100 protein-coding genes and 6 tRNA genes (1 of these 106 running past the window's edge) are annotated in these 101916 nt (G+C 32.3%); 28 read left to right on the forward strand and 78 right to left on the reverse strand.

All coding sequences use genetic code 11. From position 1 onward, the window contains the following. From ACJTHF_RS09195 to ACJTHF_RS09235, 9 genes are all read right to left on the reverse strand, one after another. Nucleotides 1-1012 carry the 5' portion of a DUF6583 family protein gene (locus tag ACJTHF_RS09195; protein ID WP_119469798.1) on the reverse strand. Its footprint begins 488 nt before the window's first position, so only the first 1012 of its 1500 coding nucleotides appear in the window; the start codon lies at nucleotides 1010-1012; its stop codon lies off the left edge, out of view. A 77-nt stretch (nucleotides 1013-1089) separates the two neighbouring features. Next, nucleotides 1090-1698, reverse strand: coding sequence for a C39 family peptidase (locus ACJTHF_RS09200; protein WP_048541160.1), 609 nt, complete (start codon nucleotides 1696-1698; stop codon nucleotides 1090-1092). Between the two features lie 150 nt (nucleotides 1699-1848). Continuing rightward, the gene (locus ACJTHF_RS09205) at nucleotides 1849-2205 is read right to left on the reverse strand and encodes a transcriptional regulator, SarA/Rot family (RefSeq protein WP_048541161.1); all 357 of its coding nucleotides are present in this window, start codon (nucleotides 2203-2205) and stop codon (nucleotides 1849-1851) included. 418 nt (nucleotides 2206-2623) lie between these two features. Continuing rightward, complete coding sequence (locus ACJTHF_RS09210) at nucleotides 2624-2977, reverse strand: DoxX family protein (protein ID WP_025906850.1); 354 nt, start codon at nucleotides 2975-2977, stop codon at nucleotides 2624-2626. Beyond that, on the reverse strand, nucleotides 2977-4029 hold the full coding sequence (locus ACJTHF_RS09215; protein ID WP_058591186.1) for an LLM class flavin-dependent oxidoreductase: 1053 nt from the start codon (nucleotides 4027-4029) through the stop codon (nucleotides 2977-2979). Before ACJTHF_RS09215 ends, ACJTHF_RS09210 begins: the two co-directional genes overlap by 1 nt. Before the next feature lie 128 nt (nucleotides 4030-4157). Next, complete coding sequence (locus tag ACJTHF_RS09220; RefSeq protein ID WP_232157268.1) at nucleotides 4158-4523, reverse strand: hypothetical protein; 366 nt, start codon at nucleotides 4521-4523, stop codon at nucleotides 4158-4160. 24 nt (nucleotides 4524-4547) lie between these two features. After that, entirely contained in the window at nucleotides 4548-5096 is a 549-nt protein-coding gene (locus tag ACJTHF_RS09225; protein ID WP_058591187.1) for a hypothetical protein, read from the reverse strand. 30 nt (nucleotides 5097-5126) lie between these two features. Next, a complete protein-coding gene (locus ACJTHF_RS09230) occupies nucleotides 5127-5873 on the reverse strand; it encodes a transcriptional regulator, SarA/Rot family (RefSeq protein WP_058591188.1) in 747 nt (248 codons plus the stop codon). 19 nt (nucleotides 5874-5892) lie between these two features. Further along, nucleotides 5893-7899: a helix-turn-helix domain-containing protein gene (locus ACJTHF_RS09235; protein ID WP_058591189.1), complete on the reverse strand. Its 2007-nt coding sequence runs from the start codon at nucleotides 7897-7899 to the stop codon at nucleotides 5893-5895. A gap of 487 nt (nucleotides 7900-8386) precedes the next feature. On the opposite strand from ACJTHF_RS09235, the gene ACJTHF_RS09240 reads away from it, so the two are divergent. Next, nucleotides 8387-9166: a CHAP domain-containing protein gene (locus ACJTHF_RS09240; protein ID WP_078354964.1), complete on the forward strand. Its 780-nt coding sequence runs from the start codon at nucleotides 8387-8389 to the stop codon at nucleotides 9164-9166. 43 nt (nucleotides 9167-9209) lie between these two features. Here ACJTHF_RS09240 and nhaC read toward each other — a convergent pair whose 3' ends face one another. Next, the gene (gene nhaC / locus ACJTHF_RS09245; RefSeq protein ID WP_232157270.1) at nucleotides 9210-10610 is read right to left on the reverse strand and encodes a Na+/H+ antiporter NhaC; all 1401 of its coding nucleotides are present in this window, start codon (nucleotides 10608-10610) and stop codon (nucleotides 9210-9212) included. 380 nt (nucleotides 10611-10990) lie between these two features. Here nhaC and ACJTHF_RS09250 point away from each other — a divergent pair, with 380 nt between their 5' ends. The 3 genes from ACJTHF_RS09250 (at nucleotide 10991) to ACJTHF_RS09260 (ending at nucleotide 13618) form a co-directional block, all read left to right on the forward strand. Then, complete coding sequence (locus tag ACJTHF_RS09250; protein ID WP_048541175.1) at nucleotides 10991-11551, forward strand: CHAP domain-containing protein; 561 nt, start codon at nucleotides 10991-10993, stop codon at nucleotides 11549-11551. 144 nt (nucleotides 11552-11695) lie between these two features. Continuing rightward, nucleotides 11696-12094, forward strand: a complete 399-nt coding sequence (locus ACJTHF_RS09255; protein ID WP_058591191.1) for a DUF4870 domain-containing protein — start codon at nucleotides 11696-11698, stop codon at nucleotides 12092-12094. 231 nt (nucleotides 12095-12325) lie between these two features. Further along, nucleotides 12326-13618, forward strand: a complete 1293-nt coding sequence (locus ACJTHF_RS09260; RefSeq protein WP_049320138.1) for a cation:dicarboxylate symporter family transporter — start codon at nucleotides 12326-12328, stop codon at nucleotides 13616-13618. Between the two features lie 42 nt (nucleotides 13619-13660). Here ACJTHF_RS09260 and gmpC read toward each other — a convergent pair whose 3' ends face one another. The 3 genes from gmpC to ACJTHF_RS09275 are packed head-to-tail and all read right to left on the reverse strand — an operon-like array spanning nucleotide 13661 to nucleotide 16213. Further along, nucleotides 13661-14503, reverse strand: coding sequence for a dipeptide ABC transporter glycylmethionine-binding lipoprotein (gmpC, locus tag ACJTHF_RS09265; protein ID WP_048541178.1), 843 nt, complete (start codon nucleotides 14501-14503; stop codon nucleotides 13661-13663). 31 nt (nucleotides 14504-14534) lie between these two features. Next, entirely contained in the window at nucleotides 14535-15194 is a 660-nt protein-coding gene (locus tag ACJTHF_RS09270) for a methionine ABC transporter permease (protein ID WP_048541180.1), read from the reverse strand. Beyond that, nucleotides 15194-16213 (reverse strand): methionine ABC transporter ATP-binding protein, encoded by a 1020-nt coding sequence (locus tag ACJTHF_RS09275; RefSeq protein WP_048541182.1) that lies wholly within the window; start codon nucleotides 16211-16213, stop codon nucleotides 15194-15196. Before ACJTHF_RS09275 ends, ACJTHF_RS09270 begins: the two co-directional genes overlap by 1 nt. Nucleotides 16214-16474: 261 nt before the next feature. On the opposite strand from ACJTHF_RS09275, the gene ACJTHF_RS09280 reads away from it, so the two are divergent. Both ACJTHF_RS09280 and ACJTHF_RS09285 read left to right on the forward strand, forming a co-directional pair. Then, on the forward strand, nucleotides 16475-16786 hold the full coding sequence (locus tag ACJTHF_RS09280) for a DUF485 domain-containing protein (RefSeq protein ID WP_078354967.1): 312 nt from the start codon (nucleotides 16475-16477) through the stop codon (nucleotides 16784-16786). Then, nucleotides 16783-18330 carry a cation acetate symporter gene (locus ACJTHF_RS09285; RefSeq protein WP_048541185.1) on the forward strand — a complete coding sequence of 516 codons (1548 nt, stop codon included), beginning with the start codon at nucleotides 16783-16785 and terminating at the stop codon, nucleotides 18328-18330. Before ACJTHF_RS09280 ends, ACJTHF_RS09285 begins: the two co-directional genes overlap by 4 nt. Before the next feature lie 241 nt (nucleotides 18331-18571). Here ACJTHF_RS09285 and ACJTHF_RS09290 read toward each other — a convergent pair whose 3' ends face one another. The 4 genes from ACJTHF_RS09290 to fdhF all read right to left on the reverse strand — a co-directional run bounded on the left by ACJTHF_RS09290 (nucleotide 18572) and on the right by fdhF (nucleotide 24105). After that, nucleotides 18572-19699 carry an FAD-dependent monooxygenase gene (locus ACJTHF_RS09290; protein ID WP_058591193.1) on the reverse strand — a complete coding sequence of 376 codons (1128 nt, stop codon included), beginning with the start codon at nucleotides 19697-19699 and terminating at the stop codon, nucleotides 18572-18574. 105 nt (nucleotides 19700-19804) lie between these two features. After that, the gene (locus ACJTHF_RS09295; protein WP_106417309.1) at nucleotides 19805-20572 is read right to left on the reverse strand and encodes an N-acetylglucosaminidase; all 768 of its coding nucleotides are present in this window, start codon (nucleotides 20570-20572) and stop codon (nucleotides 19805-19807) included. A gap of 123 nt (nucleotides 20573-20695) precedes the next feature. Continuing rightward, nucleotides 20696-21166 (reverse strand): DUF1641 domain-containing protein, encoded by a 471-nt coding sequence (locus tag ACJTHF_RS09300; protein ID WP_048541188.1) that lies wholly within the window; start codon nucleotides 21164-21166, stop codon nucleotides 20696-20698. Then, nucleotides 21166-24105, reverse strand: coding sequence for a formate dehydrogenase subunit alpha (fdhF, locus tag ACJTHF_RS09305; RefSeq protein ID WP_106417310.1), 2940 nt, complete (start codon nucleotides 24103-24105; stop codon nucleotides 21166-21168). The genes ACJTHF_RS09300 and fdhF overlap by 1 nt, the downstream gene beginning before the upstream one ends. 220 nt (nucleotides 24106-24325) lie before the next feature. On the opposite strand from fdhF, the gene ACJTHF_RS09310 reads away from it, so the two are divergent. From ACJTHF_RS09310 to ACJTHF_RS09330, 5 genes are all read left to right on the forward strand, one after another. After that, nucleotides 24326-25771, forward strand: coding sequence for a carbon starvation protein A (locus ACJTHF_RS09310; RefSeq protein WP_058591196.1), 1446 nt, complete (start codon nucleotides 24326-24328; stop codon nucleotides 25769-25771). A 315-nt stretch (nucleotides 25772-26086) separates the two neighbouring features. Next, the gene (locus ACJTHF_RS09315; RefSeq protein WP_078354971.1) at nucleotides 26087-27385 is read left to right on the forward strand and encodes a D-serine ammonia-lyase; all 1299 of its coding nucleotides are present in this window, start codon (nucleotides 26087-26089) and stop codon (nucleotides 27383-27385) included. Further along, nucleotides 27382-28314, forward strand: a complete 933-nt coding sequence (locus ACJTHF_RS09320; protein WP_078354972.1) for a DMT family transporter — start codon at nucleotides 27382-27384, stop codon at nucleotides 28312-28314. The genes ACJTHF_RS09315 and ACJTHF_RS09320 overlap by 4 nt, the downstream gene beginning before the upstream one ends. Nucleotides 28315-28338: 24 nt before the next feature. Next, nucleotides 28339-28800 (forward strand): NUDIX domain-containing protein, encoded by a 462-nt coding sequence (locus ACJTHF_RS09325; RefSeq protein ID WP_048541195.1) that lies wholly within the window; start codon nucleotides 28339-28341, stop codon nucleotides 28798-28800. A gap of 325 nt (nucleotides 28801-29125) precedes the next feature. Beyond that, on the forward strand, nucleotides 29126-30598 hold the full coding sequence (locus ACJTHF_RS09330) for a catalase (protein WP_075578166.1): 1473 nt from the start codon (nucleotides 29126-29128) through the stop codon (nucleotides 30596-30598). Nucleotides 30599-30959: 361 nt separating this feature from the next. Here the strand turns inward: ACJTHF_RS09330 and ACJTHF_RS09335 are convergent, their stop codons facing one another. Continuing rightward, nucleotides 30960-32156, reverse strand: a complete 1197-nt coding sequence (locus tag ACJTHF_RS09335) for an MFS transporter (protein WP_058591200.1) — start codon at nucleotides 32154-32156, stop codon at nucleotides 30960-30962. Continuing rightward, nucleotides 32156-32587: a MarR family winged helix-turn-helix transcriptional regulator gene (locus ACJTHF_RS09340; RefSeq protein WP_106417762.1), complete on the reverse strand. Its 432-nt coding sequence runs from the start codon at nucleotides 32585-32587 to the stop codon at nucleotides 32156-32158. Before ACJTHF_RS09340 ends, ACJTHF_RS09335 begins: the two co-directional genes overlap by 1 nt. Nucleotides 32588-32751: 164 nt before the next feature. On the opposite strand from ACJTHF_RS09340, the gene ACJTHF_RS09345 reads away from it, so the two are divergent. After that, nucleotides 32752-33942 (forward strand): M20 family metallopeptidase, encoded by a 1191-nt coding sequence (locus ACJTHF_RS09345; RefSeq protein ID WP_106417763.1) that lies wholly within the window; start codon nucleotides 32752-32754, stop codon nucleotides 33940-33942. Nucleotides 33943-34059: 117 nt separating this feature from the next. Then, nucleotides 34060-35295, forward strand: a complete 1236-nt coding sequence (locus ACJTHF_RS09350; protein ID WP_078354974.1) for an ammonium transporter — start codon at nucleotides 34060-34062, stop codon at nucleotides 35293-35295. Nucleotides 35296-35390: 95 nt separating this feature from the next. On the opposite strand, the gene ACJTHF_RS09355 is transcribed toward ACJTHF_RS09350, so the two are convergent. Then, nucleotides 35391-36692 carry a Na+/H+ antiporter NhaC family protein gene (locus tag ACJTHF_RS09355; RefSeq protein ID WP_058591204.1) on the reverse strand — a complete coding sequence of 434 codons (1302 nt, stop codon included), beginning with the start codon at nucleotides 36690-36692 and terminating at the stop codon, nucleotides 35391-35393. Nucleotides 36693-36851: 159 nt separating this feature from the next. Between ACJTHF_RS09355 and ACJTHF_RS09360 the strand changes: the two genes are divergently transcribed. Next, complete coding sequence (locus tag ACJTHF_RS09360) at nucleotides 36852-37487, forward strand: hypothetical protein (RefSeq protein WP_107603167.1); 636 nt, start codon at nucleotides 36852-36854, stop codon at nucleotides 37485-37487. 55 nt (nucleotides 37488-37542) lie between these two features. Here ACJTHF_RS09360 and ACJTHF_RS09365 read toward each other — a convergent pair whose 3' ends face one another. From ACJTHF_RS09365 to ACJTHF_RS09375, 3 genes are read right to left on the reverse strand one after another with little or no spacing between them, the layout of a single operon-like run. Beyond that, nucleotides 37543-38382, reverse strand: coding sequence for a helix-turn-helix domain-containing protein (locus ACJTHF_RS09365; RefSeq protein WP_078354977.1), 840 nt, complete (start codon nucleotides 38380-38382; stop codon nucleotides 37543-37545). 22 nt (nucleotides 38383-38404) lie between these two features. After that, a complete protein-coding gene (locus tag ACJTHF_RS09370; protein WP_153653931.1) occupies nucleotides 38405-38545 on the reverse strand; it encodes a hypothetical protein in 141 nt (46 codons plus the stop codon). 52 nt (nucleotides 38546-38597) lie between these two features. Beyond that, nucleotides 38598-40145, reverse strand: a complete 1548-nt coding sequence (locus ACJTHF_RS09375) for a M4 family metallopeptidase (protein ID WP_078354978.1) — start codon at nucleotides 40143-40145, stop codon at nucleotides 38598-38600. Nucleotides 40146-40353: 208 nt separating this feature from the next. Between ACJTHF_RS09375 and iadA the strand changes: the two genes are divergently transcribed. Beyond that, on the forward strand, nucleotides 40354-41499 hold the full coding sequence (iadA, locus tag ACJTHF_RS09380) for a beta-aspartyl-peptidase (RefSeq protein WP_232157272.1): 1146 nt from the start codon (nucleotides 40354-40356) through the stop codon (nucleotides 41497-41499). A gap of 171 nt (nucleotides 41500-41670) precedes the next feature. Here the strand turns inward: iadA and ACJTHF_RS09385 are convergent, their stop codons facing one another. Next, the gene (locus ACJTHF_RS09385; RefSeq protein ID WP_058591209.1) at nucleotides 41671-42042 is read right to left on the reverse strand and encodes a winged helix-turn-helix transcriptional regulator; all 372 of its coding nucleotides are present in this window, start codon (nucleotides 42040-42042) and stop codon (nucleotides 41671-41673) included. Between the two features lie 119 nt (nucleotides 42043-42161). Between ACJTHF_RS09385 and ACJTHF_RS09390 the strand changes: the two genes are divergently transcribed. Continuing rightward, nucleotides 42162-43352 (forward strand): MFS transporter, encoded by a 1191-nt coding sequence (locus ACJTHF_RS09390; protein WP_078354980.1) that lies wholly within the window; start codon nucleotides 42162-42164, stop codon nucleotides 43350-43352. Between the two features lie 71 nt (nucleotides 43353-43423). Here the strand turns inward: ACJTHF_RS09390 and ACJTHF_RS09395 are convergent, their stop codons facing one another. Then, entirely contained in the window at nucleotides 43424-44140 is a 717-nt protein-coding gene (locus tag ACJTHF_RS09395) for a tyrosine-protein phosphatase (protein WP_078354981.1), read from the reverse strand. A 184-nt stretch (nucleotides 44141-44324) separates the two neighbouring features. Between ACJTHF_RS09395 and ACJTHF_RS09400 the strand changes: the two genes are divergently transcribed. Both ACJTHF_RS09400 and ACJTHF_RS09405 read left to right on the forward strand, forming a co-directional pair. Then, nucleotides 44325-44927: a nitroreductase family protein gene (locus ACJTHF_RS09400; protein ID WP_048541221.1), complete on the forward strand. Its 603-nt coding sequence runs from the start codon at nucleotides 44325-44327 to the stop codon at nucleotides 44925-44927. Nucleotides 44928-45011: 84 nt separating this feature from the next. Continuing rightward, nucleotides 45012-45194: a hypothetical protein gene (locus ACJTHF_RS09405; protein WP_025906889.1), complete on the forward strand. Its 183-nt coding sequence runs from the start codon at nucleotides 45012-45014 to the stop codon at nucleotides 45192-45194. A 274-nt stretch (nucleotides 45195-45468) separates the two neighbouring features. On the opposite strand, the gene ACJTHF_RS09410 is transcribed toward ACJTHF_RS09405, so the two are convergent. From ACJTHF_RS09410 to ACJTHF_RS09445, 8 genes are all read right to left on the reverse strand, one after another. After that, nucleotides 45469-46035 (reverse strand): GNAT family N-acetyltransferase, encoded by a 567-nt coding sequence (locus tag ACJTHF_RS09410; RefSeq protein WP_232157274.1) that lies wholly within the window; start codon nucleotides 46033-46035, stop codon nucleotides 45469-45471. Between the two features lie 13 nt (nucleotides 46036-46048). Beyond that, nucleotides 46049-46918, reverse strand: a complete 870-nt coding sequence (locus tag ACJTHF_RS09415; RefSeq protein ID WP_048541228.1) for an ROK family protein — start codon at nucleotides 46916-46918, stop codon at nucleotides 46049-46051. Between the two features lie 69 nt (nucleotides 46919-46987). Then, nucleotides 46988-47932, reverse strand: coding sequence for a magnesium/cobalt transporter CorA (corA, locus tag ACJTHF_RS09420; protein ID WP_048541229.1), 945 nt, complete (start codon nucleotides 47930-47932; stop codon nucleotides 46988-46990). A gap of 85 nt (nucleotides 47933-48017) precedes the next feature. After that, nucleotides 48018-48860, reverse strand: coding sequence for a formyltetrahydrofolate deformylase (gene purU / locus ACJTHF_RS09425; RefSeq protein ID WP_048541231.1), 843 nt, complete (start codon nucleotides 48858-48860; stop codon nucleotides 48018-48020). 118 nt (nucleotides 48861-48978) lie between these two features. Further along, a complete protein-coding gene (locus ACJTHF_RS09430; protein WP_048541233.1) occupies nucleotides 48979-49839 on the reverse strand; it encodes an SDR family NAD(P)-dependent oxidoreductase in 861 nt (286 codons plus the stop codon). 17 nt (nucleotides 49840-49856) lie between these two features. After that, nucleotides 49857-50174 carry a PTS lactose/cellobiose transporter subunit IIA gene (locus tag ACJTHF_RS09435; protein ID WP_058591213.1) on the reverse strand — a complete coding sequence of 106 codons (318 nt, stop codon included), beginning with the start codon at nucleotides 50172-50174 and terminating at the stop codon, nucleotides 49857-49859. A 9-nt stretch (nucleotides 50175-50183) separates the two neighbouring features. Next, entirely contained in the window at nucleotides 50184-50486 is a 303-nt protein-coding gene (locus ACJTHF_RS09440; protein WP_037589973.1) for a PTS sugar transporter subunit IIB, read from the reverse strand. Nucleotide 50487: 1 nt separating this feature from the next. Further along, a complete protein-coding gene (locus ACJTHF_RS09445; RefSeq protein ID WP_078354984.1) occupies nucleotides 50488-51585 on the reverse strand; it encodes a DUF871 domain-containing protein in 1098 nt (365 codons plus the stop codon). Between the two features lie 112 nt (nucleotides 51586-51697). On the opposite strand from ACJTHF_RS09445, the gene ACJTHF_RS09450 reads away from it, so the two are divergent. Further along, nucleotides 51698-52996, forward strand: coding sequence for a PTS sugar transporter subunit IIC (locus ACJTHF_RS09450; protein ID WP_106417435.1), 1299 nt, complete (start codon nucleotides 51698-51700; stop codon nucleotides 52994-52996). Between the two features lie 401 nt (nucleotides 52997-53397). Here ACJTHF_RS09450 and ACJTHF_RS09455 read toward each other — a convergent pair whose 3' ends face one another. Further along, nucleotides 53398-53880, reverse strand: a complete 483-nt coding sequence (locus tag ACJTHF_RS09455; protein ID WP_049319952.1) for a DUF456 domain-containing protein — start codon at nucleotides 53878-53880, stop codon at nucleotides 53398-53400. 11 nt (nucleotides 53881-53891) lie between these two features. Beyond that, the gene (locus ACJTHF_RS09460; RefSeq protein ID WP_048541241.1) at nucleotides 53892-55103 is read right to left on the reverse strand and encodes a sugar efflux transporter; all 1212 of its coding nucleotides are present in this window, start codon (nucleotides 55101-55103) and stop codon (nucleotides 53892-53894) included. A gap of 134 nt (nucleotides 55104-55237) precedes the next feature. Between ACJTHF_RS09460 and ACJTHF_RS09465 the strand changes: the two genes are divergently transcribed. Beyond that, complete coding sequence (locus tag ACJTHF_RS09465) at nucleotides 55238-55885, forward strand: MOSC domain-containing protein (RefSeq protein WP_106417434.1); 648 nt, start codon at nucleotides 55238-55240, stop codon at nucleotides 55883-55885. Between the two features lie 54 nt (nucleotides 55886-55939). Here ACJTHF_RS09465 and ACJTHF_RS09470 read toward each other — a convergent pair whose 3' ends face one another. Then, nucleotides 55940-56815 carry a LysR family transcriptional regulator gene (locus tag ACJTHF_RS09470; RefSeq protein ID WP_049319949.1) on the reverse strand — a complete coding sequence of 292 codons (876 nt, stop codon included), beginning with the start codon at nucleotides 56813-56815 and terminating at the stop codon, nucleotides 55940-55942. Nucleotides 56816-56977: 162 nt separating this feature from the next. Between ACJTHF_RS09470 and ACJTHF_RS09475 the strand changes: the two genes are divergently transcribed. Then, nucleotides 56978-57799 (forward strand): undecaprenyl-diphosphate phosphatase, encoded by an 822-nt coding sequence (locus ACJTHF_RS09475; RefSeq protein ID WP_048541246.1) that lies wholly within the window; start codon nucleotides 56978-56980, stop codon nucleotides 57797-57799. Between the two features lie 76 nt (nucleotides 57800-57875). On the opposite strand, the gene ACJTHF_RS09480 is transcribed toward ACJTHF_RS09475, so the two are convergent. The 3 genes from ACJTHF_RS09480 to ACJTHF_RS09490 form a co-directional block, all read right to left on the reverse strand. Then, nucleotides 57876-58415 carry a DUF402 domain-containing protein gene (locus ACJTHF_RS09480; protein ID WP_106417433.1) on the reverse strand — a complete coding sequence of 180 codons (540 nt, stop codon included), beginning with the start codon at nucleotides 58413-58415 and terminating at the stop codon, nucleotides 57876-57878. A 203-nt stretch (nucleotides 58416-58618) separates the two neighbouring features. Continuing rightward, on the reverse strand, nucleotides 58619-60511 hold the full coding sequence (locus ACJTHF_RS09485; protein WP_048541248.1) for a DHA2 family efflux MFS transporter permease subunit: 1893 nt from the start codon (nucleotides 60509-60511) through the stop codon (nucleotides 58619-58621). 12 nt (nucleotides 60512-60523) lie between these two features. Continuing rightward, a complete protein-coding gene (locus tag ACJTHF_RS09490; protein ID WP_025907364.1) occupies nucleotides 60524-61171 on the reverse strand; it encodes an HlyD family secretion protein in 648 nt (215 codons plus the stop codon). 209 nt (nucleotides 61172-61380) lie between these two features. Between ACJTHF_RS09490 and ACJTHF_RS09495 the strand changes: the two genes are divergently transcribed. Beyond that, a complete protein-coding gene (locus tag ACJTHF_RS09495; protein WP_048541250.1) occupies nucleotides 61381-61932 on the forward strand; it encodes a TetR/AcrR family transcriptional regulator in 552 nt (183 codons plus the stop codon). A gap of 148 nt (nucleotides 61933-62080) precedes the next feature. On the opposite strand, the gene ACJTHF_RS09500 is transcribed toward ACJTHF_RS09495, so the two are convergent. Then, nucleotides 62081-63595: a phospholipase D-like domain-containing protein gene (locus ACJTHF_RS09500; RefSeq protein ID WP_084755737.1), complete on the reverse strand. Its 1515-nt coding sequence runs from the start codon at nucleotides 63593-63595 to the stop codon at nucleotides 62081-62083. A 127-nt stretch (nucleotides 63596-63722) separates the two neighbouring features. Here ACJTHF_RS09500 and ACJTHF_RS09505 point away from each other — a divergent pair, with 127 nt between their 5' ends. Next, nucleotides 63723-64832: a 5-methyltetrahydropteroyltriglutamate--homocysteine S-methyltransferase gene (locus ACJTHF_RS09505; protein WP_078354989.1), complete on the forward strand. Its 1110-nt coding sequence runs from the start codon at nucleotides 63723-63725 to the stop codon at nucleotides 64830-64832. Between the two features lie 56 nt (nucleotides 64833-64888). Here the strand turns inward: ACJTHF_RS09505 and ACJTHF_RS09510 are convergent, their stop codons facing one another. The 3 genes from ACJTHF_RS09510 to ACJTHF_RS09520 form a co-directional block, all read right to left on the reverse strand. Further along, a complete protein-coding gene (locus tag ACJTHF_RS09510) occupies nucleotides 64889-65368 on the reverse strand; it encodes a cupin domain-containing protein (RefSeq protein ID WP_048541254.1) in 480 nt (159 codons plus the stop codon). Between the two features lie 12 nt (nucleotides 65369-65380). After that, nucleotides 65381-66094, reverse strand: a complete 714-nt coding sequence (locus ACJTHF_RS09515; RefSeq protein WP_088592190.1) for a YebC/PmpR family DNA-binding transcriptional regulator — start codon at nucleotides 66092-66094, stop codon at nucleotides 65381-65383. A 122-nt stretch (nucleotides 66095-66216) separates the two neighbouring features. Next, the gene (locus tag ACJTHF_RS09520; protein WP_106417733.1) at nucleotides 66217-66864 is read right to left on the reverse strand and encodes a Bax inhibitor-1 family protein; all 648 of its coding nucleotides are present in this window, start codon (nucleotides 66862-66864) and stop codon (nucleotides 66217-66219) included. Nucleotides 66865-67180: 316 nt separating this feature from the next. On the opposite strand from ACJTHF_RS09520, the gene ACJTHF_RS09525 reads away from it, so the two are divergent. Beyond that, a complete protein-coding gene (locus ACJTHF_RS09525; RefSeq protein ID WP_106417734.1) occupies nucleotides 67181-67993 on the forward strand; it encodes a LysM peptidoglycan-binding domain-containing protein in 813 nt (270 codons plus the stop codon). A 461-nt stretch (nucleotides 67994-68454) separates the two neighbouring features. On the opposite strand, the gene ACJTHF_RS09530 is transcribed toward ACJTHF_RS09525, so the two are convergent. The 7 genes from ACJTHF_RS09530 to ACJTHF_RS09560 form a co-directional block, all read right to left on the reverse strand. Beyond that, nucleotides 68455-69453: an inorganic phosphate transporter gene (locus ACJTHF_RS09530; protein ID WP_048541261.1), complete on the reverse strand. Its 999-nt coding sequence runs from the start codon at nucleotides 69451-69453 to the stop codon at nucleotides 68455-68457. Between the two features lie 13 nt (nucleotides 69454-69466). Beyond that, entirely contained in the window at nucleotides 69467-70084 is a 618-nt protein-coding gene (locus ACJTHF_RS09535; RefSeq protein ID WP_037590003.1) for a DUF47 domain-containing protein, read from the reverse strand. A gap of 209 nt (nucleotides 70085-70293) precedes the next feature. Then, on the reverse strand, nucleotides 70294-72228 hold the full coding sequence (locus ACJTHF_RS09540) for an FtsX-like permease family protein (RefSeq protein WP_058592374.1): 1935 nt from the start codon (nucleotides 72226-72228) through the stop codon (nucleotides 70294-70296). Beyond that, nucleotides 72218-72979, reverse strand: a complete 762-nt coding sequence (locus ACJTHF_RS09545) for an ABC transporter ATP-binding protein (protein ID WP_048541263.1) — start codon at nucleotides 72977-72979, stop codon at nucleotides 72218-72220. Before ACJTHF_RS09545 ends, ACJTHF_RS09540 begins: the two co-directional genes overlap by 11 nt. Nucleotides 72980-73028: 49 nt before the next feature. Continuing rightward, a complete protein-coding gene (locus ACJTHF_RS09550) occupies nucleotides 73029-74090 on the reverse strand; it encodes a sensor histidine kinase (protein ID WP_106417735.1) in 1062 nt (353 codons plus the stop codon). Between the two features lies 1 nt (nucleotide 74091). Beyond that, nucleotides 74092-74775 carry a response regulator transcription factor gene (locus tag ACJTHF_RS09555; protein WP_048541267.1) on the reverse strand — a complete coding sequence of 228 codons (684 nt, stop codon included), beginning with the start codon at nucleotides 74773-74775 and terminating at the stop codon, nucleotides 74092-74094. 9 nt (nucleotides 74776-74784) lie between these two features. Continuing rightward, entirely contained in the window at nucleotides 74785-75711 is a 927-nt protein-coding gene (locus ACJTHF_RS09560; RefSeq protein ID WP_058592375.1) for an NAD-dependent epimerase/dehydratase family protein, read from the reverse strand. Nucleotides 75712-75829: 118 nt separating this feature from the next. Here ACJTHF_RS09560 and ACJTHF_RS09565 point away from each other — a divergent pair, with 118 nt between their 5' ends. Next, a complete protein-coding gene (locus ACJTHF_RS09565) occupies nucleotides 75830-76333 on the forward strand; it encodes a GNAT family N-acetyltransferase (protein WP_048541269.1) in 504 nt (167 codons plus the stop codon). Between the two features lie 44 nt (nucleotides 76334-76377). On the opposite strand, the gene ACJTHF_RS09570 is transcribed toward ACJTHF_RS09565, so the two are convergent. The 5 genes from ACJTHF_RS09570 to ACJTHF_RS09590 form a co-directional block, all read right to left on the reverse strand. Continuing rightward, entirely contained in the window at nucleotides 76378-77412 is a 1035-nt protein-coding gene (locus ACJTHF_RS09570; protein WP_048541270.1) for an alpha/beta hydrolase, read from the reverse strand. A gap of 47 nt (nucleotides 77413-77459) precedes the next feature. Then, a complete protein-coding gene (locus tag ACJTHF_RS09575) occupies nucleotides 77460-78524 on the reverse strand; it encodes a hypothetical protein (protein WP_232157276.1) in 1065 nt (354 codons plus the stop codon). A gap of 114 nt (nucleotides 78525-78638) precedes the next feature. Next, nucleotides 78639-80069 carry an MDR family MFS transporter gene (locus tag ACJTHF_RS09580; RefSeq protein ID WP_058592377.1) on the reverse strand — a complete coding sequence of 477 codons (1431 nt, stop codon included), beginning with the start codon at nucleotides 80067-80069 and terminating at the stop codon, nucleotides 78639-78641. 73 nt (nucleotides 80070-80142) lie between these two features. Then, complete coding sequence (locus tag ACJTHF_RS09585; RefSeq protein ID WP_037590018.1) at nucleotides 80143-80640, reverse strand: hypothetical protein; 498 nt, start codon at nucleotides 80638-80640, stop codon at nucleotides 80143-80145. Between the two features lie 117 nt (nucleotides 80641-80757). Further along, a complete protein-coding gene (locus ACJTHF_RS09590) occupies nucleotides 80758-81072 on the reverse strand; it encodes a CHY zinc finger protein (protein WP_084755727.1) in 315 nt (104 codons plus the stop codon). A gap of 137 nt (nucleotides 81073-81209) precedes the next feature. On the opposite strand from ACJTHF_RS09590, the gene ACJTHF_RS09595 reads away from it, so the two are divergent. Together ACJTHF_RS09595 and ACJTHF_RS09600 are read left to right on the forward strand one after the other, a co-directional pair. Continuing rightward, on the forward strand, nucleotides 81210-81509 hold the full coding sequence (locus tag ACJTHF_RS09595) for an ArsR/SmtB family transcription factor (RefSeq protein ID WP_025907403.1): 300 nt from the start codon (nucleotides 81210-81212) through the stop codon (nucleotides 81507-81509). A gap of 19 nt (nucleotides 81510-81528) precedes the next feature. Then, nucleotides 81529-82473 (forward strand): cation diffusion facilitator family transporter, encoded by a 945-nt coding sequence (locus ACJTHF_RS09600; protein ID WP_058592379.1) that lies wholly within the window; start codon nucleotides 81529-81531, stop codon nucleotides 82471-82473. A gap of 409 nt (nucleotides 82474-82882) precedes the next feature. Here ACJTHF_RS09600 and ACJTHF_RS09605 read toward each other — a convergent pair whose 3' ends face one another. The 4 genes from ACJTHF_RS09605 to ACJTHF_RS09620 form a co-directional block, all read right to left on the reverse strand. Beyond that, complete coding sequence (locus ACJTHF_RS09605; RefSeq protein WP_232157278.1) at nucleotides 82883-83764, reverse strand: nuclease-related domain-containing protein; 882 nt, start codon at nucleotides 83762-83764, stop codon at nucleotides 82883-82885. Between the two features lie 92 nt (nucleotides 83765-83856). Beyond that, on the reverse strand, nucleotides 83857-84591 hold the full coding sequence (locus ACJTHF_RS09610) for a metallophosphoesterase family protein (RefSeq protein WP_106417893.1): 735 nt from the start codon (nucleotides 84589-84591) through the stop codon (nucleotides 83857-83859). A gap of 18 nt (nucleotides 84592-84609) precedes the next feature. Further along, a complete protein-coding gene (locus ACJTHF_RS09615) occupies nucleotides 84610-85257 on the reverse strand; it encodes an SDR family oxidoreductase (RefSeq protein WP_048541281.1) in 648 nt (215 codons plus the stop codon). A gap of 14 nt (nucleotides 85258-85271) precedes the next feature. After that, entirely contained in the window at nucleotides 85272-85805 is a 534-nt protein-coding gene (locus ACJTHF_RS09620; protein WP_106417892.1) for a CHAP domain-containing protein, read from the reverse strand. Nucleotides 85806-85984: 179 nt separating this feature from the next. Here ACJTHF_RS09620 and ACJTHF_RS09625 point away from each other — a divergent pair, with 179 nt between their 5' ends. Continuing rightward, nucleotides 85985-86944, forward strand: a complete 960-nt coding sequence (locus ACJTHF_RS09625; RefSeq protein WP_058592383.1) for a hypothetical protein — start codon at nucleotides 85985-85987, stop codon at nucleotides 86942-86944. Nucleotides 86945-86994: 50 nt separating this feature from the next. Here ACJTHF_RS09625 and ACJTHF_RS09630 read toward each other — a convergent pair whose 3' ends face one another. From ACJTHF_RS09630 to ACJTHF_RS09720, 19 genes are all read right to left on the reverse strand, one after another. Further along, nucleotides 86995-87651, reverse strand: coding sequence for a haloacid dehalogenase type II (locus tag ACJTHF_RS09630; protein ID WP_048541283.1), 657 nt, complete (start codon nucleotides 87649-87651; stop codon nucleotides 86995-86997). Nucleotides 87652-87794: 143 nt separating this feature from the next. Next, nucleotides 87795-88649: a Cof-type HAD-IIB family hydrolase gene (locus ACJTHF_RS09635; RefSeq protein WP_106417836.1), complete on the reverse strand. Its 855-nt coding sequence runs from the start codon at nucleotides 88647-88649 to the stop codon at nucleotides 87795-87797. Between the two features lie 76 nt (nucleotides 88650-88725). Further along, the gene (locus ACJTHF_RS09640; protein ID WP_058592386.1) at nucleotides 88726-89505 is read right to left on the reverse strand and encodes an ABC transporter ATP-binding protein; all 780 of its coding nucleotides are present in this window, start codon (nucleotides 89503-89505) and stop codon (nucleotides 88726-88728) included. Nucleotides 89506-89609: 104 nt separating this feature from the next. Next, a complete protein-coding gene (locus tag ACJTHF_RS09645; RefSeq protein ID WP_084755688.1) occupies nucleotides 89610-90395 on the reverse strand; it encodes a VOC family protein in 786 nt (261 codons plus the stop codon). 132 nt (nucleotides 90396-90527) lie between these two features. Beyond that, entirely contained in the window at nucleotides 90528-91043 is a 516-nt protein-coding gene (locus ACJTHF_RS09650; protein WP_325880367.1) for a GNAT family N-acetyltransferase, read from the reverse strand. Then, nucleotides 91000-91608: a DedA family protein gene (locus ACJTHF_RS09655; protein WP_084755686.1), complete on the reverse strand. Its 609-nt coding sequence runs from the start codon at nucleotides 91606-91608 to the stop codon at nucleotides 91000-91002. The genes ACJTHF_RS09650 and ACJTHF_RS09655 overlap by 44 nt, the downstream gene beginning before the upstream one ends. A 243-nt stretch (nucleotides 91609-91851) precedes the next feature. Next, entirely contained in the window at nucleotides 91852-94236 is a 2385-nt protein-coding gene (locus ACJTHF_RS09660) for a heavy metal translocating P-type ATPase (RefSeq protein ID WP_232157280.1), read from the reverse strand. A gap of 13 nt (nucleotides 94237-94249) precedes the next feature. Further along, nucleotides 94250-94552: a metal-sensing transcriptional repressor gene (locus tag ACJTHF_RS09665; protein ID WP_058592389.1), complete on the reverse strand. Its 303-nt coding sequence runs from the start codon at nucleotides 94550-94552 to the stop codon at nucleotides 94250-94252. Nucleotides 94553-94793: 241 nt separating this feature from the next. Next, on the reverse strand, nucleotides 94794-96596 hold the full coding sequence (gene glmS / locus ACJTHF_RS09670; protein WP_048541298.1) for a glutamine--fructose-6-phosphate transaminase (isomerizing): 1803 nt from the start codon (nucleotides 96594-96596) through the stop codon (nucleotides 94794-94796). Between the two features lie 471 nt (nucleotides 96597-97067). Beyond that, nucleotides 97068-98420, reverse strand: coding sequence for a phosphoglucosamine mutase (gene glmM, locus ACJTHF_RS09675; RefSeq protein WP_058592390.1), 1353 nt, complete (start codon nucleotides 98418-98420; stop codon nucleotides 97068-97070). Nucleotides 98421-98441: 21 nt separating this feature from the next. Next, the gene (locus ACJTHF_RS09680) at nucleotides 98442-99377 is read right to left on the reverse strand and encodes a YbbR-like domain-containing protein (RefSeq protein WP_058592391.1); all 936 of its coding nucleotides are present in this window, start codon (nucleotides 99375-99377) and stop codon (nucleotides 98442-98444) included. Beyond that, the gene (cdaA, locus tag ACJTHF_RS09685) at nucleotides 99378-100184 is read right to left on the reverse strand and encodes a diadenylate cyclase CdaA (RefSeq protein WP_232157282.1); all 807 of its coding nucleotides are present in this window, start codon (nucleotides 100182-100184) and stop codon (nucleotides 99378-99380) included. Nucleotides 100185-100326: 142 nt separating this feature from the next. Further along, complete coding sequence (gene rocF / locus ACJTHF_RS09690; RefSeq protein WP_058592392.1) at nucleotides 100327-101232, reverse strand: arginase; 906 nt, start codon at nucleotides 101230-101232, stop codon at nucleotides 100327-100329. A gap of 186 nt (nucleotides 101233-101418) precedes the next feature. Beyond that, nucleotides 101419-101491, reverse strand: a tRNA-Lys gene (locus tag ACJTHF_RS09695). 4 nt (nucleotides 101492-101495) lie between these two features. Further along, nucleotides 101496-101570: transfer RNA gene (locus tag ACJTHF_RS09700), tRNA-Gln, on the reverse strand. A 4-nt stretch (nucleotides 101571-101574) separates the two neighbouring features. After that, nucleotides 101575-101658 (reverse strand) — tRNA-Tyr (locus ACJTHF_RS09705). Nucleotides 101659-101674: 16 nt separating this feature from the next. Continuing rightward, nucleotides 101675-101750 (reverse strand) — tRNA-Val (locus ACJTHF_RS09710). Between the two features lie 8 nt (nucleotides 101751-101758). Then, nucleotides 101759-101830 (reverse strand) — tRNA-Glu (locus ACJTHF_RS09715). A gap of 1 nt (nucleotide 101831) precedes the next feature. Beyond that, nucleotides 101832-101906: transfer RNA gene (locus ACJTHF_RS09720), tRNA-Asn, on the reverse strand. Nucleotides 101907-101916: the final 10 nt, after the last annotated feature.

Below are 101916 nucleotides of genomic sequence, written 5' to 3' on the forward strand. Positions count from 1 at the left end.
CGCCATCATCAATAACATTTGTACCTTGAATTCTAACTTTTTCATTATCTTTATTTGTAATTGTTAAGTCACGTTTCAAGATTTCTTTACCATCTACATAAATGATAGATTTAACTTTAGGATAATTCTTTACATCTTCGTCTTTAGCTTTTTTCAATAAATCTTTAATTTCTTTATCGTACTCTTTTACATTACCTTGTTTTTCTACGATGTTTTTAATATCTTCATCTTTTTTAGCTTCTTCAAGAATTGCTACAACAATTTTCTTAGTATCTTTCTCACTTAAGTTCATTGTTACTTTTTTCAAATCTTTTTCATCATCAAAAATCTTAACTTTTTCTTTGTCTTTTTCAAAGTTATCGTCATCTAATTGATCAACAAACAAGTCACTATATCTTTTTGAGATTTTGTCGATTTGATCTTGAGAGATTTGAGAGCTTGATAAGATCGTATTTAAATTTAAAGAATCATTTGTGATTTCTTGTCCATCTGCTGAATCTAATGATTCACCAGAAGCTTTTTCGATTCCTTTTTTAATTTCATTATTTTTCACTTTATATATGTCTTTAAATAATGGTGTTTCTAAATATTGATTATTTTTGTCTGCGCTCCATTGGAAGTTACCAATCTTGTTATCTGCAATTGTAGGTTCAATACCTAGTTTAGAGTTTTTCGCTTTAGGATCATGCCCAACATTGAAGACAATATTCGTTGAGTCAATAACCGACTTTGGTATACCTAATTGTGAAACTAATGAATCTGATACTTCTGCTCCAAATTTCAATGAAGTTTCATAAGATTCATCTTTCATTTTATCTTGGAATTCAGTTTCATTTTCAAACCTGTCGTTAAAATATTCTTTCCAAGATTTTGCTGATTCTTGTTCACTTAATAAATATGTATTCTTTGGCGTATTAGTTAGAAAATAATATGTTGCTGCGCCACCAATTCCTACTATTGCAAGAAAGGCTACTACAATTCCTATAATTAGTAACTTTAATTTAGTAGACATTTAAACACCTCTTTTTAAAATTTATAATCATATCATAACAAATGTTACAACATTATGACATAATATTTTAAAAATATTTATATTTTTTTGTAAATACACATTTTTCCTGGCGTATTATAACTAATCTTCATTTTATTTTTTTTCATTTTGATAATTTGATATTTGGATGGCCCCAAAGCTGGGATATATACGTACCCAAATATTTGTTTCCATAAAGGATCTATATAATAATAATATTCATCATCATATCCAATTAATAAAGTTACATGGATATTTGTAACATAGGATTTACCTTTATTTCCGATTTTAAAAACTTTTCGAATCGGTTTAGACCCTAATGTTGTATGATATATTACAATTGGATGTCCTTTATCAATTATATGCTCAAGCTCTTCAAGCTCAGTACCAGTACCATCTATAATTTCAGAGTCATATCTACTTAGAAATTCCGCAAGCACATTCGGAAAAATAGTTTGGTGATGGCCAAATTTTATTAGAAAATGATTGCCTACATATCCCTTTTCCGGGTTATCTGAATGTGTTGGCCACTCTCTCATAATAGTCGTTGCATTAATATCTTTATTATAGTAATTAAGCAACATTGAACTTGCCGTACCTTCACACCCCATGACCATTGGTATAGGAAATAATTGACTTTTCGGTTTAACATTTAATATTACGCCCATAAAGGTTCTCCTTTTACAAAATCTTCTTAAATTAAAACGTTTGTTTATACTTATAATATATCATTTAACATTTAACTACATAGTATAAGAAAGCGGGACTGAAGTATCTTTTAAATAAAAAGATTTCTTAGTCCCGCTTCTCACGATTTTTTATAATATTTCAGCTTCAATTTCCATTAATAATTTTTTTATCTTTTTATGTTGGATTTTAGATACTTGAATAGCGACAGTTCTCTCATCTTGATCATTTCTTTTCTTAGAAATAAGTCCTTTTTCTTTTAAGTTTTGTACGGCTTTTGAAATATAGTACGGCTTAAATTTAGATTGTTTGATGATATCTTTAACATTGTAACAATCTTTCTCGCCTCTATATATATAAACTAAAATATATATTTCTTCGAATGAGAGTGCAAATTGACTTTTGATATTTGCGACATAATCTTTAGATTTCTTAGTTGTGACAACTAATTCAACGATGTTTCTGATTGGTACTGATACTGATTCCATTGCAAATCAACTCCTCAAAATAATCTAATAAATTGTTGAATTGGTATATTGTGCAATCTTTAGTATCTATAGCATTTTTCCTTTTCAACACAATGATTTAATAATATTTATTATTTTATAATGAGTTTTAAAAACATTCAATAAATTTTCAAATAATGACTTTTCAACATTTTTATTTTTAAGACAAACCCTTTTATATCAAGCTCTACAGCGTTCAATCCACAAAATAATAACCCGTGTATATAGTTTGTTTTTATGACATTTTAAAAGTTCATTACTTTTGAAATATAAAGAAATCCTGTCATAAATTGAATAATATATATTAATAGTGATGATAGATTTTCTTTTGTATTTTCATAATTTTGTATTATACAAAAAATCTGATACATCATAATGTACCAGATTAAAAGGTTATATATTATTTTTTCTTACCTAATGTATCAACGAAACTTAATGCAGATAAACCTAAAAGTGTTAATGCATGTTTTGCACCTTTAAAGCCATGTCCAGCTTCATAATGTTTATATGCTGCAACTGTCATAACTGACCCTACAAGTACTGAACCTAATCTTGATAAAGATTTGTTACAAGCACTTAAGAATAAAAAGATTGAACCTACTAATTCAAGCCCGCCAGCTAATTTCATAGCGTTTCTTGAAAGACCAAAACCTTCTTCGAATTGTTGAGCCATACCGTCGTCATCTTTTACTTTTGGTTGACTTGAATCAAAAATTTGTTTACCTACATATACATTTAATAAATATCTTAACATTACTTAATTTCCTCCTTATTTTTCATATATTCATCTACAATCGGTTTAACTCTTTCACCTAATAGTTGAATAGATTTTAATACTTTTTCATGTGGCATAGAACCTACTGGTAAATGTAACATAAATCGATTAACACCTAAATCTTCGTGCAGTTTAATAATTTTTGCTGCAACTGTTTTAGGGCTTCCGACAAACATTGCACCATGAACAATTTCCTGTTCAAATTTTTCCATTGAATATGGTGGCCATCCACGTTCTCGTCCTAATTGATTTATAACATATGCACTTGATGGATAATATTCTTCCATCGCTGCTTCATCAGTTTCTGCAATGTAACCCCATGAGTGTGTCGCAACAGGTAATTTAGATGTATCAAAACCATTTGATTCAGCAACAGCTTTGTACATTGCTACATTACGTTTAAAACGACTTGGCGCCCCTCCTATAATAGCATAAGTGATAGGTAATCCCAATTGTCCTGCTCTCATAGAAGATTCTGGATTTCCTCCAGTTGCTAACCAAATAGGTAATTTATCTTGAACTGCTCTTGGAAATACTTTTAAATGGTCAATTGTTGCTCTTGTTTCTCCTTGCCAAGTTACAGATTCATTTTCATTAATTTGCATTAATAAATCCAATTTTTCTTTATAAAGTAAATCGTAATCTTTTAAGTCATATCCAAAGAGTGGAAAAGACTCAATAAAAGAACCCCTACCTGCCATAATTTCTGCTCTACCATTACTAATAGCATCTAAAGTAGCAAATCTTTGATAAACCCTAACAGGATCATCAGATGATAGTACCGTTACAGCTGATGATAATCTAATATTTTTAGTTTGACTAGCCGCAGCTGATAACACTGTAACTGGATCTGATACTGCATAATCTTCTCTATGATGTTCCCCTAATCCATAAACATCTAATCCTACTTTATCAGCTAGCTTAATTTCTTCAACGATTTGATTAATTCTTTCGTGTGCGGGGAAAGGTTTATCCACACCATTAATTGGAGAGATTTCAGCAAATGAAGATAACCCTAATTCAAATTTCATGATCTCACCTCAATATAATTAATATACTAGGTATAATTATAATACTAATTTGTTATTTGTCAATGAAATTAAACAAAATAATAAATTAGCGAATAAACTTATGCATAAGTTTATTCGCTAATTTTTATTTAAACATCATTTTCTAAATTGCATATTTTTAAAATAGACTGCTTTAATGGCAATTCTTGTTCATAGATTCTTAATTGATCGATTGTTTCTGGATTTAAATAAATACACTTTCGAGGTTTTCCATTTTGAAAAGCGACAATTGCTTCTCCATCATCTGTATTTTCAAACATTCTATCAACGTCGGAAAAATATTGACTTAAAATATAAATTAATGCATCACTATATCTTTCACGGTCTTTTTTATATAATTCAACTTGATCATCTTGTATATAATACGCATCAACAATAGTCATGCCATCCATTTCAAGTTTTTCATGAGTAACATCTTGACTCAGTTGTTTTCTCTTAAAAAATTTAAACAACATAAACGATCCCCTTCATTAATCATTTTAATTAGATTTACTTCTTTGATACTCCTGATACTCAAAAAATACTTGGAATAACATAATTAACATTGCAGGATGATATTGTGAATTGACAATATCAATATCATGATTAGATGCAATTTTAAATCTTTCAGACTTAGTTTCCATGATTAAGTTATTTGTGTCATCTGTTACTTTAACAGATCTAGATATAAATCCTGATTCAAACAACAAAGTATCGTTTTTTTCACCATTAAATATTATTCTAGGTTTGAATCCAATTTTTGTTTCGAATGTGCCTATTTTAGTATCATTCTTAAATACTTCCCAAACAGTTTTAAAAGGGGTCTTTAACTTTCCTTCTATCGATCTTTCTTGTATCACTTTAAAAGAGCCACCTTCAAATTCGATCATAAAATTATGTTTCTTTCTCCCTAATAACGCGAATGTTTCTTGTCTAGTGGATGTGTAATACAAACTTAGTATAAATATAGGATTATTGTTTTCATCATAGACTTCAATTGGTTTAGTAGATGCACCAAAAAAGTTTTCTTTGAAATGATATTGTGACATATTAACCTCCCTAATAAGCTGTTATTATGACTATTCTACCATAGCTAAATTTTGTGCACCATTTTTAATGTTTTGTGCTTTTAGAACATTTTCTATCATTAATTTAATCATTTTTTCTTTGTATGGCTTAATAGAAACTAATACAATTCTTTCATCGGTATCAGCTCTATCTTTATGAAGATAGTTTAATTGCACAAGGGCTTTTATGGATTTATTGATTTTTACTAAATCCCATCCAAATTGTTGTTTAATATCTTTTAGTGTTCGACATCCATTCTGAGACATCTGTATAAATAATAAAATCATAAATTGATCGACATTTATTCTATATTGATGATGGATATTATGATGGATTTCACTAATCATACTATTAACCTCTATAGCATAATCAATACAATAATTTGAATTTACATGTGTAGATATCTCATTTAAATTACTCTTAAAGTCCAGTTCTATTTGATTAATTAGTTGAGAAATTTTCATTTTGTGACGAGTTTCTACTATTATAATGATTTTTCTCTCATCTTGTTTTAGTCGTTCTTTTTTATAATAATTTAAATCATGTAAATAGGATATGACATGTGTTAACATCGTTTGATTAATACGAAGTACTTCTTTAAAATCTAAAGCTGTAAATTTCTTTCTCTTCTGATTATCGTTAATAAATTTCAATATTTTTAAATGATAAATATTTAATGCGTAATTTTTCTTTAGTATTTTCTTCACCTGAAAATTTAAATAATTAAATTTCAATAATTCGTTCTTATGTTCAATCATAGCTCAATACCACCTTAGTTTATTTTCGTTTTATATAGATATGTTTAATGACATCCGCTGAAGAATCATAATCTATTACTAATTTTTTTGATTCTTTTTTAAAATTTATTGTATTTATATTTTTATTCGTTTCTTCATTAAACTGCTGATTAATTGCCTTATTACGCTTAATAAAAATATCGTGAATTCTAAACTCAAATTCCTCAATGTTTAAACCAGTAATATTTAGTTTTTGCTGCAGCTTATTAAACAGTTTATTGTTTGGGAAGATTAATAGCTGATATTCATTTAAATAATGCGTTATGAGGATACTGCCATTAAAAAATATGATATTTCCTCTTAATCTTTTTAAAGTTAATATTAATTCGAATAACTGATACTGACTTTCTTTATTTAACTGTAATTCTTTTATCATAAGGTGACTGCTCTGTGAAGGTATCATACTATCAATCCAAGTATCATCTATAATAATTGAAATTCTTTGCTTATATTCTAAACACCATTTAAATGTTTCAATAAGTGAATCAATTCGATTAGGGGTTGTCGGTTGATATAAGATATTTATCGAAGAATTATTCTTTAATATAGTAGTTATTTCTCTATCGGAGACTAATTCATGGTAAACTTTATAGGCAATTTGTTTATTTCCTTCCATTATATTTGTCATTCGGTTAGTTAAGTATTTATCCCGATTATTTAATATTAGTGTTACTTTTGAATCTTTTAATGTGTCTTTTATCATTTTATAGATATGATTATATTGGTAAAATGTCATATTTAAATAGAAATGAAATTGTCGCTGTCCATAGTAGTATGTACAATCGATTAGATAATTTAAAAGTTTCTTTAAGTCTTCTTCAAACGCCTCTAGATTTTTATTTCTAGACAACTTTAATTCAAATGAAATTTCAAATTGATGCTCTAAAGAAAATGAAAACATTTGATGCATTAATCTATTTTTCTCAAAATTAGCTTCATTTAAAAACTCATCAAGTAATGAATGCGAGAATAATAAACCATATTGCCCAATTTCTCTCCTCATCGTTAAAAGCTTTGATTGTTGAAAATTATTTGTTAGTGCCTCAATGTTTCTGATATATATTAATAAGTTTGATGATGGCATATTTGATGTTAGCTGTGAGTCTATATTAATATCTAAACTAATAAAATCTACAAAATTGTTTGTCAAAGCTCTAATTTCCTGAGATATCTTATTAAAATTTTCAAGAAGATTCGAGCGCTTATTATTAAATGGATAATACTGATCATTTGTGAGTTGCTTTCGATATTTCGCTGGTGTTATATGATATTTATCTCTGAAACTTGCTATAAAGTTTGATTCGTAAGTAAAACCATTATCACCTGCAATTTGCGTTATAGACTTCTTTGAATAAATCAAGTCAAATATGGCGTAGGATAAACGAATATTTTTTCTAAGTTCTCTATATTTCATATCTGTTATTTCTTCTAGATTTTCTGAAAACCATCTCACTGATAAAATACAATTCGTCGCAACTTCAGCAATATATAACTTCTCTTTATAATGTTCATACATATAATTGATTGCTTTATGTATATCATTATTTAAAAAATAATCATGATTTTCATTTACAATTCTATATAATCGCAATGTCATCATTAATTGCTTAATTACATCAAACATATTTATGTCCTTGTCTTTTTTATATTTAATATAATTGGCGAGTACCTTATTCATGTAAAATCTAATAACATTGTAATCAAGTTTATCTACATCAATATAGTACTTTTTTTCGAATTGAAAAAAATAATCAAGTTCACATCTTGATAAATATAAACTAGCTATAACTGTATCTTCATTAGAATAAATACGATATTGTTCTAAATCATTTATGATAAGAATGTCATTTGCTTGATATACTTTACGTTTACCATTGATATATATTTTACTACTTCCTTCTATTACATATAGCAGTATTAACCCCATATTAAAATCAGATTGAATATTTAATGGTTGATAAATCTTAAAATTACCATCATACAACATGTTAAACACCCCAATTCCTTATGAAACATCTTTATTTACTATTTATGATAATTATAATTCAACAAATATTACTAAAAATACTTTATTCTTGACTTTTTATTATGAAATTTTGTACTTATTTTAATCCTTCAGATGCAATATTCTTTTGTTTATTGGATATAATTTTTCATAGTATTATCCAAAGTCAATTATTTTATTATGTCTTAAATATTACAAACGTGTAACAAAGAATCGTGTACAATACCTAAAAGTACTTAAAAACGTTGGTATTACAACGTTCTTTATTAAGTGTAAAATGTTCGGAATTATTACATGAAATCTTTAGATATTTAAATTAAATTACAAAGCTTTAACATTCAACACAAACTAAACGATTTCTGATAAAGTAGATTTTGTTGATTAACAGCGAAGAAAAAACTTATTAGAAAAAAAACATAAAACATATACGAAAAATTATTTTTAAATTATCTAGGAGGATTTATTTATTATGAAGAAAATCGCAACAGCAGCAATCGCAACGGCAGGAATCGCAACATTTATGGCACATGACGCAGATGCAGCAGAAAATACACAAGGATATAATTCAAACGATCCATATTCTTATTCTTACAATTACACAATTGACCAACAAGGTAACTACCACTACACATGGGAAGGTAACTGGAATCCATCATCTCATTATGGTAACCAAGCTCAACAACAAGTAGCATCTAACACTGCTTCTTCAAATAACGAAGCAGCTTCAAATACAAATTATTCACAACCAGCATTCAATGCTGCACCAAATGGTGGTGGTTTAGGAGATTCACATAACACATCTTCAAATCAAAACAATGTTCGTGTAACAACTACACAAGCACCATCAACTAGCAACAATACAGCAACTACATCAAACTCAAGTTCAAATGTAAGCACTACAACTACATCAACTTCTCGCCCATCAACTGGTGGAGGAGCTAACTTATACACTGCTGGACAATGTACTTATTATGCATTCAGCAAACGTCCTGACTTAGGTAGCACTTGGGGAAATGCTAATAACTGGGCTAGTGCAGCAGCACAATCTGGTTACACAGTAAATAACAACCCATCTGCAGGTTCAGTATTACAAACTACAGCTGGTGGTTATGGTCACGTAGCTTACGTTGATAAAGTAAACTCTGACGGTTCTATCCAAGTTTCTGAAATGAACTACCAAGGTGTAGGTGTTGTTTCAACTCGTACTATCTCAGCTTCAGCAGCTGGTTCATACAACTACATTCACTAAGATGAATATAAAAAAAAGAGCAATCGCTATGATTGCTCTTTTTTTATGCATTTGTTTTTACTTTTTTAATACCGATACCTGTTATACCATAAAACGCTGCAAAGATTACACATAAATAACATGGAACAGCCCACCAGAAGAAATCTCCTAATGAAACATGCAATAAATCTCGATAGTATATACCTGAAGTTCCCCAAGGAATAAATGGCAACACCATTGTTCCGCAATCTTCTAGCGTTCTTGATAAGTTCACACGATCTAAATTACGCTCATTATACATTTCCATTAACAGTACACCTATCATAATAATCACGACAGATGCAACACCAGCTGCAAAAACGAGTATTAAACTTCCCACTATCGTAACTAATATCAGATGTGAATCTTTAGAAACTTTACTAGATATTGTCGTTAAAATAACTTTTAAACTGCCAGATGCTTCTACAATACCCGCAAAAGCATAACCACAAAAAATAGTTACAACAATTTCAGTCATACTCATAATGCCACCACGTTTTAACAGTTCTACCATTGAACTTGATGCATCATTTTCAGATAAGCCTGTCATATTGATGTTGAAACCTTGCATCGTTACATTAAATGCATCTACAATTTCAAATCCATTATTAAACACACCTACAAACATTGCGACTAAACTGGATAATAACATCATCGGTACAGTAGGTTTTCCTATACTAATACCTAATACGATAACAATGACTGGTATCCATACCCAAAAATTCAAATTAAAAGCCGTATCAATATTACTCAATAATTCATTTATTCTTTTGCTTTCTACATTTTTAGCATCAAATTGTAAACCTACTATAAACCATACAATGAGCCCTATAATTGATGCAGGTATTGTCGTCCACATCATATGTTGAATATGCCTAAAGATATTTACTTTCGTTACTAATGCAGCTAAATTAGTTGTATCTGAAAGTGGTGACATTTTATCTCCAAACACTCCACCAGCTATTACAACACCTGCAACCATACCTATCGGAATATTCATCTCATTAGCAATCGCCATTAAAGCTATACCGGCAGTACCTACTGATCCCCATGCAGTACCTGTTGCGACAGATGTAACGGCTGTTATGACAAATGCAGTTACTAGAAAGTATGTCGGATTAATCGTTTCTAAACCATAGTAAATTAAAGCAGGTACAGTACCTGAATACATCCACGTACCTATTAAAATACCGACTGCAAATATTATGTATATAGCTGGCATTGCAGTTGCTAGCCTCTTTGTAATGCCATCTTGCAAGTCTTCCCAAGTTAAGCCTACTCTAATGGCTATAAAGCTCGCATAAACAGCCGCAATAATTAATAATGGCTGAATTGGATAATGTAAAATCCCAAAACCAATCAATACGACTAACCCCATAAATAAAATTGTGGAAATTGCTTCAAATAAAGTTGGTAATCTCTTCATATAATGCCCCCTTCCATATACTTAGAAAAGTAATCATATTATTTTATATATGAAAAAAGTAGTCGCAAATGATTTGCTAACTACTCTTTTTCAATGATTTAATCCTTAATACATATATTACAAGCTAATGACATTAATTTTCTAAAAATTCCTCGTAAAACCTTATATTATCGGTATATTTTCTATATTACTGTTTGTCATAATTGGTCAAAAATATTACTAAAATATTGTATCTGATTATGATTAAGTAACAACTGTATGAAAACACACACAAACATAAAAACATCTGTTAAAGTATTATTTGTCGTCGGAAAACGACACAAACAAAACTAAAAATTTAAATTTAAAACATATACGAAATTTACGGAGGATTATTTATAATGAAAAAATTAACAGCATTCGCAGTATTATCTACGGGACTAGCAACAACAGTAATTGGAAATGGTGAAGCTTCAGCAGATACTTTCGATAACGCTCAAGCTCCAATTCAAAACCAAACTCAAACTCAAAACTTTAACTATACTAATAATTATAGCCAAAATTACAATACTTCAAACATGAGTCAATCATTTACTTCATCAGTTACTCAAACTGCAACTCAAACTTCAAGTTCATCAGCTAACTTATACACTGCTGGACAATGTACTTATTATGTATTTGACAAAAAGCAAGCAGATGGAGACCCAATTAGCTCAACTTGGGGAAATGCTAACCAATGGGCAGCAAATGCAGCAGCAGATGGTTACACAGTAAACAACACACCTAAAAAAGGTTCAATCTTACAATCAACAGCAGGTGCTTACGGTCACGTAGCATACGTTGAAAATGTAAACTCTGACGGTAGTGTTGAAGTTTCAGAAATGAACTACCAAGGTGAAGGTGTTGTATCAACTCGTACTATCTCAGCTTCAGAAGCTGGTACTTACAACTACATTCACTAAGATTAATATAATATATCTAAAAAGGAGACTAGGCATATCATTGTCTAGATCTCCTTTTTTATTTATAAAATAATTAATTTATATTATTGATTGGCTACAGCGATAAAAAATTGTATACTTAAATTAAGTTAGGAGGGATTATACATGAGTGAAAACGAACAAAATCCATTTCAACAAACTTCAACACATTCAACATATGAAGATGTATCACAACACATAGATACAACTGATGATGATAGATTATTTGGTATGCTTATATATTTAACAAGTTTCTTTGCTTCATTTTTTGCGCCACTTATCATTTGGTTAATTAAAAGAGAGAACTCTCCATTCGTTGATAAAATTGGTAAAGATTATTTAAATTTCTTTATTTCATATACGATTTGGGGACTTGTTGCTTCCCTATTATGTTTAATACTAGTAGGTTTTATTTTAATACCAATATTAGCTATTTTAGCTTTTGTCTTTACTGTTATTGGTGCTATCAAAGCATACAATGGAGAAACTTATTTACCACCATTATCAATCCGTATGATCAAGTAACACTTTCATTTTGCGAAAGTGTTATTTTTCTTTTTTGTGGTAAAACTGATTAAATACGAATATTTAATTTCATGATAGAATGATGTATACTCTTATAATCTTAAGAGTACCGTATTTTATGAATCCCCTTTTTAAACGTTATTTGTGCACTTCCATTTTATGGAAAGGCATAATTTTTTTTGTACTTTATTACTACAGTGCTTTAAAGGAGGAGTTTTTTTGGATCAAAAAATTAAAAAACCGAGAAGAAGATATATAAGCTTACCGACACAAATATTAATCGCTTTAGTATTAGGTGTTGTAGTAGGATACTTTTTACACGGACAAGACCATTTGATTAAATTCATTCGACCTATTGGAGATATCTTTTTAAACCTTATTAAAATGATTGTTATTCCAATTGTATTCTGTTCACTAGCATTATCAATTTCAAACGTTGGTGATATGCATACAGTTGGTAGATATGGTTGGAAAACAATTTTATACTTTGAAATCATCACTACAATTGCAATTGGATTGGGAATTATATTCGGAAACTTATTCAAACCTGGATTAGGGATTGACGCAAACAAATTACCTAAAGGTGATATTTCTAAATACGAACAAACTGCCGATGCTGCAGAAAAATCGACTTATGGTAACCATATGATAGATACAATAGTTGGCATCATACCTACAAATATATTTGAAGCTTTAACAGCTGGAGAATTACTACCTATTATATTCTTTGCAGTATTCTTCGGATTAGCAATCGCTGCAGTCGGTGAAAAAGGTCAGCCAGTTAAAGATGTATTAAGCGGAACATTAGAAGCTGTATTCTGGATGATACATAGAATATTACGATTAGCGCCTTACGGTGTATTTGCTTTTATCTGTGTAACGATTATGACATTTGGATTATCTGCTTTAATTCCATTAGTTAAGTTATTAGCAGTTGTTGTAGGTGCAATGGTATTCTTTATTATTGTTGTATTAGGGATTGTCGCAAAAATTTGTGGCATCAGCGTATTCTCTATTATTCACATATTAAAAGACGACTTATTGTTAGCATTCTCAACTTCAAGTTCAGAGACAGTACTACCATCAGTAATGGAAAAAATGGAAAAGTTCGGTGCACCAAAAGATGTTGTTTCATTTGTTGTACCAACAGGATATACATTTAACTTAGATGGTTCAGCCTTATACCAATCAATCGCAGCATTATTTGTTGCACAGATGTATGGTGTCCATTTAACACTTGTTGAACAGTTAATATTAATGTTTACATTGATGATTACATCTAAAGGTATGGCTGCTGTTCCTGGTACTTCTATAGTTGTTCTTATTACAACATTAGGATCTATGGGATTAAATCCAGAAGGACTTGCATTAATTATTGGTATAGACAGACTATTAGATATGACAAGAACATGTGTCAATGTTGTAGGTAACGCACTATCAACAGTTGTTATCTCTAAATGGGAAAACAAATATGACCATGCAAAAGGACAAGAATACTTAAAATCATTGAAAAAAGCATCATAAAAAAAGATTCGGCTAAGGGGAGCCGAATCTTTTTATTTTAGTTTATTTTAGTGAATCCACAATTTCTTTAATTTCATCTTGTTTTAAGTCTACAACAATTTCTCCGTCTTTAGTATCTTCTTTTAAAGCATCTTTAGCTTCTTCTGAATGATATAATTCTGCAATTTTCTTGAATGTTTTATTATCTTTGTCTTTCGTATTTGCTGCGATAAAGTTGATATAAGGTTTAGCTGCATTAGCATCTGGATCTTCTAAGAATATAGGGTCTTTCTTTGGATCTAATCCTGCTTTTGAAGCTACACCATTATTAATAACAGCAATATCCACTTCATCTAATGCTCTCGCTGTTTGTTGTGCATCTACTGCTTTAATGTTTAAATTCTTTTTATTTTCAACTATGTCTTTAGGTCCACCACTTAAACCGAAGTTCTTATCTAATTTAATGTAACCTGCTTTTTCTAATAATTTTAACGCTCTTGCTTGGTTTGAAACATCATTTGGAATCACGACTTTCGCACCATTTTTTAAATCTTTTACATCTTTTAATTCTTTAGAATATATACCTAACGGTGCAAACACTGTTGTTCTAATAGGTGTAATGTCTGTACCTTTATTTGCTTTCTTAAATTGATCTAAAAATGCGAAATGTTGGAAGGCATTTAAATCAATGTCTCCGTCTGATAAAGCTTTATTTGGAACATTGTAATCTGAAAACTGTTTAATTTCGACATCAATGCCATCTTTCTTAGCTAATTCTTTAACTTTATCCCATACTGCTGTGTCATTCGACGCGATACCGATTGTGACTTTTTTGTCGTCTTTCTTATCTCCACATGCTGCGAGTAATAAGACTAATGCTACTAATAATGTTAAGACTTTTTTCATTTAAACTTCTCCTTTATATTAAAATGTTTATTTAACTTCTACGTACTAATCTAGATAATACATTACCTAGAGATTGAATAACTTGTACCATAATAACAAGTATAATAACGGTAATAACGATGACGATTGTATCAAATCTTTGATAGCCGTATGCGAGTGCTAAGTCACCTATTCCGCCGCCACCAACTGCACCGGCCATTGCTGTAGCACCAATTAAACCAATAATTGAAGTTGTTAATGCTAAAATTAATGAACCTAATGCTTCCGGTAATAAGAAATATCTAATAATTTGAAATGGTGAAGCACCCATTGAATGTGCAGCTTCAATAACTCCAGAATTAACTTCTAATAATGAGTTTTCTACTAATCTTGCTATATAAGGTGCAACATAAACAGTCAGTGGTACAATTGCTGCAGATGTACCTATTGAAGTACCTACAATTAATTTAGTAAAAGGTACAATCGCAATTAATAAAATAATAAAAGGTAATGATCTGAAAATATTAATAATTGGGTTGAGTAAATAATAAATAATGACATTTTCCCATATACCATTTTTTCTAGTAATCACTAACAAAATACCTAATGGAATACCAATTAAGGCACCTAATACAAGTGATACAGTTACCATGTATAAAGTTTGATATATAGAATCTAACAATAGTGAAGAATCTAATGATGATCCGAACATTATGCACCAACCTCCTCAAATTCTATATTTAATGAATCTAAATGGGCAAAGCTTCTTCTAATTGCACTGTCGTCACCTTTCAAACGTAACGTTAAGTACCCTACAGGTGTGCCTTGAATATCTGACATTGAAGCAAACAATACATTAATTTGAACTTGATATTTTGTAATTAAGTCATTAATGATAGATTGTGTCACTTTATCTCCATCTATATATAATTTAATGTCTGTTGCTTGATGATCAGTTGGTATTAATTTTCTTAAATTAGGTGATATATCTGTTGTAATAACTGTAGATACAAAGTTCTTCGCTGTTGCTGTTTTAGGATGGCTGAAGACATCTAATACAGGTCCAATTTCGATTACTTTACCATTTTCCATCACTGCGACTTTGTTACAAATCTTCTGTATCACACTCATTTCATGTGTAATCAGTAGAATTGTGACACCAAACTCTTCATTGACACTTTTCAATAATTTCAATATAGAATCTGTCGTAGCCGGGTCAAGTGCACTTGTTGCTTCGTCACATAATAATATTTTAGGATCTGTCACGAGTGCTCTTGCAATAGCCACTCTTTGTTTTTGTCCGCCAGATAATTCATTTGGATATTGCTTCCCTTTATCCTCTAGACCAACAAACTTGAGTAGTTCATCTACTTTAGCTTTAATTTTATCTTTACTTGTACCTTGCAAAATAAGCGGCATCGCAACATTATTAAACACTGTCTTAGAATTTAATAAATTAAAATGTTGGAATATCATGCCGATATTTTTCTTAACACTTTGTAATTCTTTCTTTGAATACTGATTGATGTCATGGCCATCTACAATGACCTCTCCCGTTGTTTTTTCTTCCAATACATTAACAAGTCTTATTAACGTACTTTTTCCTGCTCCACTATATCCAATTACGCCAAAAATATCTTGTTCTTCGACTTTAAAACTGACATCATTTAAAGCTTGGATTTTAGAATTCTTTTGCTGGAAAATTTTATTTACATTTTTAAATTCAATCATCGTATTTATCCCTTCCGAATTCTTATTAATATGATAAGAATTATATGGGTGTTTCCTTTTATCGTCAATACTTATAATCAAATTTTTCTAAATATTCATTTATCTATATTGTATTTTTTCTCTTTAATGATTGATTAACATGTTCTTAATGAATTTTTATTAATGTAAGCGCTATCAATAATTTATTGACAACTTTGTGAACAACAAATAAAATGAAACTTAAGGTGTATTTTTACATCTAAAAATAAGGGGGTTATAAGTATGGCAGAGCATGATTTCAAGCGTTTAGCAGCAGATCCAAAGTTTAAAGAACTTCTGAAAAAAAGAAGTAATTTCATATTTCCTATCTCTATATTCTTTATTATTGCAACGCTCCTATTTCCAGTATTAACTGGTTATACAAACATCTTGAATAATATTGCATTTTGGAATATCTCTTGGGCATGGATTTACGCTTTATTATTATTCATTATGGTTTGGACACTTGTCACTTTGTACATGCGAAAAGCGAAGTCTTTTGATAAAGATGCTGAGGAACTATTAAAAGCATATAGAGAGGAGCAAAACTTATGAATGTCATCGTTGTCGTTATGTTTTTAGTATTTGTCGGGATCACATTGTTTATTACATATTTTGCATCTAAAAGAACGCAATCAGCAAATGACTTCTACACTGCTGGTGGTGGCTTAACAGGTTGGCAAAATGGATTGGCAATTGCAGGTGATTATTTATCTGCCGCATCATTTTTAGGTATAGCAGGTGCCATCGCATTATGGGGGTTTGATGGTTTTTTCTATAGTATCGGTTATTTAACAGCTTATCTTATTGTGTTATACATTGTAGCTGAGCCGTTAAGAAATCTTGGTAAATATACTTTAGCAGATATGATTGCAGCACGATTTGAATTGAAAAAAGTGAGAGCAATGGCTGCAGTTTCTTCTATTACAATAGTTATTTTCTATATGCTTGCACAACTCGTTGGTGCAGGTGCACTTATTCAATTACTATTTGGTATACCTTATACACTCGCTGTTATTCTAGTTGGTATTATGATGACCATTTATGTATTATTTGGTGGTATGACAGCAACAAGTTGGGTACAAATGGTTAAAGCAGTATTACTTATGATTGGCACTGTGATTATTTCATTTTTAGTGTTATTACATTTTGACTTCAACCTTTCTACGATGTTTGGTGAAATGCATAACATTAAGTCATCTGATTTCAAAGGTGAATTTATTAATCCAGGTTCACAAGGTAAACCACCGTTAGATAACATCTCATTAATTATTGCGTTATTATTTGGTACAGCTGGATTACCACACATATTGATGCGATTCTTTACAGTTAAAGATGCTCAAACGGCAAGGTCTTCTGTTATGTGGGCAACATGGATCATCGGTATCTTTTACATTTTAACGATATTCCTTGGATTTGGCGCAGCAGCATTATTAACACGTGAAGAAATTATTAGCGCCAACCCTGCTGGTAATATGGCAGCCCCATTATTAGCAGCAAAATTAGGTGGAGATTTCCTAATGTCATTTGTTTCGGCCGTTGCATTTGCTACGATATTGGCAGTAGTAGCAGGTTTAGTATTAACAGGCGCGTCTGCATTCGCACATGATATTTACGGGCAAGTCATTAAAAAAGGTAAAATAAGCGAACGTGAACAGATGAAAGCAGCAAAATTAGCTTCATTAGCAGTTTCAGTCGTATCCATTATATTAGCCTTATTTGCTCAAAATTTAAACGTAGCATTCTTAGTATCATTAGCATTTTGTGTCGCAGCAAGTGCAAATTTACCAGTCATTGTATTTACGATATTTTGGAAGAGATTTAATACACACGGTGCCATCACAGGAATAGCTGTCGGCTTAATCGTGTCACTTATACTCGTTATACTAAGTCCAAATGTCATGAATCCAGAAGGAACAGCATTTATTACAATGTCGCCAATATTCCCTTTATCAAATCCTGCAATCATATCAGTACCAGCAGGCTTTATTGGTGCATTTTTAGGAACATTCCTAGGTAAATCAGAATCACATGATAAATTCCAAGAAGTACAAGTTAAATCAGCAACAGGTATATCAACTTCAGATATTACACATTAAAAATTAGTAATGTTGGTGAAGTATTTAGGGACAGAATTCCGAGTAATGTCCCTAAGAGGCTGTTAGAGACACAATTCCGAATAATGTCCCTATTAGATGCTCCTAACTATAACTTCTTAGAATTCTGGTAATTAAACGGTTCTAACTACCATTTCTCAGAATTCTAGTAATTATCACAACCAACTAACTTATTAAATGTCAAAAACCGCTTAGACATCCGTCGTGTCTAAGCGGTTTTTACTTATTTTAATTTTGCTTTTTGTAAGAACTTCACTTTTTTACTAAGTGATTTTGAAGATTTTTGTTTGAGCATTTTATTTCTTATTTTAATTTTTAAAGTACTTGAAGATTGTGCTACTTTACCGATTTTTCTTGATTTTATGATGACTTTTTTAGTATGTTTCGTTCTTAATTTGTCATATCGTTTTAAGGCTGATTCTATATCTCGATCGTTTATTAAATTAACTAATGTTACGGCGTCTTCTATTGCTTGGCCTGCACCTTGTCCCATGTTCGGTGTTGTTGCATGTGCTGCGTCACCTAATAGAACAACTCTATTTGAAACGAATGATTTCAATGGTACGAGGTCATACATATCATGATGTAATATGCCTGTTTCTTCTTGTGCATCTAATACGGTTCTTACTTCATCTGGGAATTGATTGAAGTATGCTTGAAGATGTGGTTTCTCAAATGACTTAAATTGCAAATCATTTTCTTTAGCATTCATTGTGCAGAACCAGTATAATTCGTTGTCTTTTAAAGGAACTATGCCAAATCTTCCTTTATGTCCCCAATATTCTAATGTAACGTCTTGTTCAATATTTAACTTCTCATTTACAACGCCTCTGAAACAAGTGTATCCAGCATACTTAGGTGCTGATTTCGGAAAAAGTTGTGTTCTTACTTTTGAATGTATACCATCTGCAGCAATTACTAAATCAAATTGTTCTTCTATACCATTTGTAAAATAAAGTCGTACATCGTCAGCTGTTTGTTTAAACGTTTTAACTTCATGATTTAAATAAATATTATCTGATGGTACATGTGTTTTTAAGATTTCATGTAACACTTTTCTATGAATCGTAATATTTTTATGTTCATCTTGATCCATCATTAATGAATTTAAAAATTCATCTAAATCAGATCTAATTTCTATTTTTCTTAATGGTTGGCCTTCTTGCTCAATTGCATATGCCATTTTATATTGTTTTAATGCTTTAAGGACATTACTTCCAATGCCTAAACCGGCGCCATCTTGTTCTAAATTGCCACGTTGTTCATAAACATAAACTTCATGTCCCGTTTGACTTAGTAATCCAGCAGTCGTTAATCCACCGATGCCTGCCCCAATTACAGCAATTTTCATTTTGTTCACTACTTTCCTTGAAATAAAAATTTGATTATAAACTTTATTTTAACACGAATCCTTATATATCTTTACCCCTAGTTCATATTGAACTAGGGGTAACCTTTATTTGTAATAGTCTTTATGGACTTTTGATTTCTTCAAATTATGGTCATCATAATAATCTTCCATAATTTTACCGATACTTGTTGCCCAATTCACATCTGTTGCATATAGATGTTGTCCAGGATTATAAGGGTTCCATCTCATTTTATATAATGTGTCTTGCCCATTGTTAAGATAGTCCTTTTTAATAAATTCTGCGCCTCCATTTATAGCTTTTTCTGGAGAAGTCCAACCTTTCTTACGCGCATAACTACTACCCGTTTCTACAGCATCTTGATCAAATGCCCCAATCCCATAGAAATTATAGAATGTTTTACCGTTGGACATTTTGACACCACTTGCCAATTCAGAATTACCATTTCCAGTTTCGATAAAAGCATGACTCATCAAGTAGATGATATTGACATCATATTTTTCTTGGGCTTCTATAAAAGCTTTTTCTTTACCTTTTAATATGCCTTTATCTTTTAAAATGTCTTTAACTTGTTTTTCTGATACATCTACTTTTTTAGATATATCTATGAATTGAAAGTCTGTCTGACTTTTGTCAATATCCATAAATTTATCTATATCTTTTTTATCAGCATACACGAATTTATTGTCCTTTTGTGTAACAGCTGGTGCATCACTTTGCGTTTGAATTTCGAGCGCTTCTTCATAAGTATGTGTTTGATGATTTTTAAAAAAAGGAGACTCAAAAATAAATAATAAAACAATAAATATAATAATAATTGTGAGCCCTAAAATTAAAGAAAACCTTTCTCTCAAAAAGTTAATAATATTCACACCTTTTCTATTTGTATAAGCAATGTTACTGTTTTAACTTATCTTATATTTTCTTAAATTTCAACGAAATGTTTTCAAAAAATAAGAGTGAGACAGAAATCTGTCTCACTCGTCTCTACTCATACCTTTTAAAAAGTTCAATAATAGCGTTACACTTTGATTAATTTCTGGATCTTTAAGTGCGCCTAATAAATCTGTAACAGAAGTCTTCTTATAAGGATTAGCCCTATTCGCAACTTTCATGCCGTTATTAATCCTTCTCACGAAAGTAGATGTTTCTTCTATATCCAATTCTCCTAATAGAAATAGAACTTGTCCAAGATTTCCTAAAATACCTTCATATTGTTCTTTATTCAGTTCATTGACGATATTTTTCGTAATGATTTTACGTTGCACAATGGCTGCGTGAAATGCATCTAACGCTTCCGCTTCTTCCAGTGCATCGAGTATATCAATTCCTTTTTCAATGGCAATTTTTCGATCTGATAATCGTGATTTAATGTCATTCATATTTTCTTCAATTATATATTCTCTACTTTTATGAATTTTCTTAATCACTTTAACTCTTTCACCCATTATGCATCGCCACCTTTACTAGGGAATGTATAACTTGATTTCGCCCACTTGTCTTGTACTCTCACACTAATCTGTGGCTGTCTATTACCAAACCGCGAATTATGTTTAGGTATAGGTGATTTGCCTTTTTTAGTGATAACTTCTAACTTCGCATAATTATCTTTATATGCTGGTGTATTTGTATCTTTATCAACATCACTATCTGTTACAAAGTTAGGTGCACCTTCATTCTGATCATTTAACGGAATATAAATATTATTACCTGTTACTCTGTCTGTAACTTGCACATTCACTTCTACTGTACCTACTTTAGAAGTTACATTAACTCTCGCACCATTTTCGATACCGTGTTCTTCAGCGAGTTCTTTAGAAATTTCACAGAAGTTTCTAGGCATTTTATATTTTAAACCAGGTACTTGATAAGTCATATTACCTTCATGGAAATGTTCTAATACACGTCCATTGTTAACGTGTAATGACATTTCTTTTGTCTTTTTAGATTCGACATTAAATGACAATGGATAAAGTCTAGCTTTGCCATCAGGGAAATTAAATCTTTCTGTATATAATAATGGTGTATCTGTGCCATCATCATTCATTGGCCATTGTAGACTATCAAATCCTTCTAAACGATCATACGTAATACCTTTAACTAAAGGCATGAGTGATTGTGCTTCATACCATATTTCACTAGGATGTTGATAATCCCAATCTGCGCCTAGTGACTGAGCAATTAATTGAATGATTTCCCAGTCTGGTTTTGAATCTCCAAGCGTGTGTAATGCTTTATTTATTCTTTGAACACGTCTTTCAGTATTTGTAAATGTACCATCTTTTTCTAATGAAGGAGATGCAGGTAACACAACATCCGCAAATTCGGCTGTTTTTGATAAAAATAAATCTTGAACGACTAAGAAATCAATTTTCTCAAATGCTGATCTGACATAATTAATATTAGCATCTACAACACCTGTATCTTCACCTTTAATATAAAGTGAGTGTAATGTCCCTTCATGTATACTATCTATCATTTGATGGTTGTCCAAACCTCTTTCTGAATCGAGCGAAACTTGCCAAGCTTGTTCAAATTTATGTCTCACTTCATCATCAGACACATCTTGATATCCTGGGAATGTGTTTGGCATACTGCCCATATCACTACATCCTTGAACATTGTTGTGACCTCTTAAAGGATAAGCACCTGTGCCAGGTCTCATATAATTACCTGTTACTAACAATAAGTTAGAAATGGCTGTACTTGTATCACTACCGATACGATGTTGCGTTACACCCATAGCCCAACAAATGGATAGAGATTCAGTTTCTGCAACTTGTTTAGCAATATGTTTAAGTTCTGTTTGACTAATGCCCGTTAGACTTTCTGCATGCTCTAACGTAAACGTTTTAAGACTGTCATAATAACTATCAAAATCATTAACCCATTTATTGATAAAAGCTTTATCGTGCCAATTTTGGTCGATAATATATTTTGTTACAGCTGATAGCCAAACTAAATCTGTACCAGGATTTGGTTGATAAAATTTATCTGCACGTTCAGCCATCTCATGTTTTCTAATATCAAATACATATAATTTTTGTCCTAATAATTTATGTGCACGTTTAATTCTACTCGCTATAACAGGATGTGCTTCAGCTGTGTTTGTACCGATAGTAATGACCATTTTAGCTTTTTCTAAATCTTCAATTGAACCGGAATCACCACCGTAACCTACAGTTCTAAACAATCCTTGAGTAGCTGGTGATTGACAATATCTAGAACAATTATCGACATTATGCGTTCCGATAACTTGTCTCGCTAATTTCTGCATTAAATAAGATTCTTCATTCGTACATTTAGAAGATGAAATAAACGCTAATGCATCTTTACCATATTGATTTTTAATTTGAGAAAATCGAGTACTGATTACTCTCAAAGCTTCATCCCATTCAACTTCTTGGAAATAGCCTTCTTTTCTAACCAAAGGCTTAGTTAATCTATCTCCAGAATTCACATAATCCCAAGCAAATTTCCCTTTTACACACGTAGAAATATGATTTGCTGGAGAATCTTCATGCGGTAACACTCTTAATATTTCTCTATCTTTTGTCCAAACATCAAAAGAACAACCTACACCACAGTATGTACATACTGTCTTAGTCTTCTTAATAACATCTTCTCTCATCGCCGCTTCTGAATCAGAAATCGCAAATAGAGGTCCATACCCAGTTTCAGCTTTTTTAGTGAGTTCAATCATCGAACGTAATAAACCTGGTTCTTGATCAGTCATATAGCCTGCATTACCTAGCATGTTATTTTCCATCAAAGCATTACATGGACATACCGTTACACATTGTCCACAATTCACACAACTTGATTCATCAATCGCACGATCATTGTCCCAAATAACTCTAGGTTGTTTTCTTTCCCAATCAATCGTCAATGTTTCGTTCACTTGTACATCTTGACATACCTCTACACATCTTCCACATAAAATACATTGATCTGGATCATATCTATAAAATGCCCCAAAATCTTTTTCATAACCTTTAGATTGGAATGGATTAGATTGATGTTCCAAACCAAATTCACCCATTGTATTATGAATTTCGCAATTGCCATTATTATAATCACAAACTGTACAATATAATTCATGGTGTTCAAGCACTCTGTCCAATGCTTGTTTCTGAGCTGATTTTACAGATTCAAGTTGCGTATTCACAACCATACCATTCTCAATCATCGTACTGCACGCACGTTGAAGTTGCCCATTAACTTCAACGACACATGAGTCACACGTTTCAATCGGTCCTAAAGATTCGTTGTAGCATATAGACGGCACAAAGGATAACTTTTCAGCTTTAATAAAGTCCAATAGCCTCATGCCCTCTTCTACAAGAAAATCTTTACCATCAATTGTTATAACCTGATGTTCTTGCATATTGACTACCCCCTCTATGAAATTATGCCCAAAAAAGCCAAATATAATCATCTTTAAATGAAAAGGCTTACTTTTGATTATAATTTTGTAATTTTACAATTGCAAATAATTGTTACGTTTACTATATCGAAAAATTTTCAGAAATTTCAAAAATATCATTGATACACTGTAAAATTTTTGCTAATCTATGAATATTCTTAGTTCGAAAGAAGGTTTTACAATGGTTACATTTATTTCTAGTATTATTATTTTAATTTTGGGGTATATCTTTTACGGAAAATATGTTGAACGTGTATTCGAGATACATCCAGATAAACAAACTCCAGCGTATAGTAAACAAGATAATATGGATTTTGTACCTATGCCTGCTTGGAAAGGATGGATGATTCAACTGCTCAACATAGCTGGATTGGGTCCGATATTTGGTGCAGTAGCTGGTGCTTTATATGGACCTGTAGCATTTATCTGGATTGTTGTAGGTTGTATCGTCGCTGGAGGTGTACATGACTACTTCTCAGGCATGCTAAGTTTGAGACATGGCGGTGCACAGTTCCCTATGCTTGTACAACATTATTTAGGTAAGATTATTAGAGTGTTCACAGACGTTGTGTCTGTCGTCTTGATGGTGCTCGTTGCAGCTGCTTTTGTTGCTGGTCCAGCTCAATTATTATCAAGCAAGACACCTATTTCATTCTTCGTAGCATTAGTTATCATTTTTACATACTTTATACTAGCAGCTATTCTTCCTATCAATAAAATAATTGGACGTATTTATCCAATATTCGGTGTTATCTTAATCGTAATGGCAGTTAGTGTAGCCGTTGCTCTAATATTCAGTGGTAAACCTATTCCTGAAATTACCATTCATAATATGCATCCTAAAGAACTACCTGTTTGGCCATTACTTATGGTGACAATATCTTGTGGTGCAATTTCAGGTTTCCATTGTACGCAAAGTCCAATCATTTCACGAACAGTTAAAAATGAATCAGAAGGTAGAAAAGTCTTTTATGGTGCAATGATTTCAGAAGGTATTATTGCATTAATTTGGGCAGCAGCTGGTATGACATTCTTCGGTGGTACAGAAGGATTAGCAACAAAATTACAATCTATTGGTCCAGCTGGTGTAGTTGACCAAATCTCAATGGAACTATTAGGACCATTTGGTAGTATCCTTGCACTACTTGGTGTTATCATCCTACCTATTACAACTGGTGATACTGCACTTAGAAGTTCAAGAATGATTATAGAAGATTTCATGAGAGATAAAATAAATATTAAACCAAAAGTATTAATGATTGCAGCAAGCTTTGCTGTAGGATTACCAGCTTTCTTACTATCAACAATTGATTATTCATTCTTATGGAGATACGTTGGATTCTCTAATCAAATCGTCGCAACCGTTATGTTGTGGGTAAGTGTAAGTTACTTATTAAGATATGGCAAGAAACATTTAGTAGCCGGGATACCAGCATTATTCATGACAGCTGCAATTAGCGTGTATGTGTTATATGCACCTGAAGGATTATCATTACCATATCAAACATCTGTAATAGGCGGATCAGTGGTATTTCTAATTGTCGCTTCATTATATGTACGTGCAATTATTAAACATGCAGATCCAAGTAGAATCCCGACACCTACAAGAGATTTATATACATCATAAAAATTGAGACTTCCGATTATACGTCGGAAGTCTTTTTGTTGAGTATGTTTGGTGTGAAGTGATGATTATGGGGTTTTTAGTTACAGTTTGGTCGGGTTTTGTAATTAACAGCCCCCTTAGTTACACTTCGACCGACTTTTGTAATTAACTCACCCACTATATACATGCCGTTTTTGGAATCCCAAAACTACCAAACCTCCTATTATTGTTAAAGGATACAAATAATCATATATTTTTTATAATCACAATCTATCTATAATATTGAAACAGTTGTACTATTGTATTACATCATATTTTAAAAAGGAGAGATTATTCATGTCTATAGACATAAAATCATTAGAAGATACGTATCCTATTATTTCTAATATTAAACGTGGAGAAGAAATATTTTGGAAAAACCCTGACTATTTAGCGACTACTGACTTACCATTTTCAATGGATGATGTATTAGATGCTGAACAAAGATTGGCACGTTTTGCCCCGTATATTGAAGAAGTCTTTCCTGAAACGAAACAAAATAATGGAAAAATTGAATCTCAAATTTTTTCATTAGATCATTTCAAAAGAGCACGATTCAGCCATTTAAAGGGACATTTATTACTTAAAGGTGACCACGCTTTACCTATTTCTGGTTCTATTAAAGCACGTGGTGGCATTTATGAAGTGCTAAAGTTTGCTGAGGAAACGGCAATTAAAGAAACTAATTTTACGATTAATAGTGATTACCGCCTACTTGCTACTGAACAATATCAATCTATTTTCTCTAAATACAGAATCGCTGTTGGATCAACTGGCAATTTAGGATTAAGCATTGGTATTATGAGTGCCAAATTAGGTTTCAAAGTAACAGTTCATATGTCTCAAGATGCTAAGACATGGAAAAAAGACCTTCTCCGTTCTAAAGGAGTCGAAGTCGTAGAACATGTTCAAGATTATGGTTATGCTGTAAAAGAAGGTCGTAAAGTTGCAGCAGATGATTCATATTGCCACTTTGTTGATGATGAAGCATCTAAAGATTTATTTTTAGGATATGCAGTCAGCGCACTAAGACTTAAACATCAATTGAAAGACTTAAATATTCATGTAGATAAAGAGCATCCGTTATACGTCTATTTACCATGTGGCGTTGGTGGTGGTCCTGGTGGTGTCGCATTTGGATTAAAACTTATTTATGGTGATCATGTATATCCTATCTTTATTGAACCTTCTGAAGCACCTTGTATGACTTTAGGTATGATTACACAACTACATGATCAAATTTCCGTTCAAGATATAGGTTTATCTGGAAAAACAATTGCAGATGGTTTAGCAGTCAGTCGCCCTTCTAAATTAGTCGGAAACATAATGACTTCACTATTGTTTGGTTCATGTACTGTGAATGACCATCAACTTTATCTTTATTTAAAATCTTTAAAAGATCATGAAAATATCTTTATAGAACCTTCTGCTACTTCAGGTTTCCAAGGTTTGAAATATATTCATGATTTAAATTATGATTCTGAAAATGCCACGCACCTCGTTTGGTCAACAGGTGGTAATATGGTGCCAGAAAATGAACAAAAGATTTATTATCAAGAAGCTGTAGATATAGAAAAAAGGGGTTATGAAGATTGATTTTATTAATTATTCTAGGCATTTTAGCAGGGTTATGTGTACCATTACAAACATCTATTAATACGAAACTTGGTAGTTACACGAAATCACCCATACTCGCATCATTTTATTCATTCTTAATTGGAACCATTGTGTTAATCATTGTGAATACTATTATGAATCCACAAAAATTAACACCTTCATTTATAATGAATCAAGACTTTTCATACGTTTGGTTTACAGGTGGTCTATTAGGCGTCGTCTTTTTAACAGGTAATTTATTGTTACTTCCAAGAATTGGCGCAGCATTAACAGTCGTGATGACAGTTTCTGGTCAAATCATTATGGGACTGATCATCGACCAATTTGGATTATTTGATGCTGACATTCATACAATCAATATCGGAAGAATTTCTGGCGTAATTCTGATGTTACTGGGTATATTATTAATGAATTATAAAAAGAAATCATCACGTGTCATTACAACACAATCTAATCATACAAACTATTGGATGATACTCGGTATTATGACTGGTTGTCTTCCACCTATTCAAACAGCTATTAATAGTGCACTCAGATATGAAGTAGATTCATTTTATTTTTCTGCACTTATTTCATTTGCTGTTGGGACAATCGCTTTATTCTTTCTTTCACTTATTCTTGTTCGAAGAATTCGTTTTAGCTTCCATCAACCTGAACAAGGTACGATTAAACCGATTTACTTTATTGGTGGTGTATTAGGTGTTGTATTTGTTACGACGAACATATTACTTATGCCTGAACTCGGTGCAGCACTTACATTAATGGTCGTTATATTTGGACAAATGTTAATGGGGCTCTTAATTGATCATTTCGGTTTATTTAATACACCAAAATTTAAAATTACAACGAGACGATTAATTGGCGCAATATTAGTCTTTGTTGGCATTGTCATTCTTAAATTATTCTAATTTAACACTAAGGAGGTCGTTGTGATGGATCTTTCACTTAAATCAGGCGATGGTATGTTGAACATTAGAGTTGGCGCAATCATCAAAGATAAGCATGGTTATTGTTTCCACTATGATAAAAAACATGATTATTATGCATTAATTGGTGGGAGAGTAAAATATTTCGAAAGCTCGGACTCAGCTATTAAACGTGAAATCAAAGAAGAACTCAATATTGAATGTGATGATATTTACTTTTTAACGACTGTTCAAAACTTCTTTGAATATGAAAGTACGTCTTATCACGAAATATTATTTATTTATCATGCTACAATTAATGAATCTTTAGATGATTTAACCATTCCATTCGATCAAAAAATTAAATATGTATCATTAAAAGTCTCAGAAATTCCTGAAATCAAACTGCTACCTCAAAAAGCAAAAGAAATCATTTTGAAAAGAGTAGACGTTCAGCCACTATTTATAGACAGAGATTTACCTAATTAATATTTATTTCTATTAAGAACGCGAAAAAACGCGTTCTTTTTTTATTATTTATAGTTCTTATAATCAATTAATCTGTCCAATTCTCATTTTAAATAAAAATTATTCTATTAACAATTTGTGTACAAAACGTAAAATTTACTCAAAAAGCCCTGTTTAATGTTTAGTTTTTACACTTTTAGGTTATTATATCTAAATATATAACAAAGTAGCTCTGTAATTCTTTCTGTATTTTTTATTCTTTTACTTGTCACTTTGCTCACTTTAAATTATAATTAGTATGAAATTAGAATTATTATAATTAAGAAATCTTGAGGAGGATTATGATATGAGTAATAAATCAAAACTTACAGGACTTTTTGGTGCGCCAGTATCAGATCGTGAAAATTCATTAACTGCTGGTAAACGCGGACCACTTGCTATGCAAGATATTTATTTCTTAGAACAAATGGCACATTTCGACAGAGAAGTGATTCCAGAGCGACGTATGCACGCTAAAGGTTCTGGTGCGTTCGGTACTTTTACTGTTACACATGATATAACACAATATACAAATGCTAAAATATTCTCTGAAATTGGTAAGCAAACTGAAATGTTTGCACGTTTCTCTACAGTTGCTGGTGAACGTGGTGCTGCAGAAGCTGAACGTGACATACGTGGTTTCGCACTTAAATTCTATACTGAAGAAGGTAACTGGGACTTAGTTGGTAACAACACACCTGTATTCTTCTTCCGTGATCCTAAATTATTTGCAAGTTTAAACCATGTTGTTAAACGTGACCCTAAAACAAACATGCATAACCCACAATCAAACTGGGACTTCTGGACATTATTACCTGAAGCATTACACCAAGTTACAATTTTAATGACAGATAGAGGTATTCCAAAAGGATTCCGTAACATGCACGGTTTCGGTTCACACACTTACTCAATGTACAACGATGCAGGTGAACGTGTATGGGTTAAATTCCACTTCAGAACACAACAAGGTATCGAAAATTACACAGCAGAAGAAGCTGAACAAGTAATTGCTAAAGACCGTGAATCAAGTCAAAGAGACTTATTCAACGCTATTGAAGAAGGCAATTTCCCTAAATGGAAAATGTACATTCAAGTTATGACTGAAGAACAAGCAAGAAATCATAAAGATAACCCATTTGACTTGACTAAAGTATGGTTTAAAGACGAATATCCATTAATTCCAGTTGGTGAATTCGAATTAAATCGTAACCCAGAGAACTATTTCCAAGATGTTGAACAAGCTGCATTTGCGCCAACAAACATCATCCCTGGTATAGACTTCTCTCCAGATAAAATGTTACAAGGTCGTTTATTCTCTTACGGAGATGCGCAACGTTATCGCTTAGGTGTTAACCACTGGCAAATCCCAGTAAACTCTCCAAAAGCTGCAACAAATGTTTGCCCATTCTCAAGAGATGGACAAATGAGAATAGATGGTAACCAAGGTGGCGGAATTAACTACTATCCAAATAGTTATGAAGCGCATCAATCACAACCTGAATACAAAAAACCAAGTTTAGAACTTGAAGGTGAATTATACGAACACGACTTCCGTGAAGATGACGATAATTACTATGAACAACCAGGTAAATTATTCCGTCTCCAATCACCAGAACAACAACAACGTATTTTCCAAAATACAGCTAACGAAATGCAAGGCACTACTGACGAAGTAAAACACCGTCACATCCGTAACTGTTACAAAGCAGATCCAGACTACGGTAAAGGTGTAGCAAATGCATTAGGCATTGATATCAACTCAGTTGATTTAGAAGGATAATATATAAATAGCGTATAGGACAACGAATGTCCTATACGCTATTTTTTAAGTAGTGTCTGAGACATCTCGGTGTCTCAGACTACATTATTATGAAGTTTAGAAATTGAGTATCGCTAACTTCCTTTATTCTGAATTCTGGTAATTAGAATGCTGTAACTTCCATTATTCTGAATTCTGGTAGATAGAAACTGCTCACTTAGAGACATTTCTCGGAATTCTGTCCCTAACGACACCTCTTACGGACACTTCTCGGAATTCTGTCCCTAACGACATCTCTTACGGACATTTCTCAGAATTCTGTCCCTAACCCCCACTCTTACGGACATTTCTCGGAATTCTGTCCCTTCATATCATCAACTTATTATAATTGACTTACTTTTTTAGCTTTAATCATGTGTAAGAAATAGAATGCGACTAATCCTATTAAGGCTACGATAGACATTGCTAGATATAATCCTGAATATCCGATTGAATGTGTGAAATTACCTAGTACATATGGTCCGAATCCTAATCCGAAGTCTAAGCCTATGAAATATGTTGATGTTGCTAATCCCATTGCTTCTATTGGAGATACTTTAACGACTAATGCTTGGAATATAGATTGTAAGTTACCGAATCCTAATCCTATAAATGCACCTGCGATTAATAAGATCACACCATTACTTGCAATACTAATTAAGAATAAACCGACAATTAAACATATAAATGCTGGTATTGTAACGATATTCTCACCGCGTTGGTCCATAATTCTTCCTGTAAATGGTCTTGTAATTAAGACTGCTACTGCATAAACAACAAAGAAGAAACTTGCTGCATCTACTAAATGATTTTCTTGTGCAAAGAATTGAATAAATGACAATACTGATGAATATGCAATACTAACAATTACAACTACGATTGCAATTGGTAAGGCATGTACTGAGAAGAAATCAGTAAGTTTAAATCCTTTTTTCTCTTCTGTTTTGACACTAGCCATTACAGGTGTTTCAACTTTCATGAATAGTGACATAACAAATGCTACAACAATAAGTATCGTACAAATTGTAAATAGTCCAGACATTGGAATGTGTTGATATAGTAATAAGCCTATAAATGGTCCGATTGCTGTACCGAGTACCATACTTAAACTATACATACTGATACCTTCACTACGACGTTGTGCTGGTGTGATAAATGCTGCAATTGTTCCTGTAGCTGTACTTGCTACCCCACTTGCAATACCATTTAGAATACGTACGATTAATAACAATGCGAATGATGATGCAGTCACGAGATATAAACCATTTGTGATAACTAGTAGAATCCCACCGATGACTAACACTTTTTTACTACCTACTATATTGATATATTTACCTGTTAAAAATCTACCTACTAATGATCCAACAATAAATAATCCTGATGCTAGACCAGCCATACTGTCTGAAACTCCAAATGTTTCCTTACTATAACCACCTACTGTTACTAATAGTAAGTACATTGATAAAAATATAAAAAAGCTAATAACAAAATTAAATATAAAATCTTTTGTCCAAATCGGTTTCTTAATTTGGTCATTCATTACTCTGTTTCCTCCTCTATTAAATAACTTCTCAAATTCTCTAAAATCTCATGTGCCTTATTAAGTTCCGCTTCTTCGACACCAATTGCTTGCAGACATTTTTCTTGAAATACACCAATTCTATGATGAATTTCATCGAATTGATTTTGACCTTGCTCAGTTAAAGTAAGGAATTTTTCTCTTTTATCTTCTTTACTATTAACTGCTTGAATCAATTCCCGTTCGATCAATTTTTTTATAATTTTACGAGCTGTAGGCTTCTCAATAAAAGAACGCTTTGAAACTTGTACCAGTGTAGTTGGTTGATTAAATGCAATATCATGCAACACTTTGTACTGCGCAGCATATAAATCAAACGGTTCCAATATCTCATTAATATGATGAATATATGGTCGATACAAATTTGTATAGGAATATAAAAAGTTCTTCATTGTTTTCACCTTTTCTCATAAAAATATAGTTAGCCTTGCTAACTAATACTCAATTATTCTACGCCCATTGTCATGTTATGTCAACACCCATTTACGCTTCTAACAACAATTTTTCAAAAATTTCTATTATAATTAAATTAAACAAATATAAGGAGAAACTTGATATGTTAAATGATTTTTATGAAAAATTATCTAAGAAAGAAAATAAAATGATTGAAATCAGAAGATACTTACATGAGCATCCTGAGTTATCTTTTGAAGAAAGAGAGACAGCCCAGTATATTGCTGACTTTTATAAAGATAAAGATGTAACATTGCAAACGCATATCGGAGGAGAAGGAATTTACGGTATTAAAGTAACAATTGATTCTGGTAAACCAGGTAAGACATTAGCGTTACGCGCTGATTTCGATGCTTTACCAATAAAAGAAGATACTGGCCTACCTTTCAGTTCTAAAAATGAGGGTGTCATGCATGCATGTGGTCATGACGCGCATACTGCTTATATGATGGTCCTTGCTGAAACTTTAATTGAAGTGAAAGATCAACTTAAAGGTAAGATTGTCATCATTCACCAACCTGCTGAAGAAAAGCCACCTGGTGGCTCACAATACTTAATTAAAGATGGCATTCTTGATGGCGTTAATAATGTCATCGGCGTCCATGTCATGAGCGCACTTGAAAGTGATCACGTTTATTATAGAGAAGGCAATGTTCAATCTGGTCGAAATATATTTAAATTAAAAATCACAGGTCGTGGTGGTCATGGTTCGTCACCACATTTAACAAATGACCCAATTGTTGCAGCAAGTAGCTTTGTCATGTCTGTACAAACAATCGTTTCAAGAAGATTGAATCCATTTGATATGGGCGTTATTTCTATCGGTTCATTTGATGGTAAAGGACAGTTTAATATCATTAAAAATGAAGTCACCCTTGAAGGTGACGTTAGAGGTATGAACGAAGAAACACTACAACTCATTGAATCAGAAGTTAAACGACTTTCTAAAGGTCTAGAATCTATGTATGGTGTTCAATGTGAACTTGAATATACGAGAGATTATCCAGTTCTATATAATGATCCTGAATTAACGAAACAAGTTGCGAAAGCAATTGAAGCGGCTAATATTCCTGAAGTTAAAAGTGTTGAACGTTGCGAACCACAACCACCATCAGAAGATTTCGCTTACTATGCAAAAGAATTACCTTGTACATTCTTCTATGTAGGCGCAAGTCCAAAAGATAAAGAAACATTCCCTCATCATCATCCTAAATTTGATATTGATGAAGGTTCTCTACTTATTGCAGCTAAATCAGTAGCTGCTGTTACCTTTGATTATTTAGGTGTTCAATAATCCATTTACTTAACAGATGTTAAGTAATGTCACACCGAGTGTAAATTTACCTGACTCATATTTCTTTTTTCTTATTTTATATTTTATACTTTTAAAAAAATAAGGAGTTGAGGGAAGATGAGTCAGACAGATACACTTTTATTATTCGGATGTACGTTGTTAGTTTGGTTAATGACACCTGGATTAGCATTATTTTACGGAGGATTAGTTCAATCTAAAAATGTTTTAAATACTTCCATGCACAGTATTTCAGCAATTGTTGTTGTAACATTCACGTGGGTATTAATAGGATTTTCTATTAGTTTTGGCGGTAACAATTTATGGATAGGTGATTTCTCACATGCGTTATTAAACGGAGTTGGATTCACACCTAATGGTAATTTTAGTGAAACCATTCCATTCGCATTATTTATGCTTTTCCAATTAACATTTTGTACCATTGCCGTTTCAATTCTTACTGGTTCAGTAGCTGAAAGAATGAAATTCGGACCATTTTTAATCTTTATGAGTTTATGGGTCATTCTAGTTTATAGCCCAGTAGCACATTGGGTATGGGGTGGCGGCTGGATTCACAAACTTGGTGCAATTGATTTTGCTGGTGGTACAGTAGTCCATATTTCATCTGGTGTTTCTGGACTTGTACTTGCCCTACTACTTGGTTCTAGAAAGCCTAGCAATAAAAAACCACCACATAATTTAGTCATTACTCTAATCGGTGGTATTCTCGTATGGTTCGGTTGGTTTGGCTTTAATACAGGATCAGCACTCACTTTCGATTCAGTTGCCATGCTCGCATTTGTTAATACAATATTAGCATCATGTGCAGGTATTGCCGGTTGGTCTATCTTTGAATATATTCAAAAGAAAAAGGTCACTTTAATCGGAACTTTATCAGGAATGTTAGCAGGACTCGTAACGATTACACCAGCAGCAGGTTTTGTCGGTTACGGAAGTGCAATGATTCTAGGAATATTAGGTGGATTCGTTTGTTACTATGTTATCACGCACCTTAAAGTATTACTTAACTATGACGATGCATTAGATGCATTCGGTTTACATGGATTTGGAGGGGTCGTTGGTGCAATAGGAACAGGTTTATTCCAAAATTCTAGCGTTAACTCAACAATAGCAGACGGTGTATTCTTTGGTGGTGGCATTATGCCAGTAGTCGTACAAATCGTTGCCGTCGTCGTAACAATCGCATTTAGTGGAATTATGACTTACATCATCGCTAAAATCATCAGTATCTTTACAACATTAAGAACAGACGAAAAAGCAGAACTAGAAGGCTTAGATACCGTCTTCCATGGCGAAACCGCATATGGATACGAACTCAAACAAGAAAAAGCATAAAAATATAGCTATGAAAAAACAAGCATATCACTTAACTGAATCATTCAGTCATAACGTGATATGCTTGTTTTTGTTTATAATATTAATACTTAAGCTTATTCCGCTTCTTTCTTCTTACGTGGATAGCCTATTATAATAGACGCGATACCGCATATGCCTAATAAATATGGATAAAATGAATATGGTAATAGTGATACTGTTGATATTCCTGCGACGCTTGTTGCTGCTAATACTTGTGCGCCGTATGGGATAATTCCTTGTACTGTACTCGCAAATATATCTAATATACTTGCTGATTTTCTGCGATCAATTTGATAATCATCTGCTATTTCTTTGGCGAGTGGTCCTGCTGTAATGATTGAAATTGTGTTGTTAGCTGTTGCTAAATTCGTCACGCCTACTAAACTGGCAATACCAAATTCTGCGCCGCGTTTAGATTTTAAGCGTTTCGTTACGGTATTGAGCAACCATTTTATTCCGCCATGATATTCTATTAGACCGATCATACCACCGATTAATAATGCAATCATAGAAATATCTTGCATGCCGATAAGTCCATCTGAGATTGCTTTTAAATTTTCTCCAAGTGTAAATGAGCCCTCTAATAATCCTATTAAGCTTGCTACGATGACACCAAGCACTAATACCATCAATACGTTCATCCCACATAACGCACTAATTAATACAAATAAATATGGAATGACTTTAATGATACTATAGCCACCTTGACTGGCATCTGTCATACCTGCATCTTTTGTAACAAACCATAGAATAAGCACTGTTAAGATTGCACCAGGTAATACAATTAAGAAATTCATCTTAAATTTATCGCTCATTTTCGTTTGTTGCGTTCTAACTGCTGCGATGGTTGTATCTGAAATCATTGATAAGTTATCACCGAACATTGCACCACCTACGACAGTTGCTGTTGTTAAAGCAAGTGAGATATCTGTCGCTTCTGAGATACCTACGCCTACCGGTGCTAATGCTGCTACTGTTCCCATTGATGTACCCATAGCTACTGAAATAAATGCACCAACTATGAATAAACCTGCTAATAAAAACTGTCCGGGAATTAAAGATAATCCTAAATTAACAGTTGAACTTACAGCACCCATACTTTTAGCTGTTTGACTAAACGCACCTGCCATTAAAAAGACAAATACCATTAATAAAATGTTAGGATGAGCTGCGCCTTTTGTAAATATATCTAATTTCTTAGCTAAAGGTGTCTTTGGATACATGGCACATGCAAAGACTGCCGCAATAAGAATCGCTACATTTAAAGGTAAGTAATTAAAATCTTTCATGATTAATCCAGTACCTATAAACAGCGTTACAAATACGATTAACGGTAATAAAGCTATAAATGATCCTTTATGATTAATTTGATTCATTATTTTCTCCTCTTATATATCTTGAATACTTTAAAAGGGTACAGGACATATTGATTCTCGTCAATTATTAATTTTTAATTTTACCATTTGATGATTAATTCATCAAAATCAGGTAATATAGCTATCATAAGATTAAAGCAAATGTTAAGGGGTTCAATTATGATTATTAGTAATACAATTAATGATTTTTTTAATAACTTTCATTTAAATGAACAGTCTAGGCTTTCATATTTTACAAAGTATCGTACAGAGTTTCAACATGCAGGTTATGATGAACATGTACTATGTCAAAATATCCATCCAAAGCTTCTTAAATTAGAACAAGACCTTCCCTTAATTTTAAAAATAAACACGAAATTGGTTCATATTATCTTTGAAGTAAGGCTGAAATTTCTAAAGCAATATCAAACATATTTAAGGCCAGATATTTATTTTCTTGTTGGGACATATAAAGAAGATGCTTCAATTCAATTAGAAGGTAACGCACATTTATATTTATTTATAGAGTCTCTATGTCATAAATATGATTTATTAAACGATGTGATAGCCTACTATTTTGCGAAGTTATACATATATGAAATCATTAAAGATTACAATTCTGAAAAGATTACGACGACTATTTTGAACAATAAACATGTCATATTAGAAGAAGCGCTTATCTTACATATCTTACAGACGCTCAATTATACATATCCTTATAAAGACAGACATGACTTTAAAGCTATTCAACAATTAGCTTCTAAACTTGAATCTGAATTAACGACAGAAACCATCCTTCAAGTCATTCAAAAATAAAAAATACTTTCATATCCTATTCGTTTAGAAGAATTGGTTATGAAAGTATTTTTGTTTATAAAGTTTTCATTAAATCTCTAATTAATATTGTGATGTTATGTTTTTTAGATTGTTCACTTAAGAAAAGTGCAATGTCTAATTGTTTCTTATCTGTATCATTTAGAATGCCCATCTCTAATCGTGATTGCACAATATTATAAACTAATTCACTATATAACATATATCTATTCGATTTAATCGTAATATCTAATGCAGATTGAGCATAAGCTAAACATCTGTCATAAGCTTTTTCATTCGAGTAAATATTAGATAATGTGTATAACAATTTGATTTGATAATTATCATCTACATTATAGCGTTTAGCAATTTCTAAACCTTGTTCTAGTGATGACTTTGCTTTTTCATTTTCATTCTGTCTATAGTAGTAAATAGCGCGCGTATTACAGATAGAAACTTGTAATTTCTCATACATATTATGATCCATTAAACGATAAGCTTCTTCTATTAGTTGTAAAGATTGTTCAACATCATCATGCTTATAAAAAGTAATAATAGATCTTACCCACTTCGAAGCAGCAATTTCATCTGTTGAACTATTTGATAAATAATTGCCATCTATAATAGGTATTAGTGCATCATAATCACGATCTTCTAACAATCTTTCTATTACTTTTAACTTCTGTTCTAATTGTGTATCTAACTCATCACCAATATATAAATAGTCCATACTACAATTTAATCTTCTTGAAATGTTAAATAGTAGTTGAGATCCCGGTTGTAATTCATTCTTTTCTATTTTTGAAATTTGACTTTGAGTCGCAATACCTTGCGCTAAGTTCTGTTGAGATAGCTTTAAATCTATTCTCCTTTGTTTGACACGTTCTCCTAATTTCATATATAACGCTCCCCGTATTCAGTTATCGAATTAACATGTTTGAATAACCCACGCTATGCATATCATCTGGTATCGGTGTTGCTGTGCATATTTGTCCCGTCAAATATACACGACCTCCATTCATAAGCATTTTACGATGTATCATATGTTTCGGATTCTGCATGTTAATGTCCTCCTCTTTATTTTAAGTCTCAATGTGTGAAAATACAATTATTTTATCCAGTTACGCCTACTGAATTCCAAGCATTGACTACTTGTTGTACTTCAGTTGAGTTTGCACCATATAAATCAGATGCTGCTTGTTTTAATGCAAATTTAGCATCTAAGAATGAAGAGTTTGAACTTAAGTATTGTGTTAAAGCTCTATAATAGATGTCTTCTGATTTTTCTTTTCCAATTTTAGTAATCGTTAAATAAGCTGCTTTATTTGGTATACCACTATTAATATGAACGCCACCATAGTCACCTTGTTCAGTATTTGGCAAGTTCTGATAATTATTCATATGTGCAGGTTGATTATATTGTTCTGGATTAGAAAGACTTCTTAATCCATCACCTGGTTTACCTGGTGTGTATGCATCTTCTCCCATTAACCAGTCTTCAGGATCAACAAAATAACCAAACACATCTGACATTGATTCATTTAAAGCACCTGGTTGATTCTCATATACAAGATTTGCACTATGTTCAGTAACAGCATGTGTTAATTCATGTGCAACAACATCATCTGCAGCAGACAATGATGTAAATGTTTTGCCATCACCATCTCCATACACCATGTATTGGCCATTCCAAAAGGCATTATTATAATTTCTATCAAAATGAACAATAGAATTAATTTCAGCACCGTTTCCATCATAACTATCTCTATTGTGTGTATTTAAATAGTAGTCATAAGTTTTAGCAGCATTAAAGTGCGCATCCACACCTGCAGCTTGATTTTTACTATTAAAGTTTGTATCCGTATCTGTCATAAGTGAGAAGCTAGACGTTCCATTCTTTGCATCATAAGTATGGATTGTTCCAGAATGTGTTTCATCTTGTAAACCATAGCCATTGCTTATTTTAGTTAAATTGAGTGGCTTTTTAGTATCCCCATTAACACCTACACCACTACCAGCAATATGTTCAATTTTATTTTTCTTACTTACGACTTCACCAGTCTCAGCATCAATTTTAATTTCCCAGCGTGCTGGTTTAGGATCTAAATAAATAATTTCAACATTATAGACTAATTTTTTCTTTTCAGCATTGATCACTAATTCATCTTTATTAACGACTTTTTGTCCTTTAATATTTTTCACTTCATTTTGACTCACGCCGATACTTTCAAAAGCTTTATTAACCGCTTCATCTTTAGATAAGCTTTGTTTATTTGTATATGTAACTTTTTCTGTATTGACATCCCCATTGACGAGTTCTAATTCTTGATTATGATTGGTATGTATTTTGACTTCTTTATCTTCGACAACGTAGTTATCTACTTTAGGTTTCAAAGTATAATGCGTATATCCTAAGTTATCTTTAAATTCATTTGCTACTTCAAATTGTTTGTAACTTTTCTTTATATTTGGATTGCCTGGTAATTGACTCAAAATCTCTTGTGCTTCAGCTTTTGTGTTAATTTCTTGTTTAGGAATTGATTTTAATTCCTTTTGATCTAAAGGGCTACTTTCTTTCGCACTAGCCACATTTGATAATCCTAAAGTCAAAGCCATAACTGAAGTAAAACCTACTGATAAAATTTTTTTCGATCGATACATTTAATCCACCCCTATATATTTTTAGAATAAGTACAACTTAATTATATATAATATGAAGTATAAAGTCATTATAAAAAGTGTAATTTTATATTACGTTTATATTACATATAGAATATCGACATATATTAATTTAGTTTGCTACATTTTGATTTCACGATATACTTGCTCTAAAATATATAGATAAAGAAAGCTTTAAAGGAGGATGCTGATGTTTACAATTATTAAAAATGGTGATTTATATTCACCAAACTATATGGGTCAGCAATCGATACTTATTCAAGGGCGATCTATTATTAAAATCGGAGATATAGATATTGAATTAATAAAGCAACTGGATCCAAACTTAAAGATCATCGATGCTACAGGATATACGGTTATGCCAGGGATTATAGACCCACATATTCACTTGCTCGGAGGTGGAGGTGAAGCGAGTTATGTGACAAGAACGCCAGAAGTTCAATTAACGCATTTAATATCAAATGGTATTACAAGCGTAGTTGGATTGATCGGTACAGATGGTATTTCTCGAACGCTAACGAGTTTATATGCAAAAGCTCAAGCATTAGAAGCTGAAGGTGTCTCTACATATATGTACACAGGTAATTATCACCTACCCGTTACTACAATTACAAACTCCATCAAAGAAGATTTATTTTTAATTGATAAAGTGATTGGCACTGGCGAGATAGCTATAAATGATTTCAGATCATCAATTCCAACAACTGAAGAGCTCTCAAGAATTGTGGCGGATACAACAGTTGGCGGTATGCTAAGTGGAAAAGCTGGTGTAACACATTTTCATATAGGTACAGGTAAACATAAATTGAAACAAATTCATGACCTAATCGAGCATTATGATGTTAAACCGAACAAACTATATGTTACACATTTTGATAAAGGTATAGATTTGTTAGAAGAAGGTATTTCATTAAGTCATAAAGGTGTGTATGTTGATTTAACAGCAAGTACAAATACCCTAGAATACGTCAATTATTACCGAGCACATGGAGGCGACATTTCGAAATTAACCGTTTCTTCAGATGGACATGGTAGTTTACCTAAATTCGATGAACACAATCAACTTGTAGGTTATGATGTTGCAAAATGCAGTACGCTAACTGACCAATTATTTAATTTATTGGTACAAGACTCGAACTGGGAAGAAGTAATTGCTTTATTTACTTCAAATGTCGTAAACGTATTAACACTACATCATAAAGGTCATATCGAAGAACAATATGATGCAGATATATTAATAATTGATGTGAAAAAGAAACGAATAAAAGATGTATTTGCAAAAGGAAAACATATGCTTTCAGATTATAAAATGATTAGAAAAGGTATGTTTGAATAAGATACAAAACAAGCAGGGACAATTTTGTCCCTGCTTGTTTACACTTCTTCCAAGTTTTGTAACTATGGGCGCTCTTAGTTACACTTCCACCGACTTTTGTTACTATGGGCGCTCTTAGTTACACTTCCACCGACTTTTGTTACTAACAGCTGCCTTATTTACACTTCCTACTTAAACACCATCTATAAATTCTATGGAATCAAGCTCTATTTGCTCGCCATCTTCTTTACGCTTTTTAATATGGAATTCTCCCCATTTACATAAGTGCTCTAGTAATTCATTTAATGTACTACCATATTCTGATATCTCGTATTCAACTTTTGGTGGTACTTGTTGATATACAATTCGATTAATAATGCCATCTTTTTCTAACTCTCTTAATTGTTGCGTTAACATTTTCTGTGTAATATGCGGAATAGCTTTTTTAAGTTCAGATGTTCGCATTGTCCCATGCTTTAAATGACACAGTATAACTGGCTTCCATTTACCGCCAATGACATCTATCGTTGCTTCTACACCAATATTATATTCCGTAACTTCCATCATGATTCCTCCCTAAGGCACTTTTTAGTACCTATATGACTTTAAAGTGCGTACTTCCTATTTATCTTATTACGTTTTAAAATATCACATATCTTATAATAAAGGAAGGAATTTAAAAATTGAAAAACAAATTTTCGAATCAACTCGCACTTATATCACTTGCTATCTCAGCTTTTGCTATTGGTTCTACGGAATTTATTAGCGTTGGGTTACTCCCATTAATTAAAGACGCCTTTGATGTGACGATTCCATTAGCAGGACTTACTGTATCTTTATATGCAATTGGTGTTACAGTTGGCGCACCTATCTTAACGCCTTTAACAAACAATATGAAAAGAAAGACTGTTTTGATACTCATTATGGTTGTGTTTATTATTGCTAATGTATTTGCAGGACTTGCAACATCATTTAGTTTATTACTAGCTATGAGAGTCCTCAGTGCTTTCTCACATGGTGTATTCATGTCTATTGCAACAACTATTGCAGCTGACTTAGTCCCTGCGCATAAACGTTCAAGTGCCATCGCCATGATGTTTACTGGATTAACAGTTGCAACGATTACAGGTGTACCATTTGGAACTTGGGTCGGTCAAAACTTCGGTTACGAAATGTCATTCTATACGATTGCTTTAATAGGACTCATTAGTTTAATCGCAAATATATCATTCGTTCCAAAAAATTTAACAGAATATGAGCAAGCACCTATTATTAAACAACTTGCTGTCTTTAAGAACAAACCACTTATGTCTATTTATTTAATTACAGCGCTTGGCTACGGTGGTACATTTGTTGTTTACACATATATGACTGAAATTTTAACGAATATTTTAGGGTTTGAAACAAATAGTATTGTTATTATTTTAATATTGTATGGTGTAATGGTTGCAATTGGTAATACATTAGGTGGAAAATTAACAAACCATGCGCCAACAAAATCATTAACGATTATTTTTCTATTACAAGCATTAACGTTATTACTTGTTGGATTTACGATGCATTTTCATGTCGTTGGTCTTATCAGTATATTATTAATGGGACTATTCGCATTTATGAATGTACCCGGCTTACAACTTATTGTCGTACTTTTTGCTGAACGTAATAGTAAAGAAACTGTCAATTTCGCTTCAAGTTTAAACATATCTGCATTTAACATAGGTATTACACTTGGATCTGTTATTGGTGGATTTATATTAAATCATTTAACATTATCTAGTACACCTTATTTCGCATTCATCATGGTGCTTGTAGCAAGTATCTTAATGTTTGTCGTCAACAAGCATGAAACAACTGAACCTTTACAAACAACTTAGTAATAATAAAAAAGCGAGAAATGTATGAGATATCAACTGGTACCTCATGCTTTTCTCGCTTTTTAAATACTTCATATTTCTTCATTTTTTAATATTTTTCGGGCATTCTCTTTCAATCGTATGACAGTCTCAATACCTTTTGTACGTTCTAAAAATTCATAAGCTTCTTTAATATGAAAGTTTCTATTAGATGTATTATGAGCATCGCTTCCGACAATATGAATCGCATCTTGTTCTAATAAATAATCAGCTACTCTTTTAGCATCTTCACCATATTTATGAACTAAAGAGCCTGCTGTAACTTGACATAATGCGCTTCTATCAATTAAATCAAATAAAATTTGCGGATCATCTTGAATAGGAATGATACGTTCTGGATGAGCTAATATCGGACGGTATCCTGCATTAAATAACTTTTCAAATGTTTGTTCAGCGAATTCTGGTATCGAGAAAAATGGAAACTCAATTAACACATATCTTGAACCTTCAGTAATAGGTAACAATTCACCAGATTCTAATCCTTCAAGTTCCTCACCAAACATATGAATCTCTTGGCTAGGATAAACTTTAATATCAATATGATGATCATTTAATATAGATTGTACTTCTTCAGTTCTACTTTTAACGATATCGGCATTATTTCTAAATCGATGTTTTATATAATGAGGTGTTGCAACTATATCTGTTATACCTATTTTCTCAGCTTCTCTTGCAAGTTCTAGCATACTTTCCTCATCTAATGGACCATCGTCTAATCCATATAATAAATGATTATGAATATCTATCATGTGCACCTCTCCTTTTGTCACGTATCTATAATCATACAACTTTATTCCCTTATTACTTATATTGTAACAAATAACTGTTTGTAAGCAGTATTAAAATGACTGATTTTTGTAAATAAGCAGAAAAGTTGTTTTTAAGACTATTTTATATGAACATAAAAATATCGACATATAAGGAGTGGGGAAAATGGAATTAGCAAAAGCATTAGAAAGAAGACGCTCTGTTAAATCTTATGAGCCATACGATTTAGATAGAGAAACAATTTATAATTTATTAGATCAAGCTGCATTATCACCTTCAGCTTGGAACTTACAACAATGGAAAGTAATCGTTGTTGATACAGATGAAGCAAAAGAAAAATTATATAACGCGGCTAATAAACAAATTAAAATAAAAGAATCTAGCGCGACATTTATTATTTTAGGTGACTTAAATGCACATGAAACAATTGGTGATATCGCAGATGATTGGATAGACCATAAACATATACCAGCTGATAAGAAATCAGGATTAATACAAAGTGTCCACCAATTCTTTGAAAGTGATTCAAACAGAAGAGACGAAGCAATACGTGGTGCTTCATTATTTGCGATGAGTTTAATGTTAGTCAGTGAAGATGCTGGACTTGCAACTTGCCCAATGATAGGCTTTGACAAACAAGCAGTAATTGATGCATTTAATATTGAAGATAACTTAGTACCAGCAATGCTTATCTCAATTGGTAAAGGTGAAATGAATAATGACAGAGCTTCACGTATACCAGCATCAGCATTTGCGAAATTCGAATAACGAATGTTCTAAATTTGTAAAAAACTCACCTCAATCATGTATGAAAAAGTATTATAATAAAAATAACAAAGTGAGGTGTTTAAAATGAACAAACGTTATCAAAAAGTTCTAGTACTTTACTTAATTTCAACGTTCGTGCCATATGCATTATTCAGTAGAAAAAATGATAGCACGTTAACTAAAACTTGGTTACCAAGTTCATTAGTAGGATACGGTATCTTTGCATATGGACTCAAAGTTTTAACAAAAATGAAAAAAGCAGCTTAAACATAAGCTGCTTTCCGATTATGAGCAACCTGAACTTATGTAAGTTCAGGTTGTTTTTTGTTTGGGGTGGATGGTGGTATGAATGGTGCGAAAGCCTTGGCTTTACTTGGTACTTAAGCCATGACTTGGACAATCTCTTGGCTTTACTCGGTACTTAAGCCAAGACTTAAACGATTTCTTGGCTTTATTCGGTACTTAAGCCATGACTTACACAATCTCTTGGCTTTATTCGGTACTTAAGACAAGACTCAATTCTTTAACCTACACCACACCACTACTTCTCACGATTTACCATTTCTGCATATTCTGCATCCGTTATGGCATAAATGACATCGTCTACTATTTTTTCTTTATGAATTCTATTTTTAGGCATGACCCCTATTTTCTTCATGCCGAGTCTTTTCATCACTTCGCCTGATTTAGGATTAATTGTACTGTGCATTGCTTTTACTTGATTAAGTCCTAATGTTTCAAATGATAGTGATAGCAATGCTAATCCCGCTTCTGTCATATAGCCATTACCTGTAAATTTTAAGTTAAGGGCATAACCGAGTTCTCCGCGTTTATGTTCTTGTTCAACTCTTAAATCGATTGTACCTATTAATTTATTTTCGGATTTTAATTCAATTCCATACTTTCCTAATGGTGCGTTCATATAATATCGAGCAATCACATTTTTAGTTTCTTCTATAGATGAGTGTGTTGGAAATACATGTGTTGTATTCTCAATATCAGATGCATATTCGAATAATGACTCAATATCATTCAAATTAATAGATCTTAAAATAAGTCTTTCTGTTTCTAATATTTGATTTTCTGCTAATTCGACTAATACATTCATACTTAACACCTACTTATGATTGATATTCGTTCAAAGCCAATGCTAAACAACCGATTATACCTTGGTCATCATTTAAACTTGGTGTAACAATATATGTTTCAACTGGTGGCACTGCAATATAATTGTTATTTAATAGTTCAAATTGCTCATGCACTTTTTTTAATAAATGTGTTTGATGCATTACACCACCACCAAAAATGATTTTTTCAGGAGATAACATTAATGCCGTATTAAGTGCTGCTTGAGCAATGTAATAAGCAACGATGTCCCAATCTTTATCATTTTCATGAATTTCTTTTGCAGAAATACCTGCTCTTTTTTCGATTGCTGGTCCTGACGCTAAACCTTCTAAACAATTACCGTGATATGGACAATTACCTTCAAAGTCTTGATCATCTTTATGAATTTTAATAGACATATGTCCCATTTCAGGATGACTTAATCCTTGTACAATTTTCCCTTTAACGATTGCACCGCCGCCGATACCTGTACCTACTGTATAGTAAACCGCTGAGTCAATATTTTTAGCGATTCCTTTTTGATACTCTCCATATAAAGAGGCATTTACATCTGTCGTAAATGCTACAGGTACATCGAAATGCTCTTGAACTGCACCTATAAAATCAAAATTCTGCCACGCAATTTTTGGTGTCGAAGTGATATATCCATATGTATCAGAATCTTTATTGATATCTATCGGTCCAAATGATCCTATACCTATACTACTAATTTGATATTGTTTAAAAAATTCTATAACTTTAGGTAATGTTTCTGATGGCTCAGTTGTTGGTATAGAGATGCGTTCTATTACATTTAAATCTTCATCACCAACTGCACATACAAATTTCGTTCCACCCGCTTCAATCGCTCCTAGAAGTTTCACTTATCTCACACTCTTTCCCATTTTATTTATTTTCATAAGTTATATTCAGAATCATAACGAAATTATTCATTAGAACCATCTCTTCTTCTTGAAGACGATTAACATAATAATTGCTATAACAGCCATAATAATAAGGACAATATAATAGCCTGAATGCCATTCGAGTTCAGGCATATTTGTAAAGTTCATCCCATAAATACCTGCAATTAATGTTAATGGCATAAACACAACAGAATAAATAGTTAATATTTTCATTATATTGTTCATCTTGAATGAATTCAAAGAAATATAATTATCTCGAATATCACTTGTCATTTCACGTGATGAATCTACCATTTCCATTTGTTTCATAAGATGGTCATTAATATGCGTAATATATAGAAATTGTTGTTCATTAAGATGCAACACTTTACCTTCACGCATTCTATATACTAAATCCTTCATTGGTTGAACAGTTCTTTTAATAATTAGCAACTCTTGTCTTAAATCAAATGTGTCATCAATTAACGTCTTTGTTGTAATATCTAAATTATGACGATCTTCGAAATTAAACACCTTGTCTTCAATGTCGTAAATAAACGGAAAATAGTTGTCTACAATATCATCTAGAATATTTAATAATATATCTTTAGGTTCATTTATTTCGATCGTTTCATTAAATAGTTTTCTTTTGATCGTATCGATTTCTTCATAACGTTCTCTATGGAATGTCACGATAAAATCATCACCAATAAAGATATCCACTTCTTCAGACTCTAAAGTCTTTAAATCTAATGCATGGAATACAATAAATTGATAATCGTCATATTGTTTAAACTTCGGTCTTTGTTGAACTTGTGTTGCATCTTCTACTGATAAAGGGTGAAAATCAAAATAATCAACTAATATTTCGGACTCTTCTTTAGTTGGTTCATTTAAATCAACCCATATCCATTTTTTCTCTTCTGAAATATCTTTAGGTGAATTCGTTTCCTTTATTTCATCCTTTAAATTGACATAATAAGTTTTAATCATCTTTTTCACACCATTTTCACTTTACTTTATTTCATATTATACAACTAAAAAAGCAGTGAGCAAATATACTCACTACTAAAAAAAGTTATGAAAATACGACTGTCTTATTACCATTTACGATAACTTTATGTTCACAATGCCATTGCACCGCTCTTGCTAATACTTGAGATTCAACATGTCTACCTGTATGCTTCATATCTTGTGCAGTATATCTATGATTAACTCTTACAACATCCTGCTCAATAATTGGTCCTGCATCTAAGTCTTCCGTAACATAATGACTTGTAGCCCCTATTAATTTAACACCTCTTGTATAGGCTTGTTTATAAGGGTTGGCACCAATAAATGACGGCAAGAATGAATGGTGAATGTTAATAATTTTCAAGTGATGTCTTTCAACAAATACTGGTGATAATATTTGCATGTATTTCGCAAGTACAAGTAAATCGACATTGTAACTTTCACAAATTCTTGTAATTTCATCTTCACTTTCACGCTTAGTTTCTTTAGTTACGCTGACATGATGAAAAGGAATACCCATATCCTCAACAAATTTGCGATTATTCTCGTGATTACTAATGACACAACTGATTTCAATCGGAAATTCTTGTCTATTCGCACGTAACATAATTTCACTTAACGCATGGTCTTCTTTAGACACAAGTAACGCTGTTTTCACTTTTTCTTCAGCATCAAAAATTTGAAAATTAATCTTTCTATTTGTTAGTTCATTCTCTAAAAGCGATTTAACTTCATCGTTTTTATCAAATTCTATACGTAAATATAAATGGTTTTCTTCTTCTTGAATGTCTGTATAGTGATCTAAATGAAATATATTTGAATTTGTATCTTTTATAATAGTGGATATTAATGACGTAATGCCAATTTCATCTTTACAATCAGCCAATAATATATAATGCTTACTCATGTGCCTCATCCTTTGATTAATTTTGGAAATATTCTTACAATATCAACTATTATAAAATTTAATTTAAAAGAAAACAATAAATTACATCATCAGTTTCAGATGTAAACGTATTCATATATTATTTTTCCCAATACATAAATTGGTCTAGTTGTAATGATGCTAACGTTTCACGAATTAATCTTTTGCGGTCATAGTAATTAAGTCCATGTGATTTGAGTTTTGTAATCTTTCCTTCTTGAACGTATTCACCTTTATACAAATTTTTATCCTTCGATACTTTAATCGTCGACTTAGCGCCTTCTTTAGGAGATATAAATAATGGATCAAATATTTTATAAACTAAGTTCCCAAATGTTTGATTATATTTTGTTTTTCCTAAATTAGTTGAAACAGCACCTGGATGTACTGCCGTAACATGTAAGCCATCTTTTGAAAATTTTTCATGTAATTCTTGCATAAAATATAAAGTCGCAAGCTTAGATCTTCCATAAGACTTAATCGGATTAAACCTTAAAGGATATTTAAAGTTTCGTCTTCCAAGATGTGCAAATAAATATGCGCCAGATGATACGATAATAATTTGTTTGTCATGACTATTCATAATTGAACCAAATAATATATGCGTTAGCATAAAGTGTCCTAAATAGTTCGTACCAAACATTAATTCGTAACCATCTACTGTTTTTTGTCTTGTTAATGACATGACGCCTGCATTATTGATAAGACAGTCGACAAAAGGATATCGTTCTAAAACAAGTGTCGCAGCTTTCATAACATTTGCTAAATCTGATAAATTACACTTAATGACATCTACTGTTATATGTTGATGTTCCGCTTCTAAAAGCTTTTTTAAGTCATTGCCTTTATCAACATTTCTACATAACAAAATAATAATGTCATAATCGTGTGCTAATTCAATAACGGTTGATTTTCCTATTCCTGAAGTTGGTCCAGTGATTGCTAGAATTCTATTCGACATTGTTTATCTCCTTATTTTTATTGCTTTTTCACATAATGTTGATGTACATAAATCAGTTCTTTAGCCATTTCTTTAATGACTTCAGTAGAAATAAGTTGATCTTCAGCATGGGACAATAACAAATTTAAAGGAACATGCTCACCTGAAGCTTCTGATTGAATCAGGTCCTTATGCACTTTATGTCCTTCAACTAAAAATTGATTACCTTCAGAAACTAAGTTCTCAGATGTTTCAAAATTGCCTTCTTTTGCTTCTTGAATTGCTTGCATATAATTACTTTTTGCCATTCCTACATTTGTAATAATTTGAAAAGCAATTTGTTCATATTTTTCCATATTCTCACCTTATTCCATTAAGCTTTCGGCATGTTTCAATACACCTTCTCCATCCATCATGCCATATTGTTGCATATCAATAACGTCTACTGGTACTTTACCATTTGCTACTTTTTCTACTTGTGCTTTTTGAAATCTTACTTGTGGTCCTAGTAGAATAACATCTACTTCATCAACTTTTGTTTCTGCTTCTGATAAAGCTAACGCCTCAACTTCATAATCTTTACCTTCTTTATTTGCAGTATCTTGCATTTTTTTAACTAACATACTTGTAGACATACCCGCTGAGCAAACTAATAATATTTTTTTCATGTTAATCTTTCTCCTTTATATTAAATTTAAAATGTGCCCAAGGTTTTAAATAGTTGAGCAGTGGTAAATCATGTGGCTCAATTCTGCCAATCACATTGACTTTCCCAGTATTGAGCATTGGCTTTAATGCAATTTGTAATTCACCTTTATATTGACCATATTCTTCATTGTCTATTAATATGTCGCCTCGTTTAATAGCAACTGTATGATGTGCTGGAAATGGTTCATTTTTATATTTCACACGACTTTGTGTTGAACGAATCATATACTCACTGACATCACCTCTATAAAAATGTGGCTCTTCGATTGCAATTTTCTTCTCTAAGTCAGAAATTTCATCAAATAATTTTGCATCAAATGTAATCGGTTCATCTTTCAAATGACTCAAAATCTCTAATTCCGCTTCAGACGGGTAACAATTGCTGATAATGACATCATCTATCAACCCTGTAGCCCATAAATGTTGCGCTTGAGTCGTTACTGGTAAACCTCTATGATCTTCTAAAGTAGGCAAACCTTCAGTAACAGGCCATGGTCCAAAGTCACCTACTTTACTTGAAACAAATGCTGCTGTTCTTAAACCATATTTTTTGAATTTTTTACTACCTTCTAAAAAGAATGCTTCTGATATTCCTGCATATCGATGCGGATAAAAATTATGACATCCAACTAAACAAGCGCGATTCGGCTCAAAATCCATCACATTATCAATATAATGATTCATCACACTCATATTCAGTTCAATCTTAATGCCATAAGGATTATAGGTCATGTCACTTGTTTCTTTCGCTCCTACACCTTCATCAAGTCTAATACCGTCTACACCTAACTCATTGAAAAAAGATAAATCATTTGGTTCAATGCCTAGTACTTTAAATGTGCGAGGTGCCACATCTATAAAAATTTCAAAGTTTAAATTTTTAGCATAACGAATTGTTTTTTCAATTATAGGTAACAATGTCGCTTTATTTTCATCAGTAAGTTGCAATAAATTTGTAAATATTCTCGTATAACCGTACTGATGAGCTTTTTCGATATATTGAACATCTTCATCTTCATTTGATTTTCCTGGATATAAAGAAATTCCTAACCGTTTCATCAAACTTCACTTCCATTCGCAATATATTTCTTTTTTTATAATTTTGAATAATTTATCTATTTAGTTTATACTATAACAAAATTGAAGCGCTTACAAATGAAGGGGGATTTTTATGAATAACTTTGCTACATGGATAGAAGGCAAACTTTCAGGTCCAATGACAAAGCTTTCTAACCAGCGTCATTTACTCGCCATTCGTGACGGGGTCATTTCAGCACTTCCATTTATTATATTCGGCTCATTTTTCCTAATATTTGCGACACCACCGTTGCCTGAATCTTGGGCAATTACTCAGTGGGCAACAGAACATGCTGAGCAAATTTTAATTCCATATAGAATGACGATGTTTATCATGAGTTTGTATATTGTGTTTGGTATAGGTTACAATCTCGCCAAATCCTATGACTTAGATCCATTGTCAGCAGCACAACTTTCCACTGCTGCATTCTTATTAACAATCGCACCAACTATGGATAAAAAATTAGGTTTCGTATTACCAATGACCAATTTAGGCGGTCATGGTCTATTTGTTGCAATGTTTGTTGCAATCTTCTCAGTAGAAATATATCGATTATGTAAAAATAAAAATATTACGATCAAGATGCCACCTCAAGTACCGCCATCAGTAAGTCGCTCATTTGAATCTTTAATCCCAGTAGTTTTTGTACTCGGTGCAATGAGTATCATTACAGTAGTGTTCCAACTTGATTTACATACACTCGTTGATAAAATCGTAGGTCCACTCGTCTTTGCAGGAGATACATTACCTGGTGTACTAGTACCTGTATTCTTAACAACTTTCTTCTGGGCATTTGGTATTCATGGTATGTCGATTGTCGGGACAATCGAACGTCCTTTATGGGAAGTTTATTTAGCTAAAAATGCCGAAGCACATGCTGCTGGAGAACCATTACCACATATAGCACCAGAAACATTTTTCCAATGGTTTGTTTGGATAGGCGGCGCAGGTGCTACATTAGGACTTGTCATTTGTATATTATTATTTGCAAAATCTCAGTTCTTGAAGAAATTCGGTAAAGCCGTATCAATACCATCATTATTTAATATTAATGAACCAGTAATTTTTGGATTGCCAATCGTATTAAACCCAATCATGGTTATTCCATTTATTATCATTCCGTTAGTATTAACCATTATAACCTACTTAGCAACATTGTTAGGACTCGTAAATGCCACAAGCGTAATGGCACCTTGGACATTACCAGCTCCAATCGGTGCATACTTAGCAACAGGTGGCGATTGGCGAGCAATCGTACTCGTACTATTTAATATCGCCGTATCAGTCATAATATATTTCCCATTCTTCAAAATGTACGACCGTAAAATGGTCTTAGAAGAAAGCGGCGAATCAAAAGAACAAATCGAACAAGATATGAAAGAAGGCAAATAGTAGGAAAAGAGGAATCCTCAGGGACACAGTTTCATATGTCCCTGAGGGTTTTTATTGTGATATGTGGGAAATGTCACGCCTTAATTTAGGTATTAAGACGAAATGTGCGGAATCTCTTGGCTTAAGTTGGATATTAAGCCATGACTTGGACGATCTCTTGGCTTAAGTCAGTAGTTAAGCAAAGACATGGATGAGTTCTCGTGTGCTTACTTCTCCTTTAACTCACATCTTTCCACATCCATATTCAACAACACTCTGCACCATACCCAATACACCTTCGCCCCCATAGGTCCATACTCAACAAACCTCCACACACAAAAACAAACCCTTACCCCCATATTCCTCATTCCACAAAAAAGCCTGATACAGCTATTGAACTGTACCAGGCCATCCCTACTATATTAAATAATAATATCAATAAAGAACCATATGATCATGACTACCATAATCAATGCTTTTGCTATTGAGCTTGTTAAGAATCCAAGTAATGATCCTACACTTGCATTTGTTGCAGCTGCGATATCACCTTTTTGAATAATTTCTGTTACAAATACTAATACAAATGGAACGATTATGATTCCAAATGGAGGAAATACGAAACAACCGATGATGACACCGACTGCTGCCATTGTCTCTCCTAATTTAGAACCACCAAATTTCTTAACGAAATAACTATTCATAATAATATCTGACAAGATCATAAATATTGTAAATACAATCATTACTACCCAAAATATCCAAGACAATTTGCTTGAATCAATTGCAAAGTGATAAATGAAGTACCCTATCCATATAAATAATACGGATGGAATAATAGGTTTCACTAATCCTATAAATGCAATTACAAACATTAAAATAATTAATATCCAACTTATTGCTGTCATTTTGATATCTCCTAACTTACTTTAGTTTCGTTATGTGTCGTATGTTCTACTGTGAATATAAGTAATACAAATGCTACTGCTATTGATAAACTTGAAACAAAGAATACATTGCCTAGTCCAACTATATCACTCATAATACCACCTAATAAATTTCCACCTAACTGCCCGATGACCATTGCATTGGCAAACAATGTCGATGCGTATCCAGGAAATTCTGGTAAAATATCTTGAAAATAACTAATACCTAAGCCTAGTAAAATAGCTAAGAAAAATGCTAACGCTAGTTGTCCTATTAACATTGCTACGAAACTATCAAACACCCCGATGCTAAAGTAATAACCGAATCCAAAAATAGAACCAACCATTAATAATGTTTTTGTTTTGAACTTACTTGCAATAATACCAAGTATAATCATAAACGGAACTTCTAATCCCGCACATAAACTTGCTAAATATCCGACATGTGATTCATTATCTTTAAGATATTCTGTTACATATAATGGCATATTCAGCGTATACATCCACTGACCAACATGTAACAAAATGAATGCTAAGAATGGTATTAATAATGTCGGTTCTTTCATTAAGTTTGGTGCTTTCTTTTCTGTAAAATTACCGATAGCATTTTTAATAACTTTTTTCGGTTCTTTATAAAATATAATTAATAATACTAAAACTGTTAAAAATAGTGCCACCGTTCCACCAAACAATCCATCATATCCAAAGGTACTTAACAATACTGTACCAATTAAAGGACCAAATAAAAATCCTAATGAAAATGTAGAACGTAGAACTGTATTAGCAAATATACTTCTATCTTTATAAGCTGATTCATTAATTGATTCACGTGCTGAGGCATACATTTGAGGCATTGCTGGTGCAGCTAAACCTTGGAACATTGCGTAAAGTGCAATAAACACCCAAATTGTATGTATGTAGAAATAAATGGAGAAACATAATGCACCCATAATAAGAGCGGTAATGATAAGATATTTACGATTAATTTTGCCACTATCTGAAAATCTAGCAACAATAGAGTTCACTGTAAATGAAGCTCCTGCTGCAAGCGCCATTAACAACCCATATTGTCCTTTCGTCATGCCTAAATGTTGCGTCGCATACAACACTAGAAATGGAACAGTAATCGCAACTGCCATACCAAGTAAACCCATATTTGCAGTAAAGAGTTTATAATTTTTTATTTGAAATAATTTCAAAAACATGAATTCACAACTTCCTATATTTTATTATATGCTTGTACTTTAAAGCTTATCCTCTGCTACGTCAATGCTTTATTGCTATAATTCACATTAACCGGTAAAATCATTATTAAATATTGAAAAAAGGAGTCATTCTAGTGAATTACAAAGTAGATTATATATCAGTCGGAAAAATTGCTAACATCACATTTAGGGATCAAAAATCTAAAAAAACTGCCATTTTCAAAGAACCTTTTAAAGATAAAATGTACTTAACACATACAGGCTTTGTTGAAGACGAACAGCAATACAAAGGACACGGCGGACCTGAAAAAGCACTCTGTTTTTACAGCAAAGATAACTACGCATATTGGGATGACATTATTGATTTGTTACCAAAATATGCAATTTTCGGCGAGAATATAACCGTTTCAGGTTTAACAGAAGAAGATTTAAACATTGGTGACACTTACGAACTTGGTGAAGCGATCATTCAAGTTTCATGTCCAAGACAACCTTGCGCTACAATCGCACAACGATATGGCATTAAAGATTTAGTTAAACGCATGGCTGATAGTTATAGAACAGGCTGTTACTTCAGAGTATTAAAAGAAGGATACGTTTCACAGAATGACAATATGAGATTAATTGAGCAAACTGAGCCTAAACTATCGATTTATGAATTGAATGAAACACGATTTAATGATAGTAAAAATCTACAACGTATCGACAATATTTTAAATCACGAAGCGATTAATGATGAAACCCGCGAAATATTTACTAAGTTAAGAAAGCGTCTGTCATAGAAATCAATATAACAAAAGCAGAAAAGCAATCCATACAGATTGCTTTTCTGCTTTTTATTTTTTTCCTATCTCAAGTTGATTAATATAGTTCTTTAAGACTTCTATGAATGATTTCACTTGTGGTAATTGTAATACGTTATGTTCATAACATATATATGTAGATCTTGTCAGTGGTTTACGCATGACATTTAATTTCTTGATTTCAAATTTATCTGTATCGATATCACCTATAACGAGTTCAGGTAAGACTGTTACACCTACACCATTTAATAATAATGCTTTACATGTAGCGATTTGATCGACTTTAATCAGTGCATGGTATTCTTGTTGTAAGTAATCTGTATACCATTCTTCTATTTGTTTTAAGTAAATAGGTTCTGCTTGAAACTCGATCATTGGTAAAAGGTGTAGATCTTGTTTTCTATTTTTAGGATATATAAAGTAATGCTGCTCATTAAGTAGGAGATCATTTTGAACATTCATAACTTCGTTGCCTCTTACGACCATGATGTGAAAGTCATTCTGATATTGTTTAATGTGTTCACTTGAACCAATTTGTAATTGTATATCCACATTAGGATATAAGTGCGTGTATTCTCCTAATACTTGTGGGAGAATGGTCTGTCCAATTAATGAAGATACCCCTATTGAAATGCTACCATTTACTTCGCCTATTTTAGAACTGATTTTATCTAATAATAAACGTTCTTCTTTTAACATTTTTCGAGCGTGCTCAATGACTAGTGAACCTTCATTTGTTGTAATAAGTTGCTTCTTTGTTCTTATAAAAATATCTATACCGAAAAAGTTTTCAATTGTTTTTAACCTTTGACTTACTGCCGGCTGAGATATATATAGAATGTCTGCTGCCTTCCTTAATGTCTTTACGTCTTCTAATGTTACCAGTAACTTATAATCGTCTACTTTCAATTGACACACACTCCTTACTTTCATTATATTATAACACGATTTGCCTACACGACCACGCCTACAACTTTAGACCGAAATATAAATTTTTTTATTTCATAAATTGAAAGTCGATTCATAATTCGTTATAGTTGACCATGTACATTAAATAGGAAGGATCATATCATGCTTATTATAGAAATTATTAAATATGTTTTTCTTGGGTTACTTCAAGGTATAACTGAACCAATTCCGGTTTCTTCAAGTGGACACCTTGTGATGGCACAAGAATTTTTAGGATTACATACGGACGGTTTAACATTTGAAATTGTTGTGAATACCGCTTCATTAATTGCCGTGCTTATCTTATTTAGAAAAGATATTATCACGCTTATTGTTGATACACTTAAATATATTAAAGGTGACCGTACCGAATCTATTAAGAAAAATTTCCAACTTGCTATGTACTTAGTCATTGCAACGATTCCTGCAGGTGTTCTAGGTATTATCTTTAAAGATATTATTGGAGATACTAAAAGTGTGATTATGGTAGGTATCATGCTTATCGTCACTGGTATCGCATTGTGGTTTATTAAGAATAAACGTGGACAAAAGCTTGAAAAAGATTTGTCACTTAAAGATGCTATTATCGTAGGTCTATTTCAAGCAGTTGCCTTAATACCTGGACTAAGTCGAAGTGGTGCAACGATTGTTGGTGCATTAGGTGTAGGTATGAACCAAAAAACAGCATTTAAATTCTCATTCTTACTATATATCCCGGTAAGTTTAGGTACAGCTTTACTTGGTATTAAAGATATTGTTGAAACACCACCCGATACATCATTGATGATTTCATATGTATTTGCATTTATTGCATCTCTTGTAGCAAGTTATTTCTCTCTAAAATGGTTACAAGGCATTATGGAACGTGGTCAATTAGGTATCTTTAGTAAATATTGTTTCATCGTAGGACCATTAGCAATTATACTAGCGCTAATCTTCTTATAATAAAAAAACGAGGAATTCCAACTTTAAAGGGATTCCTCGTTTTTATATAGAAATATGCCATAACATTGTGGTTAAATCACTTCGCATTCATAATTTCGTGAAAACAATATCTGATTTTCTTTTCAATTCCTTTGAAATCCGTCTCTAATTTAAACATAATTTCATGAGCTGTAACATATGCCTTATGGAATTGGGCTTTGGATATTTTCTTCTCTTTAAGCATTCTTTCTAAATCATCTTCATCAACAAGTTCATATTCACCCGACTTCGGTATCACTAAAACATCAAGACATAAATCTAATGTTCTAGCATTTCCAAGTTGTGTGATATTCCTCAAATTCACATCAAAATAGTATTGTACTGGTTTATTTTGTTTATCGTACATTACAGTAATACTATATGGCTTCTTTTCAGGTAAGATTTGCATCCACTTATATCCATTATCCGCAACTGTAATTTCCCTGCCGACCACATTTACTTGTAAGGGCTCTTTTACTTGTACCATTGTTACTAATCCTACAAGCCCATGAAAATGATTGGTGTCCAATACAACTTCTTTATATTCGCGATTAAGGAGACGTCGCCAATGACGTTTGTCAATATACTTAACTTTCATAAGTTACCAACTCCTTTTTTACATTATATAAAAAACCATGTCTAATTCAAAGCATTCAATATAGAATTTCATAAATTAAATTACTATTCTAAAAAAACACTACAAGAAACAGTGCTGTTTCTTGTAGTGTTTAAACAATTAAACATTAATATATAATTTAAAAATACAAAATGAATTTATATTTTTATATCTAGGAGTCGTTACTATTCTTTTGATAAATAATGAGATTTACCTTTTAAGAATAAACTTAAAATTAAAGCAATCACACTGAATAAAGTTGCAATCCAGAATGCATCGTTAATACCTTGAACTGTAGCCAGTTTGTTGAAGAATGTAAATAGTGCAGTTGTACCTGCTTCTTCTCCACCAACAGATTCTGATAAAGCTTTAATTTGTTCTTGTATCATAGGATTTGTTGAATCCATATTATCTGACATATTTGCCAAATGTGTTGTCGTATTTTGAGTCATAACTGTAACTAGAATGGCTGTACCGATTGACCCTGCTAATTGCCTTACAGTATTACTAATTGCATTACCATGCGGAATTAATCGTTGTGGTAATGAATTCATTCCTGCTGTCATAATTGGCATCATGATGAAACTCATACCAAATGAACGGACAATATAAATAACAAGTATTGTTGTATATGGTGTATCCATATTTAACTGTGTCAATTCCCAAGTAGCAAATGTCATAATTGTTAAACCAATTAAAGCGAGTGGTTTAATACCAAATGAATCTAACATTTTACCAGCTATAGGACCCATGAAGCCCATTATAAGTGAACCTGGTAATAGTAATAACCCTGAATCTAGTGGTGTGAAACCACGTAAGTTCTGTAGGTAGATTGGTAATAAAATCATACCACCGAATAAACTCATTGTTACGATAACGTTAATGATTGTAGTCAATGTAAAGCCTGAATATTTTAATGCTGACATATCAAGCATTGGATTTTTCATTCTGACTTCACGAATAACAAATAATGCTGTAAAGATTACACCGATAATCAATGATAATGAAACTGTTAAAGAAGTCCATCCATCGTTACCCGCTTCACTAAATCCATAAAGCAATAATCCAAATCCTAAAGTACTAAAGATAATACCTTGAACGTCTGGTTTTGGATTAGATGTTTTTTGATAGATTCTAAACCAGAAGAAACTAATAAATATTGCCACTAAACCAATCGCAAACATACCATAGAACATGATGTTCCAATGATAATTTTGGACAATCCAACCTGATAATGTTGGTCCAATTGCTGGCGCTAGAATAAACGCAATACCTAAAGTACCCATTGCCGCACCACGTTTTTCTGGTGGGAATATTGTCATAAATACATTTGAACCTAATGGCATTAACACACCTGCACCAACTGCTTGGATAACACGGCCTGTCATCATCATTGGGAAGTTAAATGATAGCGCACATATAATTGATCCAATCGTAAACAGCGTCATTGCTATAAGAAATAGTCTTCTGTATGAATATTTACTTATTAGAAATGCACTGATTGGTATTAGAATACCATTCACTAACATAAATCCTGTCATTAACCACTGTCCTGTAGACGCTGAAATACTAAACTCATTGTTAATAACCGGTAAAGCAACATTTAATAATGTTTGGTTTAAAATAGCTATAAACATACCAAACATCATCGCAACTAAAATTTTGTTTCTTGAAATACCTTTGCCATATACGAAATTGACATGATGTTTTTTAATTTGTTCATTAATTGGTTCGTCTTCGTTTAATTCCATACCACGATCAGATAATTCAGTATGCTCATGTGATTCATCTGAATCTTTATCCTGACCTTCAGAAGACATATTGTTTGAAGTCGTTTCATTCATCTCCGAGTCAGATGACTTACGTTCAGCTTCCATTTTCTCAATATTTGAACGTACTATTTGATGATCAACATCATCATCTTTTGATTTCAATTGTGTTTCTTTATTCTCTGTTGTTTCATCAGTTACTTGCTTAGAAACTGATTTACTTTTTTTGCGTTTTAAAACAAATGCATTAATTCCAATCCATAATAGGATTGCTACAATTATATAAGCCACCGTAAAGGTTGATGTCATAATACACCCTCCTTAATTCTTGTGGATTCGAACTTCAACATTCATTCCTGGAACAACATTTGTTGATGGCTTAGAATCAAATGTGATTTTCACTGGAACAACTTGTGTCACCTTTGTATAGTTTCCATTACTATTTGATGAAGGCATCAATGAGAAACTTGATGCAGTTGCTAATCCAACTTGAGACACTTTACCTTTAACACTAGCTTCTTGTCCGTCGATATACACGTCAACAGCTTGTCCTTTTTCAACATCTTCTACATCTGTATCGTCAATGTTTGCTGTTACATATAAATCATCAAAGTTATATGCATATGCAATTGGTGATCCAGCTTGAACTAAACTGTTTTCTGTTGCAGAAGTTTTTACGATTGTACTTTTAGATGGTGCTTTAATGTCCATTTCTTGAGACTGTCCATCTTCACCTTTACCAGCTACTTCTCCGATTTTGTCGCCTTTGTCATAAGTTTTACCTTCTTTAGCGTCGAAGCTTGTTAAGTTACCTGATACTGGGCTAGCAATTTTGATTTGCTCACCGTCAACTTTTGCATTTTCTGTTTTTACATAATCTGTTGCTTCACTATAATAATGGAATCCTACTAGACCGATAGCCACTAAAATTACTATAGTGATAACATTTACAAGCACTATTTTTTTCATTACTTTATTTCCTCCAAATTTCAATGATTTATTCATTATACGGCTCTAGAATGATGATTTAAACCAACAAATTAAATAAGTTTGTCGGGTTAAGATGGCGGAAAAATCAGATAATTATTCATAATATCTACATATTTAAATGGTATATGAATGTATCTTTGAACGGCTTTTTGTTAAAATATTAGGTATGTATTTATTCGAGGTGACCTATGAAAAAACATGCGAGACAACTAATCATAAGTAATATGGTTTACTTATTAGAACATTATCATTTTGATGAAATCACAATAAAAATGTTATGTGCAGAATGTGGTATCAATCGTTCAACATTTTACGCACATTTTAAAGATAAATATGAAACGTATGAAGAAATTAAACAGTTTCATATGACGAACTATGAAACATTAATGGATAATATAGAGCGATCTATTCTTGAAACCCCTGATAAAAGAAGAAAGTATGTTAAACAGTACTTTACGAATGTCTTTTACTACATATCAAGACATCAGAGATTTTTCACAAGCGTCTTCGTTGTCCATCCAGAAAAAGAACTCATCATCAGTTTTATCAAACTTATTAAATTAAGATTTGAAAAATTGATTACACAAATAGGTACACTTCAAGACGTCAATTTCTTCCTAGACTATACAGTCGGTGGTCAAATCGCTACCATTTATAGTTGGCTAAAAAACGGCTGTGTAGAGAAACCAGAAAAAATGGCAGATATTATGTATCGGAACATTATTAAGATTAATAGATAATGGTGCAATCTCTCTGTCTTCGTGCGTTATACCCTTATTTTGTGCCTTAGCGCACGATATCTCCGAGTCTTCGTGCGTTATACCCTGCTCTTCCTACTTATCAAAAAAAGACATTCACCTTAACGATGAATGTCTTTTTTATATACTGTTAAAAGCTTGATAAACCTGTACTTTCTTGAATTCTATATAATACTTTTTTCCAAAGTGCTTCGTCTTTGAATTCATCGTATTGTGCAGTCATATCGTGTTCACTATTATTCCAAGATTGTTTAAAGTTATTGGATAATTTTTTAAAGGCTGCATCATTTTGTTTACCTTTAATGATGATATCTGATTCTAAATTATAATCTCCAATGTTTCTTTTTGTTAAATTGGATGACCCTAATATCATTGTGGCACGATTGTTTTCATTTTGCTCAAACAACATATATTTAGAGTGATATTGTTCGCCATTTGATCGAGCCCATCGTAATTTAATGCTTCCTTTTGAGCGATTGATTAATTCACTTGCAACCGGCTTATTTGGTACGCCTGGCTTTTCTTTACCAAATGCTTCTTTATTAATATCAAGTATCAGTTTGATATCTATATTTCTTTTAGAAGCTTTAATCAACTCATCAATCACATCTCTGTCTGAAAGATAAAACATACCTATTGAAATATGGTCTTTAGATTGTGCTTTTTTAATATTTTGAATGACTTGATTTTTAATTTTACCTTCAGTTGCTAATTGCACACTATACTTCGCGTTATCATTCCAGCTATTGTTTTTAATTTTGAAATCACTTGGTGAGTATCGACCACCACTCATATTCGCAACTGCAATTTCTGATTTAATAATTGCATTTTGAATTGGACCTGATACTCTAACTCCAACATTTTGATGATAACCACTTGGATCATGTGGATTACTAGATAAGATCATGCCATGTTTTTCTGTAACTAAAGTCTTTCTATGATTTGCTTTCATATTTAAAATATTTAAATAACCTCTAACCGTAACGTCTGGTGCTTCAGGGCTTAATGGATTACTTAACTTACCATTTTCATTATTACCAAACCATTGGAAAAATGTTCGATACATACCTGAATAAATCGGGTTAGAATCTCTTAATTCATTAAGATTTGTATAATAGACGTCTATATTATTGGCTTTTAAATTCTTAATATTATCAGGCGTGTATGAACCGTAGAATGAATTAATCGGATCTGTGATCACAATAATTCTCATATCTGGGTTTTCTTTTTTCTTATCAATTAAAGATTGCGTAAGACGTTTAGATATTTTTGGATAAGTCTTATCTCCCGTTTGATAATGATTAAATAAGAACATATCCATAATAATAAAATCATCCGCTTCTTTAATCGTCTCATTTACTTTATCAAATATTTCTTGATTGTATTGCATCTTATTCCCGTTTTTATAAGTGACATCTGTTAATAGTTCCACATGGTCTGTCATAGTTTCTGAGCTCAATTTTGAAACGCCATGTGGTAAAGGTTTAAACACATGATAAATACTCATAGCTATCACAATTCCAATAATCAATAAAAGGAATCCATAAATATATTTCTTTTTATTTTTACGCTTTGACTTATCATTTTTCTTTTTTCTTTTTACAGACTGACTTTTCTTTTTGATATTTTTCTTTTTATTAGCCAAGTGTTTAATCCCCTCCTTTTTATTTATTATATCAAAACTAAATTGACATCGATGTATTACTTTGGTATTTTTAATTAATATTGAATTTTTCAGAATTTTTAGAGTATATATACAGGAGTGAAGTAAATTGACAGAACAATTAAGACCTTTCCGTGCCGACCATGTAGGTAGTTTACTAAGAACTGAGCCTTTAAAGAAAGCTCGTCAACAATTTTCAGAAGGTACGATTACACAAGAAGATTTAACGAAAGTAGAAGATCAAGAAATTAATAAAATTATTGAAAAACAATTAGAAGTCGGATTGAAAAGTATTACAGACGGTGAATTCAGACGGTCATATTGGCATTTTGATTTCTTAGAAAATTTAACAGGCGTAGAAGATTATGAACCAGAAATTGGTTTAACATTTAACGGCGTAGAAACTAAAAAACATGACGTAAGAGTTGTTGGAAAAGTTCAATACAACCCAGATCATCCTCACTTCGCTCATTTTGATTATTTACATAAGCAAGTAAACGGAAGAGCTGTAAGTAAAGTATCAATACCAAGTCCAAATCAGTTATTCCATCCAAACATATTAAACCATGACATCTACCCGGATATTTATGAATATGCAAAAGATGTTTCAGAAGCGTATCGCCAATCAATCCTTAAATTCTATGAATTAGGTTGTCGCTATTTACAAATTGATGATGTATATTGGGCTGGATTAGCAGCAACAAAACAATTAATTAAAAATAGAGAGCGTTCTGAAGAAGAAAAAGCAGAAGCTATCAAACTAGCAGCAAAAGTTGTCAATGATGCATTAGCTGATTTACCAGAAGATTTATTGATTACAACTCATATTTGTCGTGGTAACTATCAATCATCATGGGCAATTACAGGTGGTTATGAACCAATTGCGAAAGAACTATTCACTGAAAAGCTACAAGGCTTCTTCTTAGAATATGATGACAATCGTTCAGGAGACTTTGAACCATTAAGACACTTTGATAGAAACGATGCATATATTGTATTAGGTTTATTCACATCAAAAACTGGTGAACTTGAAGACAAACAAAATATACTTGATCGTTTAAACGAAGCAACAAAATACGTTTCGAAAGATCAATTATGCTTAAGCCCTCAATGTGGTTTCGCTTCGACAGAAGAAGGAAACATCTTATCTGAAGATGATCAATGGCGTAAATTATCTTATGTTATCGAAACTGCTAAAGAAGTATACGGAGAACTATAATTCCACAAAGAAATCCCAATCCGACACATTCGGATTGGGAATTTTTTATATAAGCTTTAAATTGTTTCGAAAGCGTATTTTTCAATTACTTCTTGATGCTGTGGATACTGTTCAATCAATTGAGCCTGTGTAAACAGTTCGAATTTTTCAAACTGGAATCCTGGTGCGCACATACAACCTACAAGTGCATAGTCATTGTCACCTTCAACAGTTGAAGCAAATATAACGCCTTTTGGTACGAGCGCTTGTAATACATCTCCCTCTTCAATATTTGGGCCGACTTTCACTTTTTCATAATGACCATCCGGATAAATCATATGCACAGTCAATGTTTGTCCTGCATGATAATACCATACCTCATCAGATTCTATTCTATGAAAATGCGAAATATTATTTTTTTCTAATAGAAAATAAATACTTGTATATAACGCATTGCCATCATTTAAAGCATGTTCAGATTTAATCGTTTCATGATAGAAACCACCTTCAGGATGTGGTATTAAATTGAGCACGTTTATCCATTTCTCTTTATTCATCTAAACACTCCATTACAAGTCAACATTGTGGAATACTTGTTGTACGTCTTCTAAATCCTCAATTGCATCGACTAATTTTTCAAACATTTGTAAATCTTCTTCTGATAATGTTACTTCTGATTGAGCTAACATTGAAAGTTCAGCAACATCAAAATCTTCTACGCCATTTGCTTTAAGCACATTTTGAACTTGTGCAAATTGATCTGGTTCTGCGTATACAATTGTTAAATCTTCTTCTTCGATAACATCTCTCACATCTAAATCTTCTTCTAATAATAGTTCGAAAACTTCATCAGCAGATTTCCCTTTAAACGCGAATACAGCAGTATGATTGAACATGTATGCAACTGAGCCTGATACACCCATATTACCACCATTTTTACCGAACGCTGCACGTACATCACTTGCTGTACGGTTTACGTTATTTGTTAATGCATCAACAATTAGCATTGAACCACTTGGACCGAAACCTTCATATCTTAACTCATCAAAGTTTTCTTCTGATCCGCCTTTAGCTTTTTCAATTGCTCTATCTATAATATGTTTAGGAACAGAATAAGTTTTAGCTTTTTCTAATACAAATTTAAGATTTTGGTTTGATTCTGGATCAGGTTCACCTGATTTAGCAGCTACATATATTTCTCTACCAAATTTAGCATAGATTCTACTTGTATTTTTGTCTTTTTGGGCTTTTTTATCCTTAATATTATTCCATTTACGTCCCATATTTCCATCTCTCTTTCAAGTGAGTTATTTAACATACCTATTATACAATAATGATTACATCTGGCAAAGTTTACAAATCAAAAAATGTCTGAGACACGATAATTGCCTCAGACTTGTTATGTTTAATCTTTTAAAATACTTGCGAGTCTTAAAATGTGCATGATGATGTTGAGTAAATTAATAAACAAATTAAAGCCCATCTCTCTTGGAGAGAAGTTCCCTAATTTCATACGGTTAAAATCATACACAGTATAAAGTAGAAACAGTCCAATACCTATTACAGATAATACTGTATGGAAAATAGGATTATGGATGAATATACCTAATAAACTTGCGAAGATTAATGCGATTAATGTTACAAATAAATATTTTCCTAAACCTGACGCGTCATCAATCATAAAGTAACCGAGTATACCAAAAGCAGCAAACGCGCCAATTGCTAATGCAATATTGCCATAAAAGGCTTGTGTACCTAATGCGCCTAAATAATACATAAAGGCCGTATATGAAATTACACCGATAAAGAATGCATATATATTTGAAATTAGGCCGCCAAATTTTCTAGACGATTTTACAAATAACGAAATCATAATGAGTACAAATAACCCAATTGTAATTGGTAAGTGTAATGCAGGTGGTACGAATTGACCTACATATGTGCCAACTCCAAAGATTATCCAATAATATAAGAAGTATAGCCATGTTTTTCTAATGGCGGAACCATCAGTATCTGTTTGTTGATAAGATGCATATTGGTTATCATAATTCATCTTTAATCATTCCTTTTTATAACGTAATACCAACATTTTACATGCTATTTCTCTATATATCAAACGTCATGTCTTCGATAAATTGTAACATTCATCATACATACATAAATTACCATATTCCATATAGAAGCGTTCACAACGGTTTTAGCGAACTTCAATCAATGTAAAAAAGCAAAAAATAATTATTGTGTTTTTATTACAAAGTGATTACATCTCGTACATACAATATTATTTTTGTTACCATTACGTGTATAGAAGAAAGTTAATTTTAGTATTCTGTTTTTATATATTATATATACCTAAGGAGGATAAGCCTTTGAAAAAATTTGCATTCGCAGTAACAGCTGTTTCTGGTGTTGCAGCTATAGTAGCTCATAACGACGCCGAAGCTTCAACTCAACATACTGTAAAAAATGGTGAATCTTTATGGATGATTGCAGACCAATACGGTGTATCTGTAAATCAACTGAAATCAAGTAACAATATTTCAGGAAATATGATTTTCCCAGGACAAGTCATTACTGTAAACGGTAGTAGTTCAACAGGAGGAAGCGGTTCACAAGAAACGTCAGCATCTTCAGGCTCTACTTACACAGTTAAAAGCGGTGACTCATTAGCAGTAATCGCACAACAAAACGGTGTTACAGTTGACCAATTAATGAAATCAAATAATTTACAAGGTTATATTATCTATCCTGGTCAAACTTTAAAAATTGCTGGTGGAAGCGGTAGTGACACTTCAACTGCTCCTTCAAATAACACACAACCTACTCAAACAGGTGGCAATCAATCATTCAATGACCAAAACTTATATGACTGGGGTCAATGTACATATTATGTATTTGATCGCAGAACACAAGCTGGTAGTTCAATCAGCACATACTGGGGAGATGCTAAATATTGGGCAGGCGCAGCACAAGCTGACGGTTTCCGAGTAGACGGCACACCTGAAGTAGGTTCAATTATGCAATCTACAGCAGGACAATATGGTCACGTATCATATGTAGAATCTATTAACGCAGACGGAAGTCTATTAATTTCAGAAATGAACTATAATACGCCTCCAGGAGTTAAAGATTACAGAACAATCCCAGCATCACAAGTATATAACTATTCATATATTCATTAATAAAAAAACCAGTTCAGAAGATGAACTGGTTTTTTCTATACAGAAAACTAGATTGTGGTTGTTAGAGTTCGCTAACTTCCATTATTCGGAATTGTGGTAGTTAGATGAGCACTCATTTAGAGACATTTCTCAGAATTCTGTCCCTAACGACACCTCTTACGGACATTTCTCGGAATTCTGTCCCTAACGACACCTCTTACGGACATTTCTCAGAATTCTGTCTCTAACAACGCCTCTTACGGACATTTCTCGGAATTCTGTCCCTAACAACGCCTCTTACGGACATTTCTCGGAATTCTGTCCCTAACAACGCCTCTTACGGACATTTCTCGGAATTCTGTCCCTAACTCAGAACAACTCCCCACAAAAAATTCATCTATCAATTAATTACGCCTATCCTTCTCAATTTTTCCATACAAAAAAACATCCAAACTTAACGAGTTGGATGTTTTGATGATTTATTATACGAATAAAGCACAAATATGATAAATAATGAAAGAAAGGATAATTGATACTGGTAAAGTTATAATCCAAGTAATAATCATTCTTTGTGCTGTTGTCCATTTAACACCTTTAACACGTTGTGACGAACCTACACCTAAAATAGATGAAGATACGACGTGTGTAGTTGATACAGGTAAGTGAATGAATGTAGCACCAAAAATAACGAATGCTGATGATAAATCAGCTGCTACACCGTTAGCTGGACGGATTTTCATAATGTTTCCACCAACTGTTTTGATAATTTTCCACCCACCTACTGCAGTTCCAAGACCCATTGCAGTAGCACAACTTATTTTAACCCATAATTCAATATCTGTTGTAGATTGCATATTAGCTGAAATAAGTGCCATTGTAATGATACCCATTGCTTTCTGAGCATCATTTGTACCGTGTGAGAATGCTTGTAAAGCTGCTGTACCAATTTGGATAAATCTAAAATTTCTATTAGTTCTTGTTAAATTATTATTTTTAAATACGACTTTGAAAATAGAATATACAATAAAACCAACTATAAACGCTAAAATTGGTGATGCAATTAAAGCTAATATAATTTTTGAAAATCCTTGGTAATGTAATATTCCAAATCCTGCAGAAGCAATAGCTGCACCTGCAATTGACCCTATTAATGCATGTGAAGATGAGCTTGGAATCCCGAAATACCAAGTAATAAGGTTCCACGCTATAGCAGAAATCAATGCTGCTAAAATAACGATTGAACCATTTTCTAATTTAAACGGATCGACAATATCTTTAGCAATTGTTTGTGCTACACCAGTTGCCATTAATGCCCCAACAAAGTTCATAACCGCTGCTAAAATAATTGCATGTCGTGGTTTAAGTGCTTTTGTAGATACTGCTGTAGCGATTGCATTGGCTGTATCATGGAAACCATTAATAAAGTCAAAAAGTAACGCACACACAACAATAGCTACGGTAATAATGAGTAAACTATCCATTTTTTAAAACTCCTTAGCTATTTTTCATAATAATTTGTTCTAATTTGTTTGCTACTAATTGACATTTATCTGCTACATCTTCAAGAGATTCATAAATATCTTTAATTTTTATTAATGTTACTGGATCTGTTTCACTATTGAAAATATATTTAATAGATTGTCTTAAAATACCATCACAATTCGTTTCATATTCTTTAATATTGATAGAATGTACACGAATGTGTGAGAATTTCTTCTCAGCTACTAAAGTCACGGCTATTTCAATTTCTTTAATTGCTGCTTGTATATTTTTCACGAATTCTGCCATGTATTCATCTGAATAACTGATAGAGTACATTTCAAACATTGCTGAAGTTTCTTCCATTTCATCTAATACATCATCTAATGCATCACATAATTCTAAAATATCTTCTCTTTCAATAGGTGTAATGAAAGTTTGATTTAAATCAGTAATCATTTGGTGCATAAGATCATCACCATTAGACTCATAGGCTTTAATTTTATCTGAATAAGCTTTTAAGTCGAAATCTGAATCAAAATCCATTTCTCCAAATTCAACTGATGCGCGACTTAAATTCTCAGCTATAGCTTCTAACTGAATACCAAACTTATCCTTTTTCTTATTAAACATTAGTAATCCTCCCAAAATTTACATCATAATTTATGTAATTACTCTTTCATTGTACTCTTTCAAAATGAATTCGACCACAGTTTATTAATTTATTTTTGAAAATTTAACTTGTCTGTAAACTTTACGTAAACACAAAGTTCACATTGGTATTTTATAACACAAAAAAAGGCTAATGACAAGCACTAGCCTTTATTTTAAATATTTAATTTTTAAAGTACTCTTTGAATCACGCGTTTAGAGTGGATATATGCTAAGAAGGCAAACAGAATATAAATTAATGAATAAAGTGACATCACAATAAGCACTGGTGTATAGAACGATTGTCCCATAAAGAACCAAGCTGATTTAGCCGCGAAATATCCATGACATAATCCAATGATTAATGGTAACGCAAAGTTAAAGCCAATTTTTAGTGCGATACCTTTGGACATATCTTTAGATGTATAACCTAACTTTCTTAAGATAATATAGTTTGATGTTTCATCTTCTGTTTCGTCAATTTGTTTAATGTAAATGATACATCCTGTAGAAAGTAAGAATGCAATACCTAAGAAACCAAGAATGAATAGCATAACACCGAGGCCACTTTTAGAATCATTGTAAATCTCGTAATAAGACATTGAAGAATCCGTTTCACTTTTCACCTTACTAAAGATTTTTTCTGCTTTCTTAACATCTTTATCATTTGTTAAGTTCACACCATATTGCTGATTCAAATCATCATTTTTAGGTTCATGCTTTTTCATTTGATCAAATGTGTGATCTGATACAACATAAACAGGTGCATTATAAGTTATTATTGTAGCCAAATACGATTCTTTGCTAATAGATTTCATTTTAAGATGATGTGTTTGATTGTCCATTTTGTAAGACATTTTTCCTTCATCATTAACAGTAATGACTTTATCAAGAATATCACTGTATCCTACGATTGCTACTTCATCATCTTTCAATTTTAAATCTTTAAATTCAGATGCTTTAGCAACTGTTGAAGGTGAATTAGGAGCTTTACCAGTTGTTTCATCAGCATTCTTCAGCACTTTTCTATCATCAATGATATAACGCGTGACGCCATAATTACGCTCTTTATATTGGATATGTTCAGCATCTAAGGCTTTTTTAAATTGTTGATTAGCCTCTTTATTTACAAAAATATAATCGTCTGGTGCCGTGCTTCGAGCTGTTTCTTCGGCATTGTAATATTGTACGTAACTTAACGCTAGTAGACCAACTGACATAGCTGACACTATTGCGATAATTGTCAGCGATAAAGCATTTGTTTTCATTTTGTGCATAATAGATGAAGTTGAAACAACATCTGTTACGCTCAACATACCTTTTTTATATTTACGAATAGTATTAAATATCAGTGAAATTGAACATCTGAAGAGCAAGTATGCACCCACTATTGTTAAGAATAAAATTGTAAGCATCCTTATATATAACGTTGTCATCCCAGCACTACTGAGATTATCGAACATGACACTTGATAAATAGTAACCACTTATAATCATTACGATACCAATTGCACCAAAAATTAATTCATATAGTTTAATTTTCTTAATTTTAGTATCTGTAGCATTATATTCATGCATAAGTGCTAAAATTGTTTTTCTCTTAATAAATATTGCATTTTGAAAAGCGATAATGATATAAATCGCGATCATAAGTACAATAGTTTGAATGAATGCTTCTATGCTAAAATTCAAATGCGCTTCTTGTTGGATGCCGATGATTTTATATAAAATCATCAATAATATTTTAGATGAGAAAAATCCTAAAATAGATCCAATCACAGCTGTTAATGTGAATAATACAAAGTTTTCTAAAGCAAATATTTTAAAGACTTCACGCTTAGTCATACCAATTAATTGGTACAACCCAATTTCTCTAGATCTTCTCTTTATAAAGAGTTTGTTGGCATAAAGTAGAAATATAACGATGATAATTGTCAGTATTGTTACACCTACTTTAATAGCAGCGCCAACTCTTATACCAGATTGAACACTATTTAAATCTTCAGAGTATCTTAACGTAACAAATCCGAAAAAGAGCATGACACTCATTGTTATTGAAAAGACATACATACTATAATGTCGAATGTTGCGTCTTAAATTCTTAATAACAATTTGATTAAAGCTCATTTACAACACCACCTAACACACTTTGTGTTTTGATGATTTCTTTGTAAAATGTCTCTCTATCATCGTCTCCTTTATAAAGTTCAGAGTAGATTTTACCATCTTTTAAAAATATGACTCTATTTGAATAACTTGCTGCTGATGAATCATGTGTAACCATTACAATTGTTGATTGTGTTGTCTGATTCATTTGATTTAATTTGTTCAGTAAATCTGATGCAGATTTAGAATCTAATGCACCTGTAGGCTCATCAGCAAATATAATTGATGGCTGTGCTATAAATGCCCTTGCTGCTGAAGTTCTCTGCTTTTGACCACCAGAGATTTCACTAGGATATTTATTTTGTATATCTAAAATACCTAAAGCTTTACTAATTTCTTCAAATCTAATTTGAGCTTCTTTTTTAGAAACTTTTTGAATCGTTAATGGTAACATAATATTTTCTTGCACGGTAAGCGTATTAAGCAAATTATATTCTTGGAATATAAATCCGAGCTCTTTTTTTCTGAAATTAGACATTTGTCTATTATTCATGTTTTGTAGTTGATGACCATTTATTTCAATTTGCCCTGTTGTCGCATAATCAATGGAACTTAATACATTTAAAAGTGTCGTTTTTCCTGAACCAGATGGGCCCATAATACTAATGAATTCACCTTTTTCAACAGTCATATCTATTTGCTTCAACACTTCTTGTTGATTTTTTTTAGAACCATAAACTTTAACGAGTTGTTCAGTTTTTAATATACTCATATTCAAAACTCCTTTGAAATTTGTTTATGATTCCATAATATAGCCTTTTTTACGATTCTTCCTTTGATTCATCGTACATTTTTAAGTTTGATGTGACATTATTGTCACTTGCCTGTTCTATTGTTGTTAAATCATTTGGTTGAGGAAAAATAAGCAATACAGTCGTACCTTCTCCATGAGTAGATTTAACATTGACTTTAATACTTAGTCCTTCAGTAATCTCTTTAACTAAATAAAGACCCATTCCTGTGGCTGTTGACTCACGTCTATTAGTCGTCGAAGTAAAGCCCCTTTCAAAAATACGTGGTAAATCTCTCGCTTTAATACCTCGCCCAAAATCTTGAATTTTCAAGTATGTTTGACCATGCTGCTCATAAGTTGAAATGATAATATCTTTATTCTCAGTATATTTCAGAGCATTACTTATCAGCTGTCTAATGACAGTACGACACCATTTTTCATCTGTATATACTTTTTCATCTTCAATTTGAATGTCATACCCTATGCCTTTTGCCATGCTGATATTACGTGCATGTTGAATTTCTTTAATAACCATCTCTTTTAAATCATAATGTCCAAAATAAAAATCATTACTTTTAGAGCTTAAACGTCTAATATAAAGTTGCTGATCCAGTAAGTAGTCGATTCTGCTCCACTCATATAATAAATTCTTTTTTAGAGCTTGTTCTTCGATTTGATCTAATAATAATTTCATTGCCGTGATGGGCGTTTTGACTTCATGTATCCAATCTAATAAATCATTTTTAGTCGCTTGTATTTCTTTATTTTGATTGTGAATAGTACGTCTCGTATGCTCATCATAAAGTTGAATATAATCAAAAACAATCTTTTCATATGTTGATTGATTCAATTCTTTATGTTCAATTTCTTTAATCGGCATATCATTTTTTAATGCGCTATAAAATCTTGTTTCTCGCGTGTAAATCAACCATATAAACACGATAAAAATAATCAAATTTATACCAATTAAGTATAAAGCGCTTTTAAAAGAAAAGGCTACATCTAACCAACTCGTCAACAGTATGGTAGCTTGCATAATTATAAACAGTAATATCCAAATCCATCTTTCTTTCAGAAACGACTTGATCATTTTATCCCTCCGGCTCGTGCGCTATATAGCCTTTACCTACTTTAGTTTCAATTAAATCATTGAATCCAATTTCAGTAAGTTTCTTTCTTAATCGATTAACATTAACGGTTAATGTATTGTCACTCACAAATTGTTCATCATCCCATAAAGCAGTGATAATCTTATCTCTACTCACGATTTCATTTTTATGATTCAACAGAATTTCTAAAATAAACATTTCATTTTTAGTTAACGAAATTTCAATGTTATTCTTTTCAATAATATGTTTACCGTAATCCACTCGCGCTTTATGCCATAATTTGATTCTAGGCTCATCTTTATTATATTGATAAACTCTTCTATAAATTGCTTGTAGTTTAGCAACTAACACTTCCGTGTGAAATGGTTTCTGTATAAAGTCATCAGCACCCAGTTCCATACTCATGACTTGGTCCATCGGATGATCCCTTGAAGATAAAAATACAATCGGTATGTTAGACTGTTTTCTTATCGCACGACACCAATAGAATCCATCATATTGAGGTAACTGTATATCTATAATGACCATGTCTGGTTGCAATATTTTATATTCTTCAAACACGGCACCAAAATCATTTATGCCATGTACTGACCAATCCCATTTTTCTAGTTGTTGCTTCATAGCATTAAATAAAGTTTCATCATCTTCAATTATTAGTAATTCCATACTATCCCTCTACTTTGTATATTTTTTAACTTCTCCTGCTATACTGCGTAGTTGAAAATCTTTAATTCTACAATCAACTTCGAATCCCTTCATCGTTACATTATGAATAGGTGCTTGTGATAAATAATATATACTCCACGGTAATCTTGGTACGTAATTAAATAAATGAACTATAAATTCATTTTTTAACCTTAACTTTCTAAATTCTAACATGCCATTATCTTCATACAAATCTACAGTAAGTGAACCGCCAATAACTTTGAACTGTATAATATCTTCATCAATATTTGGATGTACTCTTTTTAATTTTAATAATGGTTTACTGCGATGTTGAAAATAAACATAATAAATATCTCCAATTAATTCTGTTCTTACTAACGTTCCACTAGTCTCTTGTAACCACTGGAAATAGTATTTCACAACATCCTCTAAATCCCATTTATATGGAATAGGCATTCTATCAACGCTTCTAACGTCATCAATTTTAGACTTCTGTAATTCTATCGATACAGCTGGTCGCTTAATAGATTGTTCTGTCACTTGAACTTCAATACCGGTTGAACTTAATATTTCCATCGTTTCTATATCAAAAGGCGAACCTTTAATGTATATAATTTTTTTAACATTATTTACTTTACATGCTTTCGCCATATTATGACTCGCAATGATGTTTAAATTACGGGCAGTACTTTGTGTTAACTTTGCTGATTTCTTGTTTGGATCTAAATAATAAATTGCAATATCTATATTTTTCAATGCTTCAATCATATCTTTAAGTACAAAAATATCACATTTTCTCCAAGTAACTTCATCATCTATCATCATATCTGATTCATACTTTGTAATCGTATAAAGATTTCCGATATCTTTTAACGTACTGATTAAATGCTTGCCTATATACCCTGATCCACCTGAGATGAGTACATTCGCTTTCATTTTAAGCACTCCTTTATATTCGGACTTTACATATGTGTTATACTGTTTATAAATTATTGTTTAATTAACATAAATATACCACTGTTTGTAATTTATAAATAGAAATAGGAGACATTTTATGAAAGAAATCATACGCGAAATTCGAATAAATGATGTTGAAGACTTTAATAAATTGTTAGATAGCGTGATTAACCAATCCGAATATTTACTATTTAATCCAGGTGAGCATCAAATATCTATACAGAACCAAACTTTATTTCTAGAAGAAATGATTACGACAAGTAACTCTACAATCATTGTTGCGGAATTAAATGACACATTAATTGGTTATGTAACTATTCAAGGTGGCAAAACGAATCGAAATCGTCATGCTGCTAAAATTGCAATGGGTCTACTCCCGACATTTAGAAATAAAGGAATTGGATATAAACTATTACAAGAAACTGAAGCTTGGGCAGTAAGAAGACAACTGCATAGACTAGAATTAACAGTCGTTACGGAGAATGAACCTGCATACCGATTATATGAGAAATTTGGTTTTAAAGTAGAAGGAAAGAAAGAACAAACATTGTATTTTAATGATAAATATTACGATGAATTTATGATGGCAAAATTATTATAAAAAAGGCAAACTCATCACGTATTTCGCGTAGTTTGCCTTTTTTATTATTCATCTTTTTTAATCACTGTTTCAGAATCTTGGTTTGCATTATTTTCATATGGTGACTGTTTCGTATTAGCCCCTAGAAACATCATGACATTATTGTAATTTTTCTTAGATTCCTTCAAGTTCATATGGAATTGGTATTGATGACGTAAACCGTGTGTACCATCAAAGAATGTTGTAGTCGTTTGAACACCTTGCTTTTTAAGGACTTCATCAAATTCTCTATTTTGTGGATCAAATGGGTCAGCATCTCCAACCGTTAAAAATGTAGGTGGATAATCTTTTGTCACTTGATCAACGGTAGATAGTTGATTAATTCTCGCAAAGTTCTGTTCCCATTCCTTAGTACCCGTATAACTCGTCATAAATAAATCAATTCTAGGAAATTCTGTAGCTCTCACCGTTTGCATATTATATAACCCACCAAAAAGAATGGCAGCTTTTAAATAGTCTTTTTTAATACTTGGCTTCATACGCATTTGTTGTTGCAATTTATCATTTGTTTGTAAAGCCACATATTGACTGGCAATTTGAGCACCTGCAGAATCTCCGCCATATACGATTTGTCTATAATCGATATTAAATTTATTTCTATGTTTTAATGTATATTTAGTAGCTTGATCTAATTGCTGTATTGGTGTCGGATATTGGTAATCAGGTGCTAAAGCATAATTAACATTTACGATGATATATCCTTTTTCAGCAATTTGTGCTAAGTATGGATTCTTATGTCTTTTGTCTCCCGCAATAAAACCACCACCATGCGTCCAAAAAATAACTGGCAATTTCTCACCTTTTTTCATTTTTGAAGGCATAATAATATCCATTTGACTATTTGGTGCACTGTGTCCATAAGATACATCACGTATCAATTTTACTTTCTTATTGTTTAGTAACAATTGATTGGCTCTTTGAGCTTGTAATTGTGCTTCCCTTTGTTTATGTTCCTGATATTTGTTATAACCGTAAAACCCACTTACAACAACGATGATCGCTACAATCAAAATAAACAATCGTCGTTTTTTCCTTTTCATATGTTCACTTCCTCATGTAAGAAGATAGTTTAACATATTCAATTATTTTATGCGATATGTTTTTTGTTATCTCTTTTACGACTAATATATTTAACAACAATTGCAGCACAAATCACTAAACCTATAACACCCATAGCTGGATATAATTTATCAATAAGTGATGAGAAACCTACAAAGCTTAAGCCATAAGCGAGAACCATAGATATCGTCAATAATACAACGTATTTTTTAGAAAACGGTACAGTAAATCTTGCCGTAAATGAGTACATAAGTCCTAAAATCGTGTTGTACATAACCATAAGCATAATCACTGATAATGCAAGCCCAATAACAGGTGAAATTGTTCTAGCGAGTTCTAACGTTGGTATCTCAATATCTTTAATATTAGGATATTCAACTAATAATCCAGCATTGATAAGTGCTAATAATATTAAATATATAATACCACCAATAATGCCACCTAAGCCTGAAATACGTCGCTTATCAGCATCTCCACCAATGGCAATTAATGTACTAAATCCTACTGAGAAGGCTAAACCACCATAAATAAATCCTTGAACAATTCCCCAGAAAAGACTTGGTGATTCAACCGTATCGTTAATTTCAGATATGCCTACTTGGCCATTCACAAAGAAGTAACCTGCTATTATTAAAATAACAATGATTAAAAACGGTGTTACGACACCTAGTGCTTTTACAATTTTATCGAAGTCTAATAAAAGCGTGATATATATAACAATACACATAATTAAAGCACCTAACCAAGTTGGCACCCCAAAACTTTCATTAAATGCTGATCCTGCGCCAGCTATCATCGTTACTGATATACCAAATAAGAAAAATATTAATACATAATCTATAACGATACCTGCTTTACCAAATAAATAGTTAATTGTTGAGCTATGATCATCTGCATCGAGTGCCGTACCAATTTTAGCTACTTGTCTACCAAAAAACGCCAACATTATACCAGATATAATAACTCCTATATACCCGTATAAACCATAGTGGGTAAAGAATTTTATTACCTCTTGCCCTGTCGAGAACCCTGCACCAACAACGACCCCAACATAAGCAAACCCTATTTTTGTTGCTTCTTTCAAATTTGACACAAACTTTCCTCCTCATAATTTTGTTCAACATAATGATGTATACCCACTATTCATGAAAGTATTCCAAAAAATTAAGAGCAAGACTATAAAAGTCCTGCTCTTTTTCATATATATTTATGAATTATCTTTAATTGATTGACTATAATTTGCTCTTGTAACTGTAAAACCAACAATAACTGCTAGTGCAAGTAAAATGATACCAAACCAGTATGACTGATGAATACCTTGTGTCATAGCATGATTAATTTGATCAACTGTTGGTTTCTTGATACCTTCTAATGCTGCTCTTTGTCCACCGTTCATAATACTTACAAAAATCGCAATACCTAATGCGCCACCAATTGGCTGTAACATATTGGATACAGCTGTACCGTGTGGATACATTTCTTTTGGTAAAGCGTTTAATGCGTTTGTATTAGCTGGCATCAATACTGCAGAAATACTAATCATTAATATAATATATACAATAACAAATATCCAAACCGAAATACCTGGATGAATTGTTGAATAAAATATTGATACACATAACAATATGATTAAACCTGGTACAACAAGTTTTCTAGGACCAATTTTATCAAATATGGCACCCATAAAAGGTGACAAGAAACCATTTAATAAAGCGCCTGGTAATAAGATCAGTCCAGCAACTTTAGCACTGAAACCCATAGGACCTTGCAAATACATTGGCATTACAATTTCAGAAGCAAACATTGTCATAATAACGACTACGAAAATGATAACGCCTTTAGTATAATTGTGATATTTAAACACTTTTAAATCTAATAAAGGTTCTTCTAATTTAAGTTGTCTAAAGACAAATAGTATCATTGTAATGATACCGATGATGAGTGTGATATATATTGAAGGACTTGAGAATCCGCCTTCTGTACTACTCACAGAAGAAACACTATATATAATTGTCGCAATACCAATTGTTGATAAAATGATTGAAAAGACATCAATTTTTGGTCTTGTAACTTCTCCAACATTTTGTAAATATCTATATGCGAATATAAACGTAAATAGCATGAATGGGATAACGATTAAAAATAACCATCTCCACCCTAAATAATCAACAATAACACCTGATAATGTTGGACCTAATGCAGGTGCAAACATAATGACTAATCCGAATTGCCCCATAATTTTCCCGCGTTCATTTTCATTATAAAGCATGAGCATTGCATTCATGACAGTTGGAATCATAAGCCCCGTTCCAGCTGCTTGAATCATTCTTCCTACTAATAACATTGGGAAATTAATAGCTAACCCCGCAGTTAAAGTCCCGATAGAAAATATTGTTACTAACCCTAAAAATAACCGTCTCGTTGTAAACCATTGATTTACGACTGCAGACAATGGTGTTAGTACACCCATTACTAACATGAAACCAGTTGCCATCCATTGGACAGTTGGTGCATCAACATCAAATACTGACATTAATTCTTTTAATGCAATATTTAAGAGTGTTTCATTTAAAATCATGAAAAATGTACCAACTAAAAAGACAATCATAATTATTTTTCTTTTAAACTGATTCTCCATTTTTTTCTCCTAAATTTTATTTTGTAACTTGTCTATGATGACATAAAAAAGAAACCTAGTCAAAAGACTAGGTTTATGCATTTTGAGATTTGGATAGTTGTGAAAAATCTACCACTACTTGGTCCATCCTCTTCGCTGTTTCTTTCATAATATTTCTAGCAACTTTATTTTCTGGGTCTATCTTAAGTATTTGCTTACTTATATCAAAAGCTTGTTTGTCAGAAAGTAAAGGTTCCGGTATAGCATGTAAAAGAAGCATTTGTAATAAACTCTTAACTTCTTTATGATCTGTTAAAATCATCGATCTTTCAGCATGATAATAAGCTGAATGAAATGCGCCATCATGTTCACTATATGGATAAACGTGTAACAAGAACGCTAAGTCATGAAGTTCACTTGTTTCTTCCTTCTTAATACAGTCTAATATAAATGTATAAAACATCGTACTTTCTTCTTCGTGAGCTGCTGAAATAAAGTGTTCTTCAAATTCTAAGAAATCCACTTCGGACATCAATCTATATGCAGTATCAAATTCGCCACTTAATATATGACCTTTAATCAAATCCTTCATTCAATGTCCTCCTTTTCTCTCTATGCAACATTCACATTCTTTTCAATGTTAAAATTTTAAAGTCAAAAATATTATAACATGTTTTGTAATAAATTACCTTTAAAAAAGAAAACCAACTTAAATTTTAAAATATAAATGGTGATGATACTTGCATCGGTGATTAAATCGAGCATCACAATTTGGGCATACTTCTTTTAACATATAATCATTGATAGAAATTGTTTCTTTACAAACCCCACAAAGTATCGCATGTACATTAAATTCAGATTGATCCCATCTTTTAATGTCATGCTTTTCACATTCATTATGGCACTTGTAACAAGGATAGAATTTATCACAACATTTAAATTTAATAGCGATGATATCAAGTGGCGTATGATAATGTTCACATCTAGATTCATTATCTACAGTTAAGCCATGTATTTTCACCATAGTATCCTCCAAAAAATTTACTTTAAGTGAACATCTCATAATTATAGCTATTTTGTCAATTTATAATGATTTGACATAAACGATAAATTTTAATAAAATTAACATATGAACATATATTCATATGTTAGGAGAATAATATGACTACAAATACTATTTTAGATGACGAAACATTATTACTTGTATCACAAACTTTTAAAGCATTAAGCGATCCGACTCGCGTAAAGATATTACATTTATTATGTACCGGTCGACATTCTGTAGGTTGTATAGCTGAAACACTTTCGCTAAGTCAATCTTCCGTGTCGCACCAATTAAGATTTTTAAAGAATCTTAGGCTTGTTAAATTTGAACGTGAAGGTAAAAGTATTTACTACTCAATAGATGATGATCACGTTATCTTATTATTAAAACAAGCCATCGAGCATGCCAAACATTAACAATTTAGGAGGTGTTTTTATGGGACATGAACATCATGGACATGACCACAACCATGTTCATACAAATAATAAAAAGATACTACTCATTTCATTTATTATCATTGCCGTATTTATGATAGTTGAAGTGATTGGTGGATATATTACAAATAGTTTAGCTTTACTATCAGATGCTGGACATATGCTTAGTGACGCCATTTCACTCTTTATTGCATTAATGGCATTTAAATTTGGTGAGCGCGTAGCCAATAAGAATAAGACATATGGCTATAAGAGATTTGAAATTTTAGCAGCTTTAATCAATGGTGTCTTATTGATTGGTATTAGTATATATATCTTTTATGAAGCCATTTCAAGATTTATAGATCCACCAGAAGTCGCTTCAACTGGCATGTTAATCATAAGTACAATCGGTTTACTTGTAAATATATTCATTGCTTGGTTAATGTTTAAAGGTTCTGATACGAAAGACAACTTAAATATGCGTGGTGCATTCATTCATGTACTCGGAGATTTATTAGGATCAGTTGGCGCAATCGTAGCAGCACTCATTATGATTACATTCGGTTGGAAATTAGCTGACCCGATAGCAAGTGTTATTGTGGCACTATTAATTATTAGAAGCGGATATGGTGTTACGAAATCTGCATTGAATGTACTAATGGAAGGAACACCATCAAATATCGATGTTCATGAAATATCTGAAACAATCACTTCACACCCAGATATTATTGAAGTACATGATTTGCATATATGGTCCATTACAAGTGACTTAACAGCATTAAGTTGTCACGCAGTCGTAGATAAAGATAAGACTGTACAGGAATGCGATAATATAATAGAAGAAATCAATCATAAACTTATTCATAAATCTATACATCACGCAACAATCCAATTAGAAACACCAGATCATCAACATGACAGTTCCCTACTCTGTTGCATGGAACAAACAGAACACGTACATTAAAAAAGCTAGAACATTTAGGTAAATATACCTAATTTGTTCTAGTTTTTTTACTTTATATAATTTGGTATAGGAATCTCTCTCAGTCTTCGTGCGATACACCTTGATTTTTTACCCTAGCGCACAATATCTCTTAGTCTTCGTGCGATACACTTTGATTTTGTACCTTAGCGCACGATATCTTTCAGTCTTCGTGCGATACACCCGGGTTTTGTATCTTAGCGCACGATATCTTTCAGTCTTCGTGCGATACACCTTGATTTTGTACCTTAGCGCACGATATCTTTCAGTCTTCGTGCGATACACCCGGGTTTTGTACCTTAGCGCACGATATCTCACGGTCTTCGTGCGCTATACCTGGATTCAGTACCCCATCACACTATTCAAACTCAAATTTATGATATGCATTAACTTACTTATAATATACTTTAGTATTTCCTTGTGTAATCATTTTAAAATGTCCTTTCATAATATATGAAAGTGTATTTCTATGTACACCATTACACCACTTCCTGGCTTCTTTCATATTGAATGGTGCTCCTTTCAAATACATTAATTCGTCTAAAGTATTTAAAATAAGTTCTTTTCTAGGTATCTCATTAAAACAGTTAGTGCAAGTGATTATTTTCTTTTTATTTTTCAGTGGTGTATCTATTATATTGTTACATTGTGTACATCTTACACCAGGTTTTAATTTGTTAAATTCATAATTCAGATATTGATGATAATCATCTTCAAAAGGTGTATGGAGATTTTGTAATGTGGTTTTTATTATAGAATTATTTGGAGAGTTATTATTGTTAAGGAGATGTCTTACTTTATTTAACTGGTTTGGTAAAATAATTGTTTCTTCATCTATTTTGCCTTTCATACTAAAATTTCCGTTAATAAATATTATATAGCTTTTTATTGTTCTTTCTATATCTAATTTATCAAGTACTTTATTTAGGATATAGTCATTTCTATCTAATTGAGCTAACGGATATTTAATTACAAACCCGTTATCACAAATCAAATTACCATTATTAAATTCATATTTACCAAAATAATTTTTGATTTCGAATTGATATATAATCTTATCAGTGATAACTATAAAATCAAATTGATAATTTTGAGTACTTTGAAGTTGTAAATCATATATAAACTCTAATTGATCAATAGAGTTTAATATTTCCAAAAACTTCCTTTCACCTTCTTTTCCTTTTTTATATGTTTCATACTTTTGAATATCTTGAGGACTTATATATGTTTTACCTATAAGAGATCCAATCACTGAATAATAGTTCTTTTTCAATGGTTCACCTTCTTTATAAGTTTATTCATTTCCATTTTAATCCATCTCAGTAAAAAAATCAGCCACAACATCAATGTAGTGGCTGATTTCTTCTATATAAATGATTCAAATATTAATTGTTTACCTGGCACTTTCTTATCATCGAATCCTTCTAAGAATGGTTGATTATCATAAGGTACTTTGACTCTTTCTACGTTTATGGCACCATCTTTAACTTCTACTATGCCATACACTGCGTATGCATCGTTATTTAATCCTACTGATCCTGGATTAAAATATATTGTTTCTATATCATCAAAGTGATGTAACACGTGATTATGTCCGAATGTGACAAAATCTGCATCTACTCCGTTAAATAATCCGTGTACATGTTCTAACGAAGGATCTACAATTGGTTCAAATGGATCTTCACTAATATGCTTATCCATATTTTCTTCGAGTATTCGATAATGTGTGAAATAAAATTTTAAACCGTCTATTTCTTTTGTAACTTCACGTTTAAGTTCATTTAAAAAGGTATAATATTTGCTGTCTAAATGTTCTACTATCCATTGATGATGTTCATAGAACTTACTTTTCAAACTTTCAGGATATGGCTCGTTGTTAACGACTGACATAATCGCTTCGTCGTGATTACCAGCAATGTATGTCATATCTTTTCTACTTGTTACGGTTTCAAGAACTTCGTTAGTACAATGGCCAACACCAATATTATCACCTAAGTTATAAATGTGATCTATATCCGTTCGATTATCGATATCTGAAAGTACCGCGTTTAATGCATCGATATTTCCGTGTATATCTGTTAAAATTGCGAATTTAACCATCATAATACTCCTTTATGATTATTGATTAAATTGATCAACTGCTTCTTTAATTTCAACATCTCCTGAAACGACTTGGAATTCTTGACCAATTTTCTCATCATTGTTTAATACTTCAACCAAGACAGTCGCTACATCTTTACGAGGTATTTTTCCACGTTCTACTTCTTCTGCTAAAGTAACTGTTCCAATAGCATCATCATTTGTTAGCGCACCAGGATGAACGATTGTATATGGTATATTAGCGTTTCTTAAATGTTCATCTGCATAGTGTTTAGCTATTGTATAAGGTTTTAAATCTCCTTCAAAAGCTGATCTTCTCGTATCAAATGAAGATACGAGTACAAAATGTTTCGTACCTGCTATTTTACTTGCTTCAATTGATTTAACTGCTCCGTCTAAATCAATAATAATTGTTTGGTCCGCACCAGTATGTCCACCTGAACCTGCTGTAAACACAACTTTATCTGAATCTTTTATTTTTTCAGAAATGTCATTGATGTCGTCATATTCAAGATCTAGTGGTGCTGTTGTTGCTCCTAAGTCTTCAAAGAAACTTGCTTGACTGTTTTTTCTAATACCTGCAACAACTTCATTGCCTTCTGCTACTAAATCTTCAACTAAATGTCTTCCTATTTGTCCATTAGCGCCTATTACGAAAATCTTCATTATAAAACACTCCTCTAAATTTTTTCATGTATAAAACGATAGTTGTGTAATCTATCTGGTGTGATTAACCTTGAAGTCACTTCATATGGCTTTTTATAGTTCATATCAGAAACAACAATTGAACCATCATTTTTTACTTCTTCAACTATTGCGACGTGTCCTAGTTCACCATAATCTGTTTGTAAGATTGAGCCTTCACTAGGTTTTCCGTTCACTTTATAACCTTCTTCTTTGGCACGGTCATCCCAATGTTTAGCGTCACCCCAAGATGAACTAATTTTTTTATCAATTTTCAATCTTTCTTCAAATACATAAAATGTACATTGACCTTCTTGATAAAAATTACCAAGCGAACGGTCATCTGTTTTATCATTCTTTTTAATTTGTTCTGTGCGCATTGCTACTTCTTTTTCTTTCATCTGCTTCTTTACATCTTCAACATAATGATTAAAAAAATCGAATCCACCTTGGCTTTTAAACAGCAATACCATCGTTATGATAGCGACCCATGTTGCAAGGTATATAATGAAGCGGAATAACTTTTTCATAGCTCACTCCTATAACTAATATACCTCAAATATATGAGTTATAACGTAGGATATCAAATAAAGTGCTTATAGCTCTTTACAAAAAATTCGCAAATGCAAGAAAGTTTTTGACAATTAAATGACATTTTCATAGTTTTTTATGGTACCCTAATGATACAAAAAGACAAGAGGTGAATCATATGTTCAAGTTCCAATTGGATTACTTTAGAAATGGACAGGGATTCCATTTAAAAACTATTCTATTTTCTATTTTAGCATCAATCGTTATGATTCTTATAATGTTAATACCGGGTGTATTATTCTTAATCGGTGGTGTCTCACTCGCTTCATCACAAGACTTTTCAGGTGAACCTTCTGGTGGAGGACTAGCGATATTCTTTGTCACTATGGTACTCGGCTTTTTATTAACACTTGGTTTATATATCTTTGTTTTAATTCCTTTAGCTTATGGCATGATTAAATACTACAAAGATACAGACTTAGGTATTGGGCCAAACTTTAGTGATTTATTTATGTTCTTACGAAAAGGAAACTATGTTAAAACATTAAAACTTACAATCATTATAGGTGTGATTAGTGTTGCAATGTATATAGCGATTTATATTGTCGTATTAGTTGTTGAACTAATATTCTTTGCGATATTTGGAACATCTATGGCTATTATGCAACCAAGCGGTTCAAGTGAAGCTTTTGGTGCAATGTCTATATCATTTGTAATCATCATGTTATTTATGATTTTAGTTCTATTCGCAGTGTTTATTCCATTATATTATTTAGTAATATTTATTATGAACACAGTACTTGTTCATATTGATCAAAGATCATTACCCACTTTAACTAAATTCTCAATTGGTTGGAACATTACAAGTAAAGGTCCTAATAATGCTTGGAAATTGTTATTCAGCAACTTACTTTATGTTGTTGTTGCATATATTGTTTTAGCTATTGTTGGTATCATTGTTGCAGTTGTCGTTTCATTTATGCCAGCAGTATTACAAGTTATATTCGCGGTACTTGGATATATTGTGTACTTTATCTTTATGTTTATTGTTTCATACTTCATATACGGAAGTGTTATGAACTTCTATCATAAAAATAAAAATGCACTTTACCCTCCAAATAACAGTAATCCTAATTGATAACATATAAAGCGCTCAATCTAGATGCAATAGATTGAGCGCCTTATTTATTATATTAAATCTTTAATACTATATAAGGATTGTAATTCAAAGTCGGGTTTAACCTCTATATATTCAAAATCACTAAAATTACGATTAACCCATGCCGTTTGAAATCCAAACTTTTGTGCACCAACAATATCCCATTTATTTGATGATACAAATAGTACTTCATCTTTATTATATGGAATATTTTCTTCTAGCAATGCGTATCCATTAGAATCTGGTTTATACACGCCAAACTCTTCAAGAGACAAGATAAACTTAAAGTAACTCGTGATATTTGAATAATCTAGTACTTGTTCTATCATGTTTTTATTGCCATTACTAAATATTATTTGATCGACTTCTGATAATTCTTTTAATGTATGTGCGACATCTGGAAATGGCGTTAATTGATTATATGCTGCCATACATTCGTTAATTTCTTTCAATGAGTAATCAAAATCATTTCTACTGAGCACATATTCAAGTGAATCACGAATCACTTTACTAAATGGTTTATATTCATCCACTAATTGTCTCACATGTGTATATTCAATTAATTTATATCGCCATGCTTTAGCAATCCTATCTCCATTTCCCGGGAATAACTTTTCACATTTTTCTCTTACACTATCTATATCAACAAGTGTTCCATATAAATCATATACAACTGTTTTAATCATTTCATCACCCCTTTAAAACATCACTCATTATATTATATCCAAATGTATATAAAACAATCACACAAAATATATTGCTGACAATATTTTTAGTTTATACAATAAAACCATGTCACCGCAAATCGGACATGGTTTCATAACTTGATTTATTTAATTAAAAACTTTTGACTTAAAAAGTCAGCGACACCATTTTCTACATTTGTACGTCTCGTAACTTCACTACCTAACGCTTTAATATGATCAGGTGCATTTTTCATAACAATTGGATTGTCTACAAACTCGAGCATTTGTCTATCGTTATCACTATCACCAATCGCAAATGTTTCAGTATCTTCTGCAATTCCTAAATAGTCTAAAGTCGATTGAATAGCTGTCGCTTTGTTAACACCTATAGGCATTGTTTCTAAATTACAAGTTGTTGAATGAGATATTGAAATATCTAATTCTTCTTTCATTGGTACGATAAGCTCTTCCCATTTTTTAATTTCTGATTCGTATTTTTTGAAGAAATAAAATTTAGAATAAGCATCTTCAGGTATTTCATCAACCCAATTGATTTTTTCACTTAAAGCTTCTTGTCGTGATTTCCATTCGTTACGTTCTACATCACCTAATTCATCTGTTTGGATTTCAGAAAGTAATAACGTTTTATCACGTTTTAAGGCGATACGATTTTTATAATATGGAAATAACTCATAATAAATTTGATGTTGTTCTGCTAAATCAACAAGTTTACGCACTGTTTCCATAGGCAGTTGGTGTTTAAATATTTCTTTTCCATTAATATATCCTACTGCTCCATTTGAAGATAAGATACCATCAACTTCAAAGTTCTCTGGTACTAAATATGGAATTTCATCATATGCTCTTCCTGTCGCAATAAATACTTTAATGCCTTTTTGTCTAACTTCTTGAATAACATCATTTGTATGATTCGTGACTCTGTTGTCTTCATTTAAAATTGTCCCGTCCATATCTAAAAAAACTGCTTGATTCGTCATGTTGAATCCTCCATATCATTTATCAATATCTATTATTTCATGCTCACAGCGTAAAGGCAATTTTTTTAAATACATGTTACTTTTTAGATAAAATTGGTCTATTATTTTTAAACTCAACATCTACATCAATTCCAAATAAGTTACTCATATTATCACTGTTTAATAGCGCTTGAATATTACCTAATTTGAATACTTCACCATTTTTCAATAAAAGTATGTTTTTAAAGATCGGTAAGACTTCTTCTAAATGATGTGTCACATAAATAATGGTTGGTCCATCACTATCTTGTCCGATATACTCAATTCTTTCTAACAGATCTTCACGCGCTACAAAGTCTAATCCATTTGTTGGTTCATCAAGAATAAGCAACCTCGGTTCAGACATTAATGCTCTACCTATTAATACGCGCGTTTGTTCACCTTGTGATAGCGTTTCAAACCTTCTATTTATATAATGTGTAATACCTAGTGTTTCACAAATATGTTTCGCTTTTTCTTTAATTTCTTCAGTAGGTTCTTCATAAACACCAATTGACGCATAAGCACCACTAATGACTGTTGTAAAAGCATTGTCCTGTTGTCTCATTTTCTTAAATAAAGATGACGAAACATAACCTATTTGTCTTCTAATGCCATCTGCTGAATAACCTGGTCTTCCTTGTTTCATATCTAGTATTTCAAATTCCCCAGATGATGGAGCAGTATACGCGTTAATAATATCGAGAATAGTAGATTTACCTGCACCATTTAGTCCGTATAACACCCAATGTTCTCCATCTACTATTTCCCAAGAAATATCTTTTAATATGTATTTGCCTTCTCTAATCCAATTAATATGTTTCAAATCAAGAAGCATACTTACATCCCCTTTAATATAAGAATTTAGAATATTCACTTATTGTACATGAAACATCTCTTATATTAAAGGTGATTGGATAGGAAGGCTAAATTTTATCATGCTTATTCTGGATTAATATCGAATCTTAATCCATCTGGCGAAATCAATACTTCAGATGCTCTATTCGGTATTTGCATATCGATATTAGCAAGTCCGTAACTATGATCTAAATCTTCACGTTTTTTATTAGATTGCCATGTATTAATCGCAATATGGTGATGATAATCTTTCGTTGACATAAATAATGCATTAGGGAAATTACCTACAACAATTTTTAATCCTAATGTATCAGTATAGAAATCTTTGCTTTCATTGATGTTGCTTGTTTTTAAATGTAAGTGGCCAATCTTAGCACCTTCAGGCATACCATTCCAACCTTCAGTTGAAACATGTTGGACTAATGCTTCTGCGTCTACTTCAAGTGTATCCATATTAACGTTTCCATCATTCCATACCCAAGTTTCTGGATCTCTATCTCTATAAATTTCTAGACCATTTCCTTCTGGATCATTTAAATACAATGCTTCTGACACGATATGATCCCCAGCGCCAAGTCTTACATTTAATCTTGAAGCATGTAATAAAAAGTCAGCTAAATCGGCAGTTGTTGGTAATAATATTGCTAGATGGAATAATCCAGCTTCTCTCATACTTGGTTCTCTACCATCCACTAATAAATTTAATGTAATAGTATGACCTGAGTTACCAATTTCAAATACAGTTTGCTTATCATCTTTACTTTTTATATTTAGACCTAAAATACTGTCATAAAATACAGTCATTTTTTCTAAATCTTTAACATTTAATGTAATGCCTTTTACTAAATTTGCATCTTTACCATGAAACATAACTTGCACCTCTTCTTATTTATTAATAAACAATAGTATACTTTATATACTATAAAAAGTATACTAGTTTGTTTCAAAAAGCAAAAAACCTATACGACACAATTTAAAATTGAATCCGTATAGGTCCTTTTATTACAATTCCATTTCTAATCTCACCATATCTTTGCATTGTATATCATTCTCAAAGATAGGTTCTTCGTAATACTTAACAAAATAATCAATATCTATTGATTTCATTCTAAATCCAGCTTGTTGATAAAGTTTCAACTGCCCTATACCTGAGTTACCTGTTCCTACAGTTATTGTATGACAATGTAAATTTCTCGCTTCATTAATCATATGGTCAATTAATAATTTCCCTATACCTTGATTTTGAAAATGTGGATCAACTGCTAAATTAACTAATTCATATGTATTGGGTCTCGTTAATAACCCAACTGCAATTCCGATATCTTGATGATCTTGTTGATAAACATATACTTGTCCTCTAGTAGCATAATCATTAACAGCATGTTGATTTTCATCTGCTAAAGCTAATAATTCATAATGCCTATCATTTAACTGCTCACATAAAGCTATCATTGTATCACCTTCATTGTTTAAGTTATGAAACTTTCTTCTTTCTAATAAACCAAATGATAAATACAATTATACCAATTGCAATGACTGCATACATAAAGTGAGAATAAACATCCATATAATTGACGATTTGATGCCAATTATCTCCTACTTTAGCGCCTACAAGTACTAATACTAAATTCCAAATCAATGTACCGATTATCGTTAATACTAAAAATAACCATTGATTCATACCGCTCATACCAGCTGGAACGGATATTAAACTTCGAATAAGTGGAATAAATCTACAGAAGAATACAGTCCATGGTCCATATTTATCGAACCAAGCATCTGCTTTTCTTACATCTTCTTTCGTTAACCTAAGATATTTTCCCCATTTCTCGATAATTCTTTCGATTCTTTCAACATTTAGAATACGACCAATCCAATATAATATGACAGCACCGCCTACAGAACCTATTGTAGATGCAACGACTACACCTAAGACTGTTAGATCTGACTTAGTGGTCATGAAACCTCCAAATGTTAAGATAACCTCTGATGGTATGGGTGGGAAAACATTTTCCAATAATATCAATAAGGCTATACCAAAATAGCCAAATTGTTCCATTACACTTGTAATCCAACTCTCCATTGATTTGCTCCTTTAAGTTGATATCTTTCTCTTTTTATTGCTTTGTAAATATAAACATTCGATAATAATAAATAAAACATAATGATGAAACTTAATTATATAATATATGTTGCTGAATAAGTGTAAGACTTAAGTATGAACATGACAATTTATATTTATATGAATTGTCATTACTTTTTATTTTACAATAAAATGATTCATAAAAAAATTCACACCCATTTATATATGAGTGTGAATGAGTATTTATAATTTAACTTTTTTTAATCTTAATGCATTTGTGACGACACTTACAGAGCTTAATGCCATCGCAGCACCTGCAACCCAAGGTGCTAGGATACCTACTGCAGCAATTGGTATGCCTGCCGTATTATAGCCGAATGCCCAGAATAAGTTTTGTTTAATATTTTTAATTGTTGCATGACTTATTTTAATCGCTTTAGGAATAAGTAATAATTCTCCACCAAGAATTGTTACATCTGCCGCTTCAATCGCAACTTCCGTACCAGTTCCAATTGCGATACCAATATCTGATATTGCTAACGCTGGCGCATCATTAACACCATCACCGACCATTGCAACCTTTTTACCAGTACTTTGAATATCTTTAATTTTATCGGCTTTTTCATTTGGTAATACTTCAGAAATGACTTTTTGAATACCTACTTGACTTGCGATAGCCTGAGCTGTTCTTTCGTTGTCACCTGTAAGCATCACGACTTCTAATCCTTCCTCTTGAAGCATTTTAATCGCTTCTGGTGCACTGTCTTTAATCGTATCCGCAACTGCGACTATACCTTTAAATGTACGATCCACAGCAACTAACATAGCTGTTTTACCTTCTAATTCTAAATTGGACATGTCTTGTTCAAAATCTTTCGTTTCGATACTATGTCTTGCCATTAATTTTCGATTACCCACTAATATTTCTTTATTCTGAATAGTAGCTTGAATACCGTATCCAGGTATTGCATCAAAGTCGTCTACATCATTTAATGCGACTTCTTGTTCTGTAGCATATGCAACAATAGCTTCAGCAAGTGGGTGTTCTGATCCTTTTTCTGCACTTGCTAAAAGACTGAGTGTTTCTAAGTCGCCAGTATAATCCGTAACTTCAGGTTTACCTTTTGTAATTGTACCAGTCTTGTCTAGCACAATTGTATTTAATTGGTGTGTACGTTCTAAATGTTCGCCACCTTTAAATAATATGCCATTCTCGGCAGCTTTACCCGTACCAACCATAATGGATGTTGGCGTAGCTAATCCAAGCGCACATGGGCAAGCAATGACAATCACAGCAATTGCTGCTACTAATGCACGTTCAAACTGACCTGGATCCACTAATGTTATCCATACAATAAATGTTAAGATGGATATCCCAACAACAATCGGAACAAAATAACCAGAAATAACATCCGCTAATCTTTGGATAGGGGCTTTAGATCCTTGCGCTTCTTCTACAATTTTAACGATAGAAGCCAGTGCCGTATCTTTACCTACTTTTGTTGCTTTAATATGAATTAAACCATTCTTATTAATCGTTGAACCAATGACTTCTTCATTTATCGTTTTTTCAACAGGAATAGATTCACCGGTAATCATAGATTCATCTATTGATGTACGTCCTTTTTCAATAATACCGTCCACCGGTATCTTTTCACCTGGTTTGATATTCAATATATCACCGACAACGACATCATCAATAGGTATCATGATCTCTTTATCATCCCGAATAACTCTTGCTTCTTTAGCTTGTAAATTTAATAAAGATGATAAAGAATTCGTTGTTTGACTTTTAGCGCGTTTTTCTAAATATTTACCAAACAAGATTAACGTAATTAACACTGCACTTGTTTCGAAATATAAATGCGGCATATAAGATGGATTACCAATTGTTTTGATAGCTTCATATAAACTATAAAAATATGCTGCACTTGTTCCTAATGCCACTAAAACATCCATATTAGCGCCACCATTTTTCAAGTTCTTATAAGCACCAACATAGAACTGCCAGCCAATTATAAATTGAACAGGTGTTGCTAATATCAATTGAAACCAAGGATTCATTAAGATATCAGGCATAGGCATATTAAATAAATGCACAAACATCGTTAATAAAAGTGGTAATGATAAAATAGCAGAAATAATAAGTTTAGTTTTCATTTTCTGTACTTCTTGTTCTTTATGCGTTGTTTTATTTTGAACATCACTTTTAGTAGCAGCGTCATATCCTAAATTTTTAATTTTATTAATGATACTTTTAACATCTATTATTTCAGGATTGTATTCAACATTAGCTTGTTCAGTCGTTAAATTAACTGTTGCTTGTGTAATGCCTTCTTGTCGATTGAGTACTTTCTCGATACGATTAGAACATGCTGCACATGTCATACCATAAACATCTAATTCAGCCTTTTCAGTTAAGACACCGTATCCGAGATTTTCAATTTTATTTGTTACATCGGATAAATTTGTAGCGTCATTATTGAAAGTGATGGATGCTTTCTCAGTCGATAAATTCACTTGAGCATCAACACCATCCATTCTGTTTAACACTTTTTCAATGCGATTGGAACAAGCTGCACATGTCATACCCGTTACACCAACAGTAACATGTTTAGATTCACTCATTTCGTTTACCTCCTTACTTAGAAAATTGTTTAAGTACACTCATCAATTCATCAATCATTTCTTCACCTTCACCATTTTGAATAGCATCCGTCACACAATGTTTAACATGTCTTTCCGTTACCGCAAGTCCAACATTTTTCAAAGCAGACTGTATCGCACTAATTTGTACTAATATATCCACACAATATCTATCTTCTTCAACCATACTTTGAATACCACGCACTTGACCCTCAATACGTTTAAGTCTATTGATCACTTTATCTTTTTCCTCTTTCGTTCTAGGTGTTACAGTATGTTCATGTAAATATTCACTCATACAATCACGTCCTCTCTTTATTTAATACTATACCCCCCTATAGTATATTTTTCAATATAAAAGCTCAAAAAATTTGTAATGAGATGTTGAATAACGGCAGTTTATTATTATGGGCTGCCTTAGTTACAATTCCTCGGACTTTTGTTACTACAAGTCATCATACACGCCTATCCGTATATAATATATTCAAAATTTACATAAAAAAACACCTGAGCTACTTGCTCAGGTGTTTAATATCATTCTATTCAACTGTAACTGATTTAGCTAAGTTACGTGGTTTATCTACGTCACAACCTCTGTGTAATGCAGCGTAGTAAGAGATTAATTGTAATGTGATTACTGATACAAGTGGTGATAACATTTCATGAACGTGTGGTATTACATACGTATCATGATCGTGTTCTAAACCTTCCATAGAGATAATACATGGATTAGCACCACGTGCTACAACTTCTTTAACGTTACCACGAATCGATAAGTTAACTTTTTCTTGTGTAGCTAATGCAATGATTGGTGTACCTTCTTCAATTAATGCAATTGTACCGTGTTTTAATTCTCCTCCAGCAAATCCTTCTGCTTGGATATAAGAAATTTCTTTAAGTTTCAATGCACCTTCAAGACCTACATAGTAATCCATTGTACGTCCAATAAAGAATGCGTTACGTGTTGTTTCTAAGAAATCTTTAGCAATTTGTTCCATTTTAGGCGCATCGTCAACAATTGCAGTGATTGCAGTTGTTACTTTCGCTAATTCAGGAATAATATCTACGCCAGTATTTTTGTTATGTGCATTCGCAACTACTTGAGAAAGAATTGCTAATACAGCGATTTGTGCTGTGTATGCTTTTGTTGATGCAACAGCGATTTCAGGTCCAGCATGTAAAATTAATGTATGATCTGCTTCACGAGATAAAGTTGATCCTGGTACATTTGTAATTGTTAATGCTTTGTGACCCAAACGTTTAGCTTCTACTAATACTGCACGGCTATCTGCTGTTTCACCTGATTGTGAAATAAAGATGAATAATGGTTTTTCAGATAATAAAGGCATGTTGTAAACGAACTCTGAAGCTACATGTACTTCGGTAGGAACGCCTGCCCATTTTTCAATGTATTCTTTACCTACTAAACCAGCATGGTAACTTGTACCACATGCAACGATATAAATTCTATCTGCTTGTGCAACATCTTCAATAATTTCTTTATCGATTTTAAGGTTACCCTCTTCATCTTGGTAGTTTTGAATAATGTTACGCATAACACCTGGTTGTTCGTGAATTTCTTTTAACATGTAGTGATCATAAGTACCTTTTTCAACGTCTGAAGCATCGATTTCAGCTTTATAGCTATCTCTTTCAATTACGTTACCTTCTTGGTCTTTAATGATCACTTCATCGCGTTTTACGATAACAATTTCGTTGTCGACTAATTCTTTATAAGTATCTGTTACAGCTAACATAGCAATTGCATCTGAAGCAATTACATTAAATCCATCACCGATACCAACTAATAATGGTGATTTATTTTTAGCTACGTAGATTGTGTCAGCATCTTGTTCATCTAATAAACCTAATGCATATGAACCATGTAATAATGATAATACTTTATTGAAAGCATCTTCTGTAGTTAATCCTTCGTTTGAGAAGTGTTCAATTAATTCAACAATAACTTCAGTATCAGTATCTGATTTAAAAGTGATACCTGATAAGAATTCATTTTTAAGTTGTTCATAGTTTTCAATGACACCATTGTGTACTAATGTGAAACGACCAGATGTTGATTGGTGAGGGTGAGCGTTCTCATAGTTTGGCACACCGTGAGTTGCCCAACGTGTATGTCCAATACCAATATTTCCATCAAAGTCATCAGAAGCTGCTTTACGTAATTCAGCAATTCTTCCTTTTTCTTTAAATACTTTAATTTCTTCTTCGTTTCTTACAGCAATACCAGCTGAATCATAACCTCTATATTCTAATTTTTCTAATCCTCTAAGTAATAATTCTTTAGCATTTGCTGTACCTATATATCCTACTATTCCACACATAATCAAAATTCCTCCAATTTTAAATAAGCGGTCAGACTTTAAAATTTTAGTCTAGTCGCTTTCAATACTCTGTTCAATTTATGGCTATTTCAATGTCTTTGGACATACAGTCACCTATATGCTTTAAACATTGAACTTCGAATGGGCCACATCCGGGATAGCATCCGCCGATAATTCGATAACTATCCTCCTCGTCAACAAAGTTCATAACACTCATTCAGCATGTATCTGATTATACGTGCCTCTTCAATCGTGTATACTCTTTGTTCAGGCGCTATAAGTTTCCTTATTTCGATAAACCTCACAATCCTCCTTAAGCAAGCTCTCTTCATTCTACAATGAAATTGTAAGTTGTGCAATTATAATACTATATTTAGTGCAATTTTCTCATAAAAATATAATAATAACAGTTGTAATAAATAAAACAAAAAATCTGAGACATACAAAAGTTGTCTCAGATTAATAATATATTTATTCAATTCCCATTTCTTGTTCTACTACTTCTGCAATACTGTTAACAAATCTTTCAGCATCTTCTTCTGTTTTAGCTTCAACCATTACACGAACAAGTGGTTCAGTACCTGATGGTCTTACTAATATGCGACCTTCGCCATTCATTTCAACTTCAACTTTAGTCATGATTTCAGAAACTTTAGCATTTTCTTCAACACCATATTTATCAGAAACTCTTACGTTTACTAATTTTTGTGGATATTTTTTCATTTTGCTTGTTAAGTCACTTAAACTTTTACCTGATCTTTTAACGATACTTGCAAGATGCGCACCCGTCAGTAAACCATCACCAGTTGTATTATAATCCATCATAACGATATGACCTGATTGCTCTCCACCTAGGCTGTAAGAACCGCGTCGCATTTCTTCTACAACATATCTATCTCCAACTTTAGTTTTGTTAGATTTAATGCCTTTTTCTTCTAGTGCTTTATAGAAACCTAAATTACTCATCACTGTTGAAACGACCATGTTATCTTTTAATTCACCATTTTGTGCCATATCTTCAGCTAACACATACATGATTTGGTCACCGTCAACGATTTGTCCTTTATCATCTACAGCAATGATTCTATCCCCATCACCATCAAAAGCTAAACCAAGATCTGCACCATGTTCAATAACAGCTTTTGCTAATTCTTCAGGGTGTGTAGAACCAACATTTAAGTTAATATTATAACCATCTGGCTTACAACCAATTGTTTCGCTAGTTGCTTCTAAATCACCGAATAAATATGGCGCAAGAGAATAAGTAGCACCATGTGCACCATCTAGGACAATTTTCAATCCATCTAAATCTCCATCAACAGTTGATTTAATATAGCTTATATATTTTTGTGCACCTTCAAAGTAATCCGAAATATGATTTAATTGGTTACCTGTTGGTCTTGGTAAATTGTCTTCTGTAGAATCTAATAAGTTTTCAATTTCTAATTCTTCATCATCCGTTAATTTGAAACCATCTGGACCAAAGAATTTAATACCATTGTCAGCTACTGGATTGTGTGACGCACTGATCATAACACCTAAATCTGCATCCACTTCTCTCGTTAAATAAGCTACACCTGGTGTTGAAATAACGCCTAATCTCATGACTTCTGCACCAATTGATGAAAGACCTGCGATTAGAGCTGCTTCTAACATTTCCCCAGAAACACGTGTATCTCTACCTACTAATACTTTAGGATTTTCACTACCATGTTTCTTCGATAATACATAACCACCAAATCTACCTAATCTAAATGCGATTTCTGGTGTTAACTCTGAATTAGCTACACCTCTAACACCATCTGTACCAAAATATTTGCCCATTATAATTCTCCTTTAATTCCATTAGTTTTTAGAAGTTTCTATTTTTGCTTCAACATTTTTAAATTCTGCTTCGTCCACACCATCAGGCAAGCTAAGATTTATTTTCTTAGTTGTATCACCGTCAACATTAGAAATATCGACAGGTACATCTATTGATCCTATACCATCAATCACGTTTCTCGAACCATATATTTTAACTTCGTTTTTATCTAAAGTAATATCATCAATATTTATATTTTTAGATGCACTACCTTTTGTAACAGGATTTAATGTCACAGTTTTACTAGATCTTGCAACTTTAATATTTACGTTAACAGTATCTGGTCTAATCTGAACGTCAAGTTTATTTAAATTGCTATCAAGCACACTGATACCCGCTTTTTCGGTCGTATCATCTGTTAATTGCTTCGTTTCATCTAAAGTAGCTTTAACATAAGCAATTTTATTAAGTTCTTCTTGTCCACCTGTAATTGTTACTTGTGATGGATTAACAGTTTCTCCTACTAGCTCATATCCAGAAGCAATTCTGTTTTGGTTAATCTCTGCTTCAATTGGATATTTTTTAGAAACTTTGTCTTGTAACGTTACATTTGCGCTTTTAGGCACAACTGTCGCTTTAAGTTCATCACTTAGTCCTTTGATTTTAAAGTTTTCTTTATATTGTCCTACTGATTTATTTTTCAAATCCAATTCTACTTTAAAATTCAATAATTTTTCAGCCTGTAATATTGTTGATTGTGGACCAGAAACTTTTACATCTACTGTTTTAGGTGCGCCAGATAAATATAATTCTTTTGTATTATAGATTGTATCTACCGGAACATCTTCTATTACATGATCTGAACTTTTCAAAGCATTTTCTGAAAACAAGCTACCGAACACATTATTCACAGATAAGAACATGAGTAGCGCTAAAATTAAAGCTACAAAACGTAAACCCCATTTAGATTCTAGCATCTACTTCACATCCTTTCTGTTTTGAACAGAACCAAACCAATGCTCAACTAGTAACTCTCTAAAGGCTTCACTTGATATTTCTTTTCTTAACCGACCATCAATTGTTACAGATATTGAACCTGTTTCTTCTGATACTACAACTGTAAATGCATCTGATACTTCTGAAATTCCTACAGCTGCTCTATGACGCGTCCCTAAACTTTTAGAAATTTTTTGACTGTCAGATAACGGCAAATAACTTGCTGCTGTAGCAATTTTTTGTTCCCGTATGATCATCGCACCATCATGTAATGGTGTATTTGGAATAAAAATATTTGTGAGTAATTCTTGAGAAATATCAGCATTAATAGGTATACCAGTTTCTATGTAGTCTTGAAGTCCTGTTTCTTTCTCAAATACAATTAATGCACCTATTCTTCTTTTGGCCATATACTGAACAGCTTTATCAACACTATCAGTTAACCTTTCTTGTTCTGCTGATGTCGCTATATTTACTCGTTTAAATAGACTTCCTCGCCCTAATTGTTCCAACGCTCTTCTAAACTCTGGTTGGAATATTACAATGATTGCTAAAAATCCCCATTGCAATACAAAATCAAATAAAAGCGTAGTAGTCGTCAAATTCAAAAAATTACTTACTGTTCTACCAATTATGATGAAAAATATACCTTTTAATAGTTGTATCGCTTTTGTACCTTTAACGACAGTTATAATTAAGTACAATACATACCATACAATAATTAAATCAAGTATACCTGTTATAACTTTTAAGGCACTTAATTCACCAAAAATGTCAGGTAACTGCATAGTATCTCCTCCGTGTTTCATTTACCTAGTGCTTATTATAACAATTTTTGAGATATATTGTTAATTTAATTATATATAAAACAAAAAAAGCCTCTATAAAAGAGACTTCTTCATTAAAGTATATTTTATCCGTGATTGTCAATTATAATAATTTCTCTCCAAAGAATGATCCCATTAATCCAATTGCTTGATGAGCCGTTTTATTATATTCATCGATAAGAGGATTTACTTCAACTAGATCAGCAGATACAATTAAGTTTGACTCATGAAGTAACTCCATAGCTAAATGACTTTCTCTATATGTTGCGCCTCCCGGTACTGTTGTGCCCGTACCAGGCGTTTCGACTGGATCTAATGCATCAACATCCAATGAAAGATGTACACCATCCGTTTTATCTTTTAAGTAATCTATCGTTTCAGATATAACTTGATTCATGCCAAGTTTATCTATATCTGCCATTGTATATGTACGTATGCCTGATTTTTTAATATATTCCTTCTCACCATCATCTAAATCTCTCATACCAATTAGAACGATATTTTCAGGTTTTACTTTATTCTTATAACCACCGATATTCATTAATTCATCATTACCTTCACCTAATAAGACTCTTAATGGCATTCCATGAATGTTCCCACTCGGTGAAGAATCTAATGTATTTAAATCTCCATGTGCATCATACCAAATAACCCCAAGATTACTATAATGTTTACTGATACCAGCTATTGATCCAATTGATAATGAATGATCTCCACCTAAAATTAAAGGAAAGTTACCATTATTCATTGTTTCATTTACGGATTCATATAAGTTATTTGAAAATGAAATCACTTCATCTAAATTTCTTAAACCTTCTTGTTCGCTTTTATATTTTTTCATATCTATAGTAGGTGATTCAACATTACCTTTATCTATGACATTGTGACCTATATTTTCTATTCTCTCAATCAAACCAGCATATCTCAATGCATCTGGCCCGAAATTAACACCTAATTTCCTTTGACCAAAAGCAGTTGGCGCACCGATTATTTCAATGTTCTTTTTCATAATTTCAAATCCCCCTTAATTTGCATTACTATTATATTCTAGTATATGTAAGCACTTACATCAAGATATATAAGGTTTTATGGATAATATTAATATATTCCAAATATTTATACGTATATACATCATTTTATGCATATTTTTCTTCAATAAAAAAGAGACATTAGTTAAACTAATGTCTCTTACATATGAGCCATAGAGGATTCGAACCTCTGACCCTCTGATTAAAAGTCAGATGCTCTACCAACTGAGCTAATGGCTCTTAATGGCTGGGCTAGCTGGATTCGAACCAGCGAGTGACGGAGTCAAAGTCCGTTGCCTTACCGCTTGGCTATAGCCCAAAGATGGTGGAGGGGGGCAGATTCGAACTGCCGAACCCGAAGGAGCGGATTTACAGTCCGCCGCGTTTAGCCACTTCGCTACCCCTCCAGCTTATGAAATTAAATGGTGGAGAATGACGGGTTCGAACCGCCGACCCTCTGCTTGTAAGGCAGATGCTCTCCCAGCTGAGCTAATTCTCCATAAATAATGACCCCTACGGGATTCGAACCCGTGTTACCGCCGTGAAAGGGCGGTGTCTTAACCGCTTGACCAAGGGGCCATGGCTCCACAGGTAGGACTCGAACCTACGACCGATCGGTTAACAGCCGATAGCTCTACCACTGAGCTACTGTGGAATAATAAAAT

It is taken from the genome of Mammaliicoccus sp. RAM2 (genome assembly GCF_045897195.1).
GTDB lineage: Bacteria > Bacillota > Bacilli > Staphylococcales > Staphylococcaceae > Mammaliicoccus > Mammaliicoccus sciuri.

Excerpts from the sequence above, each read along its gene's own strand:
- rocF (WP_058592392.1), bottom strand. The coding sequence starts at position 101,232 with ATGAAAAAGAACATTGAAATAATCGGTGCGCCAACTGCTTTTGGTCAA.
- ACJTHF_RS09560 (WP_058592375.1), bottom strand. The coding sequence starts at position 75,711 with ATGAAAGCGAATGTACTCATCTCAGGTGGATCAGGGTATATAGGCAAG.
- ACJTHF_RS09325 (WP_048541195.1), top strand. The coding sequence starts at position 28,339 with ATGGATCTTTCACTTAAATCAGGCGATGGTATGTTGAACATTAGAGTT.
- ACJTHF_RS09430 (WP_048541233.1), bottom strand. The coding sequence starts at position 49,839 with ATGTCGAATAGAATTCTAGCAATCACTGGACCAACTTCAGGAATAGGA.
- ACJTHF_RS09595 (WP_025907403.1), top strand. The coding sequence starts at position 81,210 with ATGACTACAAATACTATTTTAGATGACGAAACATTATTACTTGTATCA.
- ACJTHF_RS09435 (WP_058591213.1), bottom strand. The coding sequence starts at position 50,174 with ATGGAAAAATATGAACAAATTGCTTTTCAAATTATTACAAATGTAGGA.
- ACJTHF_RS09590 (WP_084755727.1), bottom strand. The coding sequence starts at position 81,072 with ATGGTGAAAATACATGGCTTAACTGTAGATAATGAATCTAGATGTGAA.
- ACJTHF_RS09410 (WP_232157274.1), bottom strand. The coding sequence starts at position 46,035 with ATGAATGTATTAGTCGAATTAGCAGAAAATCAAATATTAGAAACAGAA.
- ACJTHF_RS09235 (WP_058591189.1), bottom strand. The coding sequence starts at position 7,899 with ATGTTGTATGATGGTAATTTTAAGATTTATCAACCATTAAATATTCAA.
- ACJTHF_RS09345 (WP_106417763.1), top strand. The coding sequence starts at position 32,752 with ATGTTAAATGATTTTTATGAAAAATTATCTAAGAAAGAAAATAAAATG.
- ACJTHF_RS09255 (WP_058591191.1), top strand. The coding sequence starts at position 11,696 with ATGAGTGAAAACGAACAAAATCCATTTCAACAAACTTCAACACATTCA.
- ACJTHF_RS09490 (WP_025907364.1), bottom strand. The coding sequence starts at position 61,171 with ATGAAAAAAATAGTGCTTGTAAATGTTATCACTATAGTAATTTTAGTG.
- ACJTHF_RS09205 (WP_048541161.1), bottom strand. The coding sequence starts at position 2,205 with ATGGAATCAGTATCAGTACCAATCAGAAACATCGTTGAATTAGTTGTC.
- ACJTHF_RS09405 (WP_025906889.1), top strand. The coding sequence starts at position 45,012 with ATGAACAAACGTTATCAAAAAGTTCTAGTACTTTACTTAATTTCAACG.
- ACJTHF_RS09200 (WP_048541160.1), bottom strand. The coding sequence starts at position 1,698 with ATGGGCGTAATATTAAATGTTAAACCGAAAAGTCAATTATTTCCTATA.
- ACJTHF_RS09660 (WP_232157280.1), bottom strand. The coding sequence starts at position 94,236 with ATGAGTGAATCTAAACATGTTACTGTTGGTGTAACGGGTATGACATGT.
- ACJTHF_RS09225 (WP_058591187.1), bottom strand. The coding sequence starts at position 5,096 with ATGTCACAATATCATTTCAAAGAAAACTTTTTTGGTGCATCTACTAAA.
- nhaC (WP_232157270.1), bottom strand. The coding sequence starts at position 10,610 with ATGAAGAGATTACCAACTTTATTTGAAGCAATTTCCACAATTTTATTT.
- ACJTHF_RS09485 (WP_048541248.1), bottom strand. The coding sequence starts at position 60,511 with ATGACATCAACCTTTACGGTGGCTTATATAATTGTAGCAATCCTATTA.
- ACJTHF_RS09680 (WP_058592391.1), bottom strand. The coding sequence starts at position 99,377 with ATGCTAGAATCTAAATGGGGTTTACGTTTTGTAGCTTTAATTTTAGCG.
- ACJTHF_RS09340 (WP_106417762.1), bottom strand. The coding sequence starts at position 32,587 with ATGAAGAACTTTTTATATTCCTATACAAATTTGTATCGACCATATATT.
- ACJTHF_RS09310 (WP_058591196.1), top strand. The coding sequence starts at position 24,326 with ATGGTTACATTTATTTCTAGTATTATTATTTTAATTTTGGGGTATATC.
- ACJTHF_RS09580 (WP_058592377.1), bottom strand. The coding sequence starts at position 80,069 with ATGGAGAATCAGTTTAAAAGAAAAATAATTATGATTGTCTTTTTAGTT.
- ACJTHF_RS09520 (WP_106417733.1), bottom strand. The coding sequence starts at position 66,864 with ATGAATTATGATAACCAATATGCATCTTATCAACAAACAGATACTGAT.
- ACJTHF_RS09515 (WP_088592190.1), bottom strand. The coding sequence starts at position 66,094 with ATGGGACGTAAATGGAATAATATTAAGGATAAAAAAGCCCAAAAAGAC.
- ACJTHF_RS09300 (WP_048541188.1), bottom strand. The coding sequence starts at position 21,166 with ATGGGTGAAAGAGTTAAAGTGATTAAGAAAATTCATAAAAGTAGAGAA.
- ACJTHF_RS09600 (WP_058592379.1), top strand. The coding sequence starts at position 81,529 with ATGGGACATGAACATCATGGACATGACCACAACCATGTTCATACAAAT.
- ACJTHF_RS09460 (WP_048541241.1), bottom strand. The coding sequence starts at position 55,103 with ATGTTTTTGAAATTATTTCAAATAAAAAATTATAAACTCTTTACTGCA.
- ACJTHF_RS09640 (WP_058592386.1), bottom strand. The coding sequence starts at position 89,505 with ATGCTTCTTGATTTGAAACATATTAATTGGATTAGAGAAGGCAAATAC.
- ACJTHF_RS09555 (WP_048541267.1), bottom strand. The coding sequence starts at position 74,775 with ATGGAATTACTAATAATTGAAGATGATGAAACTTTATTTAATGCTATG.
- ACJTHF_RS09350 (WP_078354974.1), top strand. The coding sequence starts at position 34,060 with ATGAGTCAGACAGATACACTTTTATTATTCGGATGTACGTTGTTAGTT.
- ACJTHF_RS09565 (WP_048541269.1), top strand. The coding sequence starts at position 75,830 with ATGAAAGAAATCATACGCGAAATTCGAATAAATGATGTTGAAGACTTT.
- ACJTHF_RS09495 (WP_048541250.1), top strand. The coding sequence starts at position 61,381 with ATGAAAAAACATGCGAGACAACTAATCATAAGTAATATGGTTTACTTA.
- ACJTHF_RS09270 (WP_048541180.1), bottom strand. The coding sequence starts at position 15,194 with ATGTTCGGATCATCATTAGATTCTTCACTATTGTTAGATTCTATATAT.
- ACJTHF_RS09215 (WP_058591186.1), bottom strand. The coding sequence starts at position 4,029 with ATGAAATTTGAATTAGGGTTATCTTCATTTGCTGAAATCTCTCCAATT.
- ACJTHF_RS09630 (WP_048541283.1), bottom strand. The coding sequence starts at position 87,651 with ATGATTAAAACAGTTGTATATGATTTATATGGAACACTTGTTGATATA.
- ACJTHF_RS09645 (WP_084755688.1), bottom strand. The coding sequence starts at position 90,395 with ATGTTTCATGGTAAAGATGCAAATTTAGTAAAAGGCATTACATTAAAT.
- ACJTHF_RS09365 (WP_078354977.1), bottom strand. The coding sequence starts at position 38,382 with ATGAAATTAGGAGAACGTGTCAAACAAAGGAGAATAGATTTAAAGCTA.
- iadA (WP_232157272.1), top strand. The coding sequence starts at position 40,354 with ATGTTTACAATTATTAAAAATGGTGATTTATATTCACCAAACTATATG.
- fdhF (WP_106417310.1), bottom strand. The coding sequence starts at position 24,105 with ATGCAAGAACATCAGGTTATAACAATTGATGGTAAAGATTTTCTTGTA.
- cdaA (WP_232157282.1), bottom strand. The coding sequence starts at position 100,184 with ATGCAGTTACCTGACATTTTTGGTGAATTAAGTGCCTTAAAAGTTATA.
- ACJTHF_RS09285 (WP_048541185.1), top strand. The coding sequence starts at position 16,783 with ATGAATGTCATCGTTGTCGTTATGTTTTTAGTATTTGTCGGGATCACA.
- ACJTHF_RS09385 (WP_058591209.1), bottom strand. The coding sequence starts at position 42,042 with ATGGAAGTTACGGAATATAATATTGGTGTAGAAGCAACGATAGATGTC.
- ACJTHF_RS09585 (WP_037590018.1), bottom strand. The coding sequence starts at position 80,640 with ATGAAGGATTTGATTAAAGGTCATATATTAAGTGGCGAATTTGATACT.
- ACJTHF_RS09530 (WP_048541261.1), bottom strand. The coding sequence starts at position 69,453 with ATGGATAGTTTACTCATTATTACCGTAGCTATTGTTGTGTGTGCGTTA.
- ACJTHF_RS09480 (WP_106417433.1), bottom strand. The coding sequence starts at position 58,415 with ATGAAAGTTAAGTATATTGACAAACGTCATTGGCGACGTCTCCTTAAT.
- ACJTHF_RS09290 (WP_058591193.1), bottom strand. The coding sequence starts at position 19,699 with ATGAAAATTGCTGTAATTGGGGCAGGCATCGGTGGATTAACGACTGCT.
- ACJTHF_RS09615 (WP_048541281.1), bottom strand. The coding sequence starts at position 85,257 with ATGAAGATTTTCGTAATAGGCGCTAATGGACAAATAGGAAGACATTTA.
- ACJTHF_RS09445 (WP_078354984.1), bottom strand. The coding sequence starts at position 51,585 with ATGAAACGGTTAGGAATTTCTTTATATCCAGGAAAATCAAATGAAGAT.
- ACJTHF_RS09655 (WP_084755686.1), bottom strand. The coding sequence starts at position 91,608 with ATGGAGAGTTGGATTACAAGTGTAATGGAACAATTTGGCTATTTTGGT.
- ACJTHF_RS09455 (WP_049319952.1), bottom strand. The coding sequence starts at position 53,880 with ATGACAGCAATAAGTTGGATATTAATTATTTTAATGTTTGTAATTGCA.
- ACJTHF_RS09400 (WP_048541221.1), top strand. The coding sequence starts at position 44,325 with ATGGAATTAGCAAAAGCATTAGAAAGAAGACGCTCTGTTAAATCTTAT.
- ACJTHF_RS09395 (WP_078354981.1), bottom strand. The coding sequence starts at position 44,140 with ATGATAGATATTCATAATCATTTATTATATGGATTAGACGATGGTCCA.
- ACJTHF_RS09280 (WP_078354967.1), top strand. The coding sequence starts at position 16,475 with ATGGCAGAGCATGATTTCAAGCGTTTAGCAGCAGATCCAAAGTTTAAA.
- ACJTHF_RS09450 (WP_106417435.1), top strand. The coding sequence starts at position 51,698 with ATGAATAACTTTGCTACATGGATAGAAGGCAAACTTTCAGGTCCAATG.
- ACJTHF_RS09230 (WP_058591188.1), bottom strand. The coding sequence starts at position 5,873 with ATGATTGAACATAAGAACGAATTATTGAAATTTAATTATTTAAATTTT.
- ACJTHF_RS09475 (WP_048541246.1), top strand. The coding sequence starts at position 56,978 with ATGCTTATTATAGAAATTATTAAATATGTTTTTCTTGGGTTACTTCAA.
- ACJTHF_RS09355 (WP_058591204.1), bottom strand. The coding sequence starts at position 36,692 with ATGAATCAAATTAATCATAAAGGATCATTTATAGCTTTATTACCGTTA.
- ACJTHF_RS09240 (WP_078354964.1), top strand. The coding sequence starts at position 8,387 with ATGAAGAAAATCGCAACAGCAGCAATCGCAACGGCAGGAATCGCAACA.
- ACJTHF_RS09250 (WP_048541175.1), top strand. The coding sequence starts at position 10,991 with ATGAAAAAATTAACAGCATTCGCAGTATTATCTACGGGACTAGCAACA.
- ACJTHF_RS09665 (WP_058592389.1), bottom strand. The coding sequence starts at position 94,552 with ATGAGTGAATATTTACATGAACATACTGTAACACCTAGAACGAAAGAG.
- ACJTHF_RS09510 (WP_048541254.1), bottom strand. The coding sequence starts at position 65,368 with ATGAATAAAGAGAAATGGATAAACGTGCTCAATTTAATACCACATCCT.
- ACJTHF_RS09535 (WP_037590003.1), bottom strand. The coding sequence starts at position 70,084 with ATGTTTAATAAGAAAAAGGATAAGTTTGGTATTCAGTTAGAAGCTATA.
- glmM (WP_058592390.1), bottom strand. The coding sequence starts at position 98,420 with ATGGGCAAATATTTTGGTACAGATGGTGTTAGAGGTGTAGCTAATTCA.
- ACJTHF_RS09610 (WP_106417893.1), bottom strand. The coding sequence starts at position 84,591 with ATGGTTAAATTCGCAATTTTAACAGATATACACGGAAATATCGATGCA.
- ACJTHF_RS09440 (WP_037589973.1), bottom strand. The coding sequence starts at position 50,486 with ATGAAAAAAATATTATTAGTTTGCTCAGCGGGTATGTCTACAAGTATG.
- ACJTHF_RS09635 (WP_106417836.1), bottom strand. The coding sequence starts at position 88,649 with ATGACGAATCAAGCAGTTTTTTTAGATATGGACGGGACAATTTTAAAT.
- gmpC (WP_048541178.1), bottom strand. The coding sequence starts at position 14,503 with ATGAAAAAAGTCTTAACATTATTAGTAGCATTAGTCTTATTACTCGCA.
- ACJTHF_RS09550 (WP_106417735.1), bottom strand. The coding sequence starts at position 74,090 with ATGATCAAGTCGTTTCTGAAAGAAAGATGGATTTGGATATTACTGTTT.
- ACJTHF_RS09220 (WP_232157268.1), bottom strand. The coding sequence starts at position 4,523 with ATGTTGTTTAAATTTTTTAAGAGAAAACAACTGAGTCAAGATGTTACT.
- ACJTHF_RS09625 (WP_058592383.1), top strand. The coding sequence starts at position 85,985 with ATGTTCAAGTTCCAATTGGATTACTTTAGAAATGGACAGGGATTCCAT.
- ACJTHF_RS09540 (WP_058592374.1), bottom strand. The coding sequence starts at position 72,228 with ATGAGCTTTAATCAAATTGTTATTAAGAATTTAAGACGCAACATTCGA.
- glmS (WP_048541298.1), bottom strand. The coding sequence starts at position 96,596 with ATGTGTGGAATAGTAGGATATATAGGTACAGCAAATGCTAAAGAATTA.
- ACJTHF_RS09275 (WP_048541182.1), bottom strand. The coding sequence starts at position 16,213 with ATGATTGAATTTAAAAATGTAAATAAAATTTTCCAGCAAAAGAATTCT.
- ACJTHF_RS09620 (WP_106417892.1), bottom strand. The coding sequence starts at position 85,805 with ATGAAAAAGTTATTCCGCTTCATTATATACCTTGCAACATGGGTCGCT.
- corA (WP_048541229.1), bottom strand. The coding sequence starts at position 47,932 with ATGATTAAAACTTATTATGTCAATTTAAAGGATGAAATAAAGGAAACG.
- ACJTHF_RS09375 (WP_078354978.1), bottom strand. The coding sequence starts at position 40,145 with ATGTATCGATCGAAAAAAATTTTATCAGTAGGTTTTACTTCAGTTATG.
- ACJTHF_RS09330 (WP_075578166.1), top strand. The coding sequence starts at position 29,126 with ATGAGTAATAAATCAAAACTTACAGGACTTTTTGGTGCGCCAGTATCA.
- ACJTHF_RS09545 (WP_048541263.1), bottom strand. The coding sequence starts at position 72,979 with ATGAGTATATTAAAAACTGAACAACTCGTTAAAGTTTATGGTTCTAAA.
- purU (WP_048541231.1), bottom strand. The coding sequence starts at position 48,860 with ATGAGTAAGCATTATATATTATTGGCTGATTGTAAAGATGAAATTGGC.
- ACJTHF_RS09335 (WP_058591200.1), bottom strand. The coding sequence starts at position 32,156 with ATGAATGACCAAATTAAGAAACCGATTTGGACAAAAGATTTTATATTT.
- ACJTHF_RS09315 (WP_078354971.1), top strand. The coding sequence starts at position 26,087 with ATGTCTATAGACATAAAATCATTAGAAGATACGTATCCTATTATTTCT.
- ACJTHF_RS09210 (WP_025906850.1), bottom strand. The coding sequence starts at position 2,977 with ATGTTAAGATATTTATTAAATGTATATGTAGGTAAACAAATTTTTGAT.
- ACJTHF_RS09360 (WP_107603167.1), top strand. The coding sequence starts at position 36,852 with ATGATTATTAGTAATACAATTAATGATTTTTTTAATAACTTTCATTTA.
- ACJTHF_RS09570 (WP_048541270.1), bottom strand. The coding sequence starts at position 77,412 with ATGAAAAGGAAAAAACGACGATTGTTTATTTTGATTGTAGCGATCATC.
- ACJTHF_RS09370 (WP_153653931.1), bottom strand. The coding sequence starts at position 38,545 with ATGCAGAATCCGAAACATATGATACATCGTAAAATGCTTATGAATGGA.